The sequence below is a fragment of the Cellulomonas phragmiteti genome (assembly GCF_016862775.1).
GTDB classification, from domain to species: Bacteria; Actinomycetota; Actinomycetes; order Actinomycetales; family Cellulomonadaceae; genus Cellulomonas; species Cellulomonas phragmiteti.
This window is the reverse complement of record NZ_BONP01000004.1, coordinates 1-108,669: the sequence shown is the minus strand read 5'-3', so window position 1 is coordinate 108,669 and position 108,669 is coordinate 1. Positions and strand designations below refer to the sequence as shown.

Sequence of the window (108,669 nt, the reverse complement as noted above, 5' to 3'; positions counted from 1 at the left end):
GCGCGACGACGAGCAGAGGCGGGATCTCGCGGTAGGGCACGTGGTCTCCTGGGTCGGGGCCGGCGCCACGCACGGGCGGCGCCGACGGACGAGCCTACGACCACGCCTCGTGAGGAGCCCTCGACGTGGACCCGGCGTCCGCCTCACGCGCCCGCGTGCGTCCCGCGCACCACCGGGGTGGGATGGAGGCATGCAGACACGACACATCGCCGACGTCCCCGTCCACGCCGTCGGCCTCGGCGGCATGCCCATGTCCATCGAGGGCCGGCCCGACCGCGAGCGCTCGATCGCCACGATCCACGCCGCGCTCGACGCGGGCGTCACGCTCATCGACACCGCCGACGCCTACCACCTGCACGCCGACGAGGTCGGCCACAACGAGGAGCTCATCGCGGAGGCCCTGCGCACGTGGCACGGCGACGCGTCGAGCGTCCTCGTCGCCACCAAGGGCGGGCACCTGCGGCCGGGAGACGGGTCCTGGACCCTGGACGGTCGGCCGGAGTACCTCAAGCAGGCCGCGCAGGCGTCGGCGCGGCGGCTCGGCGTCGAGGCGATCGGGCTCTACCAGTTCCACCGCCCCGACCCGGCCGTGCCGTACGAGGAGTCGGTCGGCGCGATCGCCGAGCTGCTCGACGCGGGCACGATCCGCCTCGCGGGCATCTCCAACGCGAACCCGGAGCAGATCCGCCTCGCGCAGGACATCCTCGGTGGGCGGCTCGCGGCCGTGCAGAACCAGTACTCCCCCGCGTTCCGGTCGTCGCAGGCCGAGCTCGACCTGTGCGCGGAGCTCGGCATCGCGTTCCTGCCGTGGAGCCCGCTCGGTGGCATCGCCCGGGCCGGCGACCTCGGGGACACGTTCGCGCCGTTCGCCCAGGTCGCCGACGCGCACGGCGTCAGCCCGCAGCAGGTGGCGCTCGCGTGGGAGCTCGCCCAGGCCGACGTCGTCGTCCCGATCCCCGGGGCCTCGCGGCCCGCGTCGATCCAGGACTCCGTGCGGGCGGCCGACCTCGAGCTGACCGCGGACGAGCTGGGCCTGCTCGACGCGACGGCCTGAGCACAGCCGTCGCGACTCACGGCTCGGGGACACGCTCGTCACAGAGCGGGCACAGCCGCGCCGCCGAGGGTGGTCCGCGAGGTCGGGGACGTCCCGGCCGGGAGAGGAAACGGACCATGAGGATCACGAGGAAGATCGCCGCCGCCGGTGCGGCCGGTGCCCTGACCGTCGCGTGCGTCGCCGCCCTGGCGGCGCCCTCGTCGGCCGCCACCGCGCCGGACGGCACCGTCAGCACCCGGGCCGCGGCGATCGTCGAGGCGCTGTCCGGCCTCGTCGAGGACGGGACGCTCACGTCGTCGCAGGCGGACGAGGTGGCCACCACCCTGGAGGGGTCCGACGCGCTGCGCGGCGGTCGCGGTCACGGTGGCGGCCACCACCTGGACCTGACGGCGGCGGCGACGGCGCTGGGCATGACGTCCGACGAGCTGCGCACGGCGCTCGACGTGGAGGGCACCACGCTCGCCGACGTCGCCGCGGCGCAGGGCGTGCCGACGTCGGCGCTGGTCGACGCCCTGGTCGAGGCGCGGACCGAGCGCCTGCAGGAGAAGGTCGCCGAGGGCGACCTCACGCAGGCCGAGGCCGACGAGAAGATCGCCGCGCTGCCCGAGCGGGTCGCGGCCCTGGTCGAGGAGGCGCGCCCCGGCCGGTCCGGGCGCGGCCCCCGCAGCGAGGGCAGCGGTGACGCGAGCGGTGCCTCGACCGACGGGTCGGCGGTCACGCCGGCCGCCTGACGGTCCGCGGACGGGCCCGGGTGCACCACCCGGGCCCGTCCGCGCGAGCCGGGTCAGGTGCCGTACTGCGCGTCGACCTCGCCGGCGACGAGGCGCCAGCAGAAGTCGTTCATCCGGGCTGCGGCGGCCGCGTGCCGGGCGAGGATGCCCGCCACGGGCTCCGGCACGTCGGGCGGGACGTCACCGGTCGCGCACCGGCGCACGTACGCGTTGCGCTCCGCGGGGCCGCCGCTGGGGGGCACGGGCACCCCGCACACCGTCGTGACCAGCCAGTTCACGAGCCTCATCGCGGCGTAGTCGGCGTCGTGGTCGACGTTGCGCGCGACGAAGGCCCGCTCGGCGGCGGACAGGTCGAACCGCGGCGAGGTCGCCAGGCCGAAGTCCACGAGGTGGATGCGGTCGTCGGCGACGCGCAGGTTGCCGAGGTGCCCGTCGAGGTGCAGCAGCTCACGGCCACGGAGGAACCCGACGACCTCCGCCAGCTGGCGCTCGAGCTGCTCGGCGCGCCCCAGCGGGTCCTCGTCGAGCCAGTCGAGCAGGGGACGCGGGAGGTGCTCGAGGAGCAGGACGAGGCTGGAGCGCGCGCCGGCCAGCTCCGCGAGCCGCGTCCGGACGGCCGGGTCGCCGCCGAACTGGGCGACCACCGCCTCGACGTCGCGGTGCTCGTCGGGCACCGGTGGGCGCCCGGGCAGCACCCGCCAGTGGTGCAGCAGCGCGAAGCACCCGGACTCCCCGGCGAGGACGCCCTCGGTGGTGGAGAGGTTGGCGGCCAGCTCGCGCCACGCCCCGAACCCCGGGCCGGCCAGCGGGTGCATGCCGTACTGGCAGGCCGTCGGCAGGTCGAACATGTTCGCCGTGGCACCGGGGTGCGCCAGCTCGCGGTCGGTCAGGGGGATCCGCTTGGCGAACACCGCCACGCCCTCGACGTCGAGCACGCAGGTTCCGCCGCCGACCCCGACGGCGCCGGCGGGCGCGGCCTGCAGGAGTGCCGCGAGGTCGTCGTCCGCGAGCTCGGTGAGCGCGGTGGACACCAGGGCGTGCCGCGCGCGGCGGGCGGTGAGCATCGTGCCATCCTGCCCCGCCCGCGGCTCAGCCATTGATCAACACCTCTTGATCAAGACTTCTTGATGTAGTTGGATCGCGGCCATGACGAGCAGCGTGCCGCCCGACCCCGCGACGGCCGGGACCCGGGAGACCACCGAGCGGTCGTCCTCCGACCCCGAGCGCATCCGCGCGCTCGCCCACCCCCTGCGGCTGCAGCTGCTGGACCTCCTGGACGCCGAGGGCGAGCTCACGGCCACCCAGTGCGCGCGGCTCACCGGCGAGTCCGTCGCCGGGTGCGCGTTCCACCTCCACACGCTCGCCCGCTGGGGCTACGTCGAGCCCGGCGCCCGGCGAGGACGGGAGAAGCCGTGGCGCTCCGCCCGGCGCCGCGACAGCCGCTACGACCCCGACCGACCCGAGACCCTGCGCGCGGTCACCGAGGTCGCCCGCCTGAGCCTGGAGCGTGAGACCGACCGGCTGCACCGGTGGCTCGACGACGCGGCCCGGCTCGACCCCCGGTGGCTGCAGGCCAGCAGCTTCCAGCGCTCCTCGCTGTGGGCCACGGACGACGAGCTGCGCGAGCTGGCCGCCGAGCTCGAGCGGATCGGCGAGCGCTTCGCCGGCCGCTCCGACGACCCCTCCACCCGGCCCCCCGCCGCGCGGCACGCCCTGCTCTTCGCGGCGCTGACCCCCGACGTCGACCGGTGACGGCCGACCCCGAGCCGTCGACGGCGCCGGACCCAGGGCCCGCCCCCGCGCGCGCCGCGCTGCGCAGCCGGGACATGCGCCTGCTCACCGGCGTCTGGACGGCGGCCAACCTCGCCGACTCCCTGCTCACCCTCATCCTCGCCGTCTGGGTCAAGGACCTCACCGGCTCGGACGCCTTGGCCGGCCTCACGCTCGCCTCGCTGGGCGTGCCGGCGCTGTTCACGCCCGTCATCGGGCACGTCGTCGACCGGACGTCACGACGCCGGCTCCTGGCGGGCGCCTACGCCGTCGGCGGGCTCACGCTGCTGCCGCTCCTGGCCGTGCGCGGCCCGGCAGGAGCTTGGCTCGTCCTGGCGGTGACGGTCGTGTACGCGACGGTCGGCTACACGACGGCGGCCGCGCAGTCCGGCCTGCTGCGCGACCTGCTGCCCGACGCCGCGCTCGGGGCCGCGAACGGGAGGCTGACGACGATCGACCAGTCGTTCCGGCTGACGATGCCCGTGCTCGGTGCCGGCGTCTACGCGCTCGCCGGACCGCTCCCCCTCGTCGTGGCCGCGGTCGTGGCGTTCGCCGTCGCCGCGCTGCTCGCGCTGCGGCTGCGGGTGCGCGAGACGCCGCCCGAGCCGCACGGCGAGCCCTTCCGTCGCGCCGTCACGGCCGGCTTCCGTCACCTGCGGCGCACACCGCCCCTCGGGACGCTCACGCTCGCCCTCGGTCTCGGGTTCGGCGTCACCGGGATGATCAACGGGGTGGCCTTCGCCGTGCTCGACCGGTCCCTCGGCCTGCCGCCGGAGATGCTGGGCCCGCTGACGAGCGCGCAGGCGGCCACCGCGGTCGTCGCGGGCCTGACGGCCGCGCGGCTGCTCGCGCGGTGGGGCGCGCCGCGGCTCGTGGCCGGGGCGCTGCTCCTGGCCGCCGCCGGGGTGGTGCCGCTGCTCGGCACGAGCGTCGTCGGCGTGGTCGTCGGCATGGGCGCGATCGGCGCCGGCGTCACGTGGGCGGTCGTCGGGTTCGTCACCGAGCGCCAGGTCCGCACGCCCCCGACGCTGCAGGGCCGCGTGCAGGCGGCCGGCGCCCTCGTGCTCCACGTCCCGCAGCTCGCGCTCGCGCTGACCGCCGCCTCCCTCGTCGACGTCGTGGACCACCGGGTCCTCGTCGCGGTGTGCGCGGCGGGACTCGCGGCCTCCGCGGTGCTGGCGTCGCGGGCCGGCCGCGGGCAGCCGCGCGGGCCTGGCCCGCGTGACGTCGCTGCTGACGAGTCCCGCGCCACTGGGTAGGGTGCGGTGCGCCCGACGTCCGGGGAGGACCCTTGCTGGCACTGCCGCCACCGACCGTGCAGCCGTTCTGCACCCTCGAGGTCGAGCTCTCGCCCGTCCTGGACCTGGGCCTCGGCCGGACCGGGCAGCGCAGGATCATCCCCATCGTCGGCGGCACGGTGACCGGCCGCGTCAGCGGGACCATCCTCGACCTCGGTGCGGACTGGCAGACGGTCCTGCACGACGACGTCGCGGAGCTCGACGCCCGGTACGCGTTCCGGACCCCCGACGGCGCGCTCGTCGAGGTCGTCAACCGCGGCTACCGGTACGGGCCGCCCGACGTGATGGCACGGCTCGCCTCCGGCGCCCCCACGCCCCCCGAGGCGTACTCCATGCGCTCGACCGCGCGGCTCGAGAGCGGCCACCCGGACTACCGCTGGCTCAACCGGATGGTGTTCGTCGGCACGGGCGCCCGCCACGCGAGCACCGTGCAGATCGACCTCTACAGCGTGGAATGAGGACCCTGGACATGACCGGACCGCACGTGGTCGTCGCGGGCGGCGGCATCGGTGGCCTCGCCGTGGCGCTGACGCTGCACCAGATCGGCGTCAGCTGCACGGTGCTCGAGGGCGCGCGGGAGCTCGCGCCGCTGGGCGTGGGCATCAACCTGCAGCCCAACGCGGTGCGCGAGCTCGACGACCTGGGCATCGGCCCCGACGCGCTCGACGGCATCGGCATCGAGGCCCGGGAGTGGGCGCTGGTCGGGCGCAACGGCCACGACGTCTACAGCGAGCCCCGGGGACGGCTCGCCGGCTACCGCTGGCCGCAGTACGCCGTGCACCGGGGCCGGCTGCAGCTGCTGCTCGCGCGGACCCTGCAGGACCGGGCCGGCGCCGACGCGATCCGGCTCGGTCACCGCGTGACGGGGTACGAGAAGCACGACGACGGGACCGTCACCGCGACCGGGACGTCCGCCGACGGGACCCCCTGGCACGAGCACGGCACCCTGCTGATCGGCGCCGACGGCATCCACTCGGCCGTCCGCGCGCAGATGCACCCCGACCAGCCGCCGATCCACTGGGGCGGCACGATGATGTGGCGCGGCACCACGCAGGCGGCACCGGTGCGCACCGGGTCGTCGTTCGTGGGGCTCGGCTCGGCCCGGCACCGCGTCGTGGTCTACCCCATCTCCCCCACCGACCCCGTCACCGGGCTGGCGACCGTCAACTGGATCGCCGAGCTGCGGGTCGACGACACCGCCTGGCAGCGCAGCGGCTGGTTCCGGCAGGTTGGCATCGAGGAGTTCGCGCACCACTTCGACGGCTGGACGTACGACTGGCTGGACGTCCCGGACCTGCTGCGCCGCGCCGAGGTGGTCTACGAGAACCCCATGATCGACCGCGACCCCGTCCCGACGTGGCAGGACGGCCCGGTCCTGCTGATCGGCGACGCCGCCCACGCGATGTACCCGACGGGCTCCAACGGCGCGAGCCAGGCGGTCATGGACGCTCGCCACCTCGGTGCCGCGATCCTGCGGCACGGCGTGGACCCGGCGGCCCTGCGCGCCGTCGACGAGCAGCTGTGCGGCCCCGTCTCCCAGCTCGTCCTGCGCAACCGCGGCGCCGGGCCTTTCGGGCTGCTCGACCTCGTCGACGAGCGCTGCGGCGGGGAGTTCGACGACATCGACGACGTCGTCCCCGAGATCGAGCGCACCGCGTTCATGGCCGCGTACAAGGCCGCCGCCGGCTTCGCGATCGAGCAGCTCAACGCGGCGGGACCGACGATCGCGCCGGGCGCGACGGTCGGCGTGCCGGTCCGGTGACGACCGCGAAAACCGCTGCCCGATCTCGGAGGACCTCTGCCAGCCTCGAGGCATGACGGCCGGACTCGCCTTGCGACCGCTCACCGCCGCCGACGAGCCCGGGGCCCGGCTCGCGCACGACGAGCTCGCTGCCGAGGGCTTCGACTTCCTCCCCGACGGCCGACGCGACGACTGGCCGGGGTATCTCGCCGACCTGGCCGACGAGCGCGCGGGTGTGGAGCTGCGGCCCGGGCGCGTCGCAGCCACGTTCCTCGTCGCCGACGTCGGCGGCGAGATCGTCGGCCGGGTGTCCGTCCGGCACGAGCTCAACGAGACCCTCGCACACGTCGGCGGCCACATCGGCTACGCCGTCCGACCGGCCCACCGCCGACGCGGGTACGCCACCGAGATCCTGCGCCGTGCGCTCGCGCTCGCCCGGTCCGTCGGCGTCGAGCGGGCGCTCGTGACGTGCGACGACGACAACATCGCATCCGCGCGGACCATCGAGCGGTGCGGCGGCGTGCTGCAGGACCTGGTCCACACGGGCGACGGGCCACCGAAGCGCCGGTACCTGGTCAGGACGGGCGGCGCGTGAGTCACGGGGTGCGGCCGTCTGACGACGCGGTCGCACCCCGCCGCACCCCGGTCGGAGGTCAGACGGCGGTGGCTGCGATCGCCGCGTGCGGCCGATGCCCGCCCTCTCGGGGGCGATGCACCCGCTCGCGCTCGACGAACCCCGCGAGCGCGAGGCGGCGGGCGATCTCCTCGGCCGGCCACCGGTACGCGGTGGTGACCTTGTGCGCGAAGGGCTCGTGGGCGGGTCCGTCGAAGAACCCAACCACCAGCGACCCTCCCGGCGCCAGGACGCGCCGGACCGCGGCGAGCGCACGGTCCAGCTGCTCCGGTGCGAGGTGGATGAGCGAGTACCAGGCCAGGGCGCCGGCGACCGCACCCGGCGCACGATCGAGGTCGAGCACCGAGCCCACCTCGAACTGCACGTCGGGGTGGGCTCGCCGCGCGTGGGCGACGAACTCGGGAACGAGGTCGATACCGGTGACGTCGGGGTGCATGGTCCGCAGGTAGCCGCTGAGGTGCCCGGGGCCGCACCCCAGGTCGAGCACGGGCCCGGACAGCGGGCGCAGGTGCCGGTCGATGAAGGCGAGGTCGTCGGGGTGCGTCTGCTCGAGCGAGCCGAAGAGGTCGGTGTACCGCTCGGCGAGCAGCCCGTACGCCTGGCGCACGCCCTCCGGGGACGTCACCCGCGGTCGCCGGTCGTGGCGCCGGTGAGCCACTCGTCGTCGTACGCGCCGGGCTCCGTCGCGCGGTCGCGCACCACCCCGTCGTGCTCGCCGACGTTCAGGTGCCAGGAGGTCACGTCGACCATCCTGCACCCCGGACCGCGCGCCGCGCGGCCCGGGTGCGTACCGTCACGAGCATGACCCTCATGCAGCCCCGTGACCTGACCGGCACCGTCGTCGCCATCACCGGCGGGTCCGCCGGCATCGGACGTGCGACGGCCGAGGCCCTCGTCGCCGCGGGAGCCCACGTCGTCGTCGGCGCCCGCCGGCTCGAGCGGCTCACCGAGCTCGCCGAGCAGCTCGGCAGCGACCGGGTCGTCCCGGTGCAGATGGACGTGCGCGAGCCCGCCGACAACGCCCGCCTGGTGCAGGCGGCCCTGGACACGTGGGGCCGCCTGGACTCCGTCGTGGCCAACGTCGGCATCGGCTCCTACGGCTCGGTGCTCCACGGCAGCGACGAGGACGTCCGCACCATGATCGACACCAACGTCACCGGCACCGTCTTCACGGTGCGCGCGGCCCTGCCGCCGATGCTCGCGGCCGGTGCGGGCGACGTCGTCATCGTCGGGTCCGTCGCGGGCTTCCGCTCCGGGCCCGACGAGGCCGTGTACGCCGCGACGAAGTTCGCCCAGCAGGGCTTCGCGGGGGGCATCGACCGCGAGCTGCGGGAGAAGGGGATCCGCGTGACGACGATCAACCCCGCCGGCGTGGAGACGGAGTTCGCGATCGGCAGGGGCCGCACCGAGGGCGACCCGTCGCTCGCGGACTACCTGCGCCCCGAGATGGTCGCCCACGCGATCGTCACCACGCTGCAGCAGCCGCGCGAGATGCGGACGCAGACGTGGGCGATGTGGAGCATGGGCCAGGGCAGCTGACCCGGCGCGCGGGAACGTGAGGGGTTGCCGTCGGCAGACAACGGCAACCCCTCACGCTGTCGCGGTCACGACGCGACGGCCGTCGCCACCCGGGTCGTCGGGCGGGCGGCCAGCGCCGTCGCCACCAGCGCGAAGAGCACCACGCCCGCGCTGACGACGGCGTACGCCGCCACGTCGACCACCGGCGGGCCACCGAGCAGGCCGGCGCTCACGCCGACCACCGCCGGGACCACCGCGACGGTCCCGACGACCCACGCCGTCACGCCGGTGATGGTCGCCTCGACGGTCGTCATCGCCATGAGCTGGCGCCGGGTGGTGCCCGTGCGGTGCAGGAGCGCGAGCTCCTCGCGGCGCGCCACCGTCGTCATGGCCAGCGTGCTCGCCGCACCGACCGCCACGACGGCGAGCAGCAGCAGCAGGAGCGCGGTCCCGACGTCGTTCTCGCCGCCGGCCGACCGCATCGCCGCGGCGACGTGGGTCCCGGGGTCGGCGGCCGTCGCGCCCAGGGCGGTGATCGCGGCGGCGGTGCCCGCCAGGTCCGCGCCCGGGGCGACGTCGACGAGCAGGGTGTCGGTGACCACGGGCAGCCCGTGGGCCGTCGCGGTGGCCGGGCCGACGATGAGGCCGGCGACGCCCAGGCCGCGGGAGTAGACCGCCACGACCGTCGCGTCGACGACGTCCTCGCCGAGCCGCAGCGTGAGCGTCCCGCCCACCCCCGCACCGGTCTGGAACGCGGTGTCGGTGCTGACGGCCACGGTGTCCGCGGTCCCGACGTCGGCGAGCGAGCCCCGGACGACGCCGGGGTCGAGCGCCGTCGTCCCGGCGGGGACGACGCGCAGCGCCGTCGCCTCCCACGCCAGCGCACCGCCCTCGCTGTCGGTGCGCACCTGGCCCGGCACGGTCGCGAGCGGCACCGCCGCGGCCACACCCGGCACCGCGGCGACCTGCGCCGCCAGATCCGGTGCCGCCAGGTCCGGTGCCACGTCGTCCGGTGCCGCGTCCGCGGCGGGCGTGACGACGAGGTCGGCGGTGACGGCCGCGACGAACTGCTGCTGGGCGGCCGTCGTGACGGCCCGGTTGACGCTCGTCTGGACGGTCGCGGCGGCGACGACCAGGGCCAGCGGGACGACGACGGTCGTCAGCCGGCGCGAGAAACCGCGCACGTTGCGCACGGCGAGGACCGTGGCCGGACGCCCGCCCGGGCGCATCCGCGCCAGCCGGTCGAAGATCCAGCCGACCACGACGGGACCCGCGAGCGCCACCGCGCCGATGAGCAGGAACGCCGACAAGGACGCCGTGGCCCCGCCCAGGGTGCCCGGGATCCACAGGCTCGAGAAGGCGGTCCCCAGCCCGCCGAGCGTCATCACCAGGGCCGTGACGCGCCGGCCGCGGCCGACCTCGCGGTCCTCGACGGCGCTGAGCCGCAGGGCCGCCGTCGGTGCGGTGCGCGCCGCCTCCCGTGCACCGAGCCGGCCCACCGGGACGGCGGTGACGGCGATCAGCGCGACGGCGGCGAGCACGGGCAGCGGCGAGAGCGCCGACGTGAAGTCCGGTGCGACCATCCCGGCGCGCACGAGCAGGGGGTCCAGCAGGCGGGCGCCGACCAGGCCCGCGAGTGCGCCGACGGGGGCGGCGACGAGCGACACGACCCCCACCTCGAGCGTGACCGCGCGCCGCACCTGCGCCGGCGTGGCACCGACGGCCCGCAGCAGCGCGAACTCGCGGCGGCGGCTGCGCAGCGCGAGGCTCACGGTCGCCGCGACGACCATCACGACGACGACGAGCAGCGTGCCGGCGTACGACGACGCGAGGGACACGAGCAGCCCGCCGGAGGCGAGGTCGCCGGCCGCCTGCGTGCGCAGGCCCGACTCGAGCAGGACGCCCGTGACGGCGAGGACGGCCGCCGCGACGGCGAGGACGACGGCGGTGCCGGCGAAGGCGCCGCGGTGGGCGCGGACGCCCGAGGACGCGAGCTTCCACATGGCGCTCACCGCCCCGTCGACAGGAGGCGGGCGGTGACCTGCTCGGCGGTGGGCGCCTCGAGCTGGTCGACGACGAGGCCGTCCGCGAGGACGACGACGCGCTCGGCGGCGGCCGCGACCCCGGCGTCGTGCGTCACGACGACGACGGTCTGCCCGAGCTCGCGCGCGGTGTCCCGCAGCACCTGCAGCACCGCGGCGCCGGTCCGGGAGTCCAGGGCGCCCGTCGGCTCGTCGGCGAAGACCACGGCGGGGCGGGTGACGAGCGCACGCGCGATCGCGACCCGCTGGGCCTGCCCGCCGGACAGCTCACCGGGCAGCCGGTCCATGAGGTGCGGCACGCCGAGGAACTCCAGCAGCCGCGCCTCCCACGCCGCGTCGACCTGACGGCCTGCGAGCAGCAGCGGCAGCCGGACGTTCTCCCGGGCCGTGAGGTGGCCGATGAGGTTGTACGCCTGGAAGACGAAGCCGACGTGCTCGCGGCGGAACCGGGTGAGGTCGTCGGGCCGCAGCGTGGTGAGGTCGTGGCCGCCGACGACGACCGAGCCGCGCGTGGGGGTGTCGAGCCCTGCGGCGCAGTTCAGCAGCGTGGACTTGCCCGAGCCGGACTGCCCGACGACGGCCGTCACGGAGCCGGCGAGCAGCTCCAGGGACACGCCGCGCAGCGCGTGCACGGGCTCGAGGGCGGGGTAGGTCCGGTGGACGTCGACGAGGCGGACGGCGGTGCGCGTCACCTCGGTGGTCAGGGTGGTCATGGGGTGCTCCCGTGGTCGAGTCGTGGTGTCGATCTCGAACCTAGGAACCGGGCGGGGTGCCCATCGAGCCTCGGAGGACGGCCCTGCGAGGGTTCCATCCTTCGATGGAGGTGCCCGTGTGGTGGGTCAGCCGGCGGTGGCCGGCGGCTCGCCCGGGGGGTGCTGCAGCGCGAGTGCGGCGCGGATCTCCGCGTGCCGCTGGAGGAACGCCCGCTCGTCGAGCTTCTTGCGGCGGAGCCAGGTGGTGACCTCGGCGTTGCACTTGCTCGCGTTGCACGAGCCGCACGCCGGGACGACGTTGTCCGCGGTGTACCGCCCGCCGCGGGACACCGGCAGGACGCAGTCCCGCTGCAGCGGGCGTCCCACCGCACCGCAGTAGGCGCAGCCGCCCCACGCCGCCTGCGCGGCCGCCACTGCGGGTCGGTGAGATCGTTGTCGACCTGGCTGAGGCGACGCCGACGACGACGCGCGACGCGGACCCGGCGGGTCGTGCTGGCCATGCGGTGAGCGTAGGAGTCGTCGTGCGCCGCGGTGCGCAGCCTCGCCGCGCACGAGGCGGACGACGCCCGCCCGGGGTCAGTACCGGTAGACCGTGTCCGCGCGGTGGACGCCTCGCGGGCCGTACGGGGCCTTCTCGAGCCAGACGGAGGCCTCGGGGTCCTCGGGGGCGCGCTCGGCGGCCGCCCTGATCCGTGCGGCGACCTCGGCGTCCGGGCGCAGGTGCGCGAGCGCCTCCCCGGCGGCGTCGCGGTTGAACAGCGCGGCGGACCGGCGCGCGAGGGCGAACGCCTCGACGGGCGTGCGCGCCGCCGGGCCCGACGCGCGGGTCGCCGCGGCGATCGCGATGGCGGCGGCCTCGGCGTCCGGGACCCCCGAGTTGAGTCCGCGCGCACCGAACGGCGCGAACAGGTGGGCCGCCTCCCCCACGAGCAGCACGCGACGGTGCGGGTCGGCGAAGTCATGGGCGACGAGCTGCAGGAACTGGTACGTCGACACCCACGTGGAGCGGTCGGCGTACCCGGGCGGCAGCACCGCGTCGAGCCAGGTGCGGACCCCGTCGTCGGACGCGAGCGCCTCCGGGTCGTCCCCGTCGACGAGCTGCAGGTCCACCCGGTACCCGCCGGCGAACGGCACGACGAGCACGTTGCGCCCGTCGACGGCCGGGTGCGCGTAGTGGAAGTGCCGCTCGCGCGGCAGCGTGGGCTCGTCCTTCTCGGCGACGTCGACGACGACGTACCAGCCGTCGTCCTTGCCGCCCTCCATGCGCGCCCCGACCTGCTTGCGCACCACCGAGCGCGACCCGTCGGCCCCCACGACGTACGACGCGTCCCAGCGGCGGCCGGCGGTGGTGGTGAGCACGACCCCGTCGTCGGTGGCGGTGACCTGCGCGATCTCCTGCTCCCACGCGAAGGTGACCCCCGCCGCGACCGCGCGGGCGTGCAGGTACGCCTCGATCTGCACCTGCGGCAGGCTCGTGAAGTGCGGGTACACCCCGGCGGGCGGGTCCGGGAAGGTCTTGGCGTAGACCTCCTTGCCGGCGTGGAACGTGCGCTGGGTGTTCCAGTAGACGCCGTGCGCGGACAGCTCGGCGCCGAGCCCGGGGCTGATCCGGTCGAGGATCTGCAGGGTCTGGCTGTGCGTGAAGATCGCGCGGCTGCCGGGCCGCTGGCGCCCCTCGGGCCCGGCCTCGAGCACCGTGACGGGGATCCCGTAGGCCCGCAGCGCGAGCGCGGCTGTCAGGCCGACCGGGCCGGCGCCGACGACGACGACGCGGGAGCGGTCGGCCTCGTCGGCGGGGCCGACCCCCTCGGCGGGCTCGGCGGGGGGTGCGCTCAGGCCGGTCATGGTGCTCCTCTCGGGGGTGCGGCCACGACCACGGCGTCGAGCACGAGGGGGCCCTCGGCCGTGATCCGGACCGGGTTGAGGTCCAGCTCGGTGAGGTCGCCGTGGTCGCAGACGAGGTCGCCGACGGTCCGCAGCAGATCGGCGAGGGCCGCGACGTCGACGGCCGGGGCGCCGCGGAAGCCCGCGAGGACGGCCGGCGGCAGCGCCTCGACCATCTCCTGCGCACGCGCGACGGACAGGGGTGCGAGCCGCAGGACGGGCTCGCGGCCGAGGTCGGCGGCCACCCCGCCGAGCCCCAGCAGGACGACGGGACCGAAGGCGGGGTCCCGCACGGCCCCGACGATGAGCTCGGTGCCCGGTGCCGCCTGCTCCTCGAGCAGGTACCGGCGAGGCGTCACGTCGCCGCTCCCTGCCGGGATCGCGTCGATGGTGCCGAGCGCCCGCTCGAGGGCGGTGGCGTCGCCGACGCCCACGTGCACCCCGCCGACGTCGGACTTGTGCAGCACCTCGGCGTCGAGCACCTTGACGACGACCCGCCCGCCGCCGCGCGTCAGGTCCGCGAGCGCCGCGTGCGCCTGCGCCCGGTCCGCCGCGACGCGCCGCGCCGGGGTGCGCACACCCACCGACGCCAGCAAGGTCTTGGACTCGTGCTCGTCGAGCGTGCGGCCCAGCGCCCGGCGGGGCGCCGCCGGCGGGGCGTCCTGCACGCTGCGCCCCCGGGCGTCGGCGACGACCGCGGCCAGGGCCGACGCGAGCTCGCCGGGGCCGGCGAGCATCGGCACCCCGATCGCGGCGAGCGCGTCGCGGTGGGCGGCCAGGGCGTCCGGCGGCCCGCCGCTGGCCAGCAGGACGCGGCCCGCGGCGGGCCCGAGCGCGGCGACGGGGTCGAGGACGCCCGGCTCGTCGAGCGCGTACACCCCGACGACGTCGATGCCCGGGTCGGCCACGACGGCGCCGAGCACGTCGCCGAACGTCGCCGACGGGCGCCCGGTGTCGACCGGGTTGCGCTGGAACGTCAGGGGCGGCAGCAGCTCGGTGAGGCGCCGCTGCGTCGCGTCGGTGAGGGCGGGCAGGGCCAGGCCCCGGGCGCCGAGCGCGTCGGTGACGACCAGGCCCGGGCCGGCCTGCCCGGTGAGCAGGCCGACGCCGACGTCCGCGGCGGCGGGCAGCCGCACCGCCCGCAGCGCGACCAGGGCGGCGACCATCTCCTCGAGGCTGTCCACGACGACCGCCCCGGCCTGCTGCAGCGCCGCGCGGGTGACGGCGTAGGAGCCGGTCAGCGCGCCGGTGTGCGACCGCGCGAACTCCGAGACGTCGGACCGTCCGACCTTGAACGCGACGACCGGCTTGAGCGCGGTGGCCCGCCGCAGCGCGGCGACCAGCGCGGGGCCGTCGGCGACGCCCTCGACGTGCAGGCCCACCGCGGTCGTCGCGTCGTCCTGCGCGAGGTGGTCCAGCAGCTCGGGGAAGTCGACGTCGACGGCGTTGCCGAGGCCGACGCCCAGCCGCAGGCCGACGCCGGCCCGTGCGAGCAGGAACGCCAGGGCGAGGTTCACGCCGCCGGACTGCGCGACGACGCCCACCGACCCCGGCGCGAGGTCCGCCACGGCGGGCATGAAGTTGGCCGTGGTGCGGTCGACCGGGTTCATGAACCCGGAGGTGTTGGGGCCGAGCAGCCGGATGCCGGCGTCCTGCGCGACCCGCACCACGCGCTCCTGGAGCCGTGCGCCGTCCGGCCCGGACTCGGCGAACCCGCCCGCGCAGACCACGGCCGCGCGCACGCCGACGTCGGCCGCCTCCTCCAGGGCCCCGGGCACCGCGTCCGGCGGCACGACGAGCACGGCCAGGTCCACCCCGCCGGACTCGCGCAGGGACGTCAGGGCGGGGCGTCCCAGGACCTCGCCGCCGCGCGGGTTGACCGGGTGCAGCGTGCCGGGGAAGTGGCGCAGCGCCTGGAGCATCGCGTGGCCCGCCTTGCCCGCGTGGGCGGAGGCGCCGACGACGGCGATGCTCGCCGGGCGGAACATCGCGTCCAGCGGCCGGCCGCCGGGTGCGTGCGGCGCGTGACCCGCCGCGGTCGGGGCGGCGCTCACCGGGGGCCGGGCCGGTCGGCGTAGGCGATCGCGCCCTCGTCGGTGACGCCGACCTCCAGGCGGCCGAGGCCCGCGATCTCGACCGCGACGCGCTGGCCGGCGGCGATGGGCCCGACGCCCGCGGGGGTGCCCGTGGCGATGACGTCGCCGGGGTGCAGGGTCATGACGTGGCTCGTGTAGGCGATCAGCTCGGCGACGTCGTAGAGCAGGTCCGCGGTGGACGCGTGCTGGCGCAGCTCGTCGTCGACCCAGCAGCGCAGCTCGAGCGCGCCCGGGTCGGGCACCTCGTCGGCGGTGGTCACCCACGGGCCCAGCGGCGTGAAGGTGTCGAAGGACTTGCGGGTGGAGCGGTCCTCGCCGGAGCGGACCGTGACGTCCAGGACCGGGGTGTACCCGAAGACGTGGTCCAGGGCGTGCTCGGGCGGGACGCAGCGGGCGGTGCGGCCGATGACCACCCCCAGCTCGCCCTCGTGGTCGGTGCGGACGTCGCGGTACGGCAGCCGGATGTGCTCCCCCGGGCCGATGACCGACGAGCTCGCCTTGAGGAAGACCCCGTAGTCGGCGATCGTGCGCTGCTCGTGCATCTCGACCTGGTGGTCGCGGTAGTTGACGGGGGCGCCGACGACCTTGCCGGGCCGGGCGATCGGCGCCGCGAGCCGGCGGGGGTCGAGCGGCTGGGACGGCCACGCGTCGAGATCGAGGGCCTGGAGCTCGGCGATCGACCCGCCGTGCTCGAGGAACGCCAGCAGGGGGCCGCCGGGCCCGGGGCGCAGCCCGAGGGCGTCGGTCAGGTCGACGGACCGGTCGCCGAGCACGGCGTGCAGGCGTGCGTCGTGGGTGCTGGCTAACCTCATCGTCAGTGGCTCCCGAGCTGGCTCGAATGTGACACGACTATCTGCGAGCGACGTAGAATGTGTCAAGCATTGCCACCGGGGGTGGCGCCTGGCGGGAGGGGAGACATCCGTGGCACGGACGACGGAGAGCGAGGGACGCACACCACGGACCCGGGCCGGGTCCCCACCGAGCCTGCTGCTGACGCTCCTCGGCGACTACTGGTGGGGGCAGACCGACCCCCTGCCGTCCGCTGCGCTCGTGGACCTCCTCGCCGACTTCGGCGTCAGCGACGTCGCCGCACGCGCCGCGCTCAGCCGCATGGTGAAGCACGGGCTGCTCGCCTCGACCCGCAGCGGCCGCCACACGTTCTACTCCCTGACCCCTCGCGCGCAGGGCGTCATGCTCGCGGGCGCCGACCGCATCGTCGCGTTCGGCGCCGGGGACCGGGCCGACTGGGACGGCCGCTGGAGCCTCGTCGCCTTCAGCGTGCCCGAGGCGAACCGCTCCGCGCGCGAGGCCCTGCGCACCCGGCTGCGCTGGCTCGGGTTCGCGCCGCTCTACGACGCCCTGTGGATCTCCCCGCACGCCCGCCACGACGAGGCGCTCGCCGAGCTCGGCACCCTGGGCGTCACGCGCGCCACCGCGTTCGTCGCCACCTGCCCCGCCCTGCCGCCGGGGACCCTGACCCCCGAGAGCGCGTGGGACCTCGACGGGCTCGCCGAGCTGTACCGCGGGTTCGTCGCGACCTGGGAGCCGACGCACGCGGCCCTCGGCAAGGGCGCGATCTCCCCCGTCGACGCCCTCGTCCGGCGTACCGAGCTCATGGACGCCTGGCGCGCGTTCCCGGGCGTCGACCCGGACCTGCCCCGCCGGCTGCTGCCGGCGGACTGGCCGCGGGACCACGCCCGGGACCTGTTCCTCGACACGTACGAGCAGCTCGGCGCCCCCGCCTCGGTGCGGGTGCGCCAGGTGATCGGCGGCTACGCGCCCGAGCTCGCCGACCGGGTCGTGCAGTTCTCGGTCGCCGCCGACCCGCCCGGGCCGCGCCCCGCGCCGCTCACGCCGGCGGGTCGAGCGGCGGCAGGGTGATCCCGCTCGGCTGACGGTGCGGCGCGAGCGTGCTCTGCCACGCCTCGCCGATCGCCTCGGCGCTCCACCCGCCCTCGCGGTACGTCACGCCGACCTCCTGCGGCACGGAGTACAGCGACAGCTTGTCCCCGCCGATGCCGATGGCCTGACCGGTCACGCCGGCCGACGCGTCGGACGCGAGCCACACCACGAGCGGCGCGACGTCCTCCGGCCCGCCCAGCGCGTGCTCCTGGCGCACCACGCGCGGCAGCGGCTCGCCCCGGTCGTACGCCGCGGCGACCTCGGCGTAGACGGGGATGGTCGCGGTCATCGCGGTGATCGCGGTCGGGACGACGGCGTTGACGGTGATGCCGGCCCGCGCCAGCTCCAGCGACCACGTCCGGGCCATCGCGACGATCCCCGCCTTGGCGGCCGCGTAGCTGGTCTGGCCGAAGTTGCCGTGCTGCCCGGCGGGCGAGCCGACCAGCACGATCCGGCCGCCCTCGCCGCGCTCGCGCATGTGGACGGCCGCCGCGCGGGCGCACGTGAACGTGCCGCGCAGGTGCGTGTCGACGACGAGGTCGAAGTCCTCGTCACCCGTCTTCCACAGCACGCGGTCGCGCAGCACCCCGGCGTTGGTGACGAGCACGTCGAGGCGCCCGTAGGCCTCGACCGCCGCGGCGACCAGCCGGTCCGCGGTCTGCGTGGGGCCCACGGGCGCGACCACGGCGACGGCCGCACCGCCGTCCGCGACGATCGCGTCGACCGTCGCCTGCGCGGCGTCGGCGTTCACGTCGTTGACCACGACGCCCGCCCCTGCCGCGGCGAGCGCCCGGGCGTACGCGCGCCCCAGGCCCTGCCCGCTCCCCGTGACGACGGCCGCCCGGCCGGTCAGGTCCACGGCCCCGCTCACGCGTAGTACCGCACGATCATCACGGCGACCGCGGCGGGCTTGGACTGCCCCTCGGCCTCGAACGTGTTCTCGTAGACCGCCTGGTACCCGCCCGGCACCTCGGTGACGGCGGTCAGCGTCGACGTCACGCGGATACGCGACCCGACCCGCACGGGCGCCGGGAACCGCAGCCGGTCGAGCCCGTAGTTGATCCCGGTGCCCACGCCGGTCACCTCGACCACCTCGGCCATGAGCGGCACCACCAGCGCGAGCGTGAGGTACCCGTGCACGATCGTCCCGCCGAACGGGGTGCCCGCCGCGTACTGCGGGTCGAGGTGGATCGGGTTGTGGTCGCCCGTCAGGTCGGCGAACCGGTCGACCTGCTCCTGGGTGATGGTGCGCCAGGACGACGGGCCGAACGTCGTGCCGACCGCGGACCTCAGGTCGGCCAGCGGGACCGTCGTGGGGGTGGGCGGCGCGTCGGCGGGCGGGGCTGCGGGGTCGGAGGTCATCGGCGGTGCTCGCTCTCGTCGTCGGGTCGGGTGGGTGGGTGGGCTCGTCAGCCGTCGACGCGCACGACGACGGCACCGGCCGCGTCGCCCGCGGCGCAGCCGGTGAACAGGCCGGTCCCGCCGCCGCGCGCGTGCAGCGCGTGGATCAGCTCGGTCACCGCGCGGGCACCGGTCGGGCCCTGCGGGTGGCCGTAGACAAGGGACGACCCGTACGGGTTCATGCGCTCCAGCGGGTAGCCGGTCTGCTCGGCGAACCACAGGTCGTTGACGGCGAACGGGTTGTGCGTCGTCACGACGTCGAGGTCCGCGACGTCCACGCCCGCGTCGGCGAGCGCGCGCCGCGCCGCGGGCACGGGTGCCCGCGGCATGTAGGCGGGCTCGGCACGCGCGAAGCCGGTCGCGAGGACCTGCGCGGTGATCCCGTCCCGGCCCAGGTCGCGTGCCCGCGCGGCGCTCGCGACGACGACGCCCGCGCACCCGTCGGCGGGGTGCGTCTGCGCGCCGTAGGTCACGACCCCGTCGGGGGCCACGGGCCGCAGCCGGGCCAGGCCCTCGGCCGTCGTCGGGAAGACGCCGTGGTCCTCGGTGACCCACTCCTCGCCGCGGCGCGTCGGGACGCGCACGGGGACCATGTACGCGCGCTGGACCGCCCGGTCGTCGGCCAGCGCGCTGCGGTACTGCTCGTGGCGCAGCAGCGCGACCTCGTCGACCTGCTCGCGCGTGTAGCCGGCGGCGCGCGCGGTGTTCTCGGCGGTGTCGTTCATGCTCTGCCCGGTGGTCGGGTCGAGCTTCATGGGGTCCAGCACCCAGTGCTCGCTGACGGGCGCCCCGCCCGGGCCGCGTCCGCTGCTCCACAGCATGAGCGGGCCGTTGCTGGTGCGGTCGGTGACCACGCCGATCGTGGTGGTGTGCGCACCGAGCTGCACCTGGGTGGCGAGGTGCTCGATGACGGCGGCCGAGGTGGCGCACGCCCGGGAGATCCACGGCCCGCCGTGGTCCCCGGCGCCCAGGCGGCGCGCGACGTTCATGACGCCGTAGAAGGCGTGCTGCTGCGGGACCGTGCAGCCCAGGGTCCACTCGGTGATCTCCTCGGGGGGCAGGCCGCGGTCGGCCAGTGCGCGGCCGGTGACGTCGACGGCCATGTCCAGGCTGTTGAGGTCGGCGAGCGGGCCCTGCCACTTGGCGAAGGGCGAGGTCCAGCTCAGGCCGAACGGGATGTGGACGTCGGTGAACCTCACCGGCCGGCCTCCCGCAGCTCGGTGACCCGCCGTCGCAGCCGGCGCATGTCGACCTTGCCGCTGGGGCTGCGCTCGATCTCTCCCACCACGTAGAGCCTCCTCGGCTTCTTGTACCCGGCGAGGTGCCGGCCCACCTCGTCCTGGACCTGCTCGGCCGTGAGCGCGGCGCCCGGCGCGGTGACGACGACGGCCGTGACGACCTCGCCCCAGCGCGGGTCCGGCAGGCCGAGCACGACCGCGTCGACGACCCCGGGCAGCGCGAGCAGCACCTTCTCGACCTCACCGGGGAACACCTTCTCCCCGCCGGTGTTGACGACGCCCGAGCCGCGGCCGAGCAGCTCGACGTAGCCGTCGCCCAGCACGCGCACCCAGTCCCCCGGCACCACGTGCCGCACCCCGTCGATCACGGGGTACGTCTCGGCGGTGCGCACCGGGTCGTCGTGGTAGCCCAGCGGCATGGCGCCGCGGTAGGCGAGCACCCCGGTCTCCCCGACCTCCTCCACCGGGGTGTGGTCCGGTGCCAGGACGAGGGCCCCGGGGGCGAGCCGCGGCCGGGACGGCAGGTCGTCGGGCCCACGCACGACGCCGTAGGCGAACGGGCCGCCCTCGCTCGACCCGACGATGTCGATGAGCGTCGCGCCGGGCGCGTGGGCGAGGAACCGCCGCTTGAGGTCGTCGGACCACACCATGCCGGAGCTGAGGACCGTGGTGAGGCGTGAGACGTCCGCGCCGGCGCCCGCCTCGAGCGCGTCGACGAGCGGGGCGACGATCGCGTTGCCCGCCACGACGAGGCGGGTGACGCCGTGCTCCGCCATGGCCCGCAGCGCGGCGCGGGGGTCGAACCGGGCCGTGGACAGGAACACCACCGTGCCGCCGAGGACCATCGCGTTCATGACGTTGAACAGCGCGGTCGCGTGCATCATCGGCGGCAGCGGCAGGCACACCGTGCGGGGCAGGTCGTCGCGGGCGGCGATGCGCGTGACGTCGTCCAGCGACGTCGGCGGGTCGACGGGCAGGGCGCCGTAGATCGAGAACAGCTGGCTGTCGAAGAGGTTGCCGTGGGTCCACACGACGGCCTTGGGGCGGCCCGTGGTGCCGCCCGTGAACATGAAGATCCGGTGCTCCGGGCCGCGCTCCTGCGGCGGCAGCGGCGGGGCGTCGAGGGCGGCGGCGAAGGGCGTCCCCGGCGCCGGGGGCGCGTCGGCGGGGGCGTCGTCGGGGACGACCAGGACGAGCCCGGGCAGCGGGCGGCGCGCGGCCGCGTCGACGACCGCGGGTGCGAGGCTCGCGGGGTAGACCAGCGCGGCGGGGCGCGACATCTCGAGCAGCTCGGCGAGCTCGGCGCCCTGGTAGCGGAAGTTGATGTTGACCGGGATCGCACCGATCTTGTACGCCGCGTACAGCGTGGTGAGGTACTCGACGCGGTTGTACATGAAGACCGCGACGGTCGAGTCCACGCCCAGGCCGTGCTCGACGAAGGTCGCGGCGAGCCGTGCGGCGGTCTCCTCGAACTGCGCGTACGTGAGGGCCTCGGCGTCCGTCCGCACGGCCACGCGGTCGGGTACGGCACGGGCCACGGCGTCCCAGATCGTCGCGTAGTTGGCGCGACCGAGGTCACCGGACGACGACGGGACGTCTGCCACTGCTCACATCCTCGTGGGCGGGCCGCGCCGAGCACGCGGCGGCTGCTGACGTGCCGATGGTGCCCGCCGGGCACTGCCGACGTCAAGCATTCTCGTGACGATCGTCAGGCAGATGTCGAATGACGGACCCTGCCGGGCGGTGCGTGGCGCCGTCGGCTCAGCGCTCCAGCCGGCGCGCGAGCTCGTCCCGCGCGGGCCCTGCCAGGACCGCGTGCAGGCGGTGGAATGTCGCGACGGACGCGGCCGCGGGCCAGTCGGGCGCGAGGTGCTCCGCGGGCAGCCGCGGCACCGCCCGCAGCAGGTCGAGCCAGTCCGCGACGAGCGCGGTGACGTCCCGCAGCGCCGACGCGACCTCGGACTCCCGGCCCGACCAGCGCTGCTGGAACTGCTCGTGCCGCTCCCGCATGCCCTCGAGGCGCCACGCGGTCCGCACGCTGCGCGCCGCGGAGAACCCGGGCACCTCGTGCGCCCGGAACGCCAGCAGCTCCAGCTCGTCGTCGTCGCGCCGGTCGGTGACGCCCCCGAGCGCCTGCGCGACGTCCACCTCCCCCGGGGCGATCCACAGCCCGTCGCGCAGCAGCCCGAACCCCGCCCAGGCCAGCTGCGCGCGCACGCGGTGCCGCAGGTCGCGCCGCTTCTCCGGGACGGAGAAGCTCACGAGGGTCCAGCCCGGCCCGCGGGGCGCGAACGGGTCGCGGTCGAAGACGCGGCCCCGCGCCTCCTGCAGCACCCGCTCGCTCTCGGGCGTCAGCCCGTAGGTCACCGTGCGCCCGACGCGGACGGGCGTGAGCAGCCCACGCGCCGCCATCCGGGTCAGCGCGGCGCGCGTCGCGGCCTCGCCGACCTCCAGGTCACCGAGCACGGCGATGAGCACGGACGCCGGCAGGGGGCCGGTCCCGCCGGTCACCATGAGCTCGCCCATGAACGCCAGCAGCAGCTGCTCGGGCCGCCGCCGGGCCTCGGCGCGGTCCGCCTCGGGCACGTCCACGGGCGGCGACGACATGCGCGCGATTCTCGCACGACCCCGGGGCGCCCCACCGGTCTCGAGGCCGCGCCGACTCATTGACACACGTGACATTCGACTGCACGATTGCTGGACGAGTGTCATGCATGGTCCGAGCGCTGGTCGGTCCCGACGGCGAGCGGAGCTGCGCGCCCGTCACCCGAGATTCAACGGAGAATTGAGGACCCCATGAACCGACGTCCCGCTCTCGTGGCGGCGTTCGTCGCGGCGCTGTCGCTCGGACTGGCCGCGTGCTCGTCGTCCGACCCCGCACCACCGGCCGGGACCGCCGCGTCGGCCGCCCCGGACGCCGACTCCCCCCGCGCCGTGACCATCGGCGCCCTGAGCATCAGCGAGACCGCCCCCCTGTGGGCCGCGGTCGAGGCCGGCGTCTTCGCCGAGCACGGGCTCGACGTCACGGTGCAGCCCATCCAGGGCGGCGCCCAGGCCATGCCCGCGCTCCTCAACGGTGACATCGACTTCTCCGTCGGCCAGCCCTTCGGGGCCATGCGCGCGAGCCTGCAGGGCCTGGACGTCAAGATCGTCGCCAACTACGCGCAGAGCCTGGCCGACGGCGACGACATCAACTCGGTCGTCGTCGGCGCGGGCAGCGACATCACCACCCCGGCCGACCTCGCGGGCAGGAAGGTCGCGGTCAACTCGCTGGGCGCCGCCGGCGACCTGACCATCATGGCCGCCGTCGAGGCGGACGGCGGCGACCCCAGCACCATCGAGTTCGTCGAGGTCGCGTTCCCCGACGCCGCGGCCCAGCTCGACGCCGGCAACATCGACGCCGCCTGGGTGCCCGAGCCGTTCGTGTCGATGGTCGTCGGCGCCGGTGGTGCGCGGGTCGTCGACCCCTACCAGGCCACCCTGCCCGGCCTGCCGACGCTCGTCCTGCAGACGACCGGCGCCACCGTCACCGACGACCCGGAGCTGGTCGCCGCCGTGCGCGACGCGTTCACGGAGGCGTTCGCGTGGGCCGAGGACAACGACGACGCCGTCCGGCAGTCGCTCGTCGACGAGATGTCGCTGCCGGAGCCCGCCGCGGCGAACCTGCGGTTCCCGCGGTTCTCGACGCAGATCGACCTCGACGTGCTGCAGGGCCTGGCCGACCTTGCGGTCGAGCACGGGTTCTTCGACTCCGCCCCCGACCTCGACACCCTCGTCGTCGTCGACTGATGCAGCTGACCGACACGGTGGCCGGCCCGGGGCCCGGGGGCGTCGCCCCCGGGGACCCGGCCGGCACCGGGCCCCGGGCGGGCGGCCGCCGCGGCGCGCGCCGCCCCGGGGGCTCCGCCGTGCTCGGGGGCCTCGGGGTCGTCGGCTTCGCCCTCACCTGGGAGGTCGTCGCGTGGGCGCAGGTCGTCGACCCCGCGTACCTGCCGCGCTTCACCACCACGGCCGCCCGGCTGGTCACCGAGCTCGGCGAGCCGCGCTTCTGGTCGGCCCTGGGCGACACCGTCGTCACCTGGGGCGTCGGCCTGGCGATCGCGGTCGTGGCCGCCCTGGTGGCAGGGGCGGTGATCGGCCTGGTCCCGTTCCTGCGGCGCGCGACGCGCAGCACCGTCGAGTTCCTGCGGCCCATCCCGTCGGTCGCGATCATCCCGCTCGCGGTCCTCGTCGCCGGCCTCTCGCGCGAGGCGGCCCTGGTCATCGTCGTCTACGCGCCGTTCTGGCAGGTGTTCATCCAGGTGCTGTACGGCATCGGGGACGTCGACACCGTCGCCGACGACACCGCGCGCAGCTTCGGCCTCGGGCGGCTGCAGCGGCTGCGCCACGTCGTCCTGCCCACGGCCCTGCCGTACGTCATCACCGGGTTCCGGCTCGCGGCGTCGATCGCGCTGGTCCTGACCATCACGGCCGAGCTGGTCATCGGCAACCCCGGCATCGGCCGGCAGATCGACGTGTACCGCTCGGCGCCCGACGCGCCCGGCCTGTACGCCCTCGTGCTGGTGACCGGCGGGCTCGGGCTGCTGGTCAACCTCGTGACCCGGCTCGTCGAGCGCCGGGTGCTGCACTGGCACCCGTCGGTGCGCAGGGAGGCGGCCGCCTGATGAGCACCGTGCGACGCTCCCTCACCTCGGTCGGCTACGCCGCCGGCCTGCCCGTGCTGCTCGTGCTCGCCTGGGCGCTGGCGACCCGGGGCACCGCCAACCTCTACTACCCCGCGCCGTCGCGCGTGCTCGACGCCTTCGTCAGCACCTGGCTCGCGCCCGCCACGCTCACCCGCGACGTGCTACCGAGCCTCGGCCGGTTCGGGATCGGGGTGCTCCTGGCCATCACCATCGGCGTCGTCGCCGGCACCGCGATCGGCGCGACGCCGTGGCTGCGCGCCCTGCTCGAGCCCATGCTCGAGTTCTTCCGGGCCATCCCGCCCGTGGTGCTGGTGCCCGTCCTCATGCTGCTGCTCGGCATCGACGACACCATGCGGCTCGCGGTGATCGTCTCGGGCAGCGTGTGGCCCGTCCTGCTCAACACCATCGAGGGCGTGCGGGGCACCGACCCCGTGCTCACCGACACCTCGCGGTCCTACCGCGTGCGCGGGGCCCTGGCCTACCGCTACGTCGTCCTGCCGGCGGCGAGCCCGCAGATCATGGCCGGGGTGCGGCTGTGCCTGTCCATCGGCCTGATCCTCATGGTGATCTCCGAGATGTTCGCCGCGTCGGCCGGGCTCGGCTACCAGATCGTCTACTTCCAGCGGCAGTACATGATCCCCGAGATGTGGGCGGGCATCCTGCTGCTGGGGCTCATCGGGGTCGCCGTCGCGGCGGTCTTCCAGCTCGTCGAACGACGGGTGCTGCACTGGTACCACGGCTCGAGAGAGGTCGCCCGTGCCTGAGAACACGCCCCTGCTGTCCGTCCGGGACCTGAGCAAGACCTACCAGGCCGCCTCCGGGCCGGTCGAGGCCATCGGCTCCATCACGTTCGACGTGCGCCCCGGGGAGCTGGTCTGCATCGTCGGGCCGTCCGGCTGCGGCAAGACGACGCTGCTCAAGTGCCTCGCGGGCCTGCTGGCGCCGACGTCCGGCTCGGTCACCCTCGACGGCGCCGAGGTGCGCGAGCCGCCCAAGAAGATGGCCCTGGTGTTCCAGGAGTACGGACGCAGCCTGTACCCGTGGCTGACCGTGCGGGACAACGTGGCGCTGCCGCTCAAGGCGCGCGGCGTGCCCAAGGCGGAGCGCCAGGCCCTCGTCGAGCGGGCGGTCGAGGAGGTCGGGCTCGGGCACGCCATGACGACCTACCCGTGGCAGCTGTCCGGCGGCATGCAGCAGCGCGTGGCCATCGCCCGGGCCGTGGCCTACCAGCCGGAGATCCTCGTCATGGACGAGCCGTTCGCCGCCGTCGACGCGCAGACCCGCGCGGACCTCGAGGACCTCGTGCGGCGCGTCTGGAAGGACCTCGGCGTCACCGTCCTGTTCGTCACGCACGACATCGACGAGTCCGTGTACCTCGGCGAGCGCGTGCTGGTGCTCTCGTCGTCGCCGACGTTCGTGCAGGAGGACCTGACGGTCGACCTGCCCGCCGAGCGCGACCAGCTCACGACGCGCGCGCTGCCGCGGTTCACCGAGCTGCGCACGCACGTGTACGAGCAGATCCAGCGCGCGAAGCGGGGGGAGGCGGTCGCGGCGACTCCGTGACGACGCCCCCACCGGGCGCCCGAGATCGACCAGACGGGTGTCAGGCGATTCGGGCAGGATGTGCCGCATGTACCTGGCGTACGTCGACGACTCGGGCGACTCCAAGCACGGGACGACGTTGACGGCACTGCTGGTCGAGCCACAGCACTGGGCCGGGCTTCTCGACGCCTGGCTGACCGGAAGGCGCGAGGTCCACCAGCAGTTCGGGGTGCGCAAGCATGCCGAACTGCATGCGACCGCGCTCTACAAGGGCCGCGGCCGGTTCTGCGAGACCGCAGAGCAGGAGAAGCGGTTCGGGACGGGCCTCCGTGCAGCGACTGGTCGCATCGTGCTCAGCCACCTCTCCCGCTTCGATGAATTCCACGTGCTCACCGTGGGGAGCCAGGTCGTCTCGAAGCCGACCCTGTACGCGATGTTCGTCGCCCATCTCGAAGATTGGGCTGCCGCCACGGACACCCGCCTGATGATCTTCTATGACGGCCAGCAGGGGCTGCCACGCCGCGGAGTTGATCCCACTCCTCAGGAACGAGCCGAGCTCTGGGACCGCGCGGTCCGCGACGCCACGCCCTACCGCCAGGTCCATCGCGGCCTGGACATCACGTCCCGGCGCGTGGTCGAGGACGTGATCATGCAGGACAGCCGGTACAGCCAGCTGATCCAGGCGGTCGACCTCATCGCCTACGGCGCGTATCAGCATCACCGACAGCACCACCCCGAGATCTGGGGGGCGGACGTCAAGCCCGTTGCCGACGCCATCAGGGCGTACATGACCACGAAGGCACACTGGGTCCACGCCGAAGACAGCGGCGGCGTCGCCTGGCTTCCTGCGTAACGCAAGAACCCCCGGCCGAGGCCGGGGGTCCGCGAGGTGCAAGACCCCTTGAGAGCCCACGAGGGGCACATGGGGCCTTGCGGAGAGCCACTCTACCGGCTGTGCGACCGTCGCACAGCGTCACCTCCCGGGCACCTGCTTCCCGGCTATTTCTCGCGGTTCGTCTGCGTCAGCCCCGGTGGTGGCTGCGGGCTCCAGCCGGGCTCCGGCTCGCTCGGTGGCAGGCCGCGCACCACGTGGATCCGGTCCACGACGGTGACGACGCCGAGCACGACGACGGCCAGACCCGCCGCCGCGACGACGTCCTTCAGGAAGTGGTAGCCGAGGTACAGGCGGCTCAGGGCGACCGCAGCGGCCCCGACGACACCGACGACCAGCCAGCCGACGACGACCCGGAGCGTGCGGTGCCGGCTCGCCACGAGGTACCCGGCGACCAGCAGGAACGTCGCCGTCCCGATGGTGTGGCCGGACGGGAACGACCCGGTCGTCTCCGAGCCGGGGATGTACATGGTCTCCTCGGGCGGGCGGGGCCGGGCGACGAGCCCCTTGACCAGCAGCGAGAGCAGCGTGGAGCCGATCATGGCGCCGGCGAGCAGGAGCGGGCGCCACCACTCGCGCCGGAGCACACCCCAGGCGACGCACGCGACGAGGACGATGATCGGCACCACGGTCGGACCCGTGACGAACGTGAGCGCGGCGAGGACCGCGGTCAGGGCGTCGCTGCGGACGCCCACCAGGAACTCGAGGACCGGCCGGTCCCACAGGGAGAAGTCGTCGCGCTCCCGGACCGCGTCGAACATGCCGCCGAACACGAGCAGGCCGAGGGCCACGAGCACGACACCCGGCAGGACCGCCCGGAGCGGGGCTGGTCGGCGTACCACGCGAGCAGACGGCGCGGCGGGTCTCCGGCTGGCATCCAGCCACGCTACCGGCGCGCGTCGCGGATGGCTCCCTGACGGCTCAGCTGCCGGAGCCACCACCCAGGATCCTGGTCAGCAGCCGCTGCAGCGTCTCGCGCTCCTGGCGGGTCAGCGCGGACGTCAAGATGTCGTCCACGCGCGGCCACCGGGACGAGGTCGGCGAGCACCGCGAGCCCTCCATCGGTGAGGCGCATGACGCGGCGTCGTCGGTCGGCTTCCGCCCGCTCGTGCTCGATCAGCCCGCGCGTCTCCAGCCGCGCAACGAGCCCCGCCACGGGCAACCGGTAGGGGTAGATCGAACCGTCGCGCGGCCAGAGCAGTCAACTCCCCATACTGCGCCAGGCCGACAATGCGGCGACGGGCCCAGACATGGGGTCACGGAATCGCACGCATCAATGTCCCGAATACTCGTCACCAAGCCCACCGAGAATTCCACCCCTCGACCCACTCGACAGCACCCCATTGCGCGCCCAATGGCAACGGAGGCGGCCACGGCTACGCGCTGGACGCCCATAAGGACATCTGAAACCGAAACTATTTCTCTCGGGATCCACGCCTAGTGCTCAACCCGGCGGCACGCGCCCAGCCGAAGAACGAACGACCGACGAGATCCTTTGTCGAGTCGGTCCAAGACGCATTGTAGGCCCCTTCGAAGACAGCCCCGGCCGCAACGGCGCGAAGCCCGCTATCGTTTGTCAAAGCGGCGATCGCGTCGCGCCCACCCGGGACTCCTTCGAGCATCTGACGCAACGCCTGTGTAGACAGCACTCCGGCATCAAATAGGCCAGGCGCGACGCGATACTCGCCTGGACTTACACCCGAGGCAACGAGCGCACCAAGAGTCACGAGTTGGGTAAGATACTTTCGCTTCTCGCGAGGCACCTGATAAGAGGGGTCCTCCTGCAGTTTCGATAGTATGTCGATAGCAGGCCCTGGAGCTAGCGTCGGAAAGACACCGCGCTTGATAGTGGCAGGCGTCTTCGTCGTCAGGCTCCCCACCCCCGAAGAACCGTCGGGCGCAAGAATAAAGGCGTTGGCGTCTGGCAATGCGAGACCGGCATAAGCGCACCAAGCCAAGAACGTTCTAGCGTACGTGACCCAGGTGTTAGTAGTTCCCGACACGGCGGGAAATGCTTCCTGAAGGCGGCGAGCAAATAGAGATGCCGCCACGCGCCCCTGCCCGCGCTCGGCCAATTCAATGAATATTGTCCAGGCCTTATGCCTGCGTAGAGCACGTGCAACACGGGTACGAATTTCGCGTTCAGAATCCACAGCCTCGGCGATCTCGGCAATCAGGTCCACGCGCCCCGATTCTGAGCGCGCGAGGCCAAGCTGCCGAAGCTCCCGCGCAGTGTTCCATACGACATTCTCAGTCGTGTCCCACGATTCAGCTATAGCCGACGTCGCTGCTCCGCCACCCTGCGCTAGGAGTTCCGAGACCAGACGGGCAACAGAGTTAGGACTCTGTCGAAGAATGTACGAATCCTCGATTGGCACTCTTCCTGTGTTCAGGTAATCTCGGAATATATCCCAGTACGTATCGAGTTTCTCACCGACCTGGACTACGAGCCGCTGATTCAGCAGAGATTGGACCAAGGATGCCTGAAAACGCTCCGTGACTTCACTCGCCTGTGCCGGTGCAAAGCGCGCGACAAAGTTCAGGCACTCACGCTCGCCAGGACTCAGCCCGGCGAGGTCCGAAACAAAGAGGTCCTGGACGTTGAGGGCTTCACTAATCAATTGCTCCTGGGTCTTGCCACGCTTAAACTCGCCGAGGAGGTGCCCTGTGAGTTTCTTAAGCAGCCAAGGGAGTCCTTGACTGTACTCTCGCAATCGTTGACGCAGTTCACGGGAAAGCGCGACTCCTCCCGCCTGCTCGAGCCTCCGCAGAATTGTGTCTACCTCAGCTGAACCGAACGGCTGGAGCGTGACTACGGTCGCCACCTCTCGAATCTGGTCGCGCAGCCGGAACGGGTGCGTCTCGATCCAGTCGACATAATCGGTCTTCCACGCGAATCCGACTGTGATGTGCGAACGATTCTCGGAAGTCCAGAGCGCTACGTCGCGGAACTCCGCTGTCAGAGCGGTATCCGTGAATACGTTCTCGAACTGATCAAAAATGACGAGGATTCGCTTATCGGGCGACCACTCAGCCCGATCGATGGTTGCGAGAGCACCCTCGGTTGTTGCCCAGGTTGCGTCCGCAGGTAGTTTCACAAGTCCCCGGACTTGCGCAGTGAGCGCAGCATGGCGCAAAGCCCCCGCCACGTAAGTAGGGGCTCCTGCGGTCCGCGTATCGAAAACGAGGCCCACGCCTTCAACGGTCGATGCGACCTTGAGAGCGAGCGAACTCTTGCCCCAGCCGGACTGCGCGTTGAGGACGAACGGCCCCCCAGCGTGGGCCACCTTGTCCTCAATCCGGTTGACGGCATCACGTCTTCCGACGAAGTACTTTGGCGATGCCGGGAGTTGGTACTCGAAGTCTGACCCGGAGCCGTGAACCTCCACTATCACCGGCGCCGTATACCCTGACACTGGGGCGCTGGTTGAGGCGCCGTAAGCGACTACAGGGAGCCCACGGGCATAATCAGACTCATCCAATTGCCGCAAGACGGAATCAGGCACGCCCCCCCGATTTTTTGCATTCACGACTATTCGTCTGCCAGTTCGGGTCTCAGGGTCGAGTTCAATCGCCGCGCAGTATATGCCTGAACTATGTACCACCAAGGCTTGGTCGCTTACATTCTCGCCCGAGATCGGATCTGTAAGGCCGCGACGCTGCAGGAGATCCCAAATGTCGCCTGCTGTATAGGCGAAGAACCTTGGGTCATTCTTCCTCACGCTCTCAACAAATTGAGCCGCATCGGCTGTGAGTCGAGGGATAGCGAATAGAAAGCCGTCCAGATTCGTCTGCTTGAACCGGAGTGCCGTCAAACGGCCGTAGAACGCCGTTGCTTGATTAACGTTGATATTGGTCGCGAGAGCCTTGCACTCTGCTACCGCGTGTGCGTCGTTCAGATCATGCTGTGCGGAGATGTCGACTTCGAATCCGTCGGCTCGAACGTTCAGTTTCGACTGTGTCGGCTCCTTGTATCCAAGTTGATGCATCACCCGAGCCATAAACGACTCGAACAGATGACCTCGAGCATTGGCCTGAGATCCGGCGTCGTCGCCTTCGGCTAGTAGAATGATGACGGGGTCTTGAACGACAACCTGGCTCAACATGATGCTTCCTCTCGCTCCTGGTCGGAGCGTAGATGTCAGCGACCGGCCACGGAAGATGCCACGCGGTCCGATGCCATCGACGCACGACTGGGTGCTTGTCCTTGGCGTTGGGTCTCGGTCTCGAACTTGACACGCCAGGCCTCTGGGACTGCAACACCCTCACCTGTTCGAGCCGCGCCGGTTGATGACGGTGGGCGCTCTACGCCAGGAGCTGGAGCAGGAGCAACGTCTTGAAGCAGGCAAGGCGGGGCGCTGGCCGTCGCGCTCGCCCCCGAGTGCCGTACGGCCCGACGCGCATCATCGCCGGCGCGGCTCCCGCCGACCGTCGATCCTCTAGGGATCCGCGGGCGTTTGCCCGCGAGCAAGCACCAGGACCTTGGTCAGCAGACGCTGTAGCTCCTGACGCTCATGCGTGGTCAAGCCCAGAGTCAGGACGTCGTCCACGCGCGCGGCCGCCGGGACGAGGTCGGCGAGCACCTCGACGCCCTCGTCGGTGAGGCGCACCACGTTGCGGCGCCGGTCGACGTCCGCCCGCACGCGCGCGACCAGCCCCCGCGCCTCGAGCCGCGCGACGAGCCCGGCGACCGTCGACCGGTCAAGGTCGAGGTCGTCGCACAGCTCACGCTGACTGGCCTCGCCGCGGATGTGCAGGACGTTGAGGACGCCGAACTGCACGTTCGTCAGCCGGGTCCCCACCTCCTGCGCCCACGCCGCGAGGTGCACCTGCTGCGTCCGGCGCACGAGGAACCCGGTGTGGTGGGCGAGGTCGATGGGCTCGGTCACGCGGCCATGCTGTCAGCCCACCCGGCCCTCCGTCCCGCCCTCGGAGCCGTGTGGCCACATATCTGCCCACTTGTGGTGACCGCGGAGCAGAGAACTGACCACTTCCGGGCCGGCAGGGCTCAGAGCCAGCGGGGTGGGTCGGGGACGGGCGTGCCGTCGGGGGTCGTCAGGAGGTGGGCGCCGCCGCGGCCGGTCGCCCACCGTGCGAGGTCGGCGGCACGTCCGCGCACGTGCACGGCGCCGGCGGCCGCACCACCGTCCGCACCGGCACCCGCAGCCGCCCCGTCCCGGTCCGTCGGCTCGAGCACCGGCGCGGGTCCGGGCCGGGCACGCCACATCCGTGCGACGTCGGCCAGCAGCGCGTCGACGAGCTCGGGCGGGAACTGCCGGTACGACGCCCCGTTGGCGAGGTCGACCGCGTGCACCCACACCTCGCGCGTGCGCATCCACACGGTCTCGCTCGCCGGCACGGTGCGCCCCAGCGCCGTGCGGACCGGCGCCTGCCACGCGTCGGGCGGCAGGTCGCGCCACTCGACGTCGAGGTGCACCGCCGCGTGCGCCGACAGGCTCCGCAGCGCCCGCGCCGGCAGCGTCGCGCCGTACGCGATCTCCGCGTCCCGCTCCTCGCGCGACGCGTACATCGGGGTCTCGACGCCCGTGGCGGCCCACTCGGTCAGGCGGGTCAGGGCCCGGGCGTTGAGCCCGACGTGCGCGACGACGTGCCGGCGCGTCCACCCGGGCACGAGCGAGGGCGCGTCGAGCTCGTCGTTGGCCAGCTCGTTGAGCTTGCGCGAGAAGTACGCCTGACCGCGCCGGGCCAGCAGCAGGGCCGCGCGCAGGTCCGGGTCGGCGGTCCGGTCGGTGCGTGCCGGCACGTCAGACCTCCGCCACGACGTCGTTGCGCAGCTCGCCGAGCCCGCTGACCGTCGTCGTGAGGGTGTGCCCCGGGTGCAGGTAGCGCGGGGGCTTGCGTGCGTGCCCCACGCCTCCGGGCGTCCCCGTGGCGATGACGTCACCGGGCTGCAGCGTGAGGATCTGCGAGACGTAGGCGACCAGGGCGGCCGGGCCGAAGACCATGTCGTCGACCGCGGTGTGCTGCACCTGCTCGCCGTCGACGAGGGTGCGCAGCTCGCCCGTCGGCGGTCCGTCCGCCACCGTCAGCCACGGCCCGAACGGCGTCGTCGCCTCGAAGGTCTTGCCCTGCAGCCACTGCGCCGAGCGGTACTGGTAGTCGCGCATGGTCACGTCGTTGAGCACCGCGTAGCCGGCGATCGCAGCGGCAGCGGCGGCCTCGTCGAGCCGGCGGGCCGGGGCGCCGAGCACGACCGCGACCTCGCCCTCCCAGTCGACGGCGTCGGCCGCATGCGCGGGCAGGACGATCGGGTCGAACGGGCCGATGAGCGCCTCGGGGTACTTGGCGAACAGCGTCGGGAACGCGGGCAGCTCGCGGCCCATCTCGAGGATGTGGTGGCGGTAGTTGAGCCCCACGCACACGATCTTCGAGGGCCGCAGCACGGGCGGCGCCCAGGCACGGGGCTCGACGTCCGCGAGCGCGTGACGGCGTCCGCCGGCGGCCGCGGCACGCTCCCGCCAGTCGGCAGCCGCCAGCAGCGCACCGACGTCGGCCACGCCGGGCAGCTCGACGGCCGCGTCGTCGTCGACCCGGACGACGACGGTGGTCATCGGCGCCTCACCGGGTGCGGAGAGGCGCAGCGTCCCGAGCCTCATGCCAGGTCCTCGTTGCGCTGCCCGGGCACGTAGGTGCGCGTGAAGTGCAGCCGGTCGACGATCGGCCCGTCGGTGAACCGGAACAGGTCGAACTGCGTGTCGGCGTGCAGCGACCACGGCACCCAGCTCGGGACGACGAACAGGTCACCGGTCTCGACGCGGTGCTCGGTGCCGCCCAGCACGACCGTGCCCTCGCCCTCGAACACCTGCCACACCGCGGAGCCGACCTCGTGGCGTGCGGGCGTCTCGGCACCGGCACGCAGCCGGTGGAACTCGCAGCGGATGGTCGGCATGACGTCGCCGCCGGTCGTGGGGTTGGTGTACCGGATCGCGGCGTGACCCTGCTCGACGGTTGCCGGGTACCCCTCGTCCTCGAGGCGCAGCTGCTCGGTGAGCGCGCGGTCGGTGTGCTCCCACCGGTAGGCGGACAGCGGCGAGCTCGTCTGGTCCTGCAGCCCGGACAGGGGCCGCAGACCCGGGTGCGCCCACAGCCGCTCCGAGCGCGAGACGTCCGGCGACGCCTCGTCGGTGACCCGCTCGGAGCCGAACTCGAAGAACCCGACGTCGGCGTAGTGGGAGAAGGGGACGTCGAGGCCGTCGATCCAGGCCATCGGCTGGTCGGTGTCGTTGTGGTGCCCGTGGAAGTTCCAGCCCGGCGTCAGCAGCAGGTCACCGCGGCGCATGGCGACGGGGTCGCCGTTGACGACCGTCCACACCCCCTCCCCCTCGACGACGAACCGGAACGCGTTCTGGCTGTGCCGGTGCTCCGGGGCGGTCTCGTGCCCGCCGAGGTACTGGATGGCGCACCACAGGGTCGGGGTCGCGTACGCCGTCCCGGGGAGGCCGGGATTGGCCAGGCCCATGGCGCGGCGTTCCCCACCGCGACCGACCGGGACGAACTCACCGGAGCGCTCGGCGATGTCGTACAGGGCCTTCCACCGCCAGACGTGCGGGACGGCCTTCGGGGACGGCGCCATGGGCATGAGGTCGTCGCGCTGGGTCCACAGCGGGGCGAGGCTCTCGGCCTCGAAGTCGGCGTAGAGCTGCTGGAGCTCCGGGGTGTCGGCGGTGCCGTCCATCTGGTCCACGGTGCGCTCCTTCGGTGGCGTCGTCGCCATTCGTTGGTCTACCAACGATAGTGCGCCGCGACACCCGGAGGAAGTGCCGGGGCCGACTCTGCCCGGAGATGCCCCCTAGGCCCCGCGCCCCCGGTCCCGTCGACCGACGATGAACCCCACCGCACCGCTCGTGGCGACCAGGCCGACGACTGCCGCTCCAGCCGCCCACAGGTGCGTCGAGGTGACGACCAGCCCGGGCGAGTAGGTCGCCTCGGCCAGCGGTGCGTAGGCGAACCAGCCGAGACTCTCGTCACCTCGGTTCGTCAGCAGGACGGTGACCCCGACCACCACCAGGACCAGTCCCACGACCAGGACGACCGAGGCGCGACGACGAGAGGACACGCGACGAGGGTAGGGGCACGCCCCTCCGCCGTCCGCCACGACAGGTCGCGTGCGTCCGACCCCTCCAGCTCGCGGCGCACCACGACGCGTGGACGGTGGCCGCTGCGACCCGTCGTCGGCGCGGCGACCTCGAAGCCGCCGGCCTCGAACAGGTCGACCCCGCCGACACCCACCGCCCCGCCGCCTCGGACACGGCGGCGGTCCACGGCGAGGGGTCCGACGCCCGTCAGTACGCGAAGCGACCGATCGTCTCGGGGTGCAGCACCAGACGCACCTGGTCCTCGGCCAGGAGGCCCGCGAGGTCCTGCTGACGGACCGGGTCGGTGAGGTCCCAGTAGCGCGCGGCGAGCCGCGCCGCCAGGTCGTGCGCGCCGTCGGGCTCCACGGTGACCGGGCCGGCCACGGACACCCAGTGCTCCCGCTCGCCCACGGGTGCGGCGACGACGAGCGAGGCCCGGGGGTCACGGCGCAGGCGACGCACCTTGAGGGTGTCGGGGCCGGTGAAGAGCTGGACGGTGCCGTCGTCCGCGAGCTCGAACCACACGGGTCGCGGCTGCGCCGGGACGGGCCCGGCGGCGACGGTAAGGAACCCGTGCAGCGGACGACGCAGCAGCTCGACGTCGGCGGCGGTCAGGGACGTGTCGGCGCTCATGAGGTCTCCTCGGTGCGGGAACGGCTCACCTCAGGGCCAACGACGCTCCGACGCCCGTTCATCCCACGGCGCAGACCGCCCTCCGCGGTGCCGCCCGGCCACCGGCGTCCGTCAGGGCCGCGGCCGGTCGAGGTGCTCGGTGCTCGCGGGGCCGTCGACGGCGATCGGCCCGGGCGTCAGCGCCAGGGCCGACGCCTCGGCGAAGCTCCGGAGCGCGCGCGACAGGAAGGTCGCGGGCCGGACGCCGCAGACACGCAACGCGGCCCGGTGGTCCAGGGCGACCACCGTCGCGGCACCGACCGCGACGGGCCACCAGAGCACCCGGGCGACCGCGCGGGTCCACCACGTCGAGCCCGCGAAGCCCTCGTGCAGCCGGTGCACCTGGAAGCGCACGTGCTCGTCCTCGTCGGCCAGGATGCGCGTCGCGATCCGGGCCACCTGCGGGTCGGGGCAGCCGTCGCGCAGGGCGGCGAAGTAGTGCAGGGCCACGGCCTCGGCGACCAGGAACAGCGCGAGCTCCGTGCGCAGTCCCAGCGCCCGGCGCAGCGCGGTGAAGGCCGCGTCGGACCAGTGCGAGGTGAGCCGCGGCCAGGCGAGGTGGTCGAGCGCACGCCCGAACAGCGCCGAGTGCCGCTGCTCCTCGGCCACGAACAGCCGGAGCGCCGCGACGTAGGTCGGGTCGCCGGCGCTCTCGGCCTTGGCCAGGAGCCTGGCGCCGTCCCCCGACTCGCCGAGCTCGAAGCGCTGCAGCGACCGCCCGATGGCCGCACGGGCGTCGCCGGTCAGCGGGGTGGGCTCGGACCAGTCGATCCCGGACTCGAGGCGCGCCTGGCGTGCGGGGTTGCGCCGGTAGTAGGTGAGCCACGCGTCGAACGACATGCGGCGACGGTACGGCCTGCGTGACGGCCTGCGTCAGCGGGCGTCGCGTCCCGGGACGGCGGGGTTCAGCGACCACCGCAGGGCGTCGGGGAGCAGGACGCCACCGTGGTTGGGGCTGTGCCCGCCGTCCCCGAGCACCAGACGCAGGTCGTAGCCGGCCTCGGCCAGTGCGGCAGCGACCCGCAGGTTCTCGGCCAGCCAGTTCCTCCTCGGTGCGTCCCAGTTGAGGTCCCGGTGCCCGGCCTGCAGGAAGACGCGCAGCGGCTTGCGGTCGGTGCGCGCGACCAGCTCCGGGTACGGGTTGCCGCCGGGCATCTGGGCGAAGCTCGACAGGTAGGCCACGACGCGGCGGAAGCGGTCGGGGCGCAGCCACGCAGCGGTGAAGGCGGCGTTGCCGCCGCTGCTGCCGCCGCAGATCCCCCACTGCTCCGGGTCGTCCGTGAGCCGGTACCGCTCGGCGACCAGCGGGATGACCTCGTCGAGCAGGAAGGTGACGTAGCGGTCGTCGAACGCGTCGTACTCGACGTTGCGGTGCTTCGGCTGGTCGGCGCCGACGAGCAGGCCCGGTTCCACGAAGACCCCGATCGTGAACGGGATGTCCCCGGCGTGGACGAGGTTGTCCAGGACGATCCCGCCGCGCACCTGCCCGTCGGGGTCGAGGTACCACCAGCCGTCGTTGACCACCATCAGGGCCGCAGGCGGGGCGTCCGCCGCGTGCGTGGGGACGTGGATCCAGACCCTGCGCGACGTCCCGGGGTAGACCGCGCTCGTGTCCACCGTCAGCTCGACGGTCGTGCCCTGCGGCACGTCGGCCCGGCGCTGGGAGTCGGGGCCGTGCGCGTACGTGACGGACGTGAGGTCGAGCGGCAGCGGGCGGTACGGCACGGCATCGGGCACGCTCAGGACCCTAGCCGCGTCAGGAGCACGGCCCCGGACCGCCCCTACCCGCCGGCGGTCACCCGGACGTGGGCGCGCTCGCCCTGGCGACCGACCAGGCTCAGGTACTCGACGGGCCCCGCACCGGTGGCACCGAACCAGTGGGGCGTCCGGGTGTCGAACTCCGCCGCCTCACCGGCCCGCAGCCGCAGGTCCTGGTCACCGAGGACGAGCCGCAGCGTCCCGTTGAGGACGTAGGCCCAGTCGTACCCCTCGTGGGAACGCAGCTCCGGGACCGCCGCGTCACTCCCGATGGGCAGCACGAACTTGTACGCCTGGATGCCGCCCGGGCGGCGGGTGAGCGGGATGATCACCGACCCGTCGCTGCACGCCATCGGCCGCAGGTCGACCCGCGGGTTCGCGGTGCGCGGTGCGTCGACGAGGGAGTCGAGCGTGACGCCGTGGTACCGGGCGAGCGGCAGGAGCTGCTCGAGCGTCGGGCGACGCAGCCCGGCCTCCAGGCGCGAGAGGGTGCTCACGGAGATGCCCGTCTCGGCGGCGAGCGTGGTCAGGGTGACGTCGCGACGCAGTCGCAGGTCCTTGAGGCGCAGCCCCACGGCGTCGAGGGTCGGTTCGAGGTCGTCCACCCGGCCACTTTGCCAATTGGCAAGAATCTTTGCCAGCACGCGCGGCTCGCTCGACCCTGGGAGCCATGACCACACCCTCCCAGCCGCGCGTGGCGCACCCGACCGCACCGGTGATCGACGACCCCCGGCGGCGCCGGTCCGTCCTCCTGGCCGCCTGCCTTGCCCTCATGGCCGTCGTCGCGTCCGTCTCCGGGCTCAACGTCGCCCAGCCCCAGCTGGCCACGACGTTCGACGCCTCCCAGGGCCAGGTGCTCTGGATCATCAACACCTACACCCTGACCCTGGCAGCCCTGCTGCTGCCCCTGGGCGCCGCCGGCGACCGTCGGGGACGCCGGCGCGTCCTGCTCGTCGGTCTCGCGGTGTTCGCCGTCGCCAACCTCGCCGCCGCCACCGCGGCCACCGCGGAGGTCATGCTCGGCGCCCGGCTGCTCAGCGGGGTCGGTGCGGCAATGATCATGCCCGTCACCCTGTCCGTGATCACGTCGTCCTTCCCGGACGCCGAGCGCTCCCGGGCGATCGGCACCTGGACCGCCGTCGCCGGCGGTGGCGGCATCCTCGGGATGTACCTCTCGGCGCTGCTGGTCGACGTCGCGACCTGGCGGTGGCTGTTCGCCCTTCCGGTCGTGCTCACGCTGGCCGCGGCACTCGTCGCCGTCCGCGCGGTCCCGGAGTCTCGGGACCCCGCGCCGGGCCGGTTCGACGTGCTCGGCACCCTGACGTCCGTCGTCGCCGCCGTGGGGTTCACCGTGGCGCTGCACGAGGCGCCGACGCTCGGCTGGGGCGACCCGCTGATCGTCCTCACCCTGGTGGCGGCGGTGACCGCCGCCGCGGGGTTCGTCGTGCAGGAGCTGCGCGCACCGTCGCCCCTGCTGGACGTGCGGGCGTTCCGCGACCGGCGCCTGTCCTCGGGCTCGACCCTGCTGCTCGTGCTGTTCGGGGTGCAGGGCGGGGTCTCCCTCGTCCTCTACCCCTACTTCCAGGTGCTGCTCGGCTGGAGCGGGCTGCGGGCGACGCTGGGCCTGATGCCCATGGCGCTGCTGATGATGCTCGCCTCGGGGCTCGCCCCCCGGATCGCGGCCCGCATCGGGGTGCGGGCGACCATGGTCACCGGCCTGACGGTCGCCGCCGCCGGGCTCGCGCTGATGGCCGCGTCCGTCTCGCCCACCAGCGGCTACCTCGGTGTGCTGCCCGGCCTGATGGCCATGGGTCTCGGTGCCGGCCTGGCGATGACCCCCTCCACCGAGGCCATCACCTCGTCCCTGCCGCGGGAGCAGCAGGGCGTGGCCTCGGCCCTCAACGACCTCACCCGCGAGCTCGGCTCCGCCCTCGGCATCGCCCTGCTGGGCGGCCTGCTCGTCGCCGGCTACCGGGGCGCGATCGGCGAACGACTCCACGGGGTCCCGGACGCGCTCGCCGCGACCGCCGGCGAGGGCATCGCCCGCGCCGACGCCGCGAGCCGGTCCGCCGGCGACCACGCCGAGCAGGTCCTCACCGCGGCCCGGGAGGCCTTCGTCATCGGCTGGCAGCAGTCGATGTGGGTCGGCGCGGCCGTCCTGGTCGCCCTGGTGGTGGTGGTCGTCGTGCGTGGCCCCGGGACCGGGTCCCGGGCCTGACACGGGCGCGGACCTCCCCCCGGGGCGAGCCCTCCTCAGCCGAGCACGCGGACGGCGACGACCTCGCACTGCACCGGGTACGACTCCGCGCAGGCCTCCCCGACCCACACCTCGACCTGGTCACCGTCGCCGGGCGCGTCCGTCGGGCGACCGTCCGTGTCGACGACGACCGCGTCCGCGAGCCGCAGCGCCATGCCCTCGTAGGAGGCGTCGGACGCGGCCGAGAGCGTCGGGTCGCCCCCGTCCACGGCTGCGGCCACGGTGCCCGTGACGTCGGGGCCCGCCCCGGCGGTGCGGGCGAGGCGCAGCCGGCGAGCGCGGCGACCGCGACGAGCAGGGCGACCAGGGAGGTCCGCGCGCTCGTGCGGTCCGCACGGCGCGCGACGCCGACGGACGTCATCGCGCGCGCAGGGCCAGCAGGAACTGCCCGCCACCCGGCTCGACCTGCGTCGTGACGGCCAGGTCGGGGGCGAACCGCGACAGCCGGTCGACCAGCCACTCGGCGGCCTGGTCGGCGTCGTCGCGGCTCGGGCAGCGCGCGACGACCTCACGGCCGCCCTTGCGCCGCAGCCGCTCCACGGTCTCCGCGATCGGCGCCGGGTCGACGACGAACAGGTCCGGCGACCAGGCCACGACCGGCTTGACCGCACCCTTGCGGGTGTTGCAGGCGCGGTGCGCGAGCCGCTCGGTGCCGCCCGCACCCTTCTTGCCCTTGGCGACGACGCCCCCGTCGACACTCGGCCCGAGGTCGGAGTTCACCGACGCGTGCGGGTCCACCGGCTCGTCGCACAGCCAGCAGCGCCAGCCGTCCCGGTCACCGACGTCGCTGAGGTTGCCCATGCGCGCACGGTAGCGCCTCGCCGCACGCCGACCAGCCGGACCGTCGGCGCCGGCAGCGCCACCGCACCGTCGACGTCCGACGTCGGCGTCTGCTGCGAGAGACCTGACAAGGTTGACCTCGTGGATGCCGCACCGCACCCCTGCCCCGCCCCGCCCGTTCCCGGCCAGGTCCCCCCGCGCGAGCGCACGGTCAGCGTCGTGACCCACCCCGAGGCGACCCACCACGTCGACGGCCTGGTCGGCGGGCAGTTCGACTCGACGCTGACCCCGCGCGGGGAACGGCAGGCGGCGGCGCTCGCCAGGGCTCTCCGGGACCGCATCGAGACGTCCGCCCGGGTCGCCGTCGTCGCGTCGGACCTGCAGCGCACGCGCCTGACCGCCGCGAGCATCGGCGCTGCGCTGGGCGTCGAACCGACCCTCGACCCGCGACTGCGGGAGAAGTCCTACGGCGAGGCCGGCGGACGGCCGCAGGCGTGGCTCGACGCCCGCTTCGTGCCGCCACCGGCGGTCGGTGACCGTCTCCGTCACCACGACGGCGCGCCGGGGACCGAGACCCGGCTCGACGTGGCCGTCCGCGTCTACGACGCGATGACGGACCTGCTCGCCCGCGACGTCGACGAGCTGGTGGTCGTGACCCACGGGTTCACCGCCGGCCTGGTCGTGGCCGCGTGGATCGGCATGCCGATCGAGGCAGCCGGTCACGTCGCCTTCCCGGTGCCGTCGGGCAGCATCACGACGCTGCGCGAGGACGGGTTCTTCCACAACCGCGCCGTGGTCGCCGTGGGGGACGTCGCCCACCTGCGGTGACGCCGCGACGGCGGACGGCCCGGTGCCGACCCCGCGGCTCAGGAGCCGGGGGCGCCGGACGCCGCCCGGCGCGCGTCGGCGGCCGCGAGTCCGGCACGCACCCGCTCCCGCGACGCCGGGTCCCACGGCCCGGACGTCGCCAGCGGGATCTCGGTCATGAACCGGCGCTCTGTCTCGGGGATCAGCGCGGCGACGCGGTCCGGGTCCGACTCCGCGGTCGCGTACAGATCCGGGCCGTCGGCGTAGAACAGGTCGAGGACGACGAGCCGACCGTCCGCCGCACGCATGACGTTGGCCGGGTTGTGGTCCAGCGGACCGCACCACGGCAGCTCGCGTCGCGCCTGCTCGTGCAGGTCACGCACGATCGCCGCGAGCTCCGCGAGCTCCCGGGACGGTGCGGCCAGGGCGTGCTGGAGCGCGAGGGCCTCGCCGTCCGGGACGGGTGCGAGCCACTCGAGCACCTGGAGGTCGCCGCCGCCCGTCAGGCGCCGGTGCGCCAGCAGCTCGGGCACCTGGCGGGTGTGCGCGGCCCGCACGTACAGGGCTGCCGTGAACGGGCCGGTGGGGTCGAACGGGCTGATCCGCGCCGCCGTCGTCCCGTCGGGCGACCGCAGGGCCACGGCCCAGTCACCAGCGCCGCACGGCGTCCAACCGTCCTCCCGGAGCACCCGCTCGACGTGCCGGTGGTCCGCGGGCGCGGACAGCAGGCCGCGCGCGTCCAGGTACCGGGTCACCTGCTGCCGCGCCACGACGCGAGCGTAGGCGCGATCGGGTCGTGGTGCCCGCCTCTCCCGCGGTCGCGCCGACCCGATCCGGAGAGCCGCCGTGGTGGGATGACCCCGTGACGTGGTGGCGCAGGATCTTCGGTGGCGCGGCAGCGACGTCGTCGACCAGGGGGTCGGCACGCTCAGGGAGCTCGCGCAGGACCAGGTCGGGTCGGAGTCCTGGGACTTCTGGTGGGACTGACGCACCGACCACGACCGCACCCCACCCAGGAGGGCCTCCGCTGATGCTTCCGTCCCTCGTCCCGCCGCGTCACGTCACGATCGACGACGCGGCGTCGTTCGTCGGCACCACCCCGCAGGCGATCCGTCGCCACCACGCGACCGGCCTGCTCCCCGAGCCCGAGCCGGGCGGTGACGACCGCCGGTACGGCCACGACGAGGTGGTCCGGCTGCTGTGGATCCGCCGGATGGCCGATGCCGGGATCTCCGCGGACCGCATCGGTGCCGCCCTGGCCGACCCGACTCCGGCCGGCACCGGCAGCCGGGGGCGTCTGCTCTCCGACGTCGTCGCCGACCGGCTCGAGAGCCTCCCCGAGGGTGCGCTGCGTCAGGCGGACCTGGACGTCCTGCTGGTCACCGAGCACATCTTCGGCCCGCTCGGCGCGGCCATCCAGGCCGGCCGGTTCATCGCCCTGGCCGCCCACCCGGAGCTGCGGGCCGAGTCCGACCGCCTCGATGCGGCCGAGGAGGCACTCGACGACACGGTCGCCGTCGACGACCCCCGCGTGGCCCGGGTCGCAGCCGACCGGCACGCCTTCGAGCTGAGGCTGGCGGCCGCGATCGAGGACTCCGGCCAGGGGCAGCGCGACGACGCGCTCATCGACTCCTGGGAGGCCGAGCACACCGCGACCGCTGACGACGGGCGGAACCTCGCCGCACCGGCCGCCTGCAGCGTCGACGGGTCCACGGGCGTGCTCGAGGCCGTGGCGATGATGCCCTACGACTTCTCCCCCGCCCGCCTGCGCTGCATGGAGCTCACCCACGAGCTCGCCGTCGCCGACGCGCCGCCCGCCCCCTAGCACCCTCGCCGGTGCCCTCACCGGACGAAGACCGCGTCCCGCAGGACCGCGAGAGGCCACCGTCCTGAGCTCGGCGCGCGGGACCGGGGTGCTCGCGATCCGCGACGGTCACGCAGCGTGGACGGGGGTCGCGCGGCGCGGCGTCCCGGGTCCAGGCTGGCCGCATGAGAGAGCGCGCGTTCGCCCAGGTCGACGTCTTCACCGCGACCCCCTACCGCGGGAACCCGGTCGCGGTCGTGCTGGACGGGACCGACCTCGCCGACGACGAGATGGCGGCGTTCGCCCGGTGGACCAACCTCTCGGAGACGACGTTCGTCCTGCCGCCGACCGACCCGGCGACCGCCGACTACCGGCTGCGGATCTTCACGCCCGGTGGCGAGCTGCCGTTCGCGGGGCACCCGACCCTCGGCAGCGCACACGCGTGGCTCGCCGCCGGTGGACGCCCGCGTGACGAGGGGACCGTCGTGCAGGAGTGCGGCATCGGGCTCGTGCGCCTGCGGCGCGACGCCGGGCGGCTCGCGTTCGCGGCACCGCCGCTGCGCCGGTCCGGCCCGGTCGCGCCCGAGGTCCGCGCGCGGGTCGTGGCGAACCTGCGGCTGCCCGACACGGCGGTCGTGGCGTGCGAGTGGATCGACAACGGCCCGCCGTGGATCGGCGTCGTGCTCGCCGACGCCCACGAGGTCCTCACGATCCGGCCCGACCCGGCGGCCGTGGGCGACCTGTTCGTCGGCGTCGTCGGGCCGTGGGGCTCCGGGCACGACGCCGACGTCGAGGTCCGGGGGTTCATCTTCGGCGAGTGGTTCGCCGAGGACCCGGTGACCGGCAGCCTCAACGCCGGCCTCGCCCGCTGGCTCGTCGGCAACGGCACGCTGCCGACGCGCTACGTCGCCGCGCAGGGGACGGCGCTGCAGCGCCGGGGTCGCGTGCACGTCGAGCAGCTCGGCGACGACCTGTGGATCGGCGGTGACACGACGACCTGCATCGAGGGGTCGGTGCTGCTGTGAGCGCGACCCGGGACCGGTCGGCGCCCGCACCTGGCACGGGTCCCGGCGCCGTCCCTACAGTGGGCAGCGCGCCGGTTTCGTCCCAAACTCCTCCCGGTGCACTCCCGGCGTCGGTGGGGGCCCGCGCCGGGGAGGCGGACGCCCCCGCGAAGGGGTAGACCGATGCGCCCGAGCCTCACGACCACCCTCGCCGCCGTCGTCGCACTCACGCTCGCGACGGCCGCGCCGGCCGCCGCGCACGGGCCGGGACACGGGCCGGGGCGCGGACCCGACCTCCCGACGACGTACCTGCTGGACCCCGTCGGCCCCGCCGCGGACGACGTGTACCCCGAGGGCGTCGCGGCTCGCGGCACGGACTTCTACGTCAGCAGCACCACCGACGGGACGATCTACCGCGGGAACCTCCGCCACCCCACGGCCACGCCGTTCCTGGCCGGCGGGCAGGACGGGCGCACGATGGCGGTCGGGCTCGAGGTGGACGGTCGCACGCTGCTCGTCGCCGGCGGCGCCACCGGGCGCGTGTGGGCGTACGACCTGCGGACCCGCGAGCTGACGGGGTCGTGGCAGGTCGCGCAGGACGGCACGCCGACGTTCGTCAACGACCTCACCGTCGGCCCCCGCGGCGACGTATACGTGACGGACTCGTCGCGCCCGGTGCTCTACCGCATCGACGGACGTGAGCGCCGGACCACGACCACCGCGCTGCTGGAGCCGGTCGTGTCGTTCGAGGGCACGGACTTCACGTACGACCAGGACATCAACGCCAACGGCCTGGTCGTCTCACGCGACGGGCGGCACGCCGTGGTCGCCAAGACGCGCACGGGCGAGCTGTTCCGCGTCGGGCTGGCCGACGGCAGCGTGCAGCGGATCGACCTGGGCGGGGCCTCGGTCGCCGGTGACGGCCTGCTGCTCGACGGCCACCGGCTGCTCGCGGCCGAGTGGACGGCCGGCCCGCAGTCGGTCGTCGTCGTGCGCCTCGACCGGGACCTGCGGTCCGGGACCGTCCTGTCGCGGACCACCGACCCGTCGTTCGACGACCCGACGACGATCGCCCGAGCCGGCGGCAGCCTGCTGGTGGTGAACAGCCAGTTCGCGACCCGGGCCGCCGGGGGCACCCCGGGGCCCTTCACGGTGTCGCGCATCCCGGTGCCCTGACGCCGCCCTGGGGGCCTCAGGGCGCCGGTGCGATGACGAGCTCGGCGATCAGGTCGCCGTCGAGGACGACGCGGTAGGCCAGGTCGACGACGCCACCGGGGAAGTCGCCCTCGAGGCGGTGCGTGGCCACCCAGTGCGTGGCGTCGACGCGCTCGGCGGCGACGAGCTCGGTCGTGTACGTGAACTCGGCCCCGGCCCGCGAGAGGAACCGGCGGATCCCCTCCGTGCCGCGGTAGGTGCTGCCGTCGTCCACGACGACGGCGTCCGGGGTGAACAGCCGCAGGGCCGCGTCGGTGTCGCGGGCGGCGTGCGCGGCGAGGTAGGTGCGGATCGTGGCGGGCAGGTCGCTGGTCTCGACGTGGGTGCTCATGGCGCCAGGCTGCGGCGTCCCGCGCCGGGAGGGTCAAGCGCTGGACCCTCCCCCGGGGGGAGGGTGGACGATGGCCGCGTGCTGACGATCGGGGAGTTCTCGCGCCTGACCCACCTCAGCGTCCGCACCCTGCGGCGGTACCACGACGCGGGGCTGCTGGAGCCCGCGTCCGTCGACGACGTCACGGGCTACCGCTCCTACAGCACCGACCAGATCCCGGTGGCCCAGGTGGTGCACCGGCTGCGCGAGCTCGACGTCCCGCTGGCCGAGGTGCGGACGATCCTGCGCACCGACGACCCGGACACCCGCGCCCGCCTGGTCGCGGACCATCTGCGACGGCTCGAGTCCGAGCTGGCCCGCACGCGTGCCGCCGTCGTCTCGCTGCGCCGGCTGCTGGAGCCCGACCCCGCGCCCGTGGACGTGGAGCTGCGCGCCGTGCCCGCCGTGACGGTCGCGGCCGTCGCGGCGGACGTGTCGCACGACGACGTCCTGGCCTGGTACGCCGGCGCGATGGCCGAGCTCGACGCCGCGGTGCCCGTGCCCAGCGGTCCGCCGGGCGGGCTGTACGACGACGCGCTGTTCCAGCACGGCCGCGGGCACGCGCTGGTGTACCGGCCGACGGACCGCCCGGCGACGGTGGGCCGGGTGCACCCGGTGACGCTGCCCGCCGTCGAGCTGGCCGTCACGACGCACACCGGGGAGCACGACGACATCGACGTGACCTACGGCCGGCTCGGCTCCTGGGTCGTGGCGAACACGCTGGCCGTGGCCGGGCCCGTGCGCGAGACGTACCTGGTCGGCCCGCGCGACACCCCCGACCCGTCGGCGTGGCGCACGGAGATCGGGTGGCCCGTGTTCCGCGTCGCCGTGCCCTGACCGACGCGCACCCGTGTGTGCAGCTGGGGACGGCCGGCGTCCCCAGCTGCACACAGCGCGCGTGACGGACCCGTCAGGCGTCGACCTCCCACGCCCAGCTGCGGACCTCACCAGCCGCGGGGACCACCGTGTGCGGCGCCTCCGTGCGCGCCGAGCCCCACACGTCGTCGCCCACGTCGGCCGCACCGCGCTGCTCCGGCAGCGCCGGATCGGCGGGGTGCGTGGCCCGCCGTGCCCTGTCCTGCTCCCGCATGATCGTCCCTCCCTGGTAGCCGGCCTCCACCGGCGGCCCGTCGCGGCGGGCGAGGCGCGAGCCCCCTCCGACCCGTCCCCGCCCACCGCGAGGGCCACCGCTCGGCGTCGCCGCGGCCCGGCCGCGCACGACGCCGTGGATCGACCCCGTCACCGACGACGGGTCGACCGCAGCCCGCCGCGCACGTCCGCCGCGAGGCGGTCCGCTGCGTCGACGGGCGGGGTGGGGTCAGCCGGGGCGGGCGCCGGGGCGCGCCGCCAGCCCGGCCGGCACGACGACGTCACCCGACGCGGTGGGGCCGCGCGCGACGAGCACGGCGGAGCGGGCCGCACCGGGAGGTACGGCCACCTCGGGCTGCTGGACCGAGGACGTGGTGGACGTGCCGCCCGCGGCGGACGGCGACGGCGCGGACGGCCCCGGCGCGGCGGGCGGGCCCGGCGGCGGAGCCGCGAGGACCGGCCCACCGGGGGGAGCGGCCGGCGCGACGGGCGCCGGCACCGCCGCACGGTCGGGGCGGTCGGCACGCACGGGCGCGCCGCCGGGGTGCTGCTCGGGCGGCGGGGCGGCGAGGACCGGCCCCTCCGGTGGAGCGGTGGTCGGACCGGCGCTTGGACCGGTGGTCGAGGCGCCGGGTGCGGGGTCGGTCCCGGGCGCCGTCGGTGCGGCCGGTGCCGCGACCGGCCCGCCCGGCGCCGGGCGGACCGCCGGCACGAGGTCGTCGACGACGGGCGCGAGGCCGGCACCGACGACGGGGCCGAGCGGCGTGACCACCGGCGCGAGCGGTGTCGTCACCGGGGCGACCAGCTCCCCGACGGGAGTCAGCGCAGGGGCGAGCGCGTCGACCACGGGGGCCGTCACCGGGTCGAGCGCACCGAGGACGGGCGTCGTGACGGGGGCCAGCGCGCCGGCCACGGGCTCGACCAGCGGTGCCACGAGGTCGGCCGCGGGCACGGTCACGGGAGCGGTGAGGGCACCGACGGTCTCGACGACGGGGGCCGCGACGCCGCCGACCACGCCGTCGACGACCCCGCCGACCACGCCGTCCAGCACGCCTGCTACCCCGCCGGCCACCCCGCCGAGGAGGTCTACCGGCGGCGGCTCGGCGGCTTGGGCGGGAGCGGCGAGCACGGCGGTGGCCGCCCAGAGGCCGGCGCCGGTGGCGGCGGTGAGGAGGGCTCGTCGCCAGGCGTTGCGGCGTCCCACGCGGCCTCCCCTCCCGGGTCGCACCGGGCGACGTCGGCGTCGTCCGGACCCGCGCCCTCCGGCGTCAGGTGCGGTCGAGTGTTCCCGAGGTCGCGCGCCACCGCACCCGTTGCCCCGCCCCCACGCCCGCGTCGGCGTGCAGCCCGCAACGGAACCCCGCAGGTCACCCCTTGACAGCAATTCCTGTCAAAGGGACTCTGGAGGGGTGCAGCAGATCGAGGTCATCGAGGACGCGGACGCCGCGGCCGCCGCGCTGGACCCTGTCCGCGCCCGGCTGCTCGCCGAGCTGGCCGTGCCGGCGTCCGCCGCCGGGCTCGCGGCGCGCGTCGGCCTCACCCGCCAGAAGGTCAACTACCACCTCCGCGCGCTCGAGGCGCACGGCCTGGTGGGACTCACCGAGGAACGTCGCCACGGCGGCCTCACCGAGCGCCTGCTCCAGGCGTCGGCCGCCTCCTACGTCGTGTCCCCCGCGGCCGTGAGCCCGTCGGCGGCCGACCCCGGCGCCACCGCCGACCGCCTCTCCGCCCGGTACCTCGTCGCGCTCGCCGGTCGGCTCGTGCGCGAGGTCGGCACGCTGGCCCGCCGCGCGAGCACGTCCGGCGGGCGGGTGTCGACGCTGGCGATCGACACCCGCATCGGCTTCCGGTCGGCCGCCGACCGGGCCGCGTTCGCCGACGACCTCACCGCCGCGGTGCTCGACCTGGCCGCCCGCTACCACCACGACGACGGGCGCCCGCACCGGCTCGTCGTCGCCGCCCACCCCGTCCCGGAGGAGAGCTCATGAGCACCGCGCCCCACGTCCCGTACCGCCTGGAGTTCAGCGTCGAGGTCCCGGGCACACCCGAGCAGGTGTGGCACGCCGTGGCGACCGCCCCGGGCCTCACCGCGTGGTTCCTGCCGACCGAGCTCGAGGAGCGCGAGGGCGGCCGGCTGCACTTCAGCATGGGCGAGGACATGGGCTCGGACGGGCACGTCACCGCCTGGGAACCGCCGCACCGCCTCGTCTACGAGGAGGACTGGGCCGCCCTCATGGGCAAGGACCCGGACGAGCTGAGCCCCATGACGTCGGAGTTCGTCGTCGAGGCGCGCTCCGGCGGCACGTGCGTCGTCCACGTCACCACCAGCGGGTTCGGCACGGGCGCCGACTGGGAGCAGGAGTGGTGGGACGACATGGGCACCAGCTGGAAGCCGTCGTTCGACGTGCTGCGCGAGTACCTCGCGCGCTTCCCCGGTCAGCAGGCGACGCTGCTGGAGGCCGACGCGTCCCACCCCGGCGACGCCGCGGCCGTCTGGTCGGCGCTGCGCGAGGCGCTCGGGCTGGGCGAGGAGGGCTCCGCCGTCGACGTGCGCGGGCACACCGGGACGGTGGTGCGCCTCGCCGAGCGGCAGGCGGTCGTCCGGCTCACGGCGCCCGTGCCCGGGGTGCTCAGCGCGTCGGTGCACGACGGCGGCCAGGGCGGCGCCGGCGCGTACCTGCGGGCGCACCTCTTCTCCCCCGACGCGGCCGCGTACGTGCAGCGCGAGGAGCCGGCGTGGCGTGCCTGGCTGGCGGACCTGCCCGTGGTCACGCGGTGAGCCCGGAGTCCTCCAGGACCGCGCGGATCGTCGCGCGCGCGTGGTCCGCCAGCGGCACGTACCGGGTCCGGTAGTACGGCAGCTGCAGCAGCGCCTGCCGCAGCGCCCAGCCGCGCCCCCGTGACCACGTGGCGTCGTCGTCACCGAGCACGGCGCGGAGCACGGCGCGCGACGGCGCGTCGAGCAGGTTCCACGCCGGACCGAGGTCGCCCGCGGGGTCGCCGCGCCCGGCACCGCCCCAGTCCAGCAGCCCCACCAGCCGGCCGTCGCGCACGACCAGGTTGCCCGGCGCGAGGTCCCCGTGCAGCCAGACGCCCACCCCGTCCCACGGGTCGGCCGCGCACGCGGCCTCCCAGGCGCGGAGCACCCGGTCGACCGGGACCTCGTCGCCGACGGCCCGCGCGTCGGCGGCGACCGCGTCGGTGAGGTCGGCGAGCGGGTGCGCGCGCCGCTCGTTGACCCGGCCGGGCAGGTCGAGCGCGCGCAGGCGCCGCACGACGTGCGCGAGGTCCGCCGCGAGCACCGGGGTGGGTCGCGTCGGCGTCGCGCCGGGGACCCACCGGACGACGGACCACCGCCACGGGTAGCCGTGACCCGGTTCGCCCGCCGCCACCGGGACCGGGGCCTCGACCCCCACCGCCGCGGCGAGGCGCTCGGTCGACGCCCGCTCGCGCTCGACCGCCTCCTGCGCCCACGCGATCCGGGGCAGCCGCACGGCGAGGTCGTCGCCCAGCCGGAACAGCGCGTGGTCGGTGCCGCGGTGCGGCAGGGCGCGCAGGGGCAGGTCGCGCCAGCGCGGGTGCTGCTCGTCGACGAGGGCGCGGACCTGGTCGACGGTGATCGTCAGCTCGTCGTCGTGCACCGTCCCGACGGTAGGCGCGGGCTCCCGCGTGGGCGAGGACATTGCCCAGGTGCCCCGGCCGCCCGGCGCCGCCGGGCCCCGCGCCTCGTGACCGACTCACCCGACGGCGTCGTCGGGTCCCGTCGTCACGTCGGCCGCGGGGTCGTCGTAGTCGTCGTCGTCCGCGGGGTCGTGGCGCGGGCCGGGGCGGGCCGGGGCCGGGGCGTCGTCACCCGGCTCGACGTCGGGCTCGTCGGGGTCCGCCACGACGACCACGAGCGCGACGTCGTCCCCCAGCTCGACCCCCTCCGCGCGGCGCGCCGCCGTCTTGACGGGGACGCGGAAGCCGCCGTCCTTGGGGAAGATCGACGTGGTGAACGTGGTCGACCCCAGGGTCACGGTCGCGGGGATGCAGCCCCAGCCGTACGTCACCCGCGCGGCGACGGCACGCAGCCGCTCCGTCTCCGGGCCCGGGAGCACGACGAAGTGGAACGGCGCCGGACCGCGCCACCAGATCACCTCACCGCTGAACCGCAGCTCCACACGGCGAGCATGCCAGCGGCCTCCGACACCGGGCGACGGCGGCGGGCGTCACCCGGCGTCCACCGCAGCCTGCTCACCCGCCGACGTCGACGATCCCGTTCTGGTACGCCCACACCACCGCCTGCAGCCGCGACTTCACGCCGAGCTTCGGCATCACCCGGGCCAGGTGGGACTTCACCGTCGACACCTCGAGGTACAGCTCGCGCGCGATGTCCTCGTTGGACATGCCCTGCGCCAGCAGCAGGAGGATGTCCAGCTCGCGCGGCGTGAGCAGCTCGCTGGCGCGCGCCGCGGTCACCGGCTGCGTGCGGCGGCGCGTGACGACCTCCCGCAGCACGCGCCGGGTCAGCGCGTTGGCGAGCATGCCGTGCCCGGCCGCCACCGAGCGGACGGCCTCGACGAGGGTCGCGGGCTCCGCGTCCTTGAGCAGGAACCCCGAGGCGCCGGCCTCGAGCGCCCCGAACAGGTACTCGTCGACGTCGAACGTCGTGAGCACCAGCACGGGGACCGGGTCCTCGACGTCGGGCCCGCACAGCTGGCGCGTCGCGGTGATGCCGTCCGTGCCGGGCATGCGGATGTCCATGCAGACCACGTCGGGCCGCAGCTCGCGGGCCAGCGCCACGGCGGTCGCGCCGTCGGCGGCCTGGCCGACGACCTCGATGCCCGGCTCGGTCGCCAGCATGGTCGACAGCCCCATCCGGACGAGCGGCTGGTCGTCCGCGACGACCACCCGCACGACGGCCTCGCTCATCGGTCCTGCCCCTCGCTCGTCGTCGGCCCGTCCCCCGGCCCCGGCGTGACGGACGCGGGGACCGACAGGCTGACCTGCCACCCGCCCTCGAGCGTCGTGCCGTACCGCAGCGTGGCGCCGGTCAGCTCCGCGCGCTCGTGCATGCCGACCAGACCGTAGCCGGGGTCGTCGTGCGCGGGTGCCGCCCCGGCGCCGGGCGGGCCGTTGCGGACCACCACCTCGACGCACCCCGGAGTGGTCGCGTCCAGCCGGACCACGCACCGCGCGCCGGGCGCGTGCCGGGCGGCGTTGGCCAGCGCCTCCTGCACGACGCGGTAGGCGGCGAGCTGCGCCAGCGGCCCGACCGCACCCGACGCCGCGAGCTCCGTCACGGGGCCGGTCGTCTCCAGCGTCACCGGGAGCCCCGACGCCTGCGCGCGCGCCACGAGGTCCCCGATCCCCACCAGCGTCTCCATCCGCACCGGACCACCGGTCTCGGCAGGCGCGTCGACGTCCCGCAGCAGGACGACGAGGTGGCGCAGGTCCCGCAGCATCGCGGTGCTCTGCTCGCGCACCTGCGCGACCGCGACCTTGGCGCCCTCGGGGTCGACGTCGATCTGCCGGCCGATGGCCCCGGTCATCACGGCGATGCCCGACAGGTGGTGGGCGGCGATGTCGTGCAGCTCGCGGGCCATGGCCGTGCGCTCGCGCTCCACCGCGACCTGCACCAGGGCGTCGCGCTCCCGGCCCTGCGCCTCGGCGGTGCGGGCGAGCGCCTCCAGCGCGTCACGTCGTGACCCGACGACGCTCGCCAGCGCGAACGCCGGCCCGACGGCCGCCACGCCCTGCATCAGCCCGGCGACGACCGCGACCGGCACCGCGTTGCCACCGCGCAGCGTGGCCGCTGTCACGCCGAGGGCCACCAGCGTGCCCGCTCCCAGGAGGGTCGGCAGCAGCGGCCGCGACGGCCGCGCGAGGACCGCCCGGTACGTCGCGACCATCACCGCGAGCAGGCCCACGCCGATCACGTCGCCCAGGACCAGCAGCGCGGGCAGCGCGGCGGCGACCGTCAGCAGGGCGCGGCGCGGGTGCGCGCCCCACCGCGCGAGCACGGCCGCCTGCAGGGCGAGAACCCCCACCGACCACCACCACGCGGCGTCGCCCAGCGCGGGGACGCCGTTCGCGGTCTCGGGGGCGGCGCCGCTCACGACGACGGTCCCCGTGAGCAGCCCGACCGACAGCACCCAGCACGCCGCCGGCACGACGTCCGTCGGCCGGCGGCGGTGCTGAGCAGGTCGCTCGGTCATCGTCGTCACGATAGACGCGCGAGCTCGGGCTGCGGGGCGGGGGGTGCGACCGGCTCCGGGTGGTAGCCGAGCCGACCGCGGGTGCCGACGAGGACGACCGCCCCCGCGACCACGGCACCCAGCAGCAGCGAGTTCTGGAACATGTCGGGGCCCAGCGTGGGGAACAGGATGTCCGACGGGCCCGACGCGAAGTTGTTGACGCTCACGTGCAGCAGCATCGCCATCGGCAGGCTCTGGCCGGTCCGGTTGAACACCCACGTCATGACCACGTTGAACGCGACGCAGAACGCGACGAACACGAACGGGCGGAACCACGGCACCGCCGTGCCGTCCCACTGGCCCCACGCCGTGAGGAACAGGGGGAGGTGCCACACGCCCCAGAGGACGCCGATGACCACGGCCGCCACGGGTGCGCCCACGAGCCGCTGCATGCGGGGCAGCGCGAAGTCGCGCCAGCCCGGCTCCTCGGCGAGGCCGGTCGTCACCATCTGGAAGATCAGCCCGACGACCATCCCGGCGACCAGGCCCGGCACGACCGTGGCGCTCACGAGGGTCATCTGCCCACCGGTGAGCACCAGGCCCGACAGGATGATCGCCCCCGGGACGCCGAGCAGGATGCCGGCGTACCACTTCCAGCTGACCTTCCAGTTCCACAGGCGGCGCGCCCACGCGCGCAGGCCGGGGCGCCCGTCGGCGATCGCGGTGACGAGCAGGGCGGACCCGATGGGCCCGAGGTACGCGCCGGGCAGCATGCCCAGCAGCTGACCGCCCGAGTCGCCGGGGAACGTGAAGTCCCAGACGCCCAGGCCGTGGTTCGACAGGATGTACGGGATCCACGCGAGCCAGCTCATGCCGAGCGCGAGGACGAAGAACGACAGCAGCGGGTGGCGGCGGACCGGGTCGAGCACACCGCCGCGTGGCTGCGGGGGTGCTGGTGCGGTGACGGTGCTCATCGGAGTCCCTCTCGTCGGAGTCGGTCTGACGTGACCCGACGCTAGGAATCCGGGGGGTGCGGCCGCGCCGGGCGGAGGGACGAAGACCGGCGGTTGCATCGAAGGATGCAGGCGCCCGGTGGACGTGCGGCGCGGTGCACCACGAGCCCCTGCGATGCTGGCGGCATGGTCCTCGAGCACGCGCTGCTGTCCGTCGTCCCGGGCCGGGAGGCCGAGTTCGAGGAGGCGTTCGCGCAGGCCAGGTCGATCATCGCGAGCACGGAGGGCTTCGGCGGCCTGACGCTGTCACGGTGCGTCGAGCGCCCGGGCACGTACCTGCTGCTCGTGACGTGGCGGTCGCTGGAGGACCACACGGTGGGCTTCCGCGGCTCGCCCGGGTACCAGGAGTGGCGCCGTCTGCTGCACCACTTCTACGACCCGTTCCCGGTGGTGGAGCACTACGAGCAGGTGCTCGCGGCTACGCCTCCCGGGCGGTGACCGCATCACCGTCGCCGCTCACCGCAGGTGTCGTCCCCCGCGCGCTCGGCGCTCGTGCGGGCCGACCGATGCGCGGATGTCCCTGGTTCGCGCTCGGTCCGCGTGACGGCGGCCGGACGGTCAGCGCACCTCGACGGTGCCGTCCTCACGGACGTAGATCCTGGTCTCGGCGCAGATCGGCGGGTCGACGGTTCCCAGGACCTGGCCGGTGGTCGTGTCGGTCACCGTGGCGCCGACGTCCACGCACGGGTCGTCCTCTTCCCTGATGGGCTCGCCCTCGTACCGGATGACGTTGCCTTGGCGTGCGGGGATCTCCTGGGGCTCTGCGGCCGAGCCGTCGAACGTCAGGGTGACCGCTGTCCTGCGCTCGTTCACCAGATCGGCCCATCGTGGCGGGGGCGCGTCGTAGACGCAGCCCGTCGTCGTGAGAGCGCAGGTCACCGCGAGCACGACAGCGGACAGGATCTGGCGGGTCGCTGCCGTGCTCGCGGTCATGGGGCTGCTCCACTGGTGGGTGTGGTGGCGCGGTCGGCGAAGCCTCGCGCGGCCAGGGCTACCGCCGGGTGATCGTCACGTCGACGCTGTCGCCAACGTCCTTGCCGAGCGCCGCGCGCACCTTGGCGCTGAGGGACACCATGTGCCCGCCGGTCCCGGTGACCATCGCGCCGACGTTCTCGAGCACCACGTCGTCGACCGTGGCGTCGACGCGCACGGTGCGGCGGGTGCCGAGGAACTCCGCCGACCCGGGGATCTCCACGCAGCTCCACGTCTCGCCCTTGACGTCGACGCCGATGGTCGTGGTGAAGGTCAGCTGCTCGGTGGGCACGCGCGCCAACCTACCGGCCGGCCGGCGCGGCCGACCGCGTCACGGGAGCGACGCACCCGCTCGCGACCCGTCCATGAGCCGCTCGGCACCCGCGACCCGCGCGGTGGCCGTCACGACGGCCCGCCTGCTCAGCAGCCGGCTGAGGACCGTCGCGACAGCGTCACGTCGTCGCGCCGTGGCGCTCGGTGCGGGGCGGCGGCGGTCGAGAGCGCGCAGGACGGCGTCCGCGACCTGCTCGGGGCTCTGGAAGTCGTCGCCGTACTGCGCGGTGCCGATCTGGTCGAAGAACTCGGTGCGGGTCAGGCCCGGGGAGAAGGCCAGGGTGCGGACGCCCGTCCCCCGCAGCTCCCACCACAGGGCCTCGGTGAGGCTGAGGACGAACGCCTTGCTCGCCGCGTAGACGGCCATGCCGGGGATCGGCTGGTAGGCGGCCACGCTGGCGACGTTGACCAGGAACCCCGTGCCCGCGGCGGACAGGGGCCCGACGAACGCGCGCGTGACGTCCACGACGGCACCGACGTTGACGGCGACGAGCGAGGCGAGCTGCGCGGGGTCCTCGTCGGCGAACGCCCCGTCGGTGCCGAACCCCGCGTTGTTGACCAGGCTCGTGACGCGCACCCCGCGCCGGTCGAGCTCGGCCGCGAGGGCGGCACCGGGGTGCGGTGCCGCGAGGTCGAGGCCCACGACCTCGACGCGTGTGCCGTGGGCGTCGCGCAGCTCGGCGGCGAGGTGCTCGAGCCGGTCGACGCGGCGTGCGACGAGGACCAGGTCGGAGCCCCGGGCGGCCAGTCGGCGTGCGAGGGCGGCACCGATCCCGGAGCTCGCGCCCGTGACGATCGTGGTCTGGCTGGAGTAGTCGAGAGCCGTCATGGTGGCACCATAACGCGAATATGACACCGAGTGCCACATCCGCGCCTGCGAGCCGAGCGGCCTAGGATGGGGCCGTGGACACGACGACGGACACCGTCCCGCCCGGGCTGCGGGACCGCACCCGCCGGGCGGTCCGGCAGGAGATCTCCACGGCCGCGATGGACCTCTTCCTGCGGGAGGGGTTCGAGGCCACGACGATCGACCAGATCGTCGAGGCGGCCGGGATCTCCCGCCGGTCCTTCTTCCGCTACTTCGCCACCAAGGAGGACGTCGTCCTCGGGGACCTGCTCGAGCGAGGTCGACGGGTCGCGGCGGAGCTCGCCCGCCGGCCCGTCGAGGAGCCCCCCTGGGAGGCGGTCCGCGCCGCGTTCCTCGCACTGCGGCAGGGCGAGGACGCCTCCTCGCGGGAGTCCGAGCTGACGCTGGGCCGCATGCTGCACGACAGCCCCACGCTGCGGGCGCGCCACCTGGAGAAGCAGCTGGCCTGGCGCGAGCTCCTCGTCCCCGAGCTCGCCGCCCGGCTGCGCGCCGCCGGCGTGAGCGACGCGTCGGCCCAGCACCGCGCCGCCGCGATCGTCGCGACCGCCGTGGTCTGCCTCGACACCGCGTCCGAGACCTGGCTCGCCCTCGACGGCGCCGCGCCCCTCGAGGACCTGTGGGACGAGGCCCTGGCGGCCGTCCGAGGCTGAGGACGCGACGGTCCCCCTGGCGCCGGACGCGCCGGGTCAGGCGTACGAGGCCGTCACGGTCCGGCTCGCACCGTCGAGCGTCATGAGCCCGCCGTACGGGACGATCCACTGCGGCTGCGTGTGACCGAACGGCACCCCGATGCACACGACGGCCCCGGGGTTGTACCGGGCGACCTCCTCGACGACGGCGTCCCGCTGCTCCGCGCGGCGACGTGCCCGCTCGTCGGCGTCGAGGCTCACCTCGAAGCTGGTGACGGGCGGCCGGGCGACGCACACGCCCGCGACGGCCGCCAGCAGGCCGCGCTCGCCCAGCGCGCGCACCCAGCGCCGGACCGTCCCGGCCGACGGCAGCTCCTCGCTGGTCTCCAGCAGCAGGATCGCGCCCTCCAGCGCCGCGGTCGGCGGGAACCGGTCCGCCAGGGCGAGCCAGTCGAGCACCTCGAGGCAGCCGCCCCACGTCCGTCCCGTGACGGCGCGCGCCGGCCCGGCCCACGTCCACGGCTCGGTGGGCGTGCGCACGCCGTGCTCGGTGAGGGCGCGCGGGTCGGACCAGGCGTGGCCCAGGTCCTGCGACTCGCCCGGCTCGGTCAGCGTGAGCGTCTCCCCGGTGAGGAGGGCCGCGCGCAGCGAGGCGCGGTGCACCTCGTCCACCTCGGGGCCCGGCCCCAGGTGCACCTGCGTCGAGCCGCCGTGGAAGCCCGCGACGCCCTGCTGCCACAGCCAGCTCAGCAGGTTCGTGTTGTCGCTGTAGCCGAGGAACGGCTTGGGGTCCGCCCGGACGGCGTCGGCGTCGAGGTGCGGCACGACCGTGATCTGGTCCTCGCCGCCGATCGTCGCCAGCACCGCGCGGATGGACGGGTCGGCGAACGCCGCGTTCAGGTCGCGCGCCCGGTCCTGCGGGGACGCGCCGAGCTGCCGCGTCGTCGGGTACTCCACGGGCACGAGGCCCGTGACGTCGACCAGCCGCCGCATCGCCTGCTCGTGCACGGCCGCGGCGACCGCGGGGGCGGCGAACGACGGCGAGACCACCGCGACGCGGTCACCGGGGACGAGCTTGGGCGGCAGGACGAGGGACGACATCCCCCCATCCAAGCAGGGGCCCCCGCGCCGCGGACGCCGTATCAGCCCACCGCGGCCTGCCTCCTGTGCGCACGTGGGTCGGTGAGGGCCGTCCCGTCGACAGGGGGGTACCGAGATGAACCGCCGCTACTACCGCAAGGACCGGCCGGTCGAGGTCGAGGAGGTCGACACCGTCGTCGCCGTCCGCGTCACCGAGCCGGGCGACGCACCGGGCCCGGTCGGACGCCAGGCCGCGGACGACCGCGCCGACGTCCGCGAGGCCAGCCCTGCGCTCGACGACGACACCCTGGACGCGTTCGCGCGCGCCGGCTGGCACGTCGTGACGTCCGACGCGGCCACGCGCGCGGCCGTCCGGGGCGGGGAGGTCCCCGACGACGCCGACGCGGCCGGCACGCTCGTCGTCAACGAGGACGGCCGCGCCGTCATCGCCACCGACGTGCTGACGGTCCAGCTCGACCCGGCGCTCGACCGCGCCGACGTGGACGCCGCCCTGGCGGCCACCGGCCTGACGGTGCTCACCGAGCTGCGGTTCGCCCCGCACCTGTTCGAGGTGCGCAGCACCACCGGCGACGCCCTGGACGCGTCGGTCGCCCTGCACGACGACCCGCGGTTCGTGTTCGCCGAGCCGTCGTTCGTCGAGCACGTGCCGCAGCGGTTCACGCCGACGGACCCCGAGTACGGCGGCCAGTGGCAGTGGAGCAACACCGGGCAGGCCGGCGGCACCGCCGGGGCCGACGTGTCCGCCGAGGCCGCGTGGGACCACACCCGCGGCGCGGGGATCCGGGTCGCGGTGGTCGACAACGGGTTCGACGCCGCCCACGAGGACCTCGCCGCGGGCGTCGGCGCCGGCTCCGGGTTCTTCTCCGGGGGCGGCCCCGCGACGTTCACCGCGGGCACGGCCGGGATGCCGGGCTCCAACCACGGCACGTTCTGCGCCGGCATGGTCGGCGCCCGCGAGGGCAACGGCCGCGGCGGCGTGGGCGCGGCCCCGCAGGCCGAGCTCATGCTCGTCGCCTGCCTCAACGACCAGGTCGGCACGCAGACCACGCTCGCGCGAGCCATCGCGTACGCGGCCGACCCGTCCCTGGAGGTCCCGGCGGCCGACCCGGCGTCGGGCGCGGACATCATCGTGTCCAGCCTGGGCCCGAACGGCGCGAACTGGGCCCTGACCACGGTGCTCGAGCTCGCCATCGAGGCCTCCGCGGCCAACGGACGCGGCGGGCTGGGCACGGCCATCTTCTGGGCCGCGAGCAACGGCACCAACGTGGACGTGAGCCTCGACCTGGTCGTGTCCCACCCCGACGTGATCGCGGTCGTCCGCTCGACGCGCGACGACCTGGAGGACAACGCCGCGCGCGGGCCCGAGGTCGAGCTCATCGCCCCCGGGGTCGCCGTCGTCAGCTCCAACTCCGGCAACACCTACGGGCCCAGCACCGGCACGTCGTTCGCCGCCCCGTGCGCCGCGGGCTGCGCCGCCCTGGCCCTGTCCGCCGACCCCGACCTCACGCGCGACCAGCTGCGGCAGATCATGCGGGACACCGCCGACCAGGTCGGCGGGGTCGTCTACGACGCGGCGGGGCACAACGACGACTACGGGTTCGGCCGGGTCAACGCGTTCGCCGCCGTGCGCGCCGCCGCCCGGCGGGTCCAGCTCCTCACGCCGCACGTGACGTTCAACGACGTCCCGGAGGACGAGACCACGGCCCGCGCCGTGGTGTGGGAGGTGTCCGGCATCGAGGACCTGACGTTCGAGGTGGTGTCCGGTCCTACGGTCCTGACGGGCCCGGCCGGGTCCTTCTCGCTGCTGCTCGGCCCGTCGGTGACCGTCCCCGCGCCGGGCATCGGCACGACCGCCCACGCGCGCATCTGGCTCACGTACACGGGCACGTCGGCCGGTGACACCGCGACCGGCGAGATCGTGGTCCGCTCCGTGCTGACGGGCGAGGAGTGGACGGTCACGATCTCGGCGAACACCATCGAGCGGCCCACCGCCGCCGTCGTCATGGTGATGGACAAGTCCGGGTCGATGGCCTGGGGCGCCGGCGACGGCCGCACCCGCGTCGAGGTGCTGCGGGAGTCCGCCAACGTCCTGGTGGACCTGCTCAAGCCGGACACCGGCATCGGCGTCGTGCGCTTCGACCACGACGCGGACGTCGCGATGCTCGTCACCGACGCGGGCCCGGAGATCTTCGGTCCCGGACGCGCGCAGGCGGCCGCCGCCGTGGCCTCCCACACCCCGAACGCCGCGGGCGCGACCTCGATCGGCGACGGCGTCGCCTCCGCCGGCACCCTGCTCGACGCGGTGACGACCGACTACGACACCACGGCGATGATCGTCCTCACCGACGGCCAGGAGAACGCCCCGGCGTTCATCGCGGACGTCGCCGGCAGCATCGACGACACGGTGTTCGCGATCGGCCTGGGCGAGGCGTCCGCGATCGACCCGACCAAGCTGGCCGCGCTGACCAACGGCACGGGCGGCTACGTGACGATGACCGGCGTCCTGTCCCCCGACGAGCGGTTCCTGCTCGCCAAGTACTACCTGCAGATCCTGGCCGGGGTCAGCAACGAGCAGATCGTGCTGGACCCCGACGGGTTCGTGCGCCCCGGCGACACCGTCAAGGTGCCGTTCCGGCTGTCCCGGGCCGACGCGGCCACGGACGCGATCCTGCTCACCCCCGCCCCCGGGGTCGTCCGCTACTCCCTGGTGACGCCCGCCGGCGAGACGATCACGCCCGCCACCCCGGGCGTCAGCTACGTGACCGGCGCGAACGTCGCCTACTACCGGCTCTCGCTGCCGTACGTGGACGGCGGGGGCGGCGAGCACTGGGGCGGGGAGTGGACCGCGGTCCTCGAGGTCGACCGGGGCGGCTTCGCCCAGTGGCTCCAGCGCTTGGAGAAGACGGACCACGCCGGCTACAAGGAGGCCGTCACCCACGGCGCCCGCTACGCGGTCGAGGTCCACACCCGGTCGAGCCTGACGTTCACCGCCTCGCTGCACCAGAAGGCGATCGACCCCGGGTCGACCCTGCACCTGGTCGCCCGGCTGGCCGAGTACGACCTGCCCGTGGACGGCGACCGCGCGCGGGTCCGCGCCGAGCTCACCGGCCCCGGCGGCAAGGACGAGATCACGCTCACCTCCACCGGCGGCGGGGTCTTCGAGGCCGACTACGTGGGCAAGCACTACGGCGTGTACCGGTTCCGGGTCGTCGCCGAGGGCCGCTCGCTGCACCGTGAGCGCTTCACGCGTGAGCAGCTGGTCACCGGGTCGATCTACGCACCCCGGCCGCCCGAGGGCGACCCCGAGCCGCCGAAGGACGGCGAGGGCGGCTGCCCGGAGCGTCTCAAGGCGCTCGCCGAGGTGCTGCGGCGCCACCCGAAGATCGCCAAGGCGGTCGACGCCGCGCTGCAGGAGCACGGCACGGACCTGGACAAGGTGCTCGAGTGCCTGCGCAAGGCCGCGGACGGCACCCCGGTGCTGCAGCCGCGTCCCCGGCCCGTCCTCGGGCGCCCGACGCTCGGCCTGGAGCGGGGGCCGCGATGACGGACGGCCCCGACCGGCCGCCCGCGGGCACGCCGGACCCGGCACCGCACGACCACCTCGTGCGGTGCCGGGTCACCGGCGCCGACGCGTCGGCGCTGCGCCGGTTCATCGAGGAGAGCGACGCCGACACCGGGTGCCGGCCCGTCGCCCGCCGCACGCCCGGCGGCCTGGAGACGCTCGTCGAGCTGACCCGCGGGCAGGTGGACGCCGCGCGCGCGAGCCGCGCCGGGCAGGACGTCGTCGTGGAGGAGGTCGAGGACCTCACCGCTACCGAGCCGGCCCGCCGCGCGGAGGTCGGCACCGGGGACCGCTACACCGCCCGCGGGGTGGTCCCCCGCGGGCTCGGACGCAAGGAGTAGCGCCGTGTACCTCAACGTCACCGAGATCGAGTCCGCGCTCGCGGCGCTCGCCGCGGCGTACCCGACGACGAGCGAGCTCGTCGCCACGCCCCACGCGACGCACGAGGGCCGCACCACCCACGTCCTGCGCGTGGGTGCCGGCGGCGCGCACGCGGCCGACGGCATCCTGCTGCTGGGCGGGGTGCACGCGCGCGAGTGGGTCCCGCCGGACGCGCTCGTCGCGTTCGCCGCCGACCTGCTCGAGGCGTACGCGACGGGCACAGGGCTGGGCTACGGGGGCGCGTCGTACGCGGCCGACGACGTCCGCCGCCTCCTGGAGACCCGCAACCTGTTCGTGCTCGCGTGCGTCAACCCGGACGGTCGCGCGCACAGCCAGGCGGTCGCGTCGGGCTGGCGCAAGAACCGCCGCCCCGCGCCGCCCGGGTCCACGGGCGCGAGCTGCGTGGGCGTCGACCTCAACCGCAACTTCGACTTCCTGTGGGACCACCTCGCCCGGTTCGCCCCCGACTCGGGGGTGAGCGCGTCCGCGTCACCGTGCGACGCGAACGTCTACCGCGGGCCGTCGGCCGCGTCCGAGCCCGAGACGCGCGACGTCGTGTGGGTCCTCGACACCTACCCGCGCATCCGCTGGCACGTCGACGTGCACAGCGCCGTGCCGGTGGTCCTGCACTCCTGGGGCTCGGACGAGAACCAGTCGACGACCCCGGGCGACAACTTCCGCAACACCGCGCTCGACCCGGTCCGCGGCCGGGTCGGCGACGGGATCGGCGAGTACCTGACGGCCCGCGACACGCAGGTGGCCGTCGAGCTCGCGACGCGGCTCGACGCCGGCGTCGCCGCCGCGTCCGGGGCGTCGTACGGCGTCGAGCAGGCCATGACGCTCTACCCCACGTCGGGGGCGAGCGACGACTACGCGGTCAGCCGCCACCTCGTCGACCCGGCCCGCACCCAGGTGCACGCCTGGACCGTCGAGTGCGGCACGTCGTTCCAGCCGCCGTACGCGAGCGCCGAGGGCGTGATCCGCGAGGTGTGCTCGGGGCTGCTGGCGTTCGCGCTCGCCGCCCACGAGGTGACCGACGGGCTCTCGGCCGTGCTGCGCACGCCGTCGGTCGCGTTCGTCGACGTCCCCGAGGGGCAGACCACGTCCCGTGCCGTGGTCGTGGACGCGCAGGGCGCCCTGGACGTCCACCTGGAGGTCGTCGCCGGGCCGACCGGGCCGTTCGGTCTGCCCCTGGGCCCGGTGACGACGGTGCCCGCACCCGGGGTCGGCGCCACCACGCCGGGGCGGGTGTGGCTCACGTGGACGGCGGGCGCACCGGGGACCCCCGCGGCGACGGCGTCCGGCTCGGTCACCGTGCGGTGCGTCGAGACCGGGCAGGTCTGGACGGTGCCCGTCACCGCGAGCGCCGTGCCCCGCTCGACCGTGGGCGTCGCGCTCGTGCTGGACCGCTCCGGGTCCATGGCATGGGACGCCGGCGACGGGCGCAGCCGCGTGGAGGTGCTGCGCGAGGCCGCGTCGGTGTTCCTCGAGGTGCTGCCGGCCGAGGACGGCGTGGGCGTCGTGCGCTTCCACCACGACGCCGACACCGCCGCACCGGTGCGGCTCGCGGGTCCCGAGACGTTCGGGCCCGGCCGGGCCGCCGCGCTCGCCGCCGTCGCCGCGCACGTCCCCGACCCGGCGGGCGCCACGTCGATCGGTGACGGCGTGCTGGTGGCCGCGGCCGAGCTCGCGGCCACCGCGGGCGCGTTCGACGCCACCGCCATGCTCGTGCTCACCGACGGCCAGGAGAACGCCCCCGCGTGGCTCGCCGACGTCACGGGCGCCCTCGGCGACCGGGTGTTCGCCGTCGGCCTGGGCGAGCCCGCGGCGGTCGACCCCGCGGCGCTCACCACCCTGGTGGACGGCTCGGGCGGGTGGCTGGCGGTCAGCGGCACGCTCTCGGTGGACGAGCGGTTCCTGCTCGCGCAGTACTTCCTGCAGGTGCTCGCGGGGGTCACGAACCAGCAGATCGTGGTGACCTGACGTGCCCGGGTATCACGGGGGTCCCTGCGGTGCTCTGGCCATCATGGAGACCACCACCAGGGCGGGTGACGCCGCGGGCGACGCGCGCGGTCGGGCAGGCCACGCGGACGCGGCGCGCGAGGTGCCCGGGCCGTCGACCTGGGACGTGGCCGCCACGGCGTTCCGGTCCTGGCGCGACGGCGCACCCGGCGCGATGGACGAGCTGGTCACGGCCATGACGCCCGTCCTGTGGCACGTCGTGCGGGCGTACGGCCTCGAGCGCGGCGACGCGCAGGACGTGGTCCAGACGACGTGGCTGACGCTCGTGCGCCGCGCGGAGTCGATCGCCGACCCGCAGGCCGTCGCGGCCTGGCTCACGACCACGGCCCGGCGCGAGGCGTGGCGCGTCGCCCGGCGCCGGGCCCCCGCGGTCGTCGTGACGGACGACGTGCTCGAGTTCTTCGCCGACCCCACGGACTCCGCCGAGCAGCAGGCCGTGCGGCACGACACGGACGACCTGCTGTGGCGGTGCGTGCGGAGCCTGTCGGAACGCTGCCGCCGCCTGCTGCGCGTCGTCGCCTTCGACGACCGCCCCGACTACGCGCGCATCTCCCGGGACCTGGGGATGGCGGTCGGGAGCATCGGGCCCACGCGCGGCCGCTGCCTGGCACGGCTGCGGCAGACGCTGCTGGCCGCCGGCGGCGCACCGTGACGCCGCAGGAGGAGGACCGCCGGCTGCTGACGCGCCTGCGGGCGATGTGGGAGCGCCGCGACCCGGTGCCGGACGGCCTGGCGCGCTCGGTGCTCGCCGTCCTCGCGACCGAGGGGCTCGACGAGGAGTACGCGATGCTCACGCTGGTCGCCTCGACCGACCGGCTCGCCGGCGTGCGCGGCGGCGTCGAGAGCCGCACGCTCACGTTCGGCTCCGGCGAGGTCACCGTCATGCTGCGCGTCAGCCCGCTCGGCGACCGGCGCCGGCGCCTCGACGGGTGGATCACCCCGTCGGCGGCCTACGACGTGCGGCTCGACCGGCGCGGCGCGGCCGGTGAGGCCGGCGAGCTGCGCACGACCTCGACGCCGCTGGGCCGGTTCGAGATCGCGGACGTCGCCGCCGGGACGGTCACGCTGCGGCTCCTCGCCGTCGCCGCGCAGGTGCCCGCCGACGACGGCGTCGCGCCCCTGTGGCTCACGACACCGCCCCTCACCCTCTAGGAGACCGCATGTCCACGCAACGACCGGACCCCGAGGACGACCGACCCGACGGGCCCGCGTGGTGGCGACGCCACGTCCCGCGGCGACCCCCCGTGGCGGTGCTCGACCCCGGCGCCGACGAGGTGGCCGGGCGGCCCGTCGCGCCCACGGGGTACGTCCCCACGCACCTGCTCGTCTCGACGCTCGTCGACGCCCAGGGCGTCGTCGAGGCGGTCCAGGAGACCGCCAAGGGGCTCGGGTGGGAGGCCGCCCGCGACCCCGCGTACCGCGAGGTGGTGCTCGACGAGCCGGACGAGGACACCGCGGCGCGACGCCGGCGCCTGCCCTGGGCCACGGGCCGGCCCGGGGCGGTACGGCTCGTGCTGCGCGGCTCGGCCGGTGCGCCCGCACCCGACGCGTGGCGGCTGCTGCAGGCGCTGCGGGCGCGGCTGGCGGGCGACCCGCGCCTGCGCGCGGTCGGCCTGGACCACGTCCTGACGGTCGGTGCGGGGATCAGCGCCAACCCCTTCCACTCGACCAACCCGTTCCACTCCACCAACCCGTTCCACTCGACGAACCCGTTCCACTCCACCAACCCGTTCCACTCGACCAACCCGTACGCGGCCGGCGGCGGGGCGTGCGCCACGTACGGCGCGGCCGGCAGCGGGGGGCTGCAGCCCGTCGCCGTCGTCGCGGCACCGCCCGCCCGGCACGCGAAGGTCACGGGCCGCCGACCCGTCGTCGCGCTGCTGGACACCGGGTGCGGCGACCACCCGTGGCTCGGGCACGTCAACACCCTGCCCGTGCCCGGCCCGCCGATCGGGCACACGACCGCGCACGACGACCCGGAGCGGCACCCCGACCAGCACGGGCCGCTCGACGGTGCGCTCGACCGGGTGGCCGGGCACGGCACGTTCATCGCCGGGCTGGTGCACCAAGCCGCACCGGACGCGGACGTGCTGGCGTGGCGCGTCGTCGGGTCCGACGGCGCGCTGCTGGAGTCCGAGCTGGTCGCGGCGCTGACCGCCGTCGCGGACCTCGTGCTGCACCACGCCGCAGGGCGACCGGACGGGCTGCCCGTCGACGTGCTCAACCTGTCCATGGGGTACTACCACGAGACCCCGTACGACGCGCTGTTCGACGTCACGCTGTACGAGCTGCTCGCGTCGATGGGGCGCTGCGGGACCGTCGTCGTCTGCTCGGCCGGCAACGACGCGACCGACCGGCCGATGTTCCCCGCCGCGTTCGCGCCGTGGGACCCGGCCCGCACCGCGCCGGGCGACGTCGACCCGCTCCCGGGACGCGACCCCGACGCGGTGCCGATCACGACCGTGGGCGCCCTCAACCCGGACGGGACCGACGCGCTGTTCACCAACGACGGCCCCTGGGTGCGGGCCCGTGCGCGCGGTGCCGCCGTCGTCAGCACCATGCCCGCGTTCGCCGGCGGGGCCGAGCCGCTCGCGCGGACCACCCACCGGGGTCGGCCCCGCGCCACCGTCGACCCCGACGGGTTCGGCGGCGGGTTCGCCGTGTGGAGCGGCACCTCGTTCGCCGCCCCGGTGGTGGCCGGGCAGGTCGCGCACCGGCTGCTGGGCGAGCTGCGCGAGGGTGCCGCGCCGCCGCGCGAGCAGGCCCGCGAGCGCGCGCTCCGGGCGCTGCACCTGGAGCCGCCGCCCGGCGGGTGACGAGTGGGACGATCAGGGCATGCTCACCGCCCGCGAGCTCTACGACCGTGGGGTCGCCCACGGCAACGCGGGCCGGCACGCGCGCGCCGAGCAGTGCCTCGCGCAGGCCGCGCGCCGCACGACCGACCCCGACCTCGCGGCCCGCATCGAGGGCACCCGCGCGTACCTGAGCGCCGAGACCGGCGACCCGCAGGAGGCGCTCGCGCGGTGCCGGGCCGCGCTCGCCACCGCCGGGCCGAGCCCGCACACGCGGGCCGTCCTCGTCAGCCAGATCGGGCTCGTCGAGCTGCGGCGCGGCCACGTCGACGCGGCGCTCGAGCACCTGACCGCGGCGACGGCCGCACTCGCCGACGACCCCGCCCGCCTGGGGCGGGTGCTGCTCAACCGCGGCCTCGCCCACCTGGACCAGGGCGACGTCGCCCACGCCGAGGACGACTTCACCGAGGCCGCCACGCAGCTCGCACGCAGCGCCGAGCCCGTCGAGCAGGCCAAGGCGCAGCACAACCAGGGGTACGCCGCGCTGGTACGTGGCGACCTCGTCGGCGCGCTACGGCTCATGGAGCAGGCACGGGGCGTGCTCGTGGCGCTGTCACCCGTCGCGCTGGCAGTGTGCGACACGGACCGCGCCGCGGTGCTGCGCGCCGCCGGGGAGAGCGCCGAGGCCGCGGCACTGCTCACCGACGTCGTCGACGTCTTCCGGCGCCGGCGGCTGCGGCAGGCGCAGGCGGAGGCCGAGCTGGCGCTCGCCGACGCGCTGCTCGCCGTGGACCCCGGCGCCGCGGCGGTGTCCGCGGCGCGGGCCGCGCGCCGGTTCCGCGAGCGCGGCAACGAGCTCGGCGCGCTGCGGGCCGACGCGTGCGCGGTCAGCGGTGAGGTCCTCGCGCTCGCGGCCGCACCGGGTGGGCCGTCGCCGCCCCGGGGCCGACGCCCCGGGCGCGCGGCGGCGACGGCCGACCGCGCGGAGGCCACGGCCCGCGCACTGGCGGCCCGCGGCCTGGGCGTCGAGGCCGCCGCGGTCCGGCTGCAGGCGGCGCGGCTCGCGCTGCTGACCGGCCGGCTCGGCGACGCCCGCGCGCGCGTGCGCGGCGCACGCGTACCGGCCTCCGCACCGATCCCGGTGCGTCTGCTGGCGTCGGAGGTGCGGGCCGAGCTGGCGTGGGCGCAGGGGCGGCGGTCCCGCGTGCTGGTGCACGCGGCGACGGGGGTCGAGGAGCTGGAGCGGTGGCTGCGGACGTTCGGGAGCATCGACCTGCAGGCGGGGGCCGCGGTGCGGGGCCGGACCCTCGTGCTGCACGGCCTGCGGGCCGCGGTCGCCGACGGTGACCCGCGGCGCGTGTTCGAGTGGTCGGAGCGTGCGCGGAGCCTCGCGAGCCGCGTCGTGCCGCTGCGGCCGCCGCCGGACCCTGCGGTCGCCGCGCGGCTCACCGAGCTGCGCCGGCTGCGGCTGCTCGGCGGTGGGGTGCCGGACGCCCGGCGCGAGGCAGACCTGCGCGACGCGGTCCGGCGGCGCACGTGGGCGCGCGAGGGTGCGCCCGGCACGGGTGCGGGTGCAGCGGGTGCAGGCGCGGGTGCGCTCGTCACGCTCGACGCCGTGCGGGCCGAGCTCGCGGCGACCGGTGCCGACCTGGTCGCCCACGTGTGGTCGGACGGCCGGCTGACCGCCCTGGTGGTGTCCGACGACGTCCACGTCGTCGACGTGGGCGCCTGGGCGCCCGTCGGGGCCCTGCTCGACGGTCTGCTGCCCGACCTCGACATGGCGGGGGCCGACCTGCCCCCCGCGATGGCGGCCGCCGTCCGCGCGTCCCTCGACGAGCGGCTGGCCCACCTGGACGCGCTCCTCGTGGCGCCCCTGCGCCACCTGCTGCGGCACGGCCGCCTGGTCCTGACGCCGACGGCTGCGCTGGCCCGCGTGCCGTGGGAGATGCTCGGCTCCCTCGCGGAGGTCGCGGTCACGCGGCCGACGTCGGCGGGTCGCTGGCTCGAGCAGCGGGCGGCGGTGGTCGGGTCGGGCGTGGTCGGCTCGGCGGGCGGCGGGCGGGCTGGGTTCGCGGCGGGGCCCGGTGTCGCGCGGGCCGCGGACGAGGTGCGGGCGTGCGCCGCCGGCTGGCCGGGGGCGCGCGTGCTCGTCGGGGCGGCGGCCACGGCGGCCGCCGTGGCCGACCTGGCCGGGTCCGTCGACGTGCTGCACGTCGCCGCCCACGGCCGCCACGCCGTGGAGAACCCCCTGTTCTCCGCGTTCGAGCTGGCCGACGGCCCGTGGTTCGGCTACGACATCGACGCGCTCGACCGGGTCCCCGCGGTCGTGGTGCTCTCGGCGTGCGAGCTGGGGCGCTCCGCGAGCGCGTGGGGACGCGAGGCCCTCGGCATGGCGCAGGCGTGGCTCCACGCCGGGGCCCGCTGCGTCGTCGCCGCCGGGGCGAGCCTCAACGACGACGTCGCGTGCGAGCTGCTGGCGGCGGTGCACCGCGAGCTGGTGGCCGGGGTCCCGGCCGCGGAGGCCCTGCGTGACGCGTCGGCCGCGCTGGGCGCACGCACCCCCGTCGCCGTCCACGGCACCGGGTGGTGACGCCAGGGCGAGCGACCTCACGAGCGTGGTGACGAGGAGGCGGTCGGTGCGGCGACGGAGCCCGACGGCCCCGTCGACGCCGTCCTGGCCGGTGGGGGCCGTCCGGGTGACGGGCCCACCCGCGGCGCCGGTGCGCGGGTAGCGTCCGCTCCTGGACGAGGGGGCGAGGGGGCGAGCGCGATGACGGCTGGGGCGACCGGTGCGCTGGACGACGGGCGTGGGCAGGACGCGTCCACGCCGCTGTTCCCGGACCGTGGGCGTCGCCCGGTCGGTCCGTGGTCGACCATGCTCCTGGTGATCCACAGCGTCGCCTGCCTCGCAGCCGGAGGCATGACCGTCGTGGGCGTGCACCTGACCGTCCAGCAGGTCGTCGCGCTGCGGTCCGCGCCGGACGACAGCCGGATCGAGCTGCTCGGTGTCGCGCTCGCCGCCGGCACGGCCCTGCTCGGCGGCGCGCTCCTGGCGGTCACCGCCGTCCTCGTCGTGCTCACGGTGGTGGGACGCAGACGCGCGGCGCAGGGGCGGACCCGCCTGCTGTTCGGGGTGTCGGTCGCGGGCTCGGTCCTCGCGGTGCTCGCCGTGCTGCCCACCACGGCCGACCCGGCGTACGTGGCGTTCCTCGGTGTGCTGGTGGGGCCCTACCTCGTGGCCACCGTCGGCACCGCGGTGGTCACCCGTCCCTGACCGGGCCGTCGGGCAGCGGTGGGGTCACCGGGCGGCGAGCAGCTGCTCCCGCAGGATGTCCGCGTGCCCGCTGTGGTGCGCGTACTCCTTGAGCACCTGCAGGTGCACGAACCGCAGGCTCACCGGGGCGCCGCGTCCGGTGACGACGTCGTCGAGCGACCGACCGGCCACGCCGGCCCGCGACGCCTCGACCACCCGTGCGTGCGCCGCGACCAGCGTCTGCGCGGTGTCGCCGCGACGCAGGACGAACGAGCGGTCGGGCGTCGACGCCACCCCCAGCGCCGTGAGCGGGGCGCCCGTCACCGCGTGCTGGAACCAGAACGCCTCGACGTAGGTGAGGTGCCGGAGCAGGCCGAGCAGGGTGGTCCTCGACGGCACGAGGCGGCGACGCACCTCGTCGGCGTCGAGCCCGTCCAGCGTGCGCGGGAACGACACGCGGTAGCCGTCGAGGAACGTGCCGAGCAGGGTGCGCTCGTCATCCGGCTGCATGGTCGACGAGCGTAGCCCGCAGCCCTCGACGGGGACGCGGCGCGTCGCACCGCCCCCGTGCGGACGCGGGCGGTGCGACGACGCTCGCTCAGGGCGTGACGGTCGCCGGCCGCCGTCGCAGCAGTGCCAGCGCGCCGCCCGCGAGGAGCACGAGACCCACTGCTGAGCGCACACCGGCCGCGTCGTCGGCCGCACCGCCCGCACCGTCGGCGGCGATGGTCTGGACCCCCGGGTCGTGCGCCTCCTGCACCATGGCCTGGAGACCGGCTTCGTCGGCGACGTCGGTGAGGAAGGTGACGGCGGACCGGGAGACCGCCTCGACGTCACCGCCCTCGGCGACCTCGAGCAGGCCGCCGAGCTGCGGGTCCTGGAGCACGTCGCCCTCGACGCCCTCGGAGAGGACCGCGCCGGCGCTGGCGTCGTCGTCCAGGTAGGAGAACCGGACCTCACCCGCGGACTCGACGGCTGCGATGGTCCCGACCACCGCCCCGTCGCGGACCAGCGGGGCGACCCACTCCCCGTCGAACGCCACCGGGTCGACGGACTCGCCCTCGACGAACCCCTCGCTCCACCGGTGCAGCGGCACCGGCTCACCGACCGAGTAGACGCCCGCCCGGGCCGCCCGGGCCGCGATGTCCACCGAGCCGCCGAGGACGTCCGCCGCGACGGCCGGCGCGTCCTGCGCGAACCAGGTCGCGACCGCCGGCGGGACCTCCTGCGCCGCGGCGGGTGACGCACCGACCACCCAGGTCAGCGCCAGCCCCAGCCCGAGGACCCCTGCCGTCCGTGACCGCACACCCATCGTCGTCCTCACTTCTTCGTCAGGTAGATCAGGCCGGTGCCCGTCGACCACGACGAGTTCGACACGTACGTGGCCCACTCCCGTGACGTCGTGGTGCCGGTGCCCGGGTCGACGTACGAGACGCCGTTGGAGTAGCCCGTGTCGTAGTAGCCGCGGATGACGTGGGCGTGCCCGCCACCGGACTTCCAGATGATCGAGCTGTACACGGGGCGGTTGGTCTTCATCTCCGCGACCACCGTCGCCCAGTCGAGCTTGCGCTCCGTGCCCGGGTTCACGCCGTTGGCGTTGAGGGCGTTCATCACGTTGGACTTGGTCCCCGTCACGTTGGCGCAGGTCGAGGTGTTCTTGCCGTTCTTCACCAGCGTGCACTGGGAGACGACCTTGCCGGTCTGGAACTTCACGATCGTCTTGGACGCCGCGGCCCAGCACCAGTTGGATTCCTCCTGCTTGTACGGCGTCACGCTCAGCACCTTCTCCACACCGTGGGAGACACCCGGAGCGACGAGCACGAGGCCGGCGGCGACGGCCAGCGAGGCGAGCAGGGTGTGTCGCGACGGCGAGATCCGTCTCATGCGCAGTCCACCTTCGGTGAGGAACGAGCCCGAGGTCAGTCGACCACCGGGCGGATGGCCGCGGCGTCGAAGAACGCCACGGGCGGTGCGTCGAGCGCGCAGAAGGCGACGAGGGTCGCGACCTTGCCGTCCGGCTCGGAGCCGGCCGTGAGGGTCCCGGGACCGTCGTCGACCACGCCCGGTCCCTCGAACGAGTCGCCGGTCGTCAGGACCACCCCGCCCGGGAGCGTCACGACGTACGCGTCGAGGTCGGTCGCGTCCTGCTCCACCGTCGTGCCCGTCGGCCACACCGGGAGACGCTCGACCCCGTCGATCTCGACCGTCACGCAGCCGGTGGCGGTGACGTCCACGCGCGCGAGGACGGTGACGGGCTCCGCCGTGAAGTGGCCGACCAGGGGCGGGTCCTCGAGGTCCGAGACCTGGAGGTACCCGGTGCCGTCGGCGGGCTCGTCGGTGCAGGCGGTGAGCAGGGACGACGCCCCGAGCAGCACGAGGATCGCGAGGGGGGTCATCGCCGACCGGTGCATCTGTGGACCATAGCGACGAACGACCCGGCCGCGTGGGCGTTTCGCAGGTCGATGTGCGGCGGAGTCGGCCCGTCACCCCATGGCGTTGATCCGGCGCGGGCTGATGCGCAGGACGACCCGCTGCTCGTCCGGTCCGCCGTACCGCGGGTACGGCCGGCCGAGGTACCGCTGGGCCAGCGCCTCGATGTGGGCGTCGGCGCCGTCCGTCGTCACGTCGGTGACGACCCCCCGGACCTCGACGTACCGGGAGGGGTTGGCTGGCGAGCTGACGGCCAGGGCGACCCGCGGGTCGCGCGCGACGTTCCTCGTCTTCTGGTGGCCGAGGACCGTGTTGATCAGGACGTCGGTGCCGTCGGTGTCGACCCACGTCTGCGTCACCTGCGGCGACCCGTCGGGCATGAGGGTCGACAGGTAGCAGGTCGCCGTGCCGCGCAGCAGGTCGACGAGCGGGGCCGGGAGCGCCAGGGGTGCCGGGACCGCTGGGGGCGCGCCCGCCCGCGACACGTCCTCGGTCGGCAGGGTGTGCGGTGCGTCGGTCATGGCCGCCTTCGGGTGGTCGGGGAGCGGGTGGGCCGTCCGCCGGGCTGTCGGCGACGTCCGTGGGGCGGATTCGGGACGCCCGCTGTCCCGAACGTTACCCACGGGGCACGACGACGGCCGACCGGGCCCGGCCGCCCCGGAGTGACAGCACACCGCCGGGCCGGTGGGATGGGGGCATGGACGAGGTCGCTGGTCTCCCGCAGCCCGGCCCCGGCTGCGAGTGGTCGCCCGACGGCCCGCTCGTCGAGCCGGTGTCGGCGGTCACCTCGCTCGTGTTCGTCGTCGCCGCCGTGGTCCTGGTCGTCCTGCGGCGCCGGGCAGGGCTGCCCGTGCCGTGGGCGTACGCGGTGCTCGTCGCGGGCGTCGGCATCGGGTCGTTCGTGCAGCACGGCCCCGACCCCGCCTGGTCGGACCCCGCCCACGACCTGCCGCTCGCCGGGGTGCTGTGCTTCCTCGCGTCCGACGCGGTCGCGGCGCTGACCGGGCGGTTACGTCGCTGGTGGTGGTGGGCCGTCCCGACGGGACTCCTCCTGGTGCCCGTCCTCGCCTGGCCACGCATCGGTGACCTCGCCCAGGTGGGCGTGGCGGTGGTCGCCGCGCTGCTGCTGCTCCGGCGGGCACGACGCGCACCGGCCCTGCGGCCCCGGGTCGCCGTGGCCGTCGGGATGCTGGCGGTCGGTGGGATCGTCGGCTCGCTGTCCCGGACCGGTGGCCCGCTGTGCGACCCCGAGTCGCTGCTGCAGGGTCACGCCCTGTGGCACGTGGCGTCGGCGGCCGCGCTGGTGGTGCTGGCGCCGCTGGTCACCCCGACAACGCGTGCTCCCCGATGACGGACAGCAGCTGCAGCTTCTCGTAGCTCTCCGTGCCCGGCACCGCGGTGTACACGAGCAGCAGGTGCGACTGCTGCGGGTCCAGGAGCGTCTGGCAGTGCACCTCGAGCGCGCCGACCTGGGGGTGGACCAGGTGCTTGACCTCGTGCGGGCGCAGACCGACCTCGTGCGTCTCCCACAGGCGTCGCAGCTCCTCGCTGCGCGCCAGCGCGAGGTCGGCCAGCTGCGCGGCACGTGACCCGGGGCCGCGCAGCGTGACGACGGCCCGCAGGTGCGAGGCGTAGAGCCGCGACAGGAACGCGTGGTCCTCGGCCCGGTACAGCGCGCGCGTGCTCGGGTCGGTGAACCACCGGTAGCCCAGGCTGCGGGACGGCCCCGTGTACGAGGCCGCGCTCCCCAGCAGCGCCACGCCCAGCGGGGTCTGCCGCAGGGTCTCGCCCAGCTCGGTGACGATCTCGGCCGGGGTGTCGGTCAGGCGGTCGAGGATGCGCAGCATGCCGGGGCTGACGTGCTCGCTGAGCGCGCCGCGGGGCGGCGGGTGGTGCCCGACCAACCGGAAGAGGTGGTCGCGCTCGTCGATCGTCAGGTGCAGGCCCTGCGCGATCGCGGCCGTCATCTGCTCGGACGGACGCGGACCCCGCTCACGCTCCAGCCGAGCGTAGTAGTCGGTCGACATGTGGCACAGGGCGGCGACCTCCTCGCGGCGCAGGCCGGACGTGCGACGGCGCGGCCCGCGCGGCAGGCCGACGTCCTCCGGCTGCAGCGCCTGCCGGCGGCGGCGGAGGAACGCGGCGAGCCCCGCCCTGTCGATCACGTGACCACTCCCGTCGGGTTCTGCACCCTCCGTTCCTACCGCCCCGCGCGGCCGTGAGCCACGGCCTGGCGATCCCCCCGTCGACCGGGCGCCGCGACCCGCGACGCCGTCAGGGCTCCGCGCCAAGGGCGGATCGTCAGGCCCTGGATGCGCCGGGGACGGGCGCCGAGGCTGGCAGCACAGCCCCCGACCACCCCAGGAGCACCGCCATGCCTCGCAGACCCCACCTGCCCCTGCCCGACCTGTCCGGCCGTCGCGCGCTCGTGACGGGAGCCAGCGACGGGATCGGCCTCGAGATCGCCCACCGGCTCGCCGGAGCCGGTGCGGAGGTGGTCCTCCCGGCGCGCAACCGGGCCAAGGGCGAGGCCGCCGTCGCCCGGATCCGCCGCGCGCACCCCGGCGCGCGGGTGTCGCTGCGTGACCTCGACCTGGCGTCGCTGCCGTCGGTCGCGACGCTCGGGCACGAGCTGCGCGCCGAGGCGCTGCCGATCCACCTGCTCGTCAACAACGCCGGGGTCATGACGCCCCCCGAGCGGCAGACCACCGTCGACGGCCTCGAGCTGCAGCTCGGCACCAACCACGTGGGGCACGTCGCGCTCGTCGCGCACCTGCTGCCCCTGCTCATCGCGGGCCGCGGCCGGGTGACCTCCCAGATCAGCGTCGCCGCCCGGGCCGGCGCGATGCACTGGGACGACCTCAACTGGGAGACGTCCTACGACGGCCGACGCGCCTACGCCCAGTCGAAGATCGCGTTCGGCCTGTTCGGCCTCGAGCTCGAGCGGCGCAGCCGCGCCGGCGGCTGGGGCGTCACCAGCAACCTGTCGCACCCGGGCGTCGCCCCGACGAGCCTGCTGGGCGCCCGGCCGGAGCTGGGCCGCGAGCGCGACACCCCGCAGATCGCCATGATCCGCCGGCTGTCGCGCGCGGGGATCCTGCTCGGCACGCCGGACAGCGCCGCGCTGCCCGCACTGCTCGCCGCGACCTCACCGCAGCCTGCGGGCGGACGGCTCTACGGTCCGTCCGGGCTCGGCAACCTCGGCGGCGGTCCGGTCGAGCACGCCCTCTACCGCCCGCTGCGTGACCCGGCGGAGGCGGCGCGGGTCTGGGCGGTGTCGCAGGAGCTGGCGGGGGTGTCGTTCGCCGCGGCCGCAGCGGCGTGAGGCGAGCCGGCTGCCACCACTGGGGTGACCACTGGTCGCCGGGGAGTGCTGTGGGCGATCACCGCGGCGCCCAGCCGACCGGTGGTCACCGAGCCACCCGCCCAGCCGACCATTGGTCACCTGGTGGCCGGTCGCTCGGGGGTCCGCTCCTCAGCCCGCCGCCCGCTCGGCCTCCTCGACCGCGTACCGGTTGACGTGCGGGCGCAGCCCCAGGTGCTCGCGCAGGGTCGTCCCGTCGTACTCCCGCCGGAACAGCCCGCGGTCCTGCAGGATCGGCACGACGGTCTCGACGAACACCTCCAGCCCGCCGGGCAGGTACGGCGGCATGACGTTGAACCCGTCCGCGGCGCCCTGCTCGAACCACCTCTGGATCTCGTCGGCGACCTCGACGGGCGTGCCGGCGAAGGTCCGGTGCCCGCGCCCGCCCCCCAGCCGGGCGATGAGCTCGCGCACGGTCAGGGACTCGCCCTCGGCCAGGTCGCGGACCAGCTGGTAGCGGCTCTTGTTGCCCTCGATCGCGTCGATGGGCGGCACCGGGGGCAGGGGCGCGTCGAGGGGGTGGTCGGTGAGGTCGACACCGAGCATGCCGGAGAGCTGGCGCAGGGCGTAGTCCGGGGAGATGAGGTCCGTGAACTCCTGCTCGAGCGCCCGGGCCTGCGCCGTCGTGGGGGCGATGAACGGCACGATGCCGGGCAGGACGGCCAGGTCCTCGGGGCGCCGACCGTAGCCAGCGAGCCGACCCTTGAGGTCGGCGTAGAACGCCTGACCCTCGGCGAGCGTGCGCTGCGCGGTGAACACGGCCTCGGCGTACTGCGCGGCGAACGCCTTGCCGGACTCCGACGACCCGGCCTGGACCAGCACGGGCCGACCCTGCGGGGACGCGGGCACGTTGAGCGGTCCCGCGACGCGGAAGTGCTGGCCGACGTGGTCCGCGCGGTGCACCTTGGCGGGGTCGGCGAACACGCCGCTCGACGCGTCCTGGAGGATCGCGTCGGGCTCCCACGAGTCCCACAGGGCGAGGGCGACGTCGAGGAACTCGGTGGCCCGGCCGTACCGGGCGGCGTGGGCGGGCACGCGGTCGAGGCCGAAGTTCGCGGCCTCGGCGTCGGACCCCGACGTGACGATGTTCCAGCCGGCGCGCCCGTTGCTGATCCGGTCGAGCGACGCGAACGCGCGGGCCAGCGTGTAGGGCTCGTTGTAGCTGGTCGAGGCCGTGGCAATGAGCCCGACGTGGGTCGTCGCGGCGGCGATGGCCGTGAGCAGGGTGATCGGCTCGAACACCGCCTGGGTGTTGCGGTGCACGTGCGGTCCGACCGCCAGGCCGTCGGCGAAGAACACCGAGTCGAGCCGCCCGCGCTCGGCGATGCGACCCAGCTCGACGTAGTGGGCCGCGTCCAGGGCGCGGGCCGGGTCGACACGGGGGTGGCGCCAGGCCGCCTCGTGGTGGCCGACGCCCATGAGGAAGGCGTTGAGGTGCAGGGTGCGGGAGGTCATGAGGGCTCCTGGGTCGAACGGGAGGTGGGCGGGTCAGGCGGAGGGGCGCCAGCGCGACAGGCGGCGCTCGGCGAGCAGAAGGACGGCGTTGATCGCGAGGCCGACGAGCGCGATCGTGAGGATCCCGGCGTACATGTCGGGGATCGCGAAGTTCTGCTGGGCGGCGGTCACCAAGTAGCCCAGGCCCGCGCGGGCGCCGACCATCTCGGCGGCGACCAGCACGAGGATCGACGCGGCTCCGGCCATGCGGACTCCGGTGAAGATGGTCGGGACGGCCGCCGGCAGCGTGACCTTGGTGAACAGCTGCAGCGGGTGCAGGCCCAGGGACCGGGCGGACTTGAGCAGCAGGGGGTCCACCGTGCGGACGCCGGTGATGGTGCTGAGCAGCACCGGGAAGAAGCACGCGTAGACGACCAGCGCGATCTTGGACGTCTCCCCGATGCCGAGGACGAGGACGAACACCGGCAGGAGCGCGAGGGCGGCAGTGTTGCGGAAGAGCTCGAGCACCGGGTTGAGCAGCCGGGCCACGGCCGGTGAGCGCCCGATCGCGGCCCCCAGCGGGATGGCCGCGGAGATCGCGATGCTCAGGCCGATCAGCGCGCGGGTCAGGCTCGCCTGCAGGTGCACGGCCAGCTGACCGTTGGCGACGAGGTCGGCGAGCGCGCCGAGCGCCACGCTGAGCGGTGGCAGGAACACCCGGTCGACGAGGCCGAGTCGCGGTGCCACCTCCCAGAGCGCGGCGAAGGCGACGACCGCGACGCTGCCGCGGGCGAGGCGTCCCACGGCGAGCCGGAACCGTCCCGGTCGGGCCGCGACGTCCAGCCCGGCGCGCCGCCGGTAGTCCTCCGGCGCGACGTCGAGGGCAGCTGCGACGGGTCGGGTGAGCGTGGAGCTAGACATGGGCGACCTCCCGGTCGGGTGCGGGGTGCTGGAGTGCCGACCAGACGCGGTGCCGCAGCCGCCCGAACGCCGGGTCGGAGCGCACGTCCTGGCCCGGCACCGGGTCGAGGTCGATGTCGATGACGTCGCTGATCCGCCCGGGGCGGGGCGTCATCACGGCCACGCGCTGGCCCAGGTACACGGCCTCGTCGATGCCGTGCGTGATGAACACGACGGTCTTGCCGGTGGCTCGCCAGATCCGCAGCAGCTCCTCCTGCAGGGACTCGCGGGTCTGGGCGTCGAGGGCCGCGAACGGCTCGTCCATCAGCAGCACCCGCGGGTCGACCGCGAGCGCGCGGGCGATGGCGACGCGCTGCTTCATGCCCCCGGACAGCTCGTGCGGGTAGCGGTCCTCGAACCCGGTCAGCCCCACGAGGTGGAGGTGCTCGTCGGCCAGCCGGGCGCGCTGCCGACGCGGGACGCCGATCGACTCCAGCCCCAGCTCGACGTTCTTGCGGGCCGTGCGCCAGGGCAGCAGCGCGTACTGCTGGAACACCACGGCGCGGTCGGTCGCGGGACCGGTGACGGGTGCGCCGTGCAGCAGGATGCGGCCGGCGGTCGGCGCCGTGAGGCCGGCGACGAGGTCCAGCAGCGTCGACTTGCCGCAGCCGCTGGGTCCGACGACGGTGAGGAACTGCCCGTCGGGCACGACGAGGTCGAGATCCTGCACGGCCGTGAATCGGGCGCTCGCCCCCTGGTTGCGCACGACGAAGTCCTTGCGGACGCCGGCCACGTGCAGCGCGGCGGTCACGGGAGCACCTCGCCGTCCGGCCCGCTCGTCGGGTCGAACGTGCCGTTGGCGTACGGGTTGAGGTCGTTGGTGTAGAGGTCCTCGGGGTCGAGCTGTCCCTCGTCGAGCGTGCCCTCGCGGACCAGCCAGTCGGTCCAGATCGAGATCTCCTGCGGGTCGATGACACCGCCCGGCCCGGCCACGCCGGCGCTCTTCCAGTACTGCACGAGGTCGGTGCTCTCCTCGCGGTCGCGCCCCTCGATGATCTGCTCGAAGCGCGCGATCACGGCCTCGCGCGGTTGCGTCTGCGTCCAGCGGATGGCCCGGGCCACGCCCTGGACGAAGTCCTCGGCCGCGGCCGGGTGCTCCGCCAGGAAGTCGTCCCGGAAGACCAGCGTGCCGTAGCTGAACTCGCCGTACAGGGAGGTGTCGGTGAACAGCTCGCGCAGGCCGCCGCGCTCGAGCGCGCTGTCGCGGAAGACGCTGCCCAGGGTGCCGACGTCGATCTGCCCCTCGCGCAGCGCCTGCTCGGTGGACACGGGCGGCACGACGATCAGCTCGACCTGCGCGATCTCGGCGGGTGTCAGTCCCTCCTGCGCGAGCCACTCCCGGACGACGAACTCGTGGTGCGCGCCGAGGGTGTTCATCCCGACCTTCTTGCCGATCAGGTCCTGCGCGGTGCGGATCGGGCTGCCGTCGAGCACGTAGTAGCCGTTGAACGCGAGGTCGTCGGAGCCGTAGTAGCTGATCACGGAGGTGATGGGCGATCCCGCGGCCACGAGCTTGGCGATCGCCCCGTTGAACGCGCCGCCGACGTCGGTCTGCCCGGTCGCGGCGGACTGGATGTCCTGCGGCCCGCTCGTGGTGTCGCCGACCCACTCGAGCGTGACCTCCTCGAAGTACCCGAGGTCGTCGGCGAGCTCCGCCAGGGTCACCTGCCCGGCGCTGCCCTGGTAGCGGATCGTGACGGACGCGTCCGCGTCGGCCGTGGCCGTGGAGGCTGAGCAGCCGGCGGCGAGGACGGCGACGGCGGTGAGCAGCGCCGCGACGGGCGCGAGGCGGCGGCTCACGACGCGATCCGGCGGTAGTCGCCCGCCCAGTACAGCAGCGGCTCGCGGGTGCCGACGACGCGCACCTCGGTGACCTGCGCGAGGACGACGTACTGCTCGCCGGCGGGGATGCGGTCGGTGATCTCGACGCGCAGGGCGATGGGTGCCTGCGTGAGCACGGGCTCGCCGGTCGCGAGCCGGTGCCAGGGGGTGGCGGCACCGAACCGGTCGGCGCCGTGGGTGGCGAAGGTTCGCGCGAGGTCGGTGTGGGAGGCGTCGAGCAGGTTCACGACGGCCGACGCAGCGCCGCTCAGCGCGGGCCAGCTCGACGAGCGCTCGTTGATGACGAACGAGACGATCGGGGGCTGGGCGGACACCGACGTCAGCGACGTGGCGGTGAAGCCGTGCGGGCCGTCGTCGCCGTCGACGGTGACGACGATGACGTCGCCGGCGTACTCACGGAACACGCTGCGGTAGGTCTCGCGATCGACTGCGGGTGGGGTCGACAAGGACACGGAGGTCTCCTGGGAGGTCAGCAGGGAGCCCCGGACCGGTGGCGGTCACGTGGCGGGGAAGGAGCGGGAGGTGGGGCGAGCGGGGCCGCCACGAGGGCGACCGGGCCGGCCGGGGTGCGTGCGTCGGGGACTACCGACAGGAGCGCAGGACGCCGCGACAGCACCGGGCCGGCAGGGCGGCGTCGCGGGGCGACGGCGCCGTGCGGGCGAGCGGTGTCGACGGGGTCATGGTGCGACCGTAGATAAAGCCGACTCTTTTAATCAACTTAAGTCCGAAGGGTGGGACACGGGAGCCGCGGGGCGCAGGCGTAGGCTCTTCGGGCCCCGCGACACGCGCGGCGGCTCTCCCCCACGCAGGACGGACGGCGCATGAGCGCGCACACCACCACCCCGGCGCAGCCCACCACCCCCGGGCACGACGACGGCACCGAGGACGCGGCTGCGCTGCCCGGCGTCCCCCCCGCCGACTTCGCGACGTTCCTGCGGGTGATGGACCAGGTCGCCGTGCTGCCGCAGGAGCACCCGCAGCACGCGGCGGCCCGGCGCGCGTCGTCGTCCCTGTTCAAGGCGGCCAAGAAGCACCGCCGCGGCGAGAAGCGCCGGCTCATCGCCGAGGCCGACGCGGCCGTCGTCGCCGCCACCGCGACGGGCAGCCCGGGGCGGATCGACGACGAGACGAACGGCGTGCCGCTCACGTCCGCGACGACGGCCGCGAGCGCCGGCACCCTGCTCAAGGCGCGACCCTGCTACGTGTGCAAGGAGGCGTACACGGTCGTCGACGCCTTCTACCACCAGCTGTGCCCCACGTGCGCGGCGCTGCACCACGCCAAGCGCGACGCCCGCACCGACCTCACCGGCCGACGCGCGCTGCTCACCGGCGGGCGCGCGAAGATCGGCATGTACATCGCGCTGCGGCTGCTGCGCGACGGCGCGGACCTGACGATCACCACCCGGTTCCCCCGCGACGCGGTCCGCCGCTTCAGCGCGATGGACGACTCCGCGGACTGGCTGCACCGGCTGCACGTCGTCGGGATCGACCTGCGCGACCCGGCCCAGGTGGTGTCGCTCGCGGACCACGTGGCGGCGCAGGGGCCGCTGGACGTCCTCATCAACAACGCCGCGCAGACCGTGCGCCGGCTCCCGGGGGCGTACTCGCGGATCGCCGAGGCCGAGTCCGCGCCGCTGCCCGCCGAGGCCGCACGCATGATCACGACGTTCGGGCACACCAGCGACGCGCACCCGCGCGCGCTCGCCGGGTCCGTCAGCGACCTCACCAGCCCGGCGCTGGCCATCGAGCGCGCCGCGCGGGACGCGGACGAGCTCGTCGCGCAGTCCCTGACGGCCGAGGCCGCGAGCCTGGAACGGCTCGTCGCGGGCACGTCGATCGACGCGGGCGGCCTGGTCCCCGACGTCGCGGAGACCAACAGCTGGGTCGCGACCGTCGAGCAGGTCGACCCCATGGAGCTGCTCGAGGTCCAGCTCTGCAACCAGACCGCGCCGTTCATCCTCATCAGCCGCCTGCGCCCGGCCCTCGCCGCATCGCCCGCGCGGCGCACGTACGTCGTCAACGTCTCGGCGATGGAGGGCGTGTTCTCGCGCGGCTACAAGGGCCCCGGCCACCCGCACACCAACATGAGCAAGGCCGCGCTCAACATGCTCACGCGCACCAGCGCCGCGCAGATGCTGGACGACGGCATCCTCATGACGGCCGTCGACACCGGCTGGATCACCGACGAGCGCCCCCACTACACCAAGGTGCGGCTCGCCGAGGAGGGCTTCCACGCGCCCCTCGACCTCGTCGACGGCGCCGCGCGGGTGTACGACCCGATCGTGCGCGGCGAGGCGGGCGAGGACCTGTACGGCTGCTTCCTCAAGGACTACGCGCGCTCGGCCTGGTGAGCGGCGGCGCGGCGCCCACCGGGCGCGGGCGGTCAGCCGGACGCCGCGACGGCGGCCGCGGCGCCGCCGGCGACCACCGCGGCCTGCACGGCCTCGACGGCCTTGCGGGCGGCCTCCCCGCCCACGTCGCCGGCGGCGACCTGCTTCGCCCGGGCCTTGAGCTCGCGGTTCGGCAGCCCGGTGCCCGGCAGGACCTTCGGGACCACGTCGACCGCGTGGAGCAGCGCGACGATCGACGCCTCGTGCGGGGCGGGCGCCCTGCCGACGACGAGGACCTCGTGCAGCGCCCGCCGCACCTGCGCCTCGTGCGCCGTGTCGACCGCGGGCCAGGACGTGGTGGGGAAGATACCCAGGACCCTGCCCTGCTCGGCGCGCACCACCCCGCGGCCGACGAGCCGGTCGTAGAGACGCTCGCGCAGGCCCTTGCGGATGCGGTCCAGCACGGCGGTGGGCGACGCGCTGCCGGGGCCCGCGACCCGCGCGAGGGAGTCGTCGAGCACCTCGTCGCCGAGCGGGGTCGCGTCGAGGACCCGCAGCGTCGTCCGGCCGAACAGGCCGGACGACGTCACCGCCTCGAGGCGTCCCGAGGTGGCGAGCTCGGCGATCACCGCACCGGCGACCGCGATGTCCCGGCGCGTCCCGTCGACGAGCGACCTCCCGGTGGTGTCGTCGGTCAGCAGCAGCAGCACGCTCTCGGCCACGATCATGCGCCCACCGTACGAACGCGGCCGGCGCCCGCGGATCAGCCGCGGGACGGATCTCGCCGACGGCGGCGCCCGGCGGACCAGCCGTCGACGAGACCGGGCTGAGGTCGCTCATCCGACGTCGTGCGCCACCCCAGCCCGGTCTCGCGGCGACGAGCGCCCCGTTCCCGTGCGGCGCATGCCCGCCTAGGCTCGTCCGGTAACCGGTGCCGTCCCCCGACGCCTGGCTCCGCTCCTCGCCCAGTACGACTGGGCGTGCGAGCGGCTGCTCGCGCGGCTCACCGGGCCCGACGTGGTCAGCGGCGACGGTGAGCGTGTCCGCGTGTCGCCGATGACGGACGACGAGTACCTCTGGGAGCCGGTCCCCGGCTCCTGGTCGGTGCGCCGCAAGGCCGACGGGCCGGGCGTCGGCGCCACCGTGCTGGTGGGCGCCGGCGTGTGGGGGCGCGACGGCGGGCGACCTCACCCCTGGCCGCCGCCGGTCACGACGATCGCCTGGCGCATCGCCCACCTCGCCGAGATGCTCCTGCTCCGGGCCGAGTACACCGTGGGGAGCCGTCAGGGGGCCGAGGCCGACCTACGCTTCCCGGGCGCGGCCGCCGCGGGCGTGGCCATGCTCGAGCGCGGGCTGGGTGCGTGGCGCGAGGCCCTCGTCACCGCGGACGACGCCGCGCTCGACCAGGTGGGCCGTTCCACCTACCCTGACGGCGACGACGCCGACCAGCCCTTCATCGAGATCGTGTGGTGGGTCAGCCAGGAGGTGCTCCACCACGGCGCGGAGATCGCGCTCCTGCGGGACCTCTACGCAGCACGTCGGCCTGCCGAGCGCTGACCGATGTCCACGTGCTGGGACGGCGCCCCGTCGAGACCGGGCTGAGTCGTCGTCTCAGGTCGTGACGACGACTCAGCCCGGTCTCACGACGGCCCCGCCCCGCGATCCGGACGGGGCTCGTCACGTCACCCGGTCGGCGGCTCGTCCTTCCCGGCTTCCTCGGCAGCGTCGGCCTCCTCCTTGGTGCGGTGGACGGCACCCTCGGCGTGCTCCGGCGGGCCGTAGACCGTGTAGAGCATCAGCCGGTTCTCGCCCGTGTTGAGGAAGTTGTGCGTGCGACCGGCCGGGACCACGACGATGTCGCCCCTCGCCGACCGTCCGCAGGCTGCTCCTCGTCGACCGTGGACCGGCCGACCCCCCGGGCGCTAGCGTCGATCGCCCACGTCGCCACTGGGGGGATGTCCACGTGAGGAGCACCGCCATGCCCGTCGACCCTGTCGCCGCCGTCCCGCCGGGCTGGGTGGGGGGCTTCGCGCAGTCGGACCCCGCGTTCGCCTACCCGGACCCCGACCTGTCGTCCCTGCCGCTGCTGGGCAACATGGACAACATCGCGCTGCTGCAGCGCCAGCAGGCGGTGCTGTGGCCGGAGTTCAGCTGGCTGACGGTGCCCGGTGACGAGGCGTCCCGGGCCTTCCAGATGTTCGCTCCCGACATCTCCCGCGTCGGGTACACCGACGAGGGGCGGATCTACTCGATCATCTGCCCGCAGCAGGGCACGTGCTCGCCGTCCTACGGCAGCCTCAACGTGGAGGTCTCGGTGACCGGCCAGCGCGGCTGGGTCGACGAGACCGCGCGGACGCTCGCCGGGGAGCTGACCGTCGAGGCGAAGATCTGGTTCAGCCCGAGCGCGAAGCAGAGCCCGTTGGTCCGGATGCTGTGGACGCTGCTGTCCGAGAGCGGCTACCGGTTCCCCGTGGACAAGGCGCACGCGATCCGCGTCCCCACGTTCCGCCGTGACGACGCGACGCAGCCCGTCCTCCCGCTGCGCACGGGCGAGACGGACCTGTTCGCCAGCCCGGGGTTCGCCCAGCACCACGACGTGGCCTGGGCCGTCGGCCACATCGACGTGGAGATCGGCGCCATCGAGCGGACCGGTGACGCCGTGGTCGACGACGTCGAGCACCTCGTCATGGACGCCTTCAACCGGTCCTCCGGGAACCTGCTGCTGCCGGGCACGGTGCTGAGCTGGAACGTGTGGTTCACCGCGCCCGCGCTCGTCGACCGGCAGGAGTGGCAGGAGCACGCCGAGAAGTGGCGCGAGTCGATCGACGCGGACCACGGCAGCCCGGACGGCCCGGGGACCTCCCCGCGCTACTTCGACGGCTCTCCGTTCGTCCCGTCCGGGGACACGGCGGAGCAGGAGACCGAGGCGCTCATCGCGTACCTCGACCAGCACCTGCCCACGCTGACGGCGGCGCGGACGGCCGCCCGGGGGCGGTGAGCCGGCCCGGTCCTGCGGGGCCGGGTGACGCGGGGGCCCGGTCCGGGATCCGGACCGGGCCCCGTGACGTCACGCGGTGGGCGGCTCGTCCTGGCCCGACTCCTCGGCGGCGTCCGCCTCCTCCTTGGTGCGGTGGACGGCACCCTCGGCGTGCTCCGGCGGGCCGTAGACCGTGTAGAGGATCAGCGGGTTCTCGCCCGTGTTGACGAAGTTGTGGGTGCGACCGGCCGGGACGACGACGAGGTCGCCCTGCGCCACGTTGCGCTGCTGACCCGACACGATCGCCTTGCCGGTGCCGGACACGAACGTGAGGATCTGGTCGATGTCCTCGTGGACCTCCTCGCCGATCTCCCCGCCCGGCGGGATCGTCATGATGACGAGCTGCGTGTGCTCGCCCGTCCACAGGACGCGCCGGAAGTCCGGGCTCTCCTGCGCGGCCGTCGCGATGGTCCAGTGCTCCACGGGTACCTCACCTGGTCGGGGACGCTGTCGTGGTCGATCCTGCAGCGGGCGGGCCGATCCCGCCTGCGGAGGCGGGGCGTCGGCGCAGGCTGGGGTGGCGCGCGCCGGCCCCGAGCGTCGAGGCCCGCAACGCGTCCGCCCGCGCGCGGAGCGATACGTTCGACGGATGCGTATCGCGGTGATGTCCGACGTCCACGGCAACCTGCTCGCGCTGGATGCGGTGCTCGACGACATCACCTCGCACGCGGTCGACGTGACGGTCAACCTCGGTGACCTGCTGTCCGGGCCGCTCTGCCCCCGGGAGACGGCGGACCGGCTCCGGGAGCTCGATCTGCTCACCGTGCGGGGCAACCACGAACGGCAGGTGCTCGAGACGCCCGTCGGGGGGATGGGCCCGTCGGACCGGCACGCGCACGACGCCCTCGCCCCGGAGCACCTGACGTGGCTGGCGGGCCTGCCCCTGACCCTGGAGCTCGACGGCGACGTCCTCGCCTTCCACGGCTCCCCGTCGGACGACCTGCAGTACCTCCTGCACACGGTCGAGGTCACCGGAGCGCGCGACGCGACCACCGACGAGGTGATGGACCGCCTGGGACCCCACGCACGCCGCCGGCTGCTGCTGTGCGGGCACACGCACCTGCCCGGCTCCCTGGCACTGCCGACGGGCGTGCTGGTCGTCAACCCGGGCAGCGTCGGCTGGCCCGCCTACGAGGACGACGCGCCCCACCCCCACGTCATGGAGGCCGGCACGCCGCACGCGCGCTACGCCCTCGTGGAGGACGTCGACGGCCGCTGGGACGTCACGTTCCGGGCCGTCGAGTACGACTGGGACCGCGCGGCGGACACCGCCGACGGTCACGGCCGCCCGGACGTCGCGCACGCGTTGCGGACCGGCCGCCTCCCGAGGTGAGGGGCGGCTGCCGCGGGCGAGCGCGTCAGCGCGGGCGCGCTGCCCGCTCGTCGACGATCTCCACGTCCAGTGCGGTCCACCCTCCGCGGACCCGCAGCTCGGCGGCGGCGGCACCGGCCCACCCCGTGCGCAGGTCGGCTCGAGGTAGGAAGTGCACGGTGGTCCCGGTCGTGCCGTCCGGGTCGACGGGGACCAGGTCGGTGACGGGGACGCCCTGCTCGTAGCGCTGAGTCCACGACCCCTCGAGTCGGCGGTTGCGGTGCACGAGCCAGTCGCTCAGCGCCGACACCACCGACATGCCGCGCCGGGGGTGGCCGTCGGGCAGCAGCGGGGCGTCGGGGGTGCCGAAGAACCGCAGGTCCTGGGTCGACATCACGGGCTTGCGCACGGCGCGGCCGCGCTCGTCGACCCGGGTCTGGGTGCCGCGTCCGTCGTCGGCGACCGTCACCGAGCCGTCGGCGTGCAGGGTCACGCGGCACCGCCCGCCGCCGCGGTCCGCGGCCTCCTCGGCCGCGTAGGCGAGGACCTCCAGGACGAGGTGGGCGACGCCGCCCGGCGCGAGCTCGTCGGCGCGTCGCCGGACGTCGGCGAGGTGCTCGCCGTCCACGGTCCGCGCCCAGTCGTGCGTCGTGCCCGGCCCCGTCGTCACGTCGACCACCTCCGCAGCCCATCCTGGCCCGCGCGGACGGCCGTGGCGTGGGCCGTCGGACCCGTCAGGGCGTCGCAGCGTGGGCCGCCACCCGTGCCGGCGGCAGGGCGTACGACGGCAGCCCGCGCCGCCGCACCAGCCACTCGGCGACCACCAGGTTGGGCAGCCAGCACAGGAACGGCACGGCGGCGTAGGCGTCGGCGAACGCGGCGCCGGGGTCGGCACCGAGCGCGAGCCGGGCGCCCATGAGGACACCGAGCCACAGCCGCAGGGTCACCGCGGCGAACGTCAGCGCGTAGTTGCGCAGCATCCACGCCTGGTGCCCGGCGACGTCCCCGGAGCGGACGGCCCGCAGGCCGCGCGCGGCGGTGAGGGCCCACAGCACGGCGAGCGTGCCGAACCCGAACACCCCGACGAGCCCCGCGCTGTTGACGGGCAGGACCGCCAGGCCGGACAGGCTCCCCACCCCGACGGCGACGAGGTAGACGCGACCGGTGGCGCGGTGCAGCCCGGGCCGGCGACGCCGCAGCCGGCCGAGCAGCTGGAGCGGTCCGAGCACGAGCGCGAGCGACGCGCTGACGATGTGCACGTACAGGGCGACCTGGAAGAACGGCGCGGCCTGCGCGTACGCACCGCCGAGGCCGCCGCCCCGCTCGGCGAGCTCGTCGAGGCCGGCCGTCCCGTACGTCACCAGGGACATCGCGGCAATCGTCAGGGCGAGGACGCCGACGACGACGAGCCCCGCTCCCCGCCCGCCGGGACGGGACCTGCCCGGGGTGCGCGGCTCCGGGCGGTGCGGCGTGGTCGTGGTCATGACATCCTCCGATGCGAGGGCCGTTCACATTGTGAGCGGTTGCAACATAGGGGCGAATGTTAAAGTCGTCAACATGCAGTCCGGCCCACGAACACCCCGCGAGCGCACCACCTACCACCACGGGGCCCTGCGGGAGGCGCTGCTCGACGGCGCCCGCGAGATGCTGGCCGAGCGCGGCGTCGAGGGCTTCAGCCTCAGCGCGCTGGCGCGGCGGCTCGGTGTCAGCACCGCCGCCCCCTACCGCCACTTCGCCGACCGCGACGCCCTGCTCGACGCCCTCTGCGTCGAGGGCTACGCCCTGTTCGGCGCGGCGCTCGAGCGCGCGGGCCGCACGGCCGACGATCCCCGCGCGCTGCTGCACGCCCTCGGCGTGGCCTACCTGACCTTCGCCCGCGAGCACCCGGCCGTGTTCGGCGTCATGTTCGCCGAGCGCGGCGACGCGGTGATCGACGCCGGGGCACCGACGTTCGAGCCCCTGGTCGACGCCGTCGTCGCCGCGCAGGACGTGGGCGCGCTGCCGGCCGGCACCGACCCGCGCGTGCTGTCCCGCACCATCTGGGCGAGCCTGCACGGCCTGGCGGTCCTCTCGCGGCAGCGCGGGTTCGTCAAGCTCCGGATCGACGACGACGACGAGGCGCTCGTCCGGGACGCGCTCGCCCTGCTGCTGCGCTGATCGGCCGGCACGCCGGCGCGACGCGCACGGCCGGGTCCGGCAGGCGCGCGGCAGCCGGACCACCGTTCAAGATGCTCAGCATGCTGACCTTTGCCAGGGTGGTCCCCATGCCGACCACGAGCACAGCACCCACTGAGCGCGCCACCCCCCAGGACCGGGTCCGCCAGGTCACCGTCCTGGCCGGCGCCGTCATCGCCATCGCCGCCGCCGCCATCGGATCAGGAGCGTTCGGGGGGCAGCCCGTCGAGGACGCCGCCGGTGGCGCCCTGTCCGCGACGGGCACACCGCTGGCACCCGACGGACCGGCGTTCTCGATCTGGTCGGTGATCTACACCGGCCTGGCCGTCTTCGCCGTCGTCCAGGCGCTGCCGCGGCAGGCCACCGACCGGCGCCTGCGTGCGATCTCCTGGTGGGTGCTCGCCTCGATGCTGCTCAACGCGGCGTGGATCGGGGTCGTGCAGCTCGGCAGCGTCGGCGGCGGCCTCGTCGTGATCGTGGCGCTGCTGGCGGTCCTCGCGACGATGTTCGTCAAGCTCCTGCGGATCGCGCACACCCGCACCGCGCCGTCACTCGTCACCGACGTCACCGTCGGGCTCTACCTGGGCTGGGTGAGCGTCGCGACCCTCGCCAACGCCGCCGCGTTCCTCTCGGTCGCCGGCGTCGGGGAGCTCGGCCTGGGGGCGACCACCTGGTCGGTGGTCCTCGTCGCGGCCGCCGCCGCGCTCGCCGTCGCGTACGCCGCGTACGGCCGCCGCCGGGCGAGCCTCGTGATCCCCATCGGGCTGGCCATGTCCTGGGGACTGCTGTGGATCGGCCTGGGCCGCACCACCGGGCCGCTGGTCGACGAGGCCGTGGCGACCGCCGCGTTCATCGCGTCGGGCGTCGCGCTGCTCGCGCCGGTCGTGGCGACCCTGGTCGCGCGTCGGCGCTGAGGCGGGCCGGCCCGCGAACGGGCCGGCCGCGCCACGTCAGGTGCGGTTGGCGCCGCGCCCGCGCGTGAGCCAGCCGTACGCGGCCGTCACGGCGAACAGGATCAGGCCGACCATGAGGAGCCACATCAGGCCCTCGATGAGGGCACCGAGGACCGACAGCACCAGCCAGACGACGAGCAGGACGAGGATCAGTGTCTTCATGGCCACGACCATGACACGGCAGGTCGGCCCCGGCACCTCGAGCCCTCCGCCGGCCGCGCACCCCCGGCGCGCGGGCAGCGCGCCCCGACGCCGTCAGGGGCGGCCGCGGAACCGGAAGGGGACGGGGATGCCCCCGCAGCAGCACACTCCGCTGACGTCCGCCTGGGCCAGCAGCGCCGCGGCCTGGTAGCAGGCGGCGAACCGCACCACCGTGGGGACGACCGACCGGACGACACCGCGACCGGCGACCAGCTGCCGCACCGCGGCCGAGCACGACGCGCCGCCGTGGGCGACGCGGTGCGCGCAGGACCACCCCTTGCGGGGCGAGAGGCCCACCTGGTAGGCGGCGACGAGACGGTCGACGACGAGCGCGGCGCGGTTCACCGCCTCACCGTACGAGCACCCCGCACCCGCCGCCCGCCGAGGCCGCACACCGGTGCCGCTGCCCGATCCGGACGGATTGGTCACCCGAACGCGGCCTGTCGTTCGCCGCGAGCGCCTACGGTCGACGCGTGACCGTCCTCGACCCGCCCACCCGCGTCAACCACGTCTCCGAGACCGTCTCCACGGTGCAGGGCCACGGTGTCCACACCGCGTTCTGCGACCTCGTGGCGGCGCACACGGACCTCGGCCTCGAGGTGGGTGTCAACGAGGACTGGCGCGACGGGGTCCTGCACGTGCACACGCTCGGCCCCGCGAGCCTGCGGCGGCTGGTGCGCCACCGCGGCCTGCGGGTCGTCTCCGCGCACGTCACGCCCGGGTCGCTGCGGGGCAGCCTCGTCGGCGTGCAGCTCTACGCGCCGGCGTTCGCGGCCTACGTCCGCGCGTTCTACAACGCGGCGCACGTCGTCATCGCGGTCAGCGCGGCCGCCGCGGACGAGCTGCGTGCGCTCGGCGTGCGGACACCCGTCGAGGTGGTGCCGAACGCCGTCGGCGCCGAGCCCTTCCTCAGCACCCCGGCCCGACGTGCCGCGGCGCGCGCCGACCTCGGGTTCGGCGACGCGTTCACGGTCCTCGGGGTCGGGCAGCTGCAGCCCCGCAAGGGCATCGAGGAGTTCGCGCAGTGCGCACGCGCGATGCCGGACGCGCGGTTCGTGTGGGTCGGCGCCCGTCAGTTCGGGGCGTTGTCGGCCGGCCGCGCCGAGATGGGTCACCTCGAGACGTCCGCACCGTCCAACCTGCACTTCACCGGGCAGCTCCCGCGCTCCGGGGTCGCGGCGCACTGCCGCGGCGCGGACGCGTTCCTCTTCCCCTCCCGCCACGAGACGTTCGGCATGGCCCCGGTCGAGGCGGCGTTCGCAGGCCTGCCGCTCGTGCTCAGCGACCTGCCGGTGTTCAGCGAGGTCTTCGGCTCGTCGCAGGCGTACCTGCGCGCCGGCGACGTGCCCGGGTACGTCGCGCACCTGCGGGCCCTGCAGACCGACCCGGAGCTGCGCCAGCGGCTGGGCGCCCGTGCGGCCGCGGCCGTGGCCCGGTACGAGGGGCTCCAGGTGGCCGACCGGATCGCCGGGCTGTACCGGACGTGGTCGGCGCACCGGGTGGGCACGGGCACCACCGCACCGCTGTCCACGGTCTGACCGCGGCGGCGTGCGCGCTCAGGTCGCGGACAGCTCGTCGAGCAGCCCGTCGAGGTCCACCAGCGCGACGCGCGTCGCGATGTCGCTGCTGCCGTACGGCAGCACCAGGGTGCGGCCGTGCCGCATCGCGCCGCACGAGTAGACGACGTTCGGCACGTAGCCGGAACGCTCCTCGCCCACCGCCGTCAGCAGCGGGGACGTCAGGCTGCCGAGGACCCGCGCCGGGTCGTCGAGGTCGAGCAGCAGCGCGCCGATGCTGTAGGTGCGCATCGGCCCGACGCCGTGGGTCAGCACCACCCAGCCGCGCTCGGTCTCGATCGGAGGGCCGCAGTTGCCCAGCTGGATGGTCTCCCACCCCTGCTCGGGCCGCTGCACGACGACCGGCTCGTCCCAGTGCAGCAGGTCCGCGGACGTCGTGACGGCGTTGCTCTCCCGGTCGGCACGCGACATCGCGACCCACCGCCCGCCCACCTGACGGGGGAACAGCGCGACCCCCTTGTCACGCGCCCCGGGTCCGCCCAGCGGGTGGCTGGTCATGCGGGCGAAGTCCTCGGTGCGCAGCAGCTGCGCCGAGATGCCGCGCCCGTCGTACGCGGTGTACGTGCCCGCGTACGACGCGCTGCCGTCCGGGTGCGTCAGCCGCACCAGGCGCACGTCCTCGATGCCGTGGCTCTCGGCCGCGACCTGCGGCATCAGCACCCGCTCGCTCATCGCGGAGTCCGCGGGGAACGTCGCCTCGTAGGACCGCCCGTCGCCCTGCTCGACGGCCACGACGGGCAGCCGGGTCCGCACCGGCGACGGGTCGAGGGCCACGACGTCGTGCGCGTCGACCGTGCCCGTGCGCAGCTCGAGGCTCGAGACGTGCCCCTCCCCCGTGGCCCGCACGGTCATGACGAACCGCGTCGACCCCGCGGCCAGCCCGCTCTGGTCGGGGTGCGGCACCATCGAGGGGTTGAACAGCGCGGCCGACTGCACGGCGTACTCCTGCGTGAAGTACGCGCCGACGAGGCGGCGGCGGGTCGCCGGCAGCGGCGGGTCGCCGGCCGACCCGTGGCGCACCTGCGCACCGTGCGCCTCCCACGTCGCCTCGAGATCGTGGTGGCGTCCCTCGAAGCGGGTGACGAGGTCGGCGAGCTCGCGCTCGACCTCGGCGTCGTCCAGCGCGAGGACCCGGCCGAGGACGGCGGCGGACCGCGGCCTGCCCGTCGCGACCATCTCCTGGCCGGGCAGGAAGAGCCGGGCGACGACGCGGTCGGGATCGGGCCGCAGCTCGACCTCCGTGCGACGCACCCACGACGGCCCCGTCACGTGCGGACCCGTCACGAGCGGCCCCGTCACGTGCGGCCCGGTCGTGCCGGGTCCGCGACGGCCGCGGCGAGCAGCTGCGCGCACGCCAGCCACGCCAGGGTCGACTCCGCACCCTGGTTGAGGTTGACACCGCCACGCTCCAGGCCGTCGAACCCGGCCCCGGTCGCCGCGTCCCTCACCGGCACGCCCGCGTCGTTCGCGCCCTCGAACCAGGCGACGCAGCGCTCGAGCACCGCGATCCACCGCACCTCGCCGGTGCCCCGCAGCGCCGTCGCGGCGGCCTCGGCGATCGCCGCGACCTCGACGGGCTGCTGGTCGAACCCGGGGCGTTCGTCGCCCGGCCCGCGGCCGGCCACGGGCACGACCGACAGCCGCCCGTCGACGGTCTGCTCCCCGACCAGCCAGTCCAGCAGCAGCACCCCCTGCGCCAGCAGGTCGTCGTCGCGGAGCGCGTCTCCGATCGCGATCATCGCCTCCGGCAGCACGGCGTTCGCGTACGTCAGGCGCGGCTCGGGCCACGGCCACCGCGGGTCGGCGCCGGCCCGCGGCAGGCTCACCCGGGCGTCGCCGAGCAGCCGGCGCGCCGGGCCGTGCCGGGCGTCGCGCCGCAGCAGCGCCGCGGCACCGAGGGCGGCGTACGCGGTCGCGCGGGTGTGGGGCGAGCGCGCGGCCATGGCCAGCGTCGCGCCGCGGAGCGCGCCGCGCGTGGCGGGCCCGGCGGGCAGCTCGACGGCCGCGAGGGCCAGCGCCCACACCGCCCGGCCCCAGTGGTCGTCGGTCGACGGCGTGTCGAGCCACGCACCGGCCGGGGTCCGGCGGTTGTGCAGCCGCCCGTCGGGGTGCTGCGCGGCGCGCACGAACCGCAGGCACGTGGCGGCCAGGTCCGCGGCCTGCGTGTCGGTGGACGGGAACCGCGCGGTCACGACGAGCGCACGCGCCACGTCGTCCACGCACATGCCGTGCTCGACGCGGGGCTCGCTGCCCAGCGCGTGCTCGTACAGGCCCGTGGGCGTGGCGAGCCGCCGCAGGTGGTCCAGCCGCGGGAGCCGCTGCGCGTCGCGCAGGGTGGTCGCGCCCATCAGACGGCCGGACGCAGGACGACGCGCCGCACGCTCGCCGACAGCTCGAGGTACCGCCGGGCGACGTCGGGCCACAGCAGCGCGTCGGCCAGGCCGCGGGCGGTCGCGCCCATCGTCTCCGCCACCCCCGGGACCGTCAGCACGCGTTCCAGGGCGGCCGCGATCGCGGACGGGTCGCGTTGCGGCACCAGCAGTCCGGCACCGCCGGCGAGCAGCTCGACGGCGTGCGGGAACCGCGTCGAGACCACCGGCCGCCCGGCGGCGACGGCCTCGGTGAGCACCCCGGAGGTGACCTGCTCGCGGGAGTCGTACGGGAGCAGCACGACGTCGGCGGCACGGACCACCGCCCGCAGGTCGGGGCCGGACAGGTAGCGCGCGTCGAACTGCACGGTGTCCGTCAGGCCGTGCTCGTGCGTGAGCGCCACGAGCCGGTCCCGGTACGCCTCACCCTCGCGCTCGAGCACGCGCGGGTGGGTCTGCCCCACGACGCGGTAGGTCGGCAGCGGGAGGCGCGCGCGCAGCTCGGCGAGCGCGAGGAGCGCCCACTCGATGCCCTTGCCCTCGGAGAGCAGACCCCACGTCAGCACGGTGCGCGGGCCGTCCGGCGCCGGCGACGGCGCGGCCGCGGTGCGGTTGTCCACGGCACCGTGCGGGATCACCACGACGCGGTCCGGGTCGACCCCCCACCCCGCGACGAGCCGGTCGCGGGCCGTCGTGGTCATCGTGACGAGCGCCGCGGACGCGGCGACGAGGCCGGCCAGCACGCGGTGCTGGTTCGGTGTCGGGCGGGTCAGGACCGTGTGCAGCACGGTGACGACCGGTACGTGCACCTGCGCGACGAGGTCGAGGACGTCCTGCCCGTCGGGGCCGCCGTAGATCCCGTACTCGTGCTGCAGGACGGCGACGTCGTACCCGTCGAGCGCCGCGGCGGCGTCGCGCGCGCCGTGCAGCGCACCGGTGACCCACTCGTGCACGACCGGCGCGGTGCGGTCGAGCGGCGCGTCCACGAGTCGCACGACGCCCACGTCGGCGCCCGCCTGGCGCAGGTGCGCCACGAGGGCCGCGCTGAACGTGGCGATGCCGCACGGGGTGGAGGGATAGGTCGACAGCATGCCGAGACGGGCACTCATCCGGGGGCTTCTTCCGTGGCGCTTCGCGCAGCGAGGGTGCTGCCGTCCACGGTGTGGGGCCGCATCCCCGAGGGCGCCGTGACGGCGCCGGTCGTCGGCCGAGGCTCGACGAGACAGGCCGAGCGTACGCCCCCCGCGACGGGCGTACGCTCGGTCCGACCCCAGGAGGCCGCCGTCAGAGTCGCCGTGCTCGCCTCGATCGCCCATCGCGTGCCCCCGCGTGGCTACGGGCCGTGGGAGCAGGTCGCCTCGACGCTCGCCGAGGGGCTGGTCGCCCGCGGGCACGACGTGACGCTGTTCGCCACGGCGGACTCCCTGACCACCGCGCACCTGCACGCCGAGGCGCCCGCGGGGTACGAGGAGGACCCGACGGTCGACGCGAAGGTGTGCGAGGCCCTGCACATCGCCGCGTGCTTCGAGCGCGCCGGGCAGTTCGACGTCATCAGCAACCAGTTCGACTTCCTCCCCCTGGTGTTCAGCCGGCTCGTGAGCACGCCCGTCGTGACGACGGTCCACGGCTTCTCCTCCGAGCGGATCCTGCCCGTGTACCGGGCGTACGACGACGTCACGCACCACGTCGCGATCAGCGACGCCGACCGGCACCCCGACCTGACGTACGCCGCCACGATCCACCACGGCATCGACGTCGACGCGTTCTCCCCGGGGGCCGGTGACGGCGGCTACCTGCTGTTCCTGGGGCGCATCCACCCGGACAAGGGCACGGCCACCGCGATCGAGGTCGCACGCCGGGCGGGCCTGCCGCTGGTCGTCGCCGGCGTCGTCCACGACGAGGTGTACCACCGCCGGGAGGTCCTGCCGCACGTCGACGGCGACCGCGTGCGGTACGTCGGGCCCGTGGGCCCGGCGCAGCGGGACCGGCTGCTGGGCGGGGCCGTCGCGCTGCTGCACCTCATCGACTTCGACGAGCCGTTCGGCCTGTCGGTCGTGGAGTCGATGGCCGCCGGGACGCCCGTGATCGCGTACCCGCGCGGGTCGATGGCCGAGCTCGTGACGCCGGGCCTGACGGGGTTCCTGGTCGACGACGTGCCCGGTGCGGTCACCGCCGTGGCCGCCGCCGCCGGGCTCGACCGCACGGCCTGCCGCCGGGAGGCCCGGGCGAGGTTCGCGGCCGGGCGCATGGTCGCGGACTACGAGCAGCTGTTCGCACGTGTGGTCGAGGAGCACGCCGCGCGGATGGGGCACGATGTGCCGGGGCGTCGGGTCGGACGAGCAGGGACGGTGGGCGGTCGGGTGAGCGAGCGGTTGAGCGAGCAGTGACCGGGCAGGGTGCGCTGGCGCGACACCTCGGCACGCGCGACGCCGTCGTCATCGGCCTGGGGTCGATGATCGGCGCCGGTGTGTTCGCGGCGTTCGCGCCCGCCGCGCAGGCGGCGGGTGCCGGCCTGCTCGTGGGGCTGGCCCTCGCCGCGGTCGTCGCCTACGCCAACGCCACCGCGTCCGCCCAGCTCGCGGCGCAGTACCCGACGTCGGGCGGCACGTACGTCTACGGGCGCGAGCGCCTCGGGCCGTGGTGGGGGTACCTCGCCGGCTGGGGCTTCGTCATCGGCAAGACCGCCAGCTGCGCGGCGATGGCGCTGACGTTCGGCGCGTACGCCGCCCCGCCGGGGTGGGAGCGCCCCGTCGCGGTGCTCGCGGTGGCGGCGCTCGCGGCCGTCAACTACCGGGGCATCACGCGCACGGCCCGGCTGACCCGCATCATCGTCGTCGTCGTGCTGCTCGCGCTCGTGGTCGTGGTCCTGGCGGGCCTGACGGGCGGCGAGCCGCGCTGGGCGCGCGTCGGCCCGGGCGCCGGGGACGCCGGCGCCCTCGGGTGGTACGGCGTCCTGCAGTCCGCCGGCCTGCTGTTCTTCGCGTTCGCGGGCTACGCGCGCATCGCGACGCTGGGCGAGGAGGTCCGCGACCCGCGACGCACCATCCCCCGCGCGATCCAGCTCGCCCTGGGGATCACGGTGGTCGTGTACGCGGTGGTGGCGGTCACGGTCCTGGCCGTGCTCGGGCCCGACGGGACCGCCGCGACGCCCACCCCGCTGGCGGCCGTGGTCGACGCGAGCACCTGGTCGTGGGCGGGCCCCGTCGTCCGGGTCGGTGCGGCCGCGGCGGCGCTGGGCGCGCTGCTGGCGCTCGTCGCGGGCGTGGGGCGCACCGGGCTCGCGATGGCGCGCGAGGGCGACCTGCCGCGCTGGCTCGCGGCCGTGCACCCCCGGTACCAGGTCCCGCACCACGCGGAGGTCGCCCTGGCGGTGGTGGTCGGCGTGCTGGTGCTGACCGTGGACCTGCGCGGGGCGATCGGGTTCTCGTCGTTCGGCGTCCTGCTGTACTACCTGGTCGCGAACCTCGCCGCGTGGACGCAGACCGGGGAGCACCGCCGCTTCCCGCGCGCGCTGCAGGGCGTCGGGGTCGTCGGCTGCGTCGTGCTGCTGGCGACCCTGCCGGTGGCGGCCGTGCTGACCGGGCTCGCGGTGCTCGCGGTGGGGGTCGTCCTGCGGCTGGGCCGGAGACGGACCGGCGCATCCGTTGACCGATCGGTCAACTAGTCCGTAGGTTGGGGCCGTGACCGACACCCGCGCCCGCCTCGTCGACGTGACGCGCGACCTCGTGCACGCCGCGACGTACGCGGACGTCAGCGTCGGCGACGTGTGCGCGGCGGCCGGCGTCAACAAGGGCAGCCTCTACCACTTCTTCCCCTCCAAGCAGGCCCTGGGGATGGCCGTCCTGGAGCGCAACTGGGAGCTGGTGCGCGGCCTGCTCGACGAGGCGTTCGACGCCGAGGCGCCACCCCTGGACCGGCTCGACCGCTTCCTCGCGGCGTACCGCGCGATGATGCGTGCGATGCGCGAGCGGTTCGGCGCGGTGCCGGGGTGCCCGCTGGGGAACCTCGCGTCGGAGGTGTCGGCGCAGGACCCGCAGATGCGGGCCCGCCTCGCCGAGATCCTCGCGGCGTGGACCGAGCGCGTGGCGCTCGTCGTGCGGGACGCCCAGGCCCGCGGGGACGTCGACCCGACGCTGGACCCCACGGCCGCCGCGCGCGGCGTGGTCGCGTGCGTCCAGGGCCTCACGGTGCTCGCCAAGGCCGACGACGACCCCGCGGTGCTCGACACGCTCCCCCTCCTCGCGCGCCGCCTGCTCCCCGCCCCGCCGGCCTGACCCCCTGACCCGCCGGAGCTCCCCGCTCCGCGCCGGGAGCGTTCTCGACCCACCCCACTTGACCGTTCGGTCAACAACCGAGAGGAACCGCCATGACCCCCCTGCTGCGCACCCGGCCCGCACCGGCCGGCTACCGCTTCGACGACCTGCGGACCCGCGACGTCGTCGCCGACATGCGCTACCGCGCGTCCGACCCGGCACCCGGCGACCCCGTTCCCGCCTTCGACCTGCCCACCCTCGACGGCGGCCGGTTCACCAGCACCGCGCTCGGCGACCGGCCCGTGCTGCTCGTCGTGGGGTCGCAGACCTGCCCCGTGACGCGCAGCGCCCTGCCGCCGCTGAACGACCTGCACGCGCGGTACGGCGACCGCGTGCGCTTCGTCCTCGTCCAGACCCGCGAGGCGCACCCCGGCGAGCTGCTGCGCCAGCCGCGCACCCTCGAGGAGAAGACGGCCCACGCCGCCGCGATGCGCGACGACCTGCACGTCGGCTACGAGGTCGCCGTCGACGACCTCGACGGCACCCTGCACCGCGCGCTGGGCACCAAGCCCAACTCCGCCCACGTGCTGCGCCCCGACGGCACCCTCACCGCGCGCGTGCACTGGGCCAACGACACCGCCGCGGTCCGCGCGGCACTCGACGACGTCCTCGCCGGTCGCGCTGCCCGGACCCGACGCAGCCGGACGGTCGCGCCGCTCCTGGCGGCGGTCGGCCACCTGCCCGACGTCGTGCGACGCGCGGGTGCCAAGGCCGAGCGCGACGTCTGGCGGGCCGCCGCACCGCTCGCGCTGCTCGCCCGGGCGGGGTCCGTCCTGACGCGCCTGACGCCGGACCGCCGCGGCCCGGTGGCGGCAGCCGCACTCACGGCACTGGCCGCCCTCACGGTGCTGGCCGCCCTCCGCGCGGCCACCCCCTGACCCCCGACCCGCCGCCACCCCCGGACTGATCGTGTGGGGGTGCCGTCGCGAGACGACGGCAACCCCACACGATCGCGCCCGCCCGGCCCGACGGCGCGGGCGCGGCTCGTCGGCGCGGGGGCGGCGGGGTTAGCCTCGCGAGGTGAGCACGCCGACCCCGGAGCCCGACGCCGCCGAGCAGTTCCTGCGGGACTTCCTGCAGTCCGCGACGCCGCAGCAGCGGCACACGTTCGTCCGGCGGACCAGCTACGACAGCGGCGACGCGACGATCCGGTTCGTGCTCGACGACCCGACGACGGACCGCGCGACCGCGCTGGCCGCGTACTGGATCCTCGGCGCCTGCTACTACTCCCGCTACGCGTCGGCCGACGAGACGACGGACGACGAGCGCCCCACGTGGGAGCTGCTGCGGACCATCGAGGAGCGGTACGCGGCGGGCTTCTGGGCGGACCACGGCATCGCGTTCGACCCGACGGACGACGACGAGATCGACTGGACCGACGACTACGGCGCACCCGTCGCCCGGCCGGTCCCCGACGCGATGCGCCGCGCCGTGCCGGGGCAGCCGGTCGACGACGGGGACACCGAGGACGGGCTGCCGCTGGACGTGCACCTGCGCTGGACAGCCCTGGCCGGCTGAGCCCGTGCCGACCCGCGGGCACCTCCACCACCTCGAGCTGTGGGTGCCGGACCTCGACCGCGCCGCCGGGACGCTCGGCTGGCTCCTGGAGCAGCTCGGCCACACCCGGACCGCCACGTGGGCGACGGGCGGGAGCTGGACGCTGGGTGATACCTACGTGGTCCTGGAGTCGGGCCCGGACGTCGCCGACGGGCCGCACGAGCGCCGCCGCCCGGGCCTCAACCACGTCGCCCTCCACGCCGGGACGCGTGCGGACGTCGACGCGCTGACGGCCGCCGCGCAGGAGCGCGGGTGGACGCTGCTGTTCCCCGACCGGCACCCCCACGCGGGCGGCCCCGACCACTACGCGGCGTACCTCGAGGACGCCGACGGGTTCGAGGTCGAGCTGGTGGCGTCGGACTGACGCGCGCGCGTCCGGGGCTCACCGGCGGCGTGCGCGTGCTGCGGTGCGCCGACGCCTCCGTCAGGCGCCCGTGAGGTAGTGCTGGACCACGGGCGCGAGCCGGTCGACGAGCTCGTCGCGCGGGAGGTCGACCACCGGGCCGACCCCGATCACGTACCGGGCCATCGCCACGCCGAGCAGGTTTGACGCAGCGAGCGCGATCCGGCCGGCCAGCGCCGTGTCACCGCCGGTCGCGTCGTGGATCCGCGGACCGATCATCTCGCGCATCATGCGGGCGGCACTCTCGGAGGTCGTCGCCGAGCGGACGAGGGCCCGCACGATCGGGCCGGTGTCGGGCCCTTCCCACAGCCCGAGGTAGGCCTCGGTCATGGCGCGCCCGGCGGTGGTGGGGTCGGCGGACGCGGCGCGCGCGAGCAGGTGCGCGACCTGCATCCGGTCCGCGACGGCCGTGGCGAACAGGGCCTCCTTGTCGCCGAAGAAGTGCCGGATCAGCCCGGGGTCGACACCCGCTGCGGCCGCGATCGCCCGCAGGGACGCACCGTCGTAGCCGCGTTCGGCGAACAGCGCGAGAGCGGCATCGAGGATCGCGTCGCGCGTCCCGGAGTCGCCGGGCCGGCGACCGGTGGGGCGCGGTCGCTCGGGCGGTGCGGGCATGACGCGATCCTAACTCCCCTCTTGTGGAATTCCCCGCCCGTGGAGTTAACTGCTCGACAAGGCCGGGGCAGCCGGGCACACGCACGAGAGGGAACGGCCGATGAGCGACGCAGTGATCGACGTCCACGGGCTCAGCAAGTCGTTCGGCCGGTTCCGCGCGCTCGACGGCCTCGACCTGCAGGTCGAGCGCGGGCAGGTGCACGGGTTCCTCGGCCCCAACGGCGCCGGCAAGTCCACGACCATCCGCGTCCTGCTGGGCCTGCTGCGCGCCGATGCGGGCACGGTCCGGCTGCTCGGCGGGGACCCGTGGGCCCACGTCGTTGCGCTGCACCGCCGCCTCGCGTACGTCCCCGGCGACGTCTCGCTGTGGCCCGGGATGACCGGGGGCGAGGCGATCGACCTGCTCGGGGCGCTGCGCGGCGGGCTGGACGAGCGACGCCGCGCCGAGCTCCTCGACCGCTTCGAGCTCGATCCGACCAAGCGCGGGCGGCAGTACTCCAAGGGCAACCGGCAGAAGGTCGCCATCGTCGCGGCGCTCGCGTCCGACGTCGAGCTGCTGGTGCTCGACGAGCCCACCAGCGGCCTGGACCCGCTCATGGAGAGCGTGTTCCAGGAGGTGATCGGCGAGGCGAAGGCCCGCGGCACCACCGTGCTCCTGTCGAGCCACATCCTCGCCGAGGTCGAGAGCCTGGCCGACCGGCTCAGCATCATCCGCGACGGACGGGTCGTGCAGTCCGGCACTCTCGCCGACCTGCGCGGCCGGACCCGCACGACCATCCACGCCACCCTGGCACGCACCCCGGACGCCACCACGCTGGCCACCCTGGGCAGCGCCCGCCTCGACGGGGACCGGCTGACCGCGACCGTGGACCCCACCCGCGTCGGCGACGCGATGGCAGCCCTCACGCCCTACGGCCTCACGACGCTCACGGTCGCGCCGCCCTCGCTCGAGAGCCTCTTCCTGCGCCTCTACGGCGACGACGAGGGCCCGCGATGAGCACCTCCCTGACGGGCACCCGCCCCCTGCTGCACGCGACGCTCCGGCACGACGGCCGACGCTTCGCGCCCTGGGTCGCGATCGCGACGCTGCTGACCGCGTCGTCCGTCGTCGTGTACCCCTGGGTGTTCCCCGACGTCGCCGCGCGCCGCCTGCTGGCCGTGGCCATCGACGCGAACCCCACGCTGAGCCTGATCTTCGGGCCGGCGCACGACCTGACGACCGTCGACGGGTTCAACGCGTGGCGCGCCCTGGCACTGGGCGGGTTCCTCGTCGCGCTCGGCGCGATCCACGCCGTCACGCGGGCGACGCGCGCCCAGGAGGACTCGGGGCAGGCCGACCTGCTCGCGTCGGGTGTGCTGGGACGCTCCGCCAGGCTCCTGACGGGTGTCGCGCTCGCGGTCGTCGGGTCGCTGGCCGCGGGCGTCGTGGCCGGTGTCGTCGCCGCGCTGTGCGGCGGCGGCTGGGAGTCGTCGCTGCTGCTGGGTGCCACGTTCACCGCGAGCGGCTGGATGTTCGCCGGCGTCGCGGCCGTCACCGCGCAGGTCGGGTCCGACGCCCGCACCGCGAGCTCGCTGGCCGTCGGGACGCTCGGCCTGCTGTTCGCGCTACGTGGGTTCTGCGCGGCGCTCGACGCCCCGGCGTGGACCCTCTGGGCCAACCCGCTCGGGTGGACCCTGCAGACACGCCCCGCGAGCGGTGACCACTGGGCGCCGCTGCTGCTCGCGGTGGCACTCACGGGCGCGCTGGTCGTCGTCGCGTTCGTCCTGCAGGCGCGCCGCGACTTCGGCCAGGGGGCGATCGCACCTCGACCCGGCCCCGCGCGCGGCACGGCGCGCAGCACGTGGCACCTGGCCGTGCGCGTCAACCGCGCGCCGGGCGTCACGTGGGCGATCGCGTTCGTCGCCCTGGGCATGGTCTTCGGCTACTTCACGACGTCGATCACCGACGTGGTGGCGAGCAACGCCGGCGTGCAGCAGATCCTGGCCTCCGGCGCCACGACGCCCGACGAGCTGACCGCGGTGTTCCTGCGCACCGTCCTCAGCCTGGTGGGGATCGTCGCCACCGTCCCCGGCGTGCAGGTCCTGCTCCGGGTGCGCTCCGAGGAGCTGGACGACCGCGTCGAGCCGCTCCTGGCCGGTGCCGTCACGCGTGCCCGGTACTACGCGAGCCACGTCGTGCTCGCACTGACCGTGGTGACGGTGAACGTGCTGGTCGCCGGCACGCTGGTCGCCCTCCTCGCGTCGCGGGCGGGCATCGGGGTGTCCTTCGCCGACGCGCTCGTCCAGGGCATCGCCACGGTCCCCGCCGCGTGGACCGTCGTCGCGCTGTCCGTCGCCGTCGTCGGCGCCCGCCCTGTCGCGAGCCCGGCCGCCTGGGCGGGCGTGCTCGTGTCGTTCATGCTCACGCTGCTCGGTCCGACGTTCGGCCTCGACGACTGGGTTCTCGGCATCAGCCCGTTCTGGCACGTCCCCCTGACCACGGCCGCCACCCCCGACTGGTCGGGATCGGCGTGGACCACGCTGGTGACGGCGGCGCTCGTGGCCGTCGGCTTCGCGGGCTTCCGCCGCCGCGACCTGGCCCGCTGACGCTCGCACGCGACGAGCACGGACTCCTGCCACCTCTCAGCGATGGTCGGGGCAGGAGCCCGCGCTCGGCGACATTCTCGCCCAGATGTCGCCCGCAGCGGCAACACCCCGGAGGGTCAGCCCGCCCAGGGCACCTCGAGGTCGAGCACCCACGTCACCCCGAAGCGGTCCGTCAGCATGCCGTACAGCGGCGACCACGCGGCCTCGGCGAGGGGGACGCGGACCGTCGCGCCCTCGGCGAGCCCGTCCCAGCAGCCGCGCAGCTCGTCGGCGTCCGTCCCGCGCACGGACACGAACACCGCGTTGACGCCCGGCTCGTGGGCGGTGTGCGCCGGCACGTCGTACGCCATGACGCGGAAGCCGGCGGCCGAGGCGACCTGGCCCCACATCACCTGGTCGGCCTCGGCGGGGTCCGTCACGGCCCCGGCCTGCGCGTACGTCACCGCGACGAGGTCCCCGCCGAACACGCCGCGGTAGAGCTCGAGCGCCTCGCGGGCCTGGCCGCGGAAGTTGAGGTGAGTCGTGGTGGAGATGGTCATGGCTGCCTCCCGGCGGTGCGCGTCGGGCCCGTCCCGACGCAGGACCGACGATGCCCGGCCATCAGGTCAGCTCCGGTCCTGATGGCGCACTAGGTTCGGACCATGACGACGTCCGGTGCCACCACCACGCGGCTGCTGCAGCTCCTCTCCCTGCTGCAGACCCCGCGCGACTGGCCGGGCCCGGTGCTCGCCGACCGGCTCGGCGTCAGCGAGCGCACGGTGCGGCGCGACGTCGACCGCTTGCGCGAGATGGGCTACCGGGTCCACGCCGACCGGGGCGCGGTGGGGGGCTACCGGCTCGAGGCGGGCGCCGAGCTGCCGCCCCTGCTGCTCGACGAGGACCAGGTCACGGCGATCGCGCTGGCCCTGCAGGCGGTGCCGTTGCTCGGCACGCAGGTCGACGAGGCCGCCGAGCGCGCGCTGGGCACGATCCGCCGCGTGATGCCGCCGCGGCTGCGGCGGCGGGCGGAGGCCCTGAGCTTCGCGACCGCGCCCGGGGCGCGACCCGGCCCCGCGGTCCCGACGGACGCCCTCGTCACCGTCTCGGCTGCGGTGCGCGCCCGCGAGGTCCTGCGCTTCGACTACGCGGGCGCGGGCGGGACGACCCCCGACGCGACGCCCGGCGACCCCCCGCGGCGCGCCGAGCCGCACCACCTCGTCGCGGCGCTGGGTCGCTGGTACCTCGTCGCGTGGGACCTCGACCGCGACGACTGGCGGGTGTTCCGTGTCGACCGCATGACTCCGCGCACCCCCCGCGGTCCACGGTTCGCGGCCCGCGACGTCCCGGGCGGCGACGCCGCGCAGCTCGTCACGGCCCGGCTGACCGGGACGACGCCGGCGGGCACGTGGCCGTGCCGGGGCACCGTCGTGCTGGACCTGCCGGCCCGGGACGTCGCGCCGTTCGCCGGGGACGGCGTCGTCGAGGAGCTGACCGAGCGGCGCTGCCGCCTGACGACGGGGTCCTGGTCGTGGACGGCGCTCGCGGCGTCGGTCGGCCGGTTCGACGCGGACGTGCGCGTCGAGGAGCCCGACGAGCTGCGGGCCGCGTTCGTCCGGCTCGCGACGCGTTACGCGGCCGGCAGCGCCGGGGTGCCGGGCTCCGGTGCCGCCGACCCGTCCGTGCCGCGAGCCGGTCGCACCTAGGTCGCCCTCGTCCCACCGGGCCCACGTCTGCCCAGGCATCGACCGGGTCGGACAGTCACAGTCGGCGCCGACGTCGTGATCTCCAGCCGCGTCGTCCACCTGTCGCCTGACCTGCGGCGGCCGGGGCTCACGACGGGACGGACAGCTCCTGCGGCGAGCTCTGGCCGTCGAGGATCGCGGCGTCGACGACCTCCTGGGCACGCTCGCGCGGGACGCCGAGCGCGAGCGCGAGCTCCGTGAGCAGGGGCTGGGTCGCGAGCCACAGCTGCTCCTTCTCGCCCGTCGACAGGCCGCGCTCGACGCTGCGACGGGTGAGGTCGCGGACGACCTCGGCCTGGACGAGGTGGTCCTGGCTGCGCATCCGCTCCTGGTTCTCCTTGAACCGTCGCGTCCACGCCTCCTGGACCTGGTCGCTCGGCGAGCCGAGGACCGCGAGCAGCGCGGCGACGCCGGCGGCGTCGTACAGCGGGCGCAGGCCGATCTCCTCCGCCTTGGCGAGGGGGACCGACACGGCCATGCCGCTCCCGAGGACCTCGAGCTGCAGGTACTGGTGCGCCTCGCCACGGAACGTCCGCTCGAGGATGCCGACGACCGTGGTGGGGCCGTGGTGGGGATGGACGACGATCTCGCCGATGGCGGGCTGCATGGGTCACACCTCTGCTTGGCGCGGCACCGCGCTCGGGCCGCGCGAGGACGCGGACCGCCTCCCGGCAGCGGGGGGACGCTGCGGGGGAACGCACGGACCGGTCCACCACCCGGTGCGGGGACGGGGAGCCGTGCGAGCCGGAGGACCCAGTGTCCCACGCGAGCGCCACCCCGCGCCTATGCGTTTCACCGTGTGCCCGCGGGGGGCGCGTCTCCGTAGCGTGCAGGCGAAGCGTTTCGACGTCCGCCGGGCGCGGACCCTCGACGACGAGGGCACCCGGCGGACCCGACCGAAGGGCACACCGTGAGACGACGCCTGACGACCCTCGCGACCCTGGCCACCGCGCTGGCGGTCACCGCCGCGACCGTCCTCCCCGCCGCCGCCGGACCCGGCCGGCCACGACCCCCGGCACCGTCCGCCGCCGCCGTGGTCGCCGACATGCAGCCCGGCTGGAACCTGGGCAACACGCTCGACGCGGTCGGCGCCGACGAGACCGCGTGGGGCAACCCGCGCGTGACGCGCGAGCTGTTCGACCGCCTCGAGAAGGAGGGCTTCGACTCGGTGCGGATCCCCGTCACGTGGGGGCAGCACCAGGGCCCGGCGCCGGACCACGTCATCGACCCGGCGGTCCTCGACCGCGTCGAGGAGGTCGTGGACGCCGCGCTCGCCGAGAAGCTGTACGTGCTGCTCGACGTGCACCACGACTCCTGGATGTGGACCCACGAGATGGGCACCCGGCACGACGAGGTGCTGGCGCAGTTCACCGCGACGTGGCGGCAGATCGCCGAGCGGTTCCGCGACCACCCCCGCACGCTGCTGCTCGAGAGCATCAACGAGCCCCAGTTCGCCGGCGTCGACGACGCACAGGCTGATGCGCTGCTCGACGAGCTCAACGTCGCGTTCCACGAGGTGGTGCGCGGCACCGGCGGGAACAACGCCGACCGCGTCCTGGTGCTGCCGACGCTGCACACCAACGCCGACCAGCCGCGACTGGACGCGCTGGCCGCCACGATCACGGCGCTCGACGACCCGAACCTCGCCGCGACCGTGCACTTCTACGGCTACTGGCCGTTCAGCGTGAACGTCGCGGGCGGCACGCGGTTCGACGCGGCCGCGCTGGCCGACATGACCGGCACGTTCGAGCGGGTCCACGCGACGTTCGTGGCGCAGGGGGTGCCGGTGATCCTGGGCGAGTACGGCCTGCTCGGCTTCGACCGGCACACCGGGACCGTCCAGCAGGGCGAGAAGCTCAAGTTCTTCGAGGAGATGGGCCACCAGGCACGCGCCGCCGGCGTCACCACGATGTGGTGGGACAACGGCCAGCACCTGGACCGCACGACGTTCCGGTGGCGGGACCCCGAGCTGTTCGCGCGCATCGCGTCGAGCTGGCGGCTGCGCTCGGGCGTCGCGTCGACCGACCAGGTGTTCGTCCGGCCCGGCGCCGTGACCGACCAGACCCTGACGCTGCAGCCGAACGGCCGCCGGTTCACGGGCCTGCACCTCGGCCGGAAGGCCCTGCGGAAGGGCGCGGACTACACGCTCACCGGCGACACGCTCACGCTCCGGGCCGCCCTGCTCGCCCGGCTCACCGGCGACGGCGCGTACGGCGAGCACGCCGAGCTGCAGGTGCGCTTCGACCGCGGCCTGCCGTGGCGCGTCGACGTCGTCGCCGCGGACACCCCCGTGCTCGCCGACGCGACCGGCACCACCGAGGACTTCGCCGTCCCGACGTCCTTCCGCGGCGACCGCCTGGCGACCATGGAGGCGCGCTACGCCGACGGCTCCAACGCCGGCCCGCACGGGTGGACGTCGTTCAAGGAGTTCGACGTGACGTTCGCCCCCGACGCCGGGACCGGCCGGATCCTGCTGCGCCCGGCGTTCTTCGCCGAGACCACGGACGGCGCCCCCGTCACCCTGACGTTCCACTTCTGGAGCGGCGACACGGTGACGTACACGGTGCAGCGGGACGGCGACGCGGTGACCGGCACGGCGGGGTGAGTCCGCTGCGGCCCGGCCGCAGGTGAGGGGCGCCGTCGCTCGTCGACGGCGCCCCTCACGCCGTGGCCCCCGGCCCCGCCCGCCAGGGGTTGCGAGCGTCGGTGGGCGCCGGGCGCGCGGCGACGCCCACCACGTAGGTCGCCGGGTCCGCACCCTCGACGACCCCCAGGTAGGCGTGGCCGGTCATGTGGCACCACACCGGCAGGTCGATCGGCGCGACGGGGTCGGCCGTCACCAGGTGCACGACGGCGCCGCCGGGCAGGGTCGCGACGCGGTCGCGCAGCAGCAGGAGCAGGCGCGCGCACCCGAGGTCACCCCCGTCGATCGTCACGACCTCCTGCGCACCTGCCACGGGCGCGAGGGTAGCCCGGTGCGCCCGACCACCCGCGTCGGCGGCGCGCGCGAATGGTGCGTACATCGAAAGTTGCGGCGCCTCTCACGCGCCGTCGGCCCCGCAGGCGCGTTCACATCCCGCGGCTTCCTCGTTGCGGTACTTAATCGGTTCGGGGGTCCGACGAGGGGTGATGGAGCGCGCTCCCACGCTGCACACTGCATCGATAACGGTATCGAGAGCGATCACAGCCGATCTCCCTCGGCGCCGTCGACCACCATCCGCAGACCCGCAGGTGGGAGTGCGAGCCGGCCCCTCCGTCTCGCGTCGCTCAACCGCTTCAAGGGAGTGCCACCAGATGACCGACACTTTCGACCTGGCGCGACGTCCCGCTCGTCGCCGCCACCCGCTCCGCGCCGCGCTCGCGACCGTCGCCACGGGCGCGCTCGTGGCCGG

Annotated in this window: 116 protein-coding genes and 1 pseudogene (1 of these 117 only partly in view); 52 read left to right on the top strand and 65 right to left on the bottom strand. The window is 74.9% G+C overall.

Features of this window, described 5'->3' with window-relative positions; genetic code table 11:
* Positions 1-40, bottom strand: the start of a protein-coding gene (locus Cph01nite_RS05205) for a VanZ family protein (RefSeq protein ID WP_239069042.1). 560 nt of this gene lie to the left of the window's left edge; 40 of the gene's 600 nt are visible here — the first part of the coding sequence; the start codon lies at positions 38-40; the stop codon falls past the left edge of the window.
* Positions 41-190: 150 nt separating this feature from the next.
* Between Cph01nite_RS05205 and Cph01nite_RS05200 the strand changes: the two genes are divergently transcribed.
* Both Cph01nite_RS05200 and Cph01nite_RS05195 read left to right on the top strand, forming a co-directional pair.
* Positions 191-1,054, top strand: a complete 864-nt coding sequence (locus Cph01nite_RS05200; protein WP_203671777.1) for an aldo/keto reductase — start codon at positions 191-193, stop codon at positions 1,052-1,054.
* Between the two features lie 116 nt (positions 1,055-1,170).
* On the top strand, positions 1,171-1,785 hold the full coding sequence (locus Cph01nite_RS05195; RefSeq protein WP_203671776.1) for a hypothetical protein: 615 nt from the start codon (positions 1,171-1,173) through the stop codon (positions 1,783-1,785).
* 53 nt (positions 1,786-1,838) lie between these two features.
* Here the strand turns inward: Cph01nite_RS05195 and Cph01nite_RS05190 are convergent, their stop codons facing one another.
* Positions 1,839-2,849: a BUD32 family EKC/KEOPS complex subunit gene (locus tag Cph01nite_RS05190; RefSeq protein ID WP_203671773.1), complete on the bottom strand. Its 1,011-nt coding sequence runs from the start codon at positions 2,847-2,849 to the stop codon at positions 1,839-1,841.
* An 82-nt stretch (positions 2,850-2,931) separates the two neighbouring features.
* Here Cph01nite_RS05190 and Cph01nite_RS05185 point away from each other — a divergent pair, with 82 nt between their 5' ends.
* From Cph01nite_RS05185 to Cph01nite_RS05165, 5 genes are read left to right on the top strand one after another with little or no spacing between them, the layout of a single operon-like run.
* On the top strand, positions 2,932-3,537 hold the full coding sequence (locus tag Cph01nite_RS05185) for a helix-turn-helix domain-containing protein (RefSeq protein ID WP_203671771.1): 606 nt from the start codon (positions 2,932-2,934) through the stop codon (positions 3,535-3,537).
* Complete coding sequence (locus tag Cph01nite_RS05180; RefSeq protein WP_203671770.1) at positions 3,534-4,814, top strand: MFS transporter; 1,281 nt, start codon at positions 3,534-3,536, stop codon at positions 4,812-4,814. Before Cph01nite_RS05185 ends, Cph01nite_RS05180 begins: the two co-directional genes overlap by 4 nt.
* Before the next feature lie 32 nt (positions 4,815-4,846).
* A complete protein-coding gene (locus tag Cph01nite_RS05175; protein WP_203671768.1) occupies positions 4,847-5,311 on the top strand; it encodes a DUF3237 domain-containing protein in 465 nt (154 codons plus the stop codon).
* A gap of 11 nt (positions 5,312-5,322) precedes the next feature.
* The gene (locus Cph01nite_RS05170; RefSeq protein ID WP_203671767.1) at positions 5,323-6,615 is read left to right on the top strand and encodes a flavin-dependent oxidoreductase; all 1,293 of its coding nucleotides are present in this window, start codon (positions 5,323-5,325) and stop codon (positions 6,613-6,615) included.
* A gap of 52 nt (positions 6,616-6,667) precedes the next feature.
* Complete coding sequence (locus Cph01nite_RS05165) at positions 6,668-7,189, top strand: GNAT family N-acetyltransferase (RefSeq protein ID WP_203671766.1); 522 nt, start codon at positions 6,668-6,670, stop codon at positions 7,187-7,189.
* Between the two features lie 58 nt (positions 7,190-7,247).
* On the opposite strand, the gene Cph01nite_RS05160 is transcribed toward Cph01nite_RS05165, so the two are convergent.
* Positions 7,248-7,853: a class I SAM-dependent DNA methyltransferase gene (locus Cph01nite_RS05160; RefSeq protein WP_203671765.1), complete on the bottom strand. Its 606-nt coding sequence runs from the start codon at positions 7,851-7,853 to the stop codon at positions 7,248-7,250.
* Positions 7,854-8,029: 176 nt separating this feature from the next.
* Here Cph01nite_RS05160 and Cph01nite_RS05155 point away from each other — a divergent pair, with 176 nt between their 5' ends.
* Positions 8,030-8,767: an SDR family oxidoreductase gene (locus Cph01nite_RS05155; protein WP_203671764.1), complete on the top strand. Its 738-nt coding sequence runs from the start codon at positions 8,030-8,032 to the stop codon at positions 8,765-8,767.
* Between the two features lie 65 nt (positions 8,768-8,832).
* On the opposite strand, the gene Cph01nite_RS05150 is transcribed toward Cph01nite_RS05155, so the two are convergent.
* The 6 genes from Cph01nite_RS05150 to Cph01nite_RS05125 all read right to left on the bottom strand — a co-directional run bounded on the left by Cph01nite_RS05150 (position 8,833) and on the right by Cph01nite_RS05125 (position 16,293).
* On the bottom strand, positions 8,833-10,749 hold the full coding sequence (locus tag Cph01nite_RS05150) for an FtsX-like permease family protein (protein WP_239069056.1): 1,917 nt from the start codon (positions 10,747-10,749) through the stop codon (positions 8,833-8,835).
* A 5-nt stretch (positions 10,750-10,754) separates the two neighbouring features.
* Positions 10,755-11,501, bottom strand: a complete 747-nt coding sequence (locus Cph01nite_RS05145; protein ID WP_203671761.1) for an ABC transporter ATP-binding protein — start codon at positions 11,499-11,501, stop codon at positions 10,755-10,757.
* Between the two features lie 126 nt (positions 11,502-11,627).
* A complete protein-coding gene (locus tag Cph01nite_RS05140) occupies positions 11,628-11,915 on the bottom strand; it encodes an HNH endonuclease (RefSeq protein ID WP_308439419.1) in 288 nt (95 codons plus the stop codon).
* Positions 11,916-12,077: 162 nt separating this feature from the next.
* A complete protein-coding gene (locus tag Cph01nite_RS05135; RefSeq protein ID WP_203671759.1) occupies positions 12,078-13,346 on the bottom strand; it encodes an FAD-dependent monooxygenase in 1,269 nt (422 codons plus the stop codon).
* On the bottom strand, positions 13,343-15,439 hold the full coding sequence (locus tag Cph01nite_RS05130; protein ID WP_239069041.1) for an acetate--CoA ligase family protein: 2,097 nt from the start codon (positions 15,437-15,439) through the stop codon (positions 13,343-13,345). Before Cph01nite_RS05130 ends, Cph01nite_RS05135 begins: the two co-directional genes overlap by 4 nt.
* On the bottom strand, positions 15,436-16,293 hold the full coding sequence (locus tag Cph01nite_RS05125; protein WP_203671757.1) for a fumarylacetoacetate hydrolase family protein: 858 nt from the start codon (positions 16,291-16,293) through the stop codon (positions 15,436-15,438). The genes Cph01nite_RS05130 and Cph01nite_RS05125 overlap by 4 nt, the downstream gene beginning before the upstream one ends.
* Before the next feature lie 109 nt (positions 16,294-16,402).
* Between Cph01nite_RS05125 and Cph01nite_RS05120 the strand changes: the two genes are divergently transcribed.
* The gene (locus Cph01nite_RS05120) at positions 16,403-17,362 is read left to right on the top strand and encodes a PaaX family transcriptional regulator (protein ID WP_203671756.1); all 960 of its coding nucleotides are present in this window, start codon (positions 16,403-16,405) and stop codon (positions 17,360-17,362) included.
* On the opposite strand, the gene Cph01nite_RS05115 is transcribed toward Cph01nite_RS05120, so the two are convergent.
* The 5 genes from Cph01nite_RS05115 to Cph01nite_RS05095 form a co-directional block, all read right to left on the bottom strand.
* A complete protein-coding gene (locus tag Cph01nite_RS05115; RefSeq protein WP_203671755.1) occupies positions 17,331-18,254 on the bottom strand; it encodes an SDR family NAD(P)-dependent oxidoreductase in 924 nt (307 codons plus the stop codon). The two genes, Cph01nite_RS05120 and Cph01nite_RS05115, sit on opposite strands and share 32 nt — an antisense overlap.
* Positions 18,251-18,745, bottom strand: coding sequence for a MaoC family dehydratase (locus Cph01nite_RS05110; protein ID WP_203671754.1), 495 nt, complete (start codon positions 18,743-18,745; stop codon positions 18,251-18,253). The genes Cph01nite_RS05115 and Cph01nite_RS05110 overlap by 4 nt, the downstream gene beginning before the upstream one ends.
* 47 nt (positions 18,746-18,792) lie before the next feature.
* Entirely contained in the window at positions 18,793-19,983 is a 1,191-nt protein-coding gene (locus Cph01nite_RS05105) for a thiolase family protein (protein WP_203671753.1), read from the bottom strand.
* Positions 19,980-21,626, bottom strand: coding sequence for an AMP-binding protein (locus tag Cph01nite_RS05100; RefSeq protein ID WP_203671752.1), 1,647 nt, complete (start codon positions 21,624-21,626; stop codon positions 19,980-19,982). Before Cph01nite_RS05100 ends, Cph01nite_RS05105 begins: the two co-directional genes overlap by 4 nt.
* A gap of 157 nt (positions 21,627-21,783) precedes the next feature.
* Positions 21,784-22,629: a PaaX family transcriptional regulator gene (locus Cph01nite_RS05095; protein WP_203671751.1), complete on the bottom strand. Its 846-nt coding sequence runs from the start codon at positions 22,627-22,629 to the stop codon at positions 21,784-21,786.
* Positions 22,630-22,818: 189 nt separating this feature from the next.
* Here Cph01nite_RS05095 and Cph01nite_RS05090 point away from each other — a divergent pair, with 189 nt between their 5' ends.
* The 5 genes from Cph01nite_RS05090 to Cph01nite_RS05070 all read left to right on the top strand — a co-directional run bounded on the left by Cph01nite_RS05090 (position 22,819) and on the right by Cph01nite_RS05070 (position 27,102).
* On the top strand, positions 22,819-23,811 hold the full coding sequence (locus tag Cph01nite_RS05090; protein ID WP_203671749.1) for an ABC transporter substrate-binding protein: 993 nt from the start codon (positions 22,819-22,821) through the stop codon (positions 23,809-23,811).
* Positions 23,811-24,686: an ABC transporter permease gene (locus tag Cph01nite_RS05085; protein WP_239069040.1), complete on the top strand. Its 876-nt coding sequence runs from the start codon at positions 23,811-23,813 to the stop codon at positions 24,684-24,686. Before Cph01nite_RS05090 ends, Cph01nite_RS05085 begins: the two co-directional genes overlap by 1 nt.
* Positions 24,686-25,471 (top strand): ABC transporter permease, encoded by a 786-nt coding sequence (locus tag Cph01nite_RS05080; RefSeq protein WP_203671747.1) that lies wholly within the window; start codon positions 24,686-24,688, stop codon positions 25,469-25,471. Before Cph01nite_RS05085 ends, Cph01nite_RS05080 begins: the two co-directional genes overlap by 1 nt.
* Positions 25,464-26,270, top strand: coding sequence for an ABC transporter ATP-binding protein (locus Cph01nite_RS05075; RefSeq protein WP_203671745.1), 807 nt, complete (start codon positions 25,464-25,466; stop codon positions 26,268-26,270). Before Cph01nite_RS05080 ends, Cph01nite_RS05075 begins: the two co-directional genes overlap by 8 nt.
* A 67-nt stretch (positions 26,271-26,337) precedes the next feature.
* Positions 26,338-27,102 carry a DUF3800 domain-containing protein gene (locus tag Cph01nite_RS05070; protein ID WP_203671743.1) on the top strand — a complete coding sequence of 255 codons (765 nt, stop codon included), beginning with the start codon at positions 26,338-26,340 and terminating at the stop codon, positions 27,100-27,102.
* A 146-nt stretch (positions 27,103-27,248) separates the two neighbouring features.
* Here the strand turns inward: Cph01nite_RS05070 and Cph01nite_RS05065 are convergent, their stop codons facing one another.
* The 11 genes from Cph01nite_RS05065 to Cph01nite_RS05010 form a co-directional block, all read right to left on the bottom strand.
* On the bottom strand, positions 27,249-27,983 hold the full coding sequence (locus Cph01nite_RS05065; RefSeq protein WP_239069039.1) for a phosphatase PAP2 family protein: 735 nt from the start codon (positions 27,981-27,983) through the stop codon (positions 27,249-27,251).
* Positions 27,984-28,556: 573 nt separating this feature from the next.
* On the bottom strand, positions 28,557-31,247 hold the full coding sequence (locus tag Cph01nite_RS05055; RefSeq protein ID WP_203671739.1) for an nSTAND1 domain-containing NTPase: 2,691 nt from the start codon (positions 31,245-31,247) through the stop codon (positions 28,557-28,559).
* A gap of 333 nt (positions 31,248-31,580) precedes the next feature.
* A complete protein-coding gene (locus tag Cph01nite_RS05050) occupies positions 31,581-32,030 on the bottom strand; it encodes a MarR family winged helix-turn-helix transcriptional regulator (RefSeq protein ID WP_203671737.1) in 450 nt (149 codons plus the stop codon).
* Positions 32,031-32,149: 119 nt separating this feature from the next.
* Positions 32,150-32,905 carry a maleylpyruvate isomerase family mycothiol-dependent enzyme gene (locus tag Cph01nite_RS05045; RefSeq protein ID WP_203671735.1) on the bottom strand — a complete coding sequence of 252 codons (756 nt, stop codon included), beginning with the start codon at positions 32,903-32,905 and terminating at the stop codon, positions 32,150-32,152.
* Position 32,906: 1 nt separating this feature from the next.
* On the bottom strand, positions 32,907-33,758 hold the full coding sequence (locus tag Cph01nite_RS05040) for a fumarylacetoacetate hydrolase family protein (protein ID WP_203671733.1): 852 nt from the start codon (positions 33,756-33,758) through the stop codon (positions 32,907-32,909).
* Complete coding sequence (locus Cph01nite_RS05035; RefSeq protein WP_239069054.1) at positions 33,755-34,837, bottom strand: cupin domain-containing protein; 1,083 nt, start codon at positions 34,835-34,837, stop codon at positions 33,755-33,757. Before Cph01nite_RS05035 ends, Cph01nite_RS05040 begins: the two co-directional genes overlap by 4 nt.
* 114 nt (positions 34,838-34,951) lie before the next feature.
* Positions 34,952-35,218 (bottom strand): hypothetical protein, encoded by a 267-nt coding sequence (locus Cph01nite_RS05030; protein WP_203671729.1) that lies wholly within the window; start codon positions 35,216-35,218, stop codon positions 34,952-34,954.
* Positions 35,219-35,444: 226 nt separating this feature from the next.
* Positions 35,445-35,870, bottom strand: coding sequence for a pyridoxamine 5'-phosphate oxidase family protein (locus tag Cph01nite_RS05025; protein ID WP_203671727.1), 426 nt, complete (start codon positions 35,868-35,870; stop codon positions 35,445-35,447).
* Positions 35,871-35,981: 111 nt separating this feature from the next.
* Entirely contained in the window at positions 35,982-36,749 is a 768-nt protein-coding gene (locus tag Cph01nite_RS05020; RefSeq protein ID WP_203671725.1) for a ferritin-like domain-containing protein, read from the bottom strand.
* Between the two features lie 33 nt (positions 36,750-36,782).
* The gene (locus tag Cph01nite_RS05015) at positions 36,783-37,646 is read right to left on the bottom strand and encodes an alpha/beta hydrolase (protein ID WP_239069038.1); all 864 of its coding nucleotides are present in this window, start codon (positions 37,644-37,646) and stop codon (positions 36,783-36,785) included.
* 44 nt (positions 37,647-37,690) lie between these two features.
* The gene (locus Cph01nite_RS05010) at positions 37,691-38,272 is read right to left on the bottom strand and encodes a helix-turn-helix domain-containing protein (RefSeq protein WP_203671723.1); all 582 of its coding nucleotides are present in this window, start codon (positions 38,270-38,272) and stop codon (positions 37,691-37,693) included.
* 65 nt (positions 38,273-38,337) lie between these two features.
* On the opposite strand from Cph01nite_RS05010, the gene Cph01nite_RS05005 reads away from it, so the two are divergent.
* On the top strand, positions 38,338-39,885 hold the full coding sequence (locus Cph01nite_RS05005) for an MFS transporter (RefSeq protein ID WP_203671721.1): 1,548 nt from the start codon (positions 38,338-38,340) through the stop codon (positions 39,883-39,885).
* Positions 39,886-39,920: 35 nt separating this feature from the next.
* On the opposite strand, the gene Cph01nite_RS05000 is transcribed toward Cph01nite_RS05005, so the two are convergent.
* The gene (locus tag Cph01nite_RS05000; RefSeq protein ID WP_203671711.1) at positions 39,921-40,145 is read right to left on the bottom strand and encodes a hypothetical protein; all 225 of its coding nucleotides are present in this window, start codon (positions 40,143-40,145) and stop codon (positions 39,921-39,923) included.
* A gap of 136 nt (positions 40,146-40,281) precedes the next feature.
* Entirely contained in the window at positions 40,282-40,725 is a 444-nt protein-coding gene (locus Cph01nite_RS04995; protein WP_203671710.1) for a hypothetical protein, read from the bottom strand.
* A 198-nt stretch (positions 40,726-40,923) separates the two neighbouring features.
* On the opposite strand from Cph01nite_RS04995, the gene Cph01nite_RS04990 reads away from it, so the two are divergent.
* A complete protein-coding gene (locus tag Cph01nite_RS04990) occupies positions 40,924-41,532 on the top strand; it encodes a histidine phosphatase family protein (protein WP_239069037.1) in 609 nt (202 codons plus the stop codon).
* 38 nt (positions 41,533-41,570) lie between these two features.
* Here the strand turns inward: Cph01nite_RS04990 and Cph01nite_RS04985 are convergent, their stop codons facing one another.
* The gene (locus tag Cph01nite_RS04985) at positions 41,571-42,281 is read right to left on the bottom strand and encodes a hypothetical protein (protein ID WP_203671706.1); all 711 of its coding nucleotides are present in this window, start codon (positions 42,279-42,281) and stop codon (positions 41,571-41,573) included.
* 100 nt (positions 42,282-42,381) lie between these two features.
* Between Cph01nite_RS04985 and Cph01nite_RS04980 the strand changes: the two genes are divergently transcribed.
* The 4 genes from Cph01nite_RS04980 (at position 42,382) to Cph01nite_RS04965 (ending at position 45,495) form a co-directional block, all read left to right on the top strand.
* Complete coding sequence (locus Cph01nite_RS04980) at positions 42,382-42,498, top strand: DUF4253 domain-containing protein (protein ID WP_239069036.1); 117 nt, start codon at positions 42,382-42,384, stop codon at positions 42,496-42,498.
* 43 nt (positions 42,499-42,541) lie between these two features.
* Positions 42,542-43,336 (top strand): MerR family transcriptional regulator, encoded by a 795-nt coding sequence (locus tag Cph01nite_RS04975; protein WP_203671702.1) that lies wholly within the window; start codon positions 42,542-42,544, stop codon positions 43,334-43,336.
* Between the two features lie 164 nt (positions 43,337-43,500).
* A complete protein-coding gene (locus Cph01nite_RS04970) occupies positions 43,501-44,340 on the top strand; it encodes a PhzF family phenazine biosynthesis protein (protein ID WP_203671700.1) in 840 nt (279 codons plus the stop codon).
* A 162-nt stretch (positions 44,341-44,502) separates the two neighbouring features.
* Positions 44,503-45,495, top strand: a complete 993-nt coding sequence (locus Cph01nite_RS04965; RefSeq protein WP_203671699.1) for an SMP-30/gluconolactonase/LRE family protein — start codon at positions 44,503-44,505, stop codon at positions 45,493-45,495.
* A 16-nt stretch (positions 45,496-45,511) separates the two neighbouring features.
* Here the strand turns inward: Cph01nite_RS04965 and Cph01nite_RS04960 are convergent, their stop codons facing one another.
* Positions 45,512-45,865: a nuclear transport factor 2 family protein gene (locus Cph01nite_RS04960; RefSeq protein ID WP_203671697.1), complete on the bottom strand. Its 354-nt coding sequence runs from the start codon at positions 45,863-45,865 to the stop codon at positions 45,512-45,514.
* Between the two features lie 78 nt (positions 45,866-45,943).
* On the opposite strand from Cph01nite_RS04960, the gene Cph01nite_RS04955 reads away from it, so the two are divergent.
* Complete coding sequence (locus Cph01nite_RS04955; RefSeq protein ID WP_203671695.1) at positions 45,944-46,741, top strand: MerR family transcriptional regulator; 798 nt, start codon at positions 45,944-45,946, stop codon at positions 46,739-46,741.
* Between the two features lie 73 nt (positions 46,742-46,814).
* Here Cph01nite_RS04955 and Cph01nite_RS04950 read toward each other — a convergent pair whose 3' ends face one another.
* Together Cph01nite_RS04950 and Cph01nite_RS04945 are read right to left on the bottom strand one after the other, a co-directional pair.
* Positions 46,815-46,994 carry a hypothetical protein gene (locus Cph01nite_RS04950; RefSeq protein ID WP_203671693.1) on the bottom strand — a complete coding sequence of 60 codons (180 nt, stop codon included), beginning with the start codon at positions 46,992-46,994 and terminating at the stop codon, positions 46,815-46,817.
* A gap of 228 nt (positions 46,995-47,222) precedes the next feature.
* Entirely contained in the window at positions 47,223-48,197 is a 975-nt protein-coding gene (locus Cph01nite_RS04945) for a hypothetical protein (RefSeq protein ID WP_203671692.1), read from the bottom strand.
* A 205-nt stretch (positions 48,198-48,402) separates the two neighbouring features.
* Between Cph01nite_RS04945 and Cph01nite_RS04940 the strand changes: the two genes are divergently transcribed.
* Positions 48,403-48,981: an ArsR/SmtB family transcription factor gene (locus tag Cph01nite_RS04940; protein ID WP_203671691.1), complete on the top strand. Its 579-nt coding sequence runs from the start codon at positions 48,403-48,405 to the stop codon at positions 48,979-48,981.
* Positions 48,978-49,772: an SRPBCC domain-containing protein gene (locus Cph01nite_RS04935; RefSeq protein WP_203671690.1), complete on the top strand. Its 795-nt coding sequence runs from the start codon at positions 48,978-48,980 to the stop codon at positions 49,770-49,772. The genes Cph01nite_RS04940 and Cph01nite_RS04935 overlap by 4 nt, the downstream gene beginning before the upstream one ends.
* Here the strand turns inward: Cph01nite_RS04935 and Cph01nite_RS04930 are convergent.
* The 5 genes from Cph01nite_RS04930 to Cph01nite_RS04910 form a co-directional block, all read right to left on the bottom strand.
* Positions 49,762-50,634 carry an aminoglycoside phosphotransferase family protein gene (locus tag Cph01nite_RS04930; RefSeq protein WP_239069035.1) on the bottom strand — a complete coding sequence of 291 codons (873 nt, stop codon included), beginning with the start codon at positions 50,632-50,634 and terminating at the stop codon, positions 49,762-49,764. The two genes, Cph01nite_RS04935 and Cph01nite_RS04930, sit on opposite strands and share 11 nt — an antisense overlap.
* A gap of 96 nt (positions 50,635-50,730) precedes the next feature.
* Positions 50,731-51,156, bottom strand: coding sequence for a DUF1905 domain-containing protein (locus tag Cph01nite_RS04925; protein WP_203671688.1), 426 nt, complete (start codon positions 51,154-51,156; stop codon positions 50,731-50,733).
* 73 nt (positions 51,157-51,229) lie between these two features.
* The gene (locus tag Cph01nite_RS04920; protein WP_203671687.1) at positions 51,230-51,907 is read right to left on the bottom strand and encodes a response regulator; all 678 of its coding nucleotides are present in this window, start codon (positions 51,905-51,907) and stop codon (positions 51,230-51,232) included.
* Positions 51,904-53,193, bottom strand: coding sequence for a sensor histidine kinase (locus Cph01nite_RS04915; RefSeq protein ID WP_203671686.1), 1,290 nt, complete (start codon positions 53,191-53,193; stop codon positions 51,904-51,906). The genes Cph01nite_RS04920 and Cph01nite_RS04915 overlap by 4 nt, the downstream gene beginning before the upstream one ends.
* Before the next feature lie 5 nt (positions 53,194-53,198).
* Positions 53,199-54,146: a CPBP family intramembrane glutamic endopeptidase gene (locus Cph01nite_RS04910; protein ID WP_203671685.1), complete on the bottom strand. Its 948-nt coding sequence runs from the start codon at positions 54,144-54,146 to the stop codon at positions 53,199-53,201.
* Positions 54,147-54,311: 165 nt separating this feature from the next.
* Between Cph01nite_RS04910 and Cph01nite_RS04905 the strand changes: the two genes are divergently transcribed.
* A complete protein-coding gene (locus tag Cph01nite_RS04905) occupies positions 54,312-54,623 on the top strand; it encodes an antibiotic biosynthesis monooxygenase family protein (RefSeq protein ID WP_203671683.1) in 312 nt (103 codons plus the stop codon).
* 120 nt (positions 54,624-54,743) lie between these two features.
* Here the strand turns inward: Cph01nite_RS04905 and Cph01nite_RS04900 are convergent, their stop codons facing one another.
* Genes Cph01nite_RS04900 through Cph01nite_RS04890 form a run of 3 tightly spaced genes read right to left on the bottom strand, consistent with a single transcriptional unit; the run spans position 54,744 to position 56,319 of the window.
* Complete coding sequence (locus tag Cph01nite_RS04900; RefSeq protein ID WP_203671681.1) at positions 54,744-55,118, bottom strand: hypothetical protein; 375 nt, start codon at positions 55,116-55,118, stop codon at positions 54,744-54,746.
* A gap of 58 nt (positions 55,119-55,176) precedes the next feature.
* Positions 55,177-55,449 carry a DUF1905 domain-containing protein gene (locus Cph01nite_RS04895; protein WP_203671679.1) on the bottom strand — a complete coding sequence of 91 codons (273 nt, stop codon included), beginning with the start codon at positions 55,447-55,449 and terminating at the stop codon, positions 55,177-55,179.
* Positions 55,450-55,488: 39 nt separating this feature from the next.
* On the bottom strand, positions 55,489-56,319 hold the full coding sequence (locus tag Cph01nite_RS04890) for an SDR family NAD(P)-dependent oxidoreductase (RefSeq protein WP_203671677.1): 831 nt from the start codon (positions 56,317-56,319) through the stop codon (positions 55,489-55,491).
* Positions 56,320-56,393: 74 nt separating this feature from the next.
* Between Cph01nite_RS04890 and Cph01nite_RS04885 the strand changes: the two genes are divergently transcribed.
* Positions 56,394-57,008 (top strand): TetR/AcrR family transcriptional regulator, encoded by a 615-nt coding sequence (locus Cph01nite_RS04885; protein WP_203671674.1) that lies wholly within the window; start codon positions 56,394-56,396, stop codon positions 57,006-57,008.
* A gap of 36 nt (positions 57,009-57,044) precedes the next feature.
* Here Cph01nite_RS04885 and Cph01nite_RS04880 read toward each other — a convergent pair whose 3' ends face one another.
* A complete protein-coding gene (locus Cph01nite_RS04880) occupies positions 57,045-58,088 on the bottom strand; it encodes a S66 family peptidase (RefSeq protein ID WP_203671672.1) in 1,044 nt (347 codons plus the stop codon).
* A 115-nt stretch (positions 58,089-58,203) separates the two neighbouring features.
* Here Cph01nite_RS04880 and Cph01nite_RS04875 point away from each other — a divergent pair, with 115 nt between their 5' ends.
* The 8 genes from Cph01nite_RS04875 (at position 58,204) to Cph01nite_RS04840 (ending at position 70,119) form a co-directional block, all read left to right on the top strand.
* Positions 58,204-61,632: a S8 family serine peptidase gene (locus tag Cph01nite_RS04875; protein ID WP_203671670.1), complete on the top strand. Its 3,429-nt coding sequence runs from the start codon at positions 58,204-58,206 to the stop codon at positions 61,630-61,632.
* The gene (locus Cph01nite_RS04870; protein WP_203671668.1) at positions 61,629-61,991 is read left to right on the top strand and encodes a hypothetical protein; all 363 of its coding nucleotides are present in this window, start codon (positions 61,629-61,631) and stop codon (positions 61,989-61,991) included. The genes Cph01nite_RS04875 and Cph01nite_RS04870 overlap by 4 nt, the downstream gene beginning before the upstream one ends.
* Positions 61,992-61,995: 4 nt before the next feature.
* On the top strand, positions 61,996-64,014 hold the full coding sequence (locus Cph01nite_RS04865) for a M14 family zinc carboxypeptidase (protein ID WP_203671666.1): 2,019 nt from the start codon (positions 61,996-61,998) through the stop codon (positions 64,012-64,014).
* Between the two features lie 43 nt (positions 64,015-64,057).
* On the top strand, positions 64,058-64,705 hold the full coding sequence (locus tag Cph01nite_RS04860) for an RNA polymerase sigma factor (protein ID WP_203671664.1): 648 nt from the start codon (positions 64,058-64,060) through the stop codon (positions 64,703-64,705).
* Positions 64,702-65,205, top strand: coding sequence for a hypothetical protein (locus Cph01nite_RS04855; protein ID WP_203671663.1), 504 nt, complete (start codon positions 64,702-64,704; stop codon positions 65,203-65,205). Before Cph01nite_RS04860 ends, Cph01nite_RS04855 begins: the two co-directional genes overlap by 4 nt.
* Positions 65,206-65,213: 8 nt before the next feature.
* Entirely contained in the window at positions 65,214-66,869 is a 1,656-nt protein-coding gene (locus Cph01nite_RS04850; protein ID WP_203671661.1) for a S8 family peptidase, read from the top strand.
* 19 nt (positions 66,870-66,888) lie between these two features.
* The gene (locus Cph01nite_RS04845) at positions 66,889-69,435 is read left to right on the top strand and encodes a CHAT domain-containing protein (RefSeq protein ID WP_203671659.1); all 2,547 of its coding nucleotides are present in this window, start codon (positions 66,889-66,891) and stop codon (positions 69,433-69,435) included.
* Between the two features lie 180 nt (positions 69,436-69,615).
* Positions 69,616-70,119 (top strand): hypothetical protein, encoded by a 504-nt coding sequence (locus tag Cph01nite_RS04840; protein ID WP_203671657.1) that lies wholly within the window; start codon positions 69,616-69,618, stop codon positions 70,117-70,119.
* A 24-nt stretch (positions 70,120-70,143) separates the two neighbouring features.
* Here the strand turns inward: Cph01nite_RS04840 and Cph01nite_RS04835 are convergent, their stop codons facing one another.
* From Cph01nite_RS04835 to Cph01nite_RS04815, 5 genes are all read right to left on the bottom strand, one after another.
* Positions 70,144-70,608 (bottom strand): DinB family protein, encoded by a 465-nt coding sequence (locus Cph01nite_RS04835; RefSeq protein WP_203671655.1) that lies wholly within the window; start codon positions 70,606-70,608, stop codon positions 70,144-70,146.
* Positions 70,609-70,696: 88 nt separating this feature from the next.
* Positions 70,697-71,410: a hypothetical protein gene (locus Cph01nite_RS04830; protein ID WP_203671653.1), complete on the bottom strand. Its 714-nt coding sequence runs from the start codon at positions 71,408-71,410 to the stop codon at positions 70,697-70,699.
* Positions 71,411-71,418: 8 nt separating this feature from the next.
* Positions 71,419-71,982: a papain-like cysteine protease family protein gene (locus tag Cph01nite_RS04825; RefSeq protein ID WP_203671651.1), complete on the bottom strand. Its 564-nt coding sequence runs from the start codon at positions 71,980-71,982 to the stop codon at positions 71,419-71,421.
* Between the two features lie 35 nt (positions 71,983-72,017).
* Entirely contained in the window at positions 72,018-72,509 is a 492-nt protein-coding gene (locus Cph01nite_RS04820; protein WP_203671650.1) for a hypothetical protein, read from the bottom strand.
* Positions 72,510-72,581: 72 nt separating this feature from the next.
* Positions 72,582-73,049, bottom strand: coding sequence for a PPOX class F420-dependent oxidoreductase (locus tag Cph01nite_RS04815; protein ID WP_203671649.1), 468 nt, complete (start codon positions 73,047-73,049; stop codon positions 72,582-72,584).
* Between the two features lie 176 nt (positions 73,050-73,225).
* Between Cph01nite_RS04815 and Cph01nite_RS04810 the strand changes: the two genes are divergently transcribed.
* A complete protein-coding gene (locus tag Cph01nite_RS04810; protein WP_203671648.1) occupies positions 73,226-73,879 on the top strand; it encodes a hypothetical protein in 654 nt (217 codons plus the stop codon).
* Here Cph01nite_RS04810 and Cph01nite_RS04805 read toward each other — a convergent pair.
* Positions 73,851-74,693, bottom strand: coding sequence for a helix-turn-helix transcriptional regulator (locus Cph01nite_RS04805; RefSeq protein ID WP_203671647.1), 843 nt, complete (start codon positions 74,691-74,693; stop codon positions 73,851-73,853). The genes Cph01nite_RS04810 and Cph01nite_RS04805 overlap by 29 nt on opposite strands.
* Positions 74,694-74,902: 209 nt before the next feature.
* On the opposite strand from Cph01nite_RS04805, the gene Cph01nite_RS04800 reads away from it, so the two are divergent.
* Positions 74,903-75,853, top strand: coding sequence for an SDR family oxidoreductase (locus tag Cph01nite_RS04800; protein WP_203671646.1), 951 nt, complete (start codon positions 74,903-74,905; stop codon positions 75,851-75,853).
* A gap of 150 nt (positions 75,854-76,003) precedes the next feature.
* On the opposite strand, the gene Cph01nite_RS04795 is transcribed toward Cph01nite_RS04800, so the two are convergent.
* Genes Cph01nite_RS04795 through Cph01nite_RS04775 form a run of 5 tightly spaced genes read right to left on the bottom strand, consistent with a single transcriptional unit; the run spans position 76,004 to position 80,580 of the window.
* Positions 76,004-77,347, bottom strand: coding sequence for an LLM class flavin-dependent oxidoreductase (locus Cph01nite_RS04795; protein WP_203671645.1), 1,344 nt, complete (start codon positions 77,345-77,347; stop codon positions 76,004-76,006).
* A 33-nt stretch (positions 77,348-77,380) separates the two neighbouring features.
* A complete protein-coding gene (locus Cph01nite_RS04790) occupies positions 77,381-78,247 on the bottom strand; it encodes an ABC transporter permease (protein ID WP_203671643.1) in 867 nt (288 codons plus the stop codon).
* Positions 78,240-79,037, bottom strand: a complete 798-nt coding sequence (locus Cph01nite_RS04785; RefSeq protein ID WP_203671641.1) for an ABC transporter ATP-binding protein — start codon at positions 79,035-79,037, stop codon at positions 78,240-78,242. Before Cph01nite_RS04785 ends, Cph01nite_RS04790 begins: the two co-directional genes overlap by 8 nt.
* Positions 79,034-80,086, bottom strand: coding sequence for an ABC transporter substrate-binding protein (locus tag Cph01nite_RS04780; protein ID WP_239069034.1), 1,053 nt, complete (start codon positions 80,084-80,086; stop codon positions 79,034-79,036). Before Cph01nite_RS04780 ends, Cph01nite_RS04785 begins: the two co-directional genes overlap by 4 nt.
* Positions 80,083-80,580, bottom strand: a complete 498-nt coding sequence (locus Cph01nite_RS04775) for a flavin reductase family protein (RefSeq protein ID WP_203671639.1) — start codon at positions 80,578-80,580, stop codon at positions 80,083-80,085. The genes Cph01nite_RS04780 and Cph01nite_RS04775 overlap by 4 nt, the downstream gene beginning before the upstream one ends.
* A gap of 369 nt (positions 80,581-80,949) precedes the next feature.
* On the opposite strand from Cph01nite_RS04775, the gene Cph01nite_RS04770 reads away from it, so the two are divergent.
* A complete protein-coding gene (locus Cph01nite_RS04770; RefSeq protein ID WP_203671637.1) occupies positions 80,950-82,479 on the top strand; it encodes an SDR family NAD(P)-dependent oxidoreductase in 1,530 nt (509 codons plus the stop codon).
* A 32-nt stretch (positions 82,480-82,511) separates the two neighbouring features.
* Here the strand turns inward: Cph01nite_RS04770 and Cph01nite_RS04765 are convergent, their stop codons facing one another.
* On the bottom strand, positions 82,512-83,186 hold the full coding sequence (locus tag Cph01nite_RS04765; protein WP_203671630.1) for a GOLPH3/VPS74 family protein: 675 nt from the start codon (positions 83,184-83,186) through the stop codon (positions 82,512-82,514).
* Between the two features lie 328 nt (positions 83,187-83,514).
* Here Cph01nite_RS04765 and Cph01nite_RS04760 point away from each other — a divergent pair, with 328 nt between their 5' ends.
* A complete protein-coding gene (locus Cph01nite_RS04760) occupies positions 83,515-84,015 on the top strand; it encodes a DinB family protein (RefSeq protein ID WP_239069053.1) in 501 nt (166 codons plus the stop codon).
* A gap of 125 nt (positions 84,016-84,140) precedes the next feature.
* Here Cph01nite_RS04760 and Cph01nite_RS04755 read toward each other — a convergent pair.
* Positions 84,141-84,320: pseudogene (locus tag Cph01nite_RS04755) on the bottom strand (cupin domain-containing protein); the annotation flags it as partial.
* A gap of 116 nt (positions 84,321-84,436) precedes the next feature.
* Here Cph01nite_RS04755 and Cph01nite_RS04750 point away from each other — a divergent pair.
* On the top strand, positions 84,437-85,456 hold the full coding sequence (locus tag Cph01nite_RS04750; RefSeq protein WP_203671628.1) for a hypothetical protein: 1,020 nt from the start codon (positions 84,437-84,439) through the stop codon (positions 85,454-85,456).
* A 69-nt stretch (positions 85,457-85,525) separates the two neighbouring features.
* Here the strand turns inward: Cph01nite_RS04750 and Cph01nite_RS04745 are convergent, their stop codons facing one another.
* A complete protein-coding gene (locus tag Cph01nite_RS04745) occupies positions 85,526-85,918 on the bottom strand; it encodes a cupin domain-containing protein (protein WP_203671626.1) in 393 nt (130 codons plus the stop codon).
* Between the two features lie 166 nt (positions 85,919-86,084).
* Between Cph01nite_RS04745 and Cph01nite_RS04740 the strand changes: the two genes are divergently transcribed.
* Complete coding sequence (locus Cph01nite_RS04740; RefSeq protein WP_203671624.1) at positions 86,085-86,828, top strand: metallophosphoesterase family protein; 744 nt, start codon at positions 86,085-86,087, stop codon at positions 86,826-86,828.
* Between the two features lie 25 nt (positions 86,829-86,853).
* Here Cph01nite_RS04740 and Cph01nite_RS04735 read toward each other — a convergent pair whose 3' ends face one another.
* Together Cph01nite_RS04735 and Cph01nite_RS04730 are read right to left on the bottom strand one after the other, a co-directional pair.
* Positions 86,854-87,477, bottom strand: a complete 624-nt coding sequence (locus tag Cph01nite_RS04735) for an ATP-binding protein (RefSeq protein WP_203671623.1) — start codon at positions 87,475-87,477, stop codon at positions 86,854-86,856.
* A 64-nt stretch (positions 87,478-87,541) separates the two neighbouring features.
* Complete coding sequence (locus Cph01nite_RS04730) at positions 87,542-88,291, bottom strand: DUF2306 domain-containing protein (protein WP_203671622.1); 750 nt, start codon at positions 88,289-88,291, stop codon at positions 87,542-87,544.
* A gap of 73 nt (positions 88,292-88,364) precedes the next feature.
* Between Cph01nite_RS04730 and Cph01nite_RS04725 the strand changes: the two genes are divergently transcribed.
* A complete protein-coding gene (locus Cph01nite_RS04725) occupies positions 88,365-88,964 on the top strand; it encodes a TetR/AcrR family transcriptional regulator (RefSeq protein ID WP_203671621.1) in 600 nt (199 codons plus the stop codon).
* A gap of 107 nt (positions 88,965-89,071) precedes the next feature.
* Positions 89,072-89,896 (top strand): TspO/MBR family protein, encoded by an 825-nt coding sequence (locus tag Cph01nite_RS04720; RefSeq protein ID WP_203671620.1) that lies wholly within the window; start codon positions 89,072-89,074, stop codon positions 89,894-89,896.
* A gap of 36 nt (positions 89,897-89,932) precedes the next feature.
* On the opposite strand, the gene Cph01nite_RS04715 is transcribed toward Cph01nite_RS04720, so the two are convergent.
* Together Cph01nite_RS04715 and yidD are read right to left on the bottom strand one after the other, a co-directional pair.
* Positions 89,933-90,097, bottom strand: a complete 165-nt coding sequence (locus tag Cph01nite_RS04715; protein WP_203671619.1) for a hypothetical protein — start codon at positions 90,095-90,097, stop codon at positions 89,933-89,935.
* Between the two features lie 93 nt (positions 90,098-90,190).
* The gene (gene yidD, locus Cph01nite_RS04710; RefSeq protein ID WP_203671617.1) at positions 90,191-90,481 is read right to left on the bottom strand and encodes a membrane protein insertion efficiency factor YidD; all 291 of its coding nucleotides are present in this window, start codon (positions 90,479-90,481) and stop codon (positions 90,191-90,193) included.
* A gap of 128 nt (positions 90,482-90,609) precedes the next feature.
* Between yidD and Cph01nite_RS04705 the strand changes: the two genes are divergently transcribed.
* Positions 90,610-91,674 carry a glycosyltransferase family 4 protein gene (locus Cph01nite_RS04705; RefSeq protein ID WP_203671615.1) on the top strand — a complete coding sequence of 355 codons (1,065 nt, stop codon included), beginning with the start codon at positions 90,610-90,612 and terminating at the stop codon, positions 91,672-91,674.
* 18 nt (positions 91,675-91,692) lie between these two features.
* On the opposite strand, the gene Cph01nite_RS04700 is transcribed toward Cph01nite_RS04705, so the two are convergent.
* Genes Cph01nite_RS04700 through Cph01nite_RS04690 form a run of 3 tightly spaced genes read right to left on the bottom strand, consistent with a single transcriptional unit; the run spans position 91,693 to position 95,191 of the window.
* The gene (locus Cph01nite_RS04700) at positions 91,693-92,982 is read right to left on the bottom strand and encodes a glycoside hydrolase family 130 protein (protein ID WP_239069033.1); all 1,290 of its coding nucleotides are present in this window, start codon (positions 92,980-92,982) and stop codon (positions 91,693-91,695) included.
* A 26-nt stretch (positions 92,983-93,008) separates the two neighbouring features.
* Positions 93,009-94,061, bottom strand: a complete 1,053-nt coding sequence (locus tag Cph01nite_RS04695; RefSeq protein WP_203671613.1) for a glycosyltransferase — start codon at positions 94,059-94,061, stop codon at positions 93,009-93,011.
* Positions 94,061-95,191 (bottom strand): glycosyltransferase, encoded by a 1,131-nt coding sequence (locus Cph01nite_RS04690; RefSeq protein WP_203671611.1) that lies wholly within the window; start codon positions 95,189-95,191, stop codon positions 94,061-94,063. Before Cph01nite_RS04690 ends, Cph01nite_RS04695 begins: the two co-directional genes overlap by 1 nt.
* 186 nt (positions 95,192-95,377) lie before the next feature.
* Here Cph01nite_RS04690 and Cph01nite_RS04685 point away from each other — a divergent pair, with 186 nt between their 5' ends.
* From Cph01nite_RS04685 to Cph01nite_RS04660, 6 genes are all read left to right on the top strand, one after another.
* Entirely contained in the window at positions 95,378-96,469 is a 1,092-nt protein-coding gene (locus Cph01nite_RS04685) for a glycosyltransferase family 4 protein (RefSeq protein WP_239069032.1), read from the top strand.
* Positions 96,466-97,746: an APC family permease gene (locus Cph01nite_RS04680; protein WP_203671609.1), complete on the top strand. Its 1,281-nt coding sequence runs from the start codon at positions 96,466-96,468 to the stop codon at positions 97,744-97,746. Before Cph01nite_RS04685 ends, Cph01nite_RS04680 begins: the two co-directional genes overlap by 4 nt.
* A 16-nt stretch (positions 97,747-97,762) precedes the next feature.
* Positions 97,763-98,356: a TetR/AcrR family transcriptional regulator gene (locus tag Cph01nite_RS04675; protein ID WP_203671608.1), complete on the top strand. Its 594-nt coding sequence runs from the start codon at positions 97,763-97,765 to the stop codon at positions 98,354-98,356.
* Positions 98,357-98,448: 92 nt separating this feature from the next.
* The gene (locus Cph01nite_RS04670) at positions 98,449-99,273 is read left to right on the top strand and encodes a TlpA family protein disulfide reductase (RefSeq protein WP_203671607.1); all 825 of its coding nucleotides are present in this window, start codon (positions 98,449-98,451) and stop codon (positions 99,271-99,273) included.
* 142 nt (positions 99,274-99,415) lie between these two features.
* Entirely contained in the window at positions 99,416-99,913 is a 498-nt protein-coding gene (locus Cph01nite_RS04665) for a DUF4274 domain-containing protein (RefSeq protein ID WP_203671606.1), read from the top strand.
* 4 nt (positions 99,914-99,917) lie between these two features.
* Positions 99,918-100,316, top strand: a complete 399-nt coding sequence (locus Cph01nite_RS04660) for a VOC family protein (protein WP_203671605.1) — start codon at positions 99,918-99,920, stop codon at positions 100,314-100,316.
* A gap of 60 nt (positions 100,317-100,376) precedes the next feature.
* On the opposite strand, the gene Cph01nite_RS04655 is transcribed toward Cph01nite_RS04660, so the two are convergent.
* Positions 100,377-100,970, bottom strand: coding sequence for a TetR/AcrR family transcriptional regulator (locus Cph01nite_RS04655; protein WP_203671604.1), 594 nt, complete (start codon positions 100,968-100,970; stop codon positions 100,377-100,379).
* 100 nt (positions 100,971-101,070) lie between these two features.
* On the opposite strand from Cph01nite_RS04655, the gene Cph01nite_RS04650 reads away from it, so the two are divergent.
* Positions 101,071-101,967, top strand: coding sequence for an ABC transporter ATP-binding protein (locus Cph01nite_RS04650; RefSeq protein WP_203671603.1), 897 nt, complete (start codon positions 101,071-101,073; stop codon positions 101,965-101,967).
* Complete coding sequence (locus Cph01nite_RS04645; RefSeq protein ID WP_203671602.1) at positions 101,964-103,556, top strand: ABC transporter permease; 1,593 nt, start codon at positions 101,964-101,966, stop codon at positions 103,554-103,556. Before Cph01nite_RS04650 ends, Cph01nite_RS04645 begins: the two co-directional genes overlap by 4 nt.
* A 116-nt stretch (positions 103,557-103,672) precedes the next feature.
* Here the strand turns inward: Cph01nite_RS04645 and Cph01nite_RS04640 are convergent, their stop codons facing one another.
* Positions 103,673-104,095: a VOC family protein gene (locus tag Cph01nite_RS04640; protein WP_203671601.1), complete on the bottom strand. Its 423-nt coding sequence runs from the start codon at positions 104,093-104,095 to the stop codon at positions 103,673-103,675.
* Positions 104,096-104,197: 102 nt separating this feature from the next.
* On the opposite strand from Cph01nite_RS04640, the gene Cph01nite_RS04635 reads away from it, so the two are divergent.
* Positions 104,198-105,238, top strand: a complete 1,041-nt coding sequence (locus Cph01nite_RS04635) for a helix-turn-helix transcriptional regulator (RefSeq protein ID WP_203671593.1) — start codon at positions 104,198-104,200, stop codon at positions 105,236-105,238.
* A 127-nt stretch (positions 105,239-105,365) separates the two neighbouring features.
* Here Cph01nite_RS04635 and Cph01nite_RS04630 read toward each other — a convergent pair whose 3' ends face one another.
* Complete coding sequence (locus Cph01nite_RS04630) at positions 105,366-105,884, bottom strand: CarD family transcriptional regulator (RefSeq protein WP_203671585.1); 519 nt, start codon at positions 105,882-105,884, stop codon at positions 105,366-105,368.
* Positions 105,885-106,187: 303 nt separating this feature from the next.
* On the opposite strand from Cph01nite_RS04630, the gene Cph01nite_RS04625 reads away from it, so the two are divergent.
* A complete protein-coding gene (locus tag Cph01nite_RS04625) occupies positions 106,188-107,882 on the top strand; it encodes a cellulase family glycosylhydrolase (RefSeq protein WP_239069031.1) in 1,695 nt (564 codons plus the stop codon).
* A gap of 55 nt (positions 107,883-107,937) precedes the next feature.
* On the opposite strand, the gene Cph01nite_RS04620 is transcribed toward Cph01nite_RS04625, so the two are convergent.
* Positions 107,938-108,234 carry a sulfurtransferase TusA family protein gene (locus Cph01nite_RS04620; RefSeq protein ID WP_203671582.1) on the bottom strand — a complete coding sequence of 99 codons (297 nt, stop codon included), beginning with the start codon at positions 108,232-108,234 and terminating at the stop codon, positions 107,938-107,940.
* Positions 108,235-108,669 lie beyond the last annotated feature (435 nt).

What these genes read in the sequence shown, in the direction of transcription:
- Cph01nite_RS05200 (WP_203671777.1), top strand. Translation starts at nt 191, where the DNA reads ATGCAGACACGACACATCGCCGACGTCCCCGTCCACGCCGTCGGCCTC.
- Cph01nite_RS05195 (WP_203671776.1), top strand. Translation starts at nt 1,171, where the DNA reads ATGAGGATCACGAGGAAGATCGCCGCCGCCGGTGCGGCCGGTGCCCTG.
- Cph01nite_RS05190 (WP_203671773.1), bottom strand. Translation starts at nt 2,849, where the DNA reads ATGCTCACCGCCCGCCGCGCGCGGCACGCCCTGGTGTCCACCGCGCTC.
- Cph01nite_RS05185 (WP_203671771.1), top strand. Translation starts at nt 2,932, where the DNA reads ATGACGAGCAGCGTGCCGCCCGACCCCGCGACGGCCGGGACCCGGGAG.
- Cph01nite_RS05170 (WP_203671767.1), top strand. Translation starts at nt 5,323, where the DNA reads ATGACCGGACCGCACGTGGTCGTCGCGGGCGGCGGCATCGGTGGCCTC.
- Cph01nite_RS05165 (WP_203671766.1), top strand. Translation starts at nt 6,668, where the DNA reads ATGACGGCCGGACTCGCCTTGCGACCGCTCACCGCCGCCGACGAGCCC.
- Cph01nite_RS05155 (WP_203671764.1), top strand. Translation starts at nt 8,030, where the DNA reads ATGACCCTCATGCAGCCCCGTGACCTGACCGGCACCGTCGTCGCCATC.
- Cph01nite_RS05150 (WP_239069056.1), bottom strand. Translation starts at nt 10,749, where the DNA reads ATGTGGAAGCTCGCGTCCTCGGGCGTCCGCGCCCACCGCGGCGCCTTC.
- Cph01nite_RS05145 (WP_203671761.1), bottom strand. Translation starts at nt 11,501, where the DNA reads ATGACCACCCTGACCACCGAGGTGACGCGCACCGCCGTCCGCCTCGTC.
- Cph01nite_RS05135 (WP_203671759.1), bottom strand. Translation starts at nt 13,346, where the DNA reads ATGACCGGCCTGAGCGCACCCCCCGCCGAGCCCGCCGAGGGGGTCGGC.
- Cph01nite_RS05125 (WP_203671757.1), bottom strand. Translation starts at nt 16,293, where the DNA reads ATGAGGTTAGCCAGCACCCACGACGCACGCCTGCACGCCGTGCTCGGC.
- Cph01nite_RS05110 (WP_203671754.1), bottom strand. Translation starts at nt 18,745, where the DNA reads ATGACCTCCGACCCCGCAGCCCCGCCCGCCGACGCGCCGCCCACCCCC.
- Cph01nite_RS05095 (WP_203671751.1), bottom strand. Translation starts at nt 22,629, where the DNA reads ATGTCGTCGCCGCCCGTGGACGTGCCCGAGGCGGACCGCGCCGAGGCC.
- Cph01nite_RS05090 (WP_203671749.1), top strand. Translation starts at nt 22,819, where the DNA reads ATGAACCGACGTCCCGCTCTCGTGGCGGCGTTCGTCGCGGCGCTGTCG.
- Cph01nite_RS05085 (WP_239069040.1), top strand. Translation starts at nt 23,811, where the DNA reads ATGCAGCTGACCGACACGGTGGCCGGCCCGGGGCCCGGGGGCGTCGCC.
- Cph01nite_RS05080 (WP_203671747.1), top strand. Translation starts at nt 24,686, where the DNA reads ATGAGCACCGTGCGACGCTCCCTCACCTCGGTCGGCTACGCCGCCGGC.
- Cph01nite_RS05070 (WP_203671743.1), top strand. Translation starts at nt 26,338, where the DNA reads ATGTACCTGGCGTACGTCGACGACTCGGGCGACTCCAAGCACGGGACG.
- Cph01nite_RS05055 (WP_203671739.1), bottom strand. Translation starts at nt 31,247, where the DNA reads ATGTTGAGCCAGGTTGTCGTTCAAGACCCCGTCATCATTCTACTAGCC.
- Cph01nite_RS05040 (WP_203671733.1), bottom strand. Translation starts at nt 33,758, where the DNA reads ATGAGGCTCGGGACGCTGCGCCTCTCCGCACCCGGTGAGGCGCCGATG.
- Cph01nite_RS05035 (WP_239069054.1), bottom strand. Translation starts at nt 34,837, where the DNA reads ATGGACGGCACCGCCGACACCCCGGAGCTCCAGCAGCTCTACGCCGAC.
- Cph01nite_RS05025 (WP_203671727.1), bottom strand. Translation starts at nt 35,870, where the DNA reads ATGAGCGCCGACACGTCCCTGACCGCCGCCGACGTCGAGCTGCTGCGT.
- Cph01nite_RS05020 (WP_203671725.1), bottom strand. Translation starts at nt 36,749, where the DNA reads ATGTCGTTCGACGCGTGGCTCACCTACTACCGGCGCAACCCCGCACGC.
- Cph01nite_RS05005 (WP_203671721.1), top strand. Translation starts at nt 38,338, where the DNA reads ATGACCACACCCTCCCAGCCGCGCGTGGCGCACCCGACCGCACCGGTG.
- Cph01nite_RS04995 (WP_203671710.1), bottom strand. Translation starts at nt 40,725, where the DNA reads ATGGGCAACCTCAGCGACGTCGGTGACCGGGACGGCTGGCGCTGCTGG.
- Cph01nite_RS04975 (WP_203671702.1), top strand. Translation starts at nt 42,542, where the DNA reads ATGCTTCCGTCCCTCGTCCCGCCGCGTCACGTCACGATCGACGACGCG.
- Cph01nite_RS04970 (WP_203671700.1), top strand. Translation starts at nt 43,501, where the DNA reads ATGAGAGAGCGCGCGTTCGCCCAGGTCGACGTCTTCACCGCGACCCCC.
- Cph01nite_RS04965 (WP_203671699.1), top strand. Translation starts at nt 44,503, where the DNA reads ATGCGCCCGAGCCTCACGACCACCCTCGCCGCCGTCGTCGCACTCACG.
- Cph01nite_RS04960 (WP_203671697.1), bottom strand. Translation starts at nt 45,865, where the DNA reads ATGAGCACCCACGTCGAGACCAGCGACCTGCCCGCCACGATCCGCACC.
- Cph01nite_RS04950 (WP_203671693.1), bottom strand. Translation starts at nt 46,994, where the DNA reads ATGCGGGAGCAGGACAGGGCACGGCGGGCCACGCACCCCGCCGATCCG.
- Cph01nite_RS04935 (WP_203671690.1), top strand. Translation starts at nt 48,978, where the DNA reads ATGAGCACCGCGCCCCACGTCCCGTACCGCCTGGAGTTCAGCGTCGAG.
- Cph01nite_RS04920 (WP_203671687.1), bottom strand. Translation starts at nt 51,907, where the DNA reads ATGAGCGAGGCCGTCGTGCGGGTGGTCGTCGCGGACGACCAGCCGCTC.
- Cph01nite_RS04915 (WP_203671686.1), bottom strand. Translation starts at nt 53,193, where the DNA reads ATGACCGAGCGACCTGCTCAGCACCGCCGCCGGCCGACGGACGTCGTG.
- Cph01nite_RS04910 (WP_203671685.1), bottom strand. Translation starts at nt 54,146, where the DNA reads ATGAGCACCGTCACCGCACCAGCACCCCCGCAGCCACGCGGCGGTGTG.
- Cph01nite_RS04905 (WP_203671683.1), top strand. Translation starts at nt 54,312, where the DNA reads ATGGTCCTCGAGCACGCGCTGCTGTCCGTCGTCCCGGGCCGGGAGGCC.
- Cph01nite_RS04900 (WP_203671681.1), bottom strand. Translation starts at nt 55,118, where the DNA reads ATGACCGCGAGCACGGCAGCGACCCGCCAGATCCTGTCCGCTGTCGTG.
- Cph01nite_RS04890 (WP_203671677.1), bottom strand. Translation starts at nt 56,319, where the DNA reads ATGACGGCTCTCGACTACTCCAGCCAGACCACGATCGTCACGGGCGCG.
- Cph01nite_RS04880 (WP_203671672.1), bottom strand. Translation starts at nt 58,088, where the DNA reads ATGTCGTCCCTCGTCCTGCCGCCCAAGCTCGTCCCCGGTGACCGCGTC.
- Cph01nite_RS04875 (WP_203671670.1), top strand. Translation starts at nt 58,204, where the DNA reads ATGAACCGCCGCTACTACCGCAAGGACCGGCCGGTCGAGGTCGAGGAG.
- Cph01nite_RS04870 (WP_203671668.1), top strand. Translation starts at nt 61,629, where the DNA reads ATGACGGACGGCCCCGACCGGCCGCCCGCGGGCACGCCGGACCCGGCA.
- Cph01nite_RS04860 (WP_203671664.1), top strand. Translation starts at nt 64,058, where the DNA reads ATGGAGACCACCACCAGGGCGGGTGACGCCGCGGGCGACGCGCGCGGT.
- Cph01nite_RS04850 (WP_203671661.1), top strand. Translation starts at nt 65,214, where the DNA reads ATGTCCACGCAACGACCGGACCCCGAGGACGACCGACCCGACGGGCCC.
- Cph01nite_RS04845 (WP_203671659.1), top strand. Translation starts at nt 66,889, where the DNA reads ATGCTCACCGCCCGCGAGCTCTACGACCGTGGGGTCGCCCACGGCAAC.
- Cph01nite_RS04840 (WP_203671657.1), top strand. Translation starts at nt 69,616, where the DNA reads ATGACGGCTGGGGCGACCGGTGCGCTGGACGACGGGCGTGGGCAGGAC.
- Cph01nite_RS04835 (WP_203671655.1), bottom strand. Translation starts at nt 70,608, where the DNA reads ATGCAGCCGGATGACGAGCGCACCCTGCTCGGCACGTTCCTCGACGGC.
- Cph01nite_RS04830 (WP_203671653.1), bottom strand. Translation starts at nt 71,410, where the DNA reads ATGGGTGTGCGGTCACGGACGGCAGGGGTCCTCGGGCTGGGGCTGGCG.
- Cph01nite_RS04825 (WP_203671651.1), bottom strand. Translation starts at nt 71,982, where the DNA reads ATGAGACGGATCTCGCCGTCGCGACACACCCTGCTCGCCTCGCTGGCC.
- Cph01nite_RS04820 (WP_203671650.1), bottom strand. Translation starts at nt 72,509, where the DNA reads ATGCACCGGTCGGCGATGACCCCCCTCGCGATCCTCGTGCTGCTCGGG.
- Cph01nite_RS04815 (WP_203671649.1), bottom strand. Translation starts at nt 73,049, where the DNA reads ATGACCGACGCACCGCACACCCTGCCGACCGAGGACGTGTCGCGGGCG.
- Cph01nite_RS04810 (WP_203671648.1), top strand. Translation starts at nt 73,226, where the DNA reads ATGGACGAGGTCGCTGGTCTCCCGCAGCCCGGCCCCGGCTGCGAGTGG.
- Cph01nite_RS04800 (WP_203671646.1), top strand. Translation starts at nt 74,903, where the DNA reads ATGCCTCGCAGACCCCACCTGCCCCTGCCCGACCTGTCCGGCCGTCGC.
- Cph01nite_RS04795 (WP_203671645.1), bottom strand. Translation starts at nt 77,347, where the DNA reads ATGACCTCCCGCACCCTGCACCTCAACGCCTTCCTCATGGGCGTCGGC.
- Cph01nite_RS04790 (WP_203671643.1), bottom strand. Translation starts at nt 78,247, where the DNA reads ATGTCTAGCTCCACGCTCACCCGACCCGTCGCAGCTGCCCTCGACGTC.
- Cph01nite_RS04770 (WP_203671637.1), top strand. Translation starts at nt 80,950, where the DNA reads ATGAGCGCGCACACCACCACCCCGGCGCAGCCCACCACCCCCGGGCAC.
- Cph01nite_RS04765 (WP_203671630.1), bottom strand. Translation starts at nt 83,186, where the DNA reads ATGATCGTGGCCGAGAGCGTGCTGCTGCTGCTGACCGACGACACCACC.
- Cph01nite_RS04760 (WP_239069053.1), top strand. Translation starts at nt 83,515, where the DNA reads ATGACGGACGACGAGTACCTCTGGGAGCCGGTCCCCGGCTCCTGGTCG.
- Cph01nite_RS04750 (WP_203671628.1), top strand. Translation starts at nt 84,437, where the DNA reads ATGCCCGTCGACCCTGTCGCCGCCGTCCCGCCGGGCTGGGTGGGGGGC.
- Cph01nite_RS04740 (WP_203671624.1), top strand. Translation starts at nt 86,085, where the DNA reads ATGCGTATCGCGGTGATGTCCGACGTCCACGGCAACCTGCTCGCGCTG.
- Cph01nite_RS04730 (WP_203671622.1), bottom strand. Translation starts at nt 88,291, where the DNA reads ATGACCACGACCACGCCGCACCGCCCGGAGCCGCGCACCCCGGGCAGG.
- Cph01nite_RS04725 (WP_203671621.1), top strand. Translation starts at nt 88,365, where the DNA reads ATGCAGTCCGGCCCACGAACACCCCGCGAGCGCACCACCTACCACCAC.
- Cph01nite_RS04720 (WP_203671620.1), top strand. Translation starts at nt 89,072, where the DNA reads ATGCCGACCACGAGCACAGCACCCACTGAGCGCGCCACCCCCCAGGAC.
- Cph01nite_RS04715 (WP_203671619.1), bottom strand. Translation starts at nt 90,097, where the DNA reads ATGAAGACACTGATCCTCGTCCTGCTCGTCGTCTGGCTGGTGCTGTCG.
- Cph01nite_RS04695 (WP_203671613.1), bottom strand. Translation starts at nt 94,061, where the DNA reads ATGGGCGCGACCACCCTGCGCGACGCGCAGCGGCTCCCGCGGCTGGAC.
- Cph01nite_RS04690 (WP_203671611.1), bottom strand. Translation starts at nt 95,191, where the DNA reads ATGAGTGCCCGTCTCGGCATGCTGTCGACCTATCCCTCCACCCCGTGC.
- Cph01nite_RS04670 (WP_203671607.1), top strand. Translation starts at nt 98,449, where the DNA reads ATGACCCCCCTGCTGCGCACCCGGCCCGCACCGGCCGGCTACCGCTTC.
- Cph01nite_RS04655 (WP_203671604.1), bottom strand. Translation starts at nt 100,970, where the DNA reads ATGCCCGCACCGCCCGAGCGACCGCGCCCCACCGGTCGCCGGCCCGGC.
- Cph01nite_RS04650 (WP_203671603.1), top strand. Translation starts at nt 101,071, where the DNA reads ATGAGCGACGCAGTGATCGACGTCCACGGGCTCAGCAAGTCGTTCGGC.
- Cph01nite_RS04645 (WP_203671602.1), top strand. Translation starts at nt 101,964, where the DNA reads ATGAGCACCTCCCTGACGGGCACCCGCCCCCTGCTGCACGCGACGCTC.
- Cph01nite_RS04640 (WP_203671601.1), bottom strand. Translation starts at nt 104,095, where the DNA reads ATGACCATCTCCACCACGACTCACCTCAACTTCCGCGGCCAGGCCCGC.
- Cph01nite_RS04635 (WP_203671593.1), top strand. Translation starts at nt 104,198, where the DNA reads ATGACGACGTCCGGTGCCACCACCACGCGGCTGCTGCAGCTCCTCTCC.
- Cph01nite_RS04630 (WP_203671585.1), bottom strand. Translation starts at nt 105,884, where the DNA reads ATGCAGCCCGCCATCGGCGAGATCGTCGTCCATCCCCACCACGGCCCC.